This is a genomic window from Shewanella corallii, from assembly GCF_023349125.1.
In the GTDB taxonomy this organism is placed as follows: Bacteria; Pseudomonadota; Gammaproteobacteria; order Enterobacterales; family Shewanellaceae; genus Shewanella; species Shewanella corallii.
Genome location: NZ_JAKIKT010000013.1, coordinates 1 through 86,372, shown reverse-complemented (window position 1 = coordinate 86,372; position 86,372 = coordinate 1). Strand labels below are relative to the sequence as shown.

Annotated in this window: 78 protein-coding genes and 1 rRNA gene; 47 read left to right on the top strand and 32 right to left on the bottom strand. The window is 50.1% G+C overall.

All coding sequences use genetic code 11. The features are described from left to right. Positions 1 to 464: 464 nt before the first annotated feature. On the top strand, positions 465 to 1,007 hold the full coding sequence (locus tag L2725_RS21615) for a gamma carbonic anhydrase family protein (RefSeq protein ID WP_249250876.1): 543 nt from the start codon (positions 465 to 467) through the stop codon (positions 1,005 to 1,007). 70 nt (positions 1,008 to 1,077) lie between these two features. On the opposite strand, the gene L2725_RS21610 is transcribed toward L2725_RS21615, so the two are convergent. Both L2725_RS21610 and aroE read right to left on the bottom strand, forming a co-directional pair. Continuing rightward, the gene (locus tag L2725_RS21610; protein ID WP_115139172.1) at positions 1,078 to 1,341 is read right to left on the bottom strand and encodes a DUF1488 family protein; all 264 of its coding nucleotides are present in this window, start codon (positions 1,339 to 1,341) and stop codon (positions 1,078 to 1,080) included. Continuing rightward, positions 1,338 to 2,159, bottom strand: coding sequence for a shikimate dehydrogenase (gene aroE, locus L2725_RS21605; protein ID WP_249250875.1), 822 nt, complete (start codon positions 2,157 to 2,159; stop codon positions 1,338 to 1,340). The genes L2725_RS21610 and aroE overlap by 4 nt, the downstream gene beginning before the upstream one ends. Before the next feature lie 212 nt (positions 2,160 to 2,371). Here aroE and L2725_RS21600 point away from each other — a divergent pair, with 212 nt between their 5' ends. Beyond that, positions 2,372 to 2,812: a group II truncated hemoglobin gene (locus L2725_RS21600; RefSeq protein ID WP_249250874.1), complete on the top strand. Its 441-nt coding sequence runs from the start codon at positions 2,372 to 2,374 to the stop codon at positions 2,810 to 2,812. Between the two features lie 389 nt (positions 2,813 to 3,201). On the opposite strand, the gene hemF is transcribed toward L2725_RS21600, so the two are convergent. The 3 genes from hemF to L2725_RS21580 all read right to left on the bottom strand — a co-directional run bounded on the left by hemF (position 3,202) and on the right by L2725_RS21580 (position 5,409). Further along, entirely contained in the window at positions 3,202 to 4,113 is a 912-nt protein-coding gene (hemF, locus tag L2725_RS21590; protein ID WP_249250873.1) for an oxygen-dependent coproporphyrinogen oxidase, read from the bottom strand. Positions 4,114 to 4,118: 5 nt separating this feature from the next. Further along, positions 4,119 to 4,682 (bottom strand): L-threonylcarbamoyladenylate synthase type 1 TsaC, encoded by a 564-nt coding sequence (tsaC, locus tag L2725_RS21585; RefSeq protein WP_249250879.1) that lies wholly within the window; start codon positions 4,680 to 4,682, stop codon positions 4,119 to 4,121. Between the two features lie 166 nt (positions 4,683 to 4,848). Then, positions 4,849 to 5,409 carry a DNA topoisomerase family protein gene (locus L2725_RS21580; protein ID WP_249250872.1) on the bottom strand — a complete coding sequence of 187 codons (561 nt, stop codon included), beginning with the start codon at positions 5,407 to 5,409 and terminating at the stop codon, positions 4,849 to 4,851. A 152-nt stretch (positions 5,410 to 5,561) separates the two neighbouring features. On the opposite strand from L2725_RS21580, the gene L2725_RS21575 reads away from it, so the two are divergent. Beyond that, positions 5,562 to 7,277: a collagenase gene (locus L2725_RS21575; protein WP_249250871.1), complete on the top strand. Its 1,716-nt coding sequence runs from the start codon at positions 5,562 to 5,564 to the stop codon at positions 7,275 to 7,277. A gap of 72 nt (positions 7,278 to 7,349) precedes the next feature. Here L2725_RS21575 and L2725_RS21570 read toward each other — a convergent pair whose 3' ends face one another. The 3 genes from L2725_RS21570 to L2725_RS21560 form a co-directional block, all read right to left on the bottom strand. Continuing rightward, positions 7,350 to 7,823 carry a DUF494 family protein gene (locus L2725_RS21570; RefSeq protein WP_248937714.1) on the bottom strand — a complete coding sequence of 158 codons (474 nt, stop codon included), beginning with the start codon at positions 7,821 to 7,823 and terminating at the stop codon, positions 7,350 to 7,352. Positions 7,824 to 7,825: 2 nt separating this feature from the next. Beyond that, positions 7,826 to 8,836: a DNA-processing protein DprA gene (dprA, locus tag L2725_RS21565; RefSeq protein ID WP_249250870.1), complete on the bottom strand. Its 1,011-nt coding sequence runs from the start codon at positions 8,834 to 8,836 to the stop codon at positions 7,826 to 7,828. Positions 8,837 to 8,922: 86 nt separating this feature from the next. Beyond that, entirely contained in the window at positions 8,923 to 10,038 is a 1,116-nt protein-coding gene (locus L2725_RS21560) for a LysM peptidoglycan-binding domain-containing protein (protein WP_428985311.1), read from the bottom strand. 128 nt (positions 10,039 to 10,166) lie between these two features. Here L2725_RS21560 and def point away from each other — a divergent pair, with 128 nt between their 5' ends. The 5 genes from def (at position 10,167) to L2725_RS21535 (ending at position 16,137) form a co-directional block, all read left to right on the top strand. Then, positions 10,167 to 10,679 (top strand): peptide deformylase, encoded by a 513-nt coding sequence (def, locus tag L2725_RS21555; RefSeq protein ID WP_248937717.1) that lies wholly within the window; start codon positions 10,167 to 10,169, stop codon positions 10,677 to 10,679. Positions 10,680 to 10,694: 15 nt separating this feature from the next. Continuing rightward, positions 10,695 to 11,654: a methionyl-tRNA formyltransferase gene (fmt, locus tag L2725_RS21550; protein ID WP_249250868.1), complete on the top strand. Its 960-nt coding sequence runs from the start codon at positions 10,695 to 10,697 to the stop codon at positions 11,652 to 11,654. 3 nt (positions 11,655 to 11,657) lie between these two features. Further along, positions 11,658 to 12,938 carry a 16S rRNA (cytosine(967)-C(5))-methyltransferase RsmB gene (gene rsmB, locus L2725_RS21545; protein ID WP_249250867.1) on the top strand — a complete coding sequence of 427 codons (1,281 nt, stop codon included), beginning with the start codon at positions 11,658 to 11,660 and terminating at the stop codon, positions 12,936 to 12,938. Positions 12,939 to 12,996: 58 nt separating this feature from the next. Beyond that, positions 12,997 to 14,406 carry a Trk system potassium transporter TrkA gene (gene trkA / locus L2725_RS21540; protein WP_115139161.1) on the top strand — a complete coding sequence of 470 codons (1,410 nt, stop codon included), beginning with the start codon at positions 12,997 to 12,999 and terminating at the stop codon, positions 14,404 to 14,406. Between the two features lie 288 nt (positions 14,407 to 14,694). Next, complete coding sequence (locus tag L2725_RS21535) at positions 14,695 to 16,137, top strand: TrkH family potassium uptake protein (RefSeq protein ID WP_115139160.1); 1,443 nt, start codon at positions 14,695 to 14,697, stop codon at positions 16,135 to 16,137. Between the two features lie 54 nt (positions 16,138 to 16,191). Here the strand turns inward: L2725_RS21535 and hemG (L2725_RS21530) are convergent, their stop codons facing one another. After that, the gene (gene hemG / locus L2725_RS21530) at positions 16,192 to 16,719 is read right to left on the bottom strand and encodes a menaquinone-dependent protoporphyrinogen IX dehydrogenase (protein ID WP_248937721.1); all 528 of its coding nucleotides are present in this window, start codon (positions 16,717 to 16,719) and stop codon (positions 16,192 to 16,194) included. A 179-nt stretch (positions 16,720 to 16,898) separates the two neighbouring features. On the opposite strand from hemG (L2725_RS21530), the gene L2725_RS21525 reads away from it, so the two are divergent. Further along, on the top strand, positions 16,899 to 17,219 hold the full coding sequence (locus L2725_RS21525; RefSeq protein WP_115138943.1) for an ArsR/SmtB family transcription factor: 321 nt from the start codon (positions 16,899 to 16,901) through the stop codon (positions 17,217 to 17,219). 43 nt (positions 17,220 to 17,262) lie between these two features. Here L2725_RS21525 and hemG (L2725_RS21520) read toward each other — a convergent pair whose 3' ends face one another. The 4 genes from hemG (L2725_RS21520) to pepQ all read right to left on the bottom strand — a co-directional run bounded on the left by hemG (L2725_RS21520) (position 17,263) and on the right by pepQ (position 21,252). Continuing rightward, a complete protein-coding gene (gene hemG / locus L2725_RS21520; protein ID WP_249250878.1) occupies positions 17,263 to 17,787 on the bottom strand; it encodes a menaquinone-dependent protoporphyrinogen IX dehydrogenase in 525 nt (174 codons plus the stop codon). A 2-nt stretch (positions 17,788 to 17,789) separates the two neighbouring features. Next, entirely contained in the window at positions 17,790 to 19,247 is a 1,458-nt protein-coding gene (locus L2725_RS21515) for a TrkH family potassium uptake protein (protein ID WP_115138941.1), read from the bottom strand. A gap of 78 nt (positions 19,248 to 19,325) precedes the next feature. Next, the gene (locus L2725_RS21510) at positions 19,326 to 19,940 is read right to left on the bottom strand and encodes a YigZ family protein (RefSeq protein WP_249250865.1); all 615 of its coding nucleotides are present in this window, start codon (positions 19,938 to 19,940) and stop codon (positions 19,326 to 19,328) included. Further along, on the bottom strand, positions 19,933 to 21,252 hold the full coding sequence (pepQ, locus tag L2725_RS21505) for a Xaa-Pro dipeptidase (protein WP_249250863.1): 1,320 nt from the start codon (positions 21,250 to 21,252) through the stop codon (positions 19,933 to 19,935). The genes L2725_RS21510 and pepQ overlap by 8 nt, the downstream gene beginning before the upstream one ends. Positions 21,253 to 21,520: 268 nt before the next feature. Here pepQ and fadB point away from each other — a divergent pair, with 268 nt between their 5' ends. The 6 genes from fadB to L2725_RS21475 all read left to right on the top strand — a co-directional run bounded on the left by fadB (position 21,521) and on the right by L2725_RS21475 (position 30,378). Beyond that, the gene (gene fadB / locus L2725_RS21500; RefSeq protein ID WP_249250861.1) at positions 21,521 to 23,674 is read left to right on the top strand and encodes a fatty acid oxidation complex subunit alpha FadB; all 2,154 of its coding nucleotides are present in this window, start codon (positions 21,521 to 21,523) and stop codon (positions 23,672 to 23,674) included. Positions 23,675 to 23,692: 18 nt separating this feature from the next. Continuing rightward, entirely contained in the window at positions 23,693 to 24,856 is a 1,164-nt protein-coding gene (fadA, locus tag L2725_RS21495) for an acetyl-CoA C-acyltransferase FadA (RefSeq protein WP_248937726.1), read from the top strand. A gap of 170 nt (positions 24,857 to 25,026) precedes the next feature. Further along, positions 25,027 to 26,109 (top strand): GGDEF domain-containing protein, encoded by a 1,083-nt coding sequence (locus L2725_RS21490; RefSeq protein ID WP_249250860.1) that lies wholly within the window; start codon positions 25,027 to 25,029, stop codon positions 26,107 to 26,109. Positions 26,110 to 26,256: 147 nt separating this feature from the next. Continuing rightward, the gene (gene tusA / locus L2725_RS21485) at positions 26,257 to 26,505 is read left to right on the top strand and encodes a sulfurtransferase TusA (protein ID WP_115138935.1); all 249 of its coding nucleotides are present in this window, start codon (positions 26,257 to 26,259) and stop codon (positions 26,503 to 26,505) included. Between the two features lie 10 nt (positions 26,506 to 26,515). Continuing rightward, the gene (locus L2725_RS21480) at positions 26,516 to 26,953 is read left to right on the top strand and encodes an MOSC domain-containing protein (protein ID WP_249250859.1); all 438 of its coding nucleotides are present in this window, start codon (positions 26,516 to 26,518) and stop codon (positions 26,951 to 26,953) included. Between the two features lie 239 nt (positions 26,954 to 27,192). Beyond that, complete coding sequence (locus L2725_RS21475) at positions 27,193 to 30,378, top strand: amidohydrolase family protein (protein ID WP_249250858.1); 3,186 nt, start codon at positions 27,193 to 27,195, stop codon at positions 30,376 to 30,378. 105 nt (positions 30,379 to 30,483) lie between these two features. Here the strand turns inward: L2725_RS21475 and L2725_RS21470 are convergent, their stop codons facing one another. Further along, complete coding sequence (locus tag L2725_RS21470) at positions 30,484 to 31,068, bottom strand: DNA-3-methyladenine glycosylase I (RefSeq protein WP_249250877.1); 585 nt, start codon at positions 31,066 to 31,068, stop codon at positions 30,484 to 30,486. Between the two features lie 185 nt (positions 31,069 to 31,253). On the opposite strand from L2725_RS21470, the gene glyQ reads away from it, so the two are divergent. Beyond that, positions 31,254 to 32,159 carry a glycine--tRNA ligase subunit alpha gene (glyQ, locus tag L2725_RS21465; protein ID WP_115138931.1) on the top strand — a complete coding sequence of 302 codons (906 nt, stop codon included), beginning with the start codon at positions 31,254 to 31,256 and terminating at the stop codon, positions 32,157 to 32,159. An 11-nt stretch (positions 32,160 to 32,170) separates the two neighbouring features. Continuing rightward, positions 32,171 to 34,240, top strand: a complete 2,070-nt coding sequence (glyS, locus tag L2725_RS21460; protein WP_249250857.1) for a glycine--tRNA ligase subunit beta — start codon at positions 32,171 to 32,173, stop codon at positions 34,238 to 34,240. An 86-nt stretch (positions 34,241 to 34,326) separates the two neighbouring features. Here glyS and L2725_RS21455 read toward each other — a convergent pair whose 3' ends face one another. The 5 genes from L2725_RS21455 to dnaA form a co-directional block, all read right to left on the bottom strand. Next, positions 34,327 to 35,400, bottom strand: a complete 1,074-nt coding sequence (locus L2725_RS21455; RefSeq protein ID WP_249250856.1) for an HDOD domain-containing protein — start codon at positions 35,398 to 35,400, stop codon at positions 34,327 to 34,329. A 125-nt stretch (positions 35,401 to 35,525) separates the two neighbouring features. After that, positions 35,526 to 37,943 carry a DNA topoisomerase (ATP-hydrolyzing) subunit B gene (gene gyrB / locus L2725_RS21450; RefSeq protein ID WP_249250855.1) on the bottom strand — a complete coding sequence of 806 codons (2,418 nt, stop codon included), beginning with the start codon at positions 37,941 to 37,943 and terminating at the stop codon, positions 35,526 to 35,528. Positions 37,944 to 37,959: 16 nt separating this feature from the next. Then, on the bottom strand, positions 37,960 to 39,042 hold the full coding sequence (gene recF / locus L2725_RS21445; protein ID WP_249250853.1) for a DNA replication/repair protein RecF: 1,083 nt from the start codon (positions 39,040 to 39,042) through the stop codon (positions 37,960 to 37,962). Positions 39,043 to 39,087: 45 nt separating this feature from the next. Beyond that, entirely contained in the window at positions 39,088 to 40,188 is a 1,101-nt protein-coding gene (gene dnaN, locus L2725_RS21440) for a DNA polymerase III subunit beta (protein WP_248937735.1), read from the bottom strand. Between the two features lie 18 nt (positions 40,189 to 40,206). After that, complete coding sequence (dnaA, locus tag L2725_RS21435) at positions 40,207 to 41,583, bottom strand: chromosomal replication initiator protein DnaA (RefSeq protein ID WP_115138926.1); 1,377 nt, start codon at positions 41,581 to 41,583, stop codon at positions 40,207 to 40,209. Between the two features lie 474 nt (positions 41,584 to 42,057). Between dnaA and rpmH the strand changes: the two genes are divergently transcribed. The 6 genes from rpmH (at position 42,058) to L2725_RS21400 (ending at position 47,880) form a co-directional block, all read left to right on the top strand. After that, positions 42,058 to 42,195 (top strand): 50S ribosomal protein L34, encoded by a 138-nt coding sequence (rpmH, locus tag L2725_RS21430; RefSeq protein WP_011758135.1) that lies wholly within the window; start codon positions 42,058 to 42,060, stop codon positions 42,193 to 42,195. 17 nt (positions 42,196 to 42,212) lie between these two features. Then, a complete protein-coding gene (gene rnpA / locus L2725_RS21425) occupies positions 42,213 to 42,569 on the top strand; it encodes a ribonuclease P protein component (RefSeq protein WP_115138925.1) in 357 nt (118 codons plus the stop codon). Further along, positions 42,536 to 42,790 (top strand): membrane protein insertion efficiency factor YidD, encoded by a 255-nt coding sequence (gene yidD, locus L2725_RS21420; RefSeq protein WP_115138924.1) that lies wholly within the window; start codon positions 42,536 to 42,538, stop codon positions 42,788 to 42,790. The genes rnpA and yidD overlap by 34 nt, the downstream gene beginning before the upstream one ends. A gap of 4 nt (positions 42,791 to 42,794) precedes the next feature. Further along, positions 42,795 to 44,402 (top strand): membrane protein insertase YidC, encoded by a 1,608-nt coding sequence (yidC, locus tag L2725_RS21415; RefSeq protein WP_249250851.1) that lies wholly within the window; start codon positions 42,795 to 42,797, stop codon positions 44,400 to 44,402. 344 nt (positions 44,403 to 44,746) lie between these two features. Further along, positions 44,747 to 46,108 (top strand): tRNA uridine-5-carboxymethylaminomethyl(34) synthesis GTPase MnmE, encoded by a 1,362-nt coding sequence (gene mnmE / locus L2725_RS21405; protein WP_249250849.1) that lies wholly within the window; start codon positions 44,747 to 44,749, stop codon positions 46,106 to 46,108. 167 nt (positions 46,109 to 46,275) lie between these two features. Next, positions 46,276 to 47,880 (top strand): methyl-accepting chemotaxis protein, encoded by a 1,605-nt coding sequence (locus L2725_RS21400; RefSeq protein WP_249250847.1) that lies wholly within the window; start codon positions 46,276 to 46,278, stop codon positions 47,878 to 47,880. 54 nt (positions 47,881 to 47,934) lie between these two features. Here L2725_RS21400 and L2725_RS21395 read toward each other — a convergent pair whose 3' ends face one another. Then, positions 47,935 to 48,816 carry a LysR family transcriptional regulator gene (locus L2725_RS21395; protein ID WP_249250846.1) on the bottom strand — a complete coding sequence of 294 codons (882 nt, stop codon included), beginning with the start codon at positions 48,814 to 48,816 and terminating at the stop codon, positions 47,935 to 47,937. A gap of 133 nt (positions 48,817 to 48,949) precedes the next feature. On the opposite strand from L2725_RS21395, the gene L2725_RS21390 reads away from it, so the two are divergent. Both L2725_RS21390 and fghA read left to right on the top strand, forming a co-directional pair. Then, complete coding sequence (locus L2725_RS21390) at positions 48,950 to 50,080, top strand: S-(hydroxymethyl)glutathione dehydrogenase/class III alcohol dehydrogenase (RefSeq protein WP_115138919.1); 1,131 nt, start codon at positions 48,950 to 48,952, stop codon at positions 50,078 to 50,080. Between the two features lie 22 nt (positions 50,081 to 50,102). Continuing rightward, positions 50,103 to 50,948, top strand: coding sequence for an S-formylglutathione hydrolase (gene fghA / locus L2725_RS21385; protein ID WP_249250845.1), 846 nt, complete (start codon positions 50,103 to 50,105; stop codon positions 50,946 to 50,948). A 33-nt stretch (positions 50,949 to 50,981) separates the two neighbouring features. Here fghA and L2725_RS21380 read toward each other — a convergent pair whose 3' ends face one another. The 7 genes from L2725_RS21380 to L2725_RS21350 are packed head-to-tail and all read right to left on the bottom strand — an operon-like array spanning position 50,982 to position 57,726. Next, positions 50,982 to 51,560 carry a hypothetical protein gene (locus L2725_RS21380; protein WP_249250844.1) on the bottom strand — a complete coding sequence of 193 codons (579 nt, stop codon included), beginning with the start codon at positions 51,558 to 51,560 and terminating at the stop codon, positions 50,982 to 50,984. Between the two features lie 34 nt (positions 51,561 to 51,594). After that, positions 51,595 to 52,311: a hypothetical protein gene (locus tag L2725_RS21375; RefSeq protein ID WP_249250843.1), complete on the bottom strand. Its 717-nt coding sequence runs from the start codon at positions 52,309 to 52,311 to the stop codon at positions 51,595 to 51,597. Next, positions 52,312 to 53,595, bottom strand: coding sequence for a hypothetical protein (locus L2725_RS21370; protein ID WP_249250842.1), 1,284 nt, complete (start codon positions 53,593 to 53,595; stop codon positions 52,312 to 52,314). A 12-nt stretch (positions 53,596 to 53,607) separates the two neighbouring features. Then, positions 53,608 to 54,960 carry a hypothetical protein gene (locus tag L2725_RS21365; RefSeq protein ID WP_249250841.1) on the bottom strand — a complete coding sequence of 451 codons (1,353 nt, stop codon included), beginning with the start codon at positions 54,958 to 54,960 and terminating at the stop codon, positions 53,608 to 53,610. Continuing rightward, entirely contained in the window at positions 54,957 to 56,087 is a 1,131-nt protein-coding gene (locus tag L2725_RS21360) for a hypothetical protein (RefSeq protein WP_249250839.1), read from the bottom strand. The genes L2725_RS21365 and L2725_RS21360 overlap by 4 nt, the downstream gene beginning before the upstream one ends. Further along, positions 56,084 to 56,998 carry an LPP20 family lipoprotein gene (locus tag L2725_RS21355; RefSeq protein WP_249250838.1) on the bottom strand — a complete coding sequence of 305 codons (915 nt, stop codon included), beginning with the start codon at positions 56,996 to 56,998 and terminating at the stop codon, positions 56,084 to 56,086. The genes L2725_RS21360 and L2725_RS21355 overlap by 4 nt, the downstream gene beginning before the upstream one ends. Then, positions 56,998 to 57,726, bottom strand: a complete 729-nt coding sequence (locus tag L2725_RS21350; RefSeq protein ID WP_249250837.1) for a hypothetical protein — start codon at positions 57,724 to 57,726, stop codon at positions 56,998 to 57,000. The genes L2725_RS21355 and L2725_RS21350 overlap by 1 nt, the downstream gene beginning before the upstream one ends. A gap of 254 nt (positions 57,727 to 57,980) precedes the next feature. Here L2725_RS21350 and L2725_RS21345 point away from each other — a divergent pair, with 254 nt between their 5' ends. Both L2725_RS21345 and L2725_RS21340 read left to right on the top strand, forming a co-directional pair. Next, positions 57,981 to 58,790, top strand: coding sequence for an ETEC_3214 domain-containing protein (locus L2725_RS21345; RefSeq protein WP_249250836.1), 810 nt, complete (start codon positions 57,981 to 57,983; stop codon positions 58,788 to 58,790). A 9-nt stretch (positions 58,791 to 58,799) separates the two neighbouring features. Further along, on the top strand, positions 58,800 to 60,047 hold the full coding sequence (locus L2725_RS21340) for a transglycosylase SLT domain-containing protein (protein ID WP_249250835.1): 1,248 nt from the start codon (positions 58,800 to 58,802) through the stop codon (positions 60,045 to 60,047). A 67-nt stretch (positions 60,048 to 60,114) separates the two neighbouring features. Here L2725_RS21340 and L2725_RS21335 read toward each other — a convergent pair whose 3' ends face one another. Continuing rightward, positions 60,115 to 62,541: a helicase-related protein gene (locus L2725_RS21335; RefSeq protein WP_249250834.1), complete on the bottom strand. Its 2,427-nt coding sequence runs from the start codon at positions 62,539 to 62,541 to the stop codon at positions 60,115 to 60,117. Positions 62,542 to 62,700: 159 nt separating this feature from the next. On the opposite strand from L2725_RS21335, the gene mioC reads away from it, so the two are divergent. The 18 genes from mioC to glmS all read left to right on the top strand — a co-directional run bounded on the left by mioC (position 62,701) and on the right by glmS (position 81,804). Further along, positions 62,701 to 63,141 carry an FMN-binding protein MioC gene (mioC, locus tag L2725_RS21330; RefSeq protein ID WP_249250833.1) on the top strand — a complete coding sequence of 147 codons (441 nt, stop codon included), beginning with the start codon at positions 62,701 to 62,703 and terminating at the stop codon, positions 63,139 to 63,141. A 444-nt stretch (positions 63,142 to 63,585) separates the two neighbouring features. Beyond that, positions 63,586 to 65,475 (top strand): tRNA uridine-5-carboxymethylaminomethyl(34) synthesis enzyme MnmG, encoded by a 1,890-nt coding sequence (gene mnmG, locus L2725_RS21325; RefSeq protein ID WP_249250832.1) that lies wholly within the window; start codon positions 63,586 to 63,588, stop codon positions 65,473 to 65,475. Positions 65,476 to 65,576: 101 nt separating this feature from the next. Beyond that, on the top strand, positions 65,577 to 66,197 hold the full coding sequence (gene rsmG, locus L2725_RS21320; RefSeq protein WP_249250831.1) for a 16S rRNA (guanine(527)-N(7))-methyltransferase RsmG: 621 nt from the start codon (positions 65,577 to 65,579) through the stop codon (positions 66,195 to 66,197). Between the two features lie 106 nt (positions 66,198 to 66,303). Next, positions 66,304 to 67,092 (top strand): AAA family ATPase, encoded by a 789-nt coding sequence (locus tag L2725_RS21315; RefSeq protein ID WP_115138913.1) that lies wholly within the window; start codon positions 66,304 to 66,306, stop codon positions 67,090 to 67,092. Between the two features lie 9 nt (positions 67,093 to 67,101). Beyond that, on the top strand, positions 67,102 to 67,995 hold the full coding sequence (locus L2725_RS21310) for a ParB/RepB/Spo0J family partition protein (protein ID WP_115138912.1): 894 nt from the start codon (positions 67,102 to 67,104) through the stop codon (positions 67,993 to 67,995). Between the two features lie 231 nt (positions 67,996 to 68,226). Beyond that, positions 68,227 to 68,616 (top strand): ATP synthase subunit I, encoded by a 390-nt coding sequence (locus L2725_RS21305; RefSeq protein ID WP_115138911.1) that lies wholly within the window; start codon positions 68,227 to 68,229, stop codon positions 68,614 to 68,616. Between the two features lie 3 nt (positions 68,617 to 68,619). Beyond that, positions 68,620 to 69,393: a F0F1 ATP synthase subunit A gene (gene atpB / locus L2725_RS21300; RefSeq protein WP_248937747.1), complete on the top strand. Its 774-nt coding sequence runs from the start codon at positions 68,620 to 68,622 to the stop codon at positions 69,391 to 69,393. Between the two features lie 48 nt (positions 69,394 to 69,441). Further along, complete coding sequence (gene atpE, locus L2725_RS21295) at positions 69,442 to 69,699, top strand: F0F1 ATP synthase subunit C (protein ID WP_115138909.1); 258 nt, start codon at positions 69,442 to 69,444, stop codon at positions 69,697 to 69,699. A gap of 33 nt (positions 69,700 to 69,732) precedes the next feature. After that, positions 69,733 to 70,203, top strand: a complete 471-nt coding sequence (atpF, locus tag L2725_RS21290; protein ID WP_115138908.1) for a F0F1 ATP synthase subunit B — start codon at positions 69,733 to 69,735, stop codon at positions 70,201 to 70,203. Between the two features lie 15 nt (positions 70,204 to 70,218). Further along, entirely contained in the window at positions 70,219 to 70,752 is a 534-nt protein-coding gene (gene atpH / locus L2725_RS21285; protein WP_115138907.1) for a F0F1 ATP synthase subunit delta, read from the top strand. Positions 70,753 to 70,766: 14 nt separating this feature from the next. Then, the gene (gene atpA / locus L2725_RS21280; RefSeq protein WP_115138906.1) at positions 70,767 to 72,308 is read left to right on the top strand and encodes a F0F1 ATP synthase subunit alpha; all 1,542 of its coding nucleotides are present in this window, start codon (positions 70,767 to 70,769) and stop codon (positions 72,306 to 72,308) included. A 52-nt stretch (positions 72,309 to 72,360) separates the two neighbouring features. Beyond that, entirely contained in the window at positions 72,361 to 73,221 is an 861-nt protein-coding gene (gene atpG / locus L2725_RS21275; RefSeq protein ID WP_115138905.1) for a F0F1 ATP synthase subunit gamma, read from the top strand. A 35-nt stretch (positions 73,222 to 73,256) separates the two neighbouring features. Beyond that, entirely contained in the window at positions 73,257 to 74,645 is a 1,389-nt protein-coding gene (gene atpD / locus L2725_RS21270) for a F0F1 ATP synthase subunit beta (RefSeq protein WP_115138904.1), read from the top strand. Between the two features lie 34 nt (positions 74,646 to 74,679). Next, on the top strand, positions 74,680 to 75,108 hold the full coding sequence (locus tag L2725_RS21265; RefSeq protein WP_115138903.1) for a F0F1 ATP synthase subunit epsilon: 429 nt from the start codon (positions 74,680 to 74,682) through the stop codon (positions 75,106 to 75,108). 133 nt (positions 75,109 to 75,241) lie between these two features. After that, entirely contained in the window at positions 75,242 to 76,612 is a 1,371-nt protein-coding gene (gene glmU / locus L2725_RS21260; RefSeq protein ID WP_249250829.1) for a bifunctional UDP-N-acetylglucosamine diphosphorylase/glucosamine-1-phosphate N-acetyltransferase GlmU, read from the top strand. Positions 76,613 to 76,820: 208 nt separating this feature from the next. Continuing rightward, a complete protein-coding gene (locus L2725_RS21255) occupies positions 76,821 to 78,935 on the top strand; it encodes a TonB-dependent receptor (RefSeq protein WP_249250827.1) in 2,115 nt (704 codons plus the stop codon). Between the two features lie 189 nt (positions 78,936 to 79,124). After that, positions 79,125 to 79,895: a DeoR/GlpR family DNA-binding transcription regulator gene (locus L2725_RS21250; protein WP_249250826.1), complete on the top strand. Its 771-nt coding sequence runs from the start codon at positions 79,125 to 79,127 to the stop codon at positions 79,893 to 79,895. 79 nt (positions 79,896 to 79,974) lie between these two features. After that, complete coding sequence (glmS, locus tag L2725_RS21245; protein ID WP_249250824.1) at positions 79,975 to 81,804, top strand: glutamine--fructose-6-phosphate transaminase (isomerizing); 1,830 nt, start codon at positions 79,975 to 79,977, stop codon at positions 81,802 to 81,804. A 91-nt stretch (positions 81,805 to 81,895) separates the two neighbouring features. On the opposite strand, the gene L2725_RS21240 is transcribed toward glmS, so the two are convergent. From L2725_RS21240 to L2725_RS21225, 4 genes are all read right to left on the bottom strand, one after another. Further along, positions 81,896 to 82,417 carry a protein tyrosine phosphatase family protein gene (locus L2725_RS21240; RefSeq protein ID WP_249250823.1) on the bottom strand — a complete coding sequence of 174 codons (522 nt, stop codon included), beginning with the start codon at positions 82,415 to 82,417 and terminating at the stop codon, positions 81,896 to 81,898. Positions 82,418 to 82,542: 125 nt separating this feature from the next. After that, positions 82,543 to 82,740 (bottom strand): DUF2061 domain-containing protein, encoded by a 198-nt coding sequence (locus tag L2725_RS21235; RefSeq protein ID WP_249250822.1) that lies wholly within the window; start codon positions 82,738 to 82,740, stop codon positions 82,543 to 82,545. Positions 82,741 to 82,902: 162 nt separating this feature from the next. Continuing rightward, positions 82,903 to 83,817: a 1,4-dihydroxy-2-naphthoyl-CoA synthase gene (locus L2725_RS21230; RefSeq protein ID WP_249250821.1), complete on the bottom strand. Its 915-nt coding sequence runs from the start codon at positions 83,815 to 83,817 to the stop codon at positions 82,903 to 82,905. A gap of 90 nt (positions 83,818 to 83,907) precedes the next feature. After that, on the bottom strand, positions 83,908 to 84,270 hold the full coding sequence (locus L2725_RS21225) for a hypothetical protein (RefSeq protein ID WP_249250820.1): 363 nt from the start codon (positions 84,268 to 84,270) through the stop codon (positions 83,908 to 83,910). A gap of 90 nt (positions 84,271 to 84,360) precedes the next feature. Here L2725_RS21225 and ccoG point away from each other — a divergent pair, with 90 nt between their 5' ends. Both ccoG and L2725_RS21215 read left to right on the top strand, forming a co-directional pair. Further along, complete coding sequence (gene ccoG / locus L2725_RS21220; protein ID WP_249250819.1) at positions 84,361 to 85,788, top strand: cytochrome c oxidase accessory protein CcoG; 1,428 nt, start codon at positions 84,361 to 84,363, stop codon at positions 85,786 to 85,788. A 485-nt stretch (positions 85,789 to 86,273) separates the two neighbouring features. Continuing rightward, positions 86,274 to 86,372: ribosomal RNA gene (locus L2725_RS21215) — 16S ribosomal RNA — on the top strand; the annotation flags it as partial.

Below are 86,372 nucleotides of genomic sequence, written 5' to 3'. Positions count from 1 at the left end.
GAACTTCGTTCATTGATGTCTCCAGTGAAGGAGAATAAGTCTTTGTCGACCTCATCAACTACTGTGAATGTCCACACAGATTTGCTTGTCTGTCTAATTTTTAAAGAGCAATTCGCTGCTTTTATTCAGCGATTCGGAACTAATCTTTTTCAGTGCCGAGGGATGCGTATTCTACGCTTCCTTTGTTTCGCGTCAAGCAGTTTTTTCAACTTCTTTTCGCGCCACTCCTGGGCTTGAGCCCGGTGAGTGAGTCTTCACTTTATCCCGCGTTACCTTGGTTGCTATAAGAACCAGTTGGCGCCGTCTGCCGTGTCGATGGAGGCGCATTATAGGGAGCCGTCGAAATTGCGCAAGGGGGTTTTGAAAGAAAAATACGATTTTTGGCGCGCTTGCTGGAATTTCACCCTGACCAGTGATTTTTTAACCTTTATACTGTCAAAAAATGCCAAATTCAGGGGTACAAGATGTCTTCTTCTATTCGTTCTTATAAAGGAAAGTCTCCTCAACTCGGAGCAAATGTCTATGTCGATGAAAGCGCAGTGCTGGTTGGGGACATAAATTTAGCTGAGGATGCCAGCATCTGGCCTTTAGTCGCCGGCCGCGGTGATGTGAACTTTATTAAGATAGGGAAACGCTCCAATGTACAGGATGGCAGCATACTGCATGTAACCCGCACTTCAGAAAAGAACCCTGCCGGCTACCCGCTGATCATTGGAGACGATGTCACTGTCGGTCATAAGGCAATGCTTCACGGCTGCACAATAGGTAACCGGGTACTGGTCGGTATGGGAGCCATAGTACTGGACGGCGCAGTTATTCAGGATGATGTCATGCTGGGCGGTGGTGCCCTGGTGCCTCCCAACAAGGTATTGGAAAGCGGCTATCTGTATGTAGGCAGCCCGGCCAAGCAAGCCAGACTATTAACAGAAGGGGAAATCACCTTTCTTAAGCAGTCAGCCGACAACTATGTCAGGTTGAAGAACGAATATTTGGAAGAGACCCGCTGAGCTTAAAAACCAGTAAAGGGAGCCTGTGCTCCCTTTCTTGTTTATTCACTTTAAACTCTTCGCAAAGCGCTCAGCCCAGGAACACATGCCCATCGGGAGTAAACTCTTCACTTTCAAGTTTCTGCTCAGCCAGATCTTCAATATCAAAGCGAGCCTGAGAGAAAACATCCAGAACATTGTCAGCATCTACCTGAGCAACGCCCGTTATTGCAGATAACTTTTCCAGTCCAATGACACAAAACAAAGTACGGCCTTCAACCTGCACCGGAAATACCATCTGCTGTTTGTCGGCATCCCAACTTTGCAGATCCGGAAATAACACGCTTTGATTCATTTTGCCTCCAAAGCCTGTCGCAATTGCGACAACACAATATCGACGTCAGGCTTTACCCCACGCCAAATTTCAAAACTGATAGCAGCCTGTCCCACCAACATACCCAGACCATCAATACAATTCACCACACCGTGAGACTTAGCCCAGGCATTAAATGCGGTCAGCTCTGCACCATACATCATGTCATAACAGAGGGTATCCGGACTGAAGATATGGACAGGCACACCAGGCAGATCACCGGCTAAACTCGCAGATGTCGAATTGATAATGATATCGAAGCCGAATTCCAGCTCTGCCATGGGCACCGCAGTGATATTTCCATAGTCTTTGAACTGCTTTGCCAGCATTTGCGCCTTTTCAAAGGTTCGATTGGAGATAATCAGCTGCTTAACACCTGACCGCAGCAAAGGCAGAATTGCCCCCCGGGCAGCGCCACCAGCCCCAATCAGTAGCACTACCTTATGGTTAAGTGAAGTATGGGAAAGAAGGTCTGCGACCAGGCCCTGTCCATCTGTATTGTCGCCACGGATCTGACCATCCGGGAGAAAACTCAGGGTGTTTACCGCACCTGCCAGCCGCGCGTCATCACTTAACTCTGTGCACAAGGTAAATGCCTGCTCTTTAAATGGCACAGTCACATTGGCCCCCTTGCCACCCGCAACAATAAAGTTGTGAACACTGAGTTCAAAACCATCAGTCGGTGCCAGCAGGGTTTGATATTCAAGCCGTTGCCGGGTTTGCGCAGCAAACTGACTGTGAATCGCCGGAGATTTGCTGTGAGCAATCGGATTACCAATAACCACGTATTTATCAGACATCTTGCTAATGGACTCCTTTAATTTCCAGTAGTATTCAACATTCAACTCTGTTGATGCGCATCAGGCACAGTGAGTCTACTCCCCCCCACCACCAGCGCAAGCCAATCCTGCTCAAGTGTAAATAGAGTCACAACATTGAGTGTACCCTCCTGCCCCTTACGGCTCAGGCTGTAGTAGACTGCCACCAGTTCAATTCAGGGAAAGTCAGCAAGATGAAGTGGTTGAAATCAATACTCAGTAAGCCGGAAGCAACAGACACTGGAGAGCGGGATCCAAAACAGTCCAATGCCTACGACAGAATTGGCGGAGAGAAGGTGATCAGGGCGGTAGCCCGCAGCTTCTATCAGGAGATGCAATCCAACCCAGCAACCCAAACCCTTCTGGCAATCCATAAAGCACCCACTGCAGAGTCTGAGCAGAAGTTGTTTGAGTTCCTCAGCGGCTGGCTCGGAGGCCCCCAGCTTTATCAACAAAAGTATGGACATCCCGCGCTGCGAGCCCGCCATATGCCCTTTGCTATTGATGAAAGCATGCGTGATCAATGGTTGCTGTGTATGAAGGCCGCGATTGAAAAAGAGATTAAAGAAGCTCAGCACAGGCAGGCAATCTATCAGGCAATTTCACAGCTGGCAGACCATATGAGGAACCAATAACTCTGGCTTTATAGTTATTGGTAACCCTAGGATCTGTTGACCTTTGAAGATGGTTTTTGCAGCTTTTTGTCGTTGTTTTATACAAAGCAACGCGATTGTGGTGTAGTTGTTCTACATAAATGAGCGTTAATGCAGTAGAAAGCGACGACAAACGCTGCCCGAAGGGCTCGGCTATACGCGCTTTACTCTTTGTTGCAAGGTATTTGCTTAGATCCCTAGGCGGCATACATTGCGTCGCGATTAAAGCGCGTCTATCTCGAGCAAAATTCAACCATGAAAGGTCAACAGACCCTAGTACAACAAAGCCGGCAATTGCCGGCTTTAATTACATCCCCTTGAGTAACAAGGCGTATAACCTGATCTTCAGGGTCGCTGGCAGCAGCACACTATCACGCCAACCACTCCTGAGGCTTGAGATAGTCAGTATAGAGTTCAGACTCTGGGCTACCCTCTTCAGGGCTATAGCAATATTCCCAACGTACCAAAGGTGGCATAGACATCAAAATAGACTCAGTTCGCCCACCAGTCTGCAGGCCAAACAGGGTGCCTCTGTCGTATACCAGGTTGAACTCAACATAGCGACCACGGCGGTAGAGTTGGAACTCACGTTCACGTTCGCCATAGGCAGTATCTTTACGACGTTCAACGATAGGCGCATAAGCGTTTAGAAAGCCTTCTCCCACTGACTTCATAAAGTCGAAGCTGCGCTCAAACTCCCAGTGGTTGAGGTCATCAAAGAAGAGGCCGCCCACGCCACGGGTCTCCCCTCTGTGTGGCAGGAAGAAATACTCATCACACCACTTTTTATATCTGGGATAAACCTCTTCGCCGAATGGCTGGCAGATATCTCTGGCGGTTTCATGCCATTGCACCACATCCTCACGGAATGGGTAGTAGGGGGTCAGATCAAATCCACCGCCAAACCACCAAACCGGGTCTTCGCCCTCTTTACGGGCGATAAAGAAACGCACATTGGCGTGAGTAGTGGGAATGTAGGGATTACGTGGGTGAATAACTAAAGAAACGCCCATGGCTTCAAAGCTACGGCCAGCTAACTCAGGGCGGTGCGCCGTGGCAGAAGCCGGCATTTTAGCTCCGGTGACATGGGAAAAGTTAACCCCGGCTTGCTCAAATACAGCGCCATCACGCAGAACCCGGCTTGTCCCTCCGCCTCCTTCGGCACGCTCCCAGGAGTCAGCGACAAAGTTTGCCTGACCATCCAGTTTTTCCAACCCCTGGCAAATTTGCTGCTGAAGGGCGACTAAAAAGGCTTTCACCTTGCTACTGTCAGGCATTCCCATAACGCTTATCCTTGTCTTAAAACTTGTCCGCTGATGGCATCGATAATGGTGGATGGCTGACGCTGCTCCCCCAATTCCCCGAGGATCAGCCCATCAACCTGTCCACTGAAATCTGCCAGAATAGTATCACCATCCAAAGCCGGTTCTTCGCCAGCTAAGTTGGCACTGGTAGAGACCAACGGCTTCCCCAACGTCTGGCACAACTCCCGCACCACAGGGTGGGCGGAAACTCTGACCGCAATGGAGTCAAATCTGCCCCTTAGCATGGTGGAAGTTGATGTAAATGTTGGCATAACAAAGGTGAATGGACCGGGCCATTTGGCCTCTGCCTGTTGCAGCTGCTCAGCCGTTAGCTGACTGAAGTCTACATAGGGTCTTAGTTGCTCAAGATCAGCAGCCACCAAGATCAAACCTTTTTCCCAGGGCCTTTGCTTGATGGCCAGGAGCTTACCTATCGCTTCGTCGTTATCCGGATCACAACCCAGACCATAAACGGCTTCTGTTGGGTAAGCGATAACCCCACCCTGCTTAACCAGCTGTTCAGCTTCTGATGGGTGCAACTGCAACATCATGAATTCACCTGTGTGTCGATAATTGTTGAACACATATCTTTTGATAAAAGTGTGACCGCCCCATCCCGGTCACGCAGAATTATACCTGCACGAGCAAACCGGTGCCAAATTTTATGAGCATGATCACAAACCAAATCAAGCGATTGGGGGAATCGAGTATGGGTTACAGTGCTCGCTTGTACTTACACTGTTTTTGAGGGCACTCGAGACGTTTGCCGGAGGCGGTGTTACGCTCCACCAGAATACCGAAGCCACAATCAGGGCACGGCTCAGCCACAGGTGGATAGTTCACCAAAAACTTGCACTTGGGATAGGTATTGCAGGCGTAGAAGGATTTGCCATAACGACTGGTTCTTTGCTCCATATGGCCTTTTCCACACACAGGACAATTTATGGCGTGTCCCTCATCCTGAGTGGGCTTTTCAATATGGTGACAGGCCGGATAGTTGGTGCAGCCAATAAAGATACCGAAACGACCTGATTTAACCGCTAATTCATTGCCACATTCAGGGCACTGTGAGCCTTCGATAACCTGAGTTTCAATGTTCTCATGCTGAACCAGGGGGCGAGTGTAATCACAAGCTGGATAACTGTTGCACCCCACAAAGCCACCGTGTTTGGAATGACGGACGGACAGCTCACTGCCACACTTGGGGCAGAGCTCATATTCTTTTTCCAGCGCGTGTTCATGGGCACTGAAAAGTTGTTCATCAATCTTGGACATGGTGGTTTCCTGCGTTTATATAGCGGCATTCTACCAAGCCAGCTCCCTGGGTGGAATTCGAACAACCGGGGCGATGACAAAATTCCGTATGACTCCCATTCAAATTTAGATATATTGTATACAAAGTATAAAAATAAGGTTAGGGAGCAACCATGAAACTGAATTCTTTGCTGCTGGCAATGACGCTTGTCGGAGTAACCGGCTGCAGCCACCTGAGCCTACCGGAGCGCCCCACCCCCAAAGCAGATACCCTGCTCCAACAAGACGCCCAGGAGTACTTTGACGATGGCGTTCAGTTTGACCTGCTGACGGCAAGAGACACTATATACAAGCTGAACCAGACCCGAGACCCACAGTCGCTGGACAAGCTACTCTATTATCTGCGGGCGTTCAGTTATTACGGTGATATCAAAGGCCTGAGCGAAGCTGATTTGGAACGTCTTGCAGAGAGTCTGTTAGATCTGCCACAAACTCCCCGGTTGCAGGAACATTTCGCCGTTACCCTGTATCGTTTCTTCAATGAGAAAACACCTGACCAGGTTGAAGAGCTGCTGCCACAGCTCCATCACCAACTGGTGCAGCTCAACACAATGCCGTCATCCACCGCTTCCGACTATGCCCTGTGGGAGACGCTGAGGGCCTATGGCTTTCTGCTGCATTTGAGTCATGACCATATGGATTCTGACTTTGCCGAAGTAGTAACAGATGAAGAGGTGTTTGAGGCTCTGGCTGAATTTACCGAATCTCAAGTCACTCAGAAGTCTGCAAACTGGCGACTGGATAACGGCTACTGGGCACTGGCTATGTATCGTCTGGCACTGCCAACCAGTGAACCGGAAGCAGAAGCACAGGTAGACCAACTGGCCGCAGCTGTTGCACGCACAGACTTGCTGCAAAGAGGTGAAGACGCCAAACAAAGCTACACTCTGGGCTATCACGTCAATATCTTCGGCAAGAAAGAGTTATGTCAGCAGCAGTCAGATATCTGCCATATCCCGGAAGTGAATGAAGTACTGCCCAATGTCCATCACTGCTCAGAGTCACTGTTCATCCGCCATCAGGATCTTACTCCGGAAGAGCTGACAATCAGCTGCACTAAACTGACTTCACAGGAAGATGACTTCCATGCCCTGTTTGCCACAGGCAAAAAGCCGGTTCCCAACGACCATAATGATGCATTGCAGGTAGTAACCTTTTCCAACTGGACCCAATATAACGCCTATGGCCAGCTGCTGTACGACATCAGCACAGACAATGGCGGCATGTATATTGAGGGCACACCACAGAATCCCGACAATCAGGCCAGCTTCTTCGCCTTCCGCCAGTTCTGGATAGACGATTTCGCCATCTGGAACCTGAACCATGAGTATGTGCACTATCTGGATGGTCGTTATATCAAGTATGCGGGGTTCCAGCATTTTCCATCCCATCTGGTGTGGTGGGCTGAAGGGATGGCTGAGTACATAGCCAAAGGCAATGACAACGCCAGAACCATCAAGATGTTGACTGAAGAAATTGAGAGCACGCCTTCTTTGGAGCGGATATTTGCCACCGAATACAAGGACGGAGTGGATCACACCTACCGCTGGAGCTACCTGGCAATTCGCTTCCTGTCGGAGCACTACAAGCAAGATATGCAACAGGCCGCCGGTTATCTGAAGTCGGACTATTTCGACGGATACATGAACAAACTCAATGAAATGGCTAAATTAGATTCAGAATTTCAACAATGGATGAAAGATCTGGCATCAGACGCCAGAGCGGAAGAGCAAGCCGAGCGTAAGATTAACAAGATTAATCGCTACGCCTATCGCGACTATCTGCAGCCGGAACATCTGCAAACCAAGGGGCTACATCAGCACTTCTAATCCTTAGGCAGTATGGATCGGACATCAAAAAAGGAGGCCCCAGGCCTCCTTTTCTATTCAATACTTATTCGCTTACGAGTGCAGCATGCCATCAGGCTGCTCAAACACCAGGTCTTCCATCTGCGCATAAGCAGACTCATTGCCCGGCGCATTGAACAATACCATCAGAATCACCCACTTCAGATCATCCAGCACCAGTGTGGATTCATCCAACTCCATCACACGGTCAATCACCATTTCACGGGTTATCACGCTCAGCACCTGAATATGTTCAAGGAACATCAAAAAGCCCCTGCACTCCACATCCAGTTTGGCCATCTCTTCTTCTGTATAGATGCGGAAAGAGGTCTGATCGTGATTACGCAGATAAGGTTTGTCACTTTCCTGCAGCTCAGCAAGGTGCTCCAGCCAGGACAATGCCTTAAGAATTTCTGACTGATGAAAGCCAGCCCGGGTTAACTCCTTGGTTAACTCGTCCTCGTCCACCATCATTTCCATTTCACTGTGCACATAGTTTTCAAACAGATACATGAGAATGTCGAACATGGCTAGTTCCTCTTTAGTCTGACGTAACCTCCGGGCACCGCAGCAACCCAGCCCTGTAACTCAAGTTCAAGTATTTGTTCCAACACGTGATCTATCGTTTTTCCGCTATGCTCAACCACCTCGTCTAATGATGTCACTTCATATTTGACACTAGACAACAAAGACGGAATTGGCAACTCACAGCTATTTGGTTTGCTGATATGGTGACTCAATCCCAAACCTTCAAGGTGTGAACTGCAAACAGCAGAGATTTCCTCTGTTATATCGACCGCATTCTCCACAAGTTTGGCACCTTTTTTAAGCAATTCATGACAACCTTCACTCTGACCGCCTAAAATTCCGCCAGGCACAGCGAAAACTTCCCGTCCCTGCTCTGCTGCCAACCTCGCCGTAATAAGGGAGCCACTTTTGACTCTGGCCTCCACCACCAGGGTCCCCATGCTGATACCACTGATTATCCGGTTTCGCTTGGGAAAGTTACCGGCATAGGGCTTGGTATCAGGCCAAAACTCACTGAGTAAACACCCTTGATGGCGTATATCTCCATATAAATTGCGATTGCGCCTGGGATAACACTCATCAACGCCGGTGCCCAACACAGCCACAGTAGCGCCGCCGGCATCCAGCGCTCCCAAATGGGCCGCGGTATCTATTCCCGATGCCATGCCACTGCATATCATCACCCCCTGAGTCGCCATATCACGGCTCAACTGACGGCTGATTTGCAAACCGGCATGGGACGCACTGCGGCTACCAACAACAGCAACCGCTGGTACGGTAAGCAGTTCACTGCGTCCTTTGGCAAACAATACACAGGGAGGGTCGTAAATGGTTTTCAATAGCGGCGGGTAAGCGGGATCATCGAGGCAGATAATGGCGTGATCATCGGCAGCATCCTGCCAGGCTAATGCCGCTTCAACCAGCTGGGGTTGCATTGAGATTTGTCGTTGCGAAACACCATCAAGGGAAAGGGGCTCGAATTCGAGACGCTGCCTGAGTTCAGACAGCGTCATATTTTCCAGTTGGCGTTGTATTCCGGCTGGCCCGATACCGGATACTGCAGCAACTGCCAGCCAATCGAGCAGCTGGTCAGACAGTATTACTCTCCCAGTAGTGGAAGTTGTGGAGTTTCCAGACGGTCATTTACCCGGACCGACCTTTCATTCACCATAATCAAGCCCAGACTGGTGTTATCGAACACTTTAAACACCATCAAGTTGCCATGATAGTTGCTCGGTAACTGGTAAGTGCGTGAATCAGAAATATTCGACATCAACCTGTCATAGGTGGAGCGATCGGTAGAAGGAACGGGCACACCATTATGACCCAGTACCACTTCATCACCATCACGAACGATGGCAAACACATCACCCGGCGTCACACCATCACGCTGACCCCGGTCGACATAAACCACATCCAACTTACCCATCTCCCGCACGTCGATACCCGATGCCAGAACATAGGCTGGTTCCGTCACCTCTGCCGCCTTTGGCATAAAGTACACTGGCAGCAGTGACGTATCATCCAGCACCAACATACGGTCACCCGCTTTGGTTTCGCGGAAACTGGACATCAATTTTACTGAAGAAACGTCGCCGCTGGCTGTCACCTGCCCAGTTGAAGTCAGTATCACTTCCTGTCCGAGATCTTCACCACTTTCATGACGGCTGAACTCACGTCCTTCGCTATAAAAACCGACCTTCTGACCGACAGGCAGTACGCCATCAACATAGACGGTCTGACCAACAATATGATGACGGGATTGAGTCTCTCCCCCCAATACCAATGGCTGCTCCTCAAACCAGTCGGCATCCACAACCCGATTCTGAATCAAATAAGGCTGAATCAGCGCCAAATCAATTGCAGGGACTGCATCACCTTTTGTCTGGATGCGTCCTTCTGGAGATTTTCGGATTACAGGCTTTCGCACCAGTCTTGGCTGGCCATCAACAAAGACCAGACTCAGTCTGTCTCCGGGATAGATAAGGTGAGGGTTGGCGATTTGTGGGTTATTGCCCCATAGGCTGGGCCAACGCCAGGGATCATGAAGAAAATGAGCTGAGATATCCCAAAGGGTGTCACCTTTTTTTACAACATAGGAATCCGGGTGGCCTGGTTTCAAAGTGATCACATCAGCCAACGCTGCTCCGGCCTGGGCTACCAAAGCCACTCCCAGCGTTAAGGGTAAAAATATGCGTTTCATCGGACCGTCCATGATGATTAACTCTTCGTTGAGCTTTTGCTGTCAATGAATGCCGCTTGGGATTAAAATTAATCCAACCACACAGGCCAGTATAACCAACTGGTTTAATTTTGACAGACTTGTTAAGAGTTTAACTAACTATGGCTTTACTCCAAGTACTATGTTTCCCAGATGAAAGATTGCGTACCCTCGCCAAGCCGGTCACCGACTTTGGTGACACACTGCAAACTCAAATCGATGACATGTTTGAAACCATGTATGAAGAGAAGGGCATTGGTCTGGCAGCCACTCAGGTCAACTTCCATCAACAGCTGATAGTGATGGACCTGCAGGATGAGGTTGAAAGACCCAAGGTCTTTATCAACCCTGAAATTATCGCCTCCAGCGGCGACTTCTGTAATGAAGAAGGTTGTCTGTCTGTACCGGGCGTGTTTGCCAAGGTTGACCGTTGCGAGCAGGTAACAGTAAAAGCACTGGACCGTCACGGCAATGAGTTCTCCGTTGAGGCCGATGGCTTGTTTGCTATCTGTATTCAACACGAGATGGACCACCTTAAAGGCAAGCTGTTTGTGGACTATCTGTCGCCACTCAAGCGCCAGCGCATTCGCCAGAAAATGGAAAAAGCCGCGCGCCAGCAAGCCAAAGCCAACTGATACACAGGATCTCACTTGAAACCATTAAACATCATCTTTGCCGGTACGCCGGATTTCGCCGCTCGCCACCTCCAGGCTCTGATTGGTTCTCACCACAATATTATTGGTGTCTATACCCAACCGGACCGTCCGGCAGGCCGCGGCAAGAAGCTGACTCCAAGCCCTGTGAAGTCGCTGGCGCTGGAACATGATATCCCTGTTTATCAACCTGCATCTCTGCGCAATGAAGAAGCGCAGCAGGAACTGGCCGCACTGAACGCCGACCTGATGGTGGTGGTGGCCTACGGCCTTATCCTGCCCAAAGTGGTGCTGGATATGCCAAAGCTGGGCTGTATTAATGTCCATGGTTCCATTCTGCCCCGCTGGCGCGGTGCTGCGCCGATCCAGCGCGCGCTGTGGGCCGGTGATGAAGAAACCGGTGTCACCATTATGCAGATGGATGTCGGTCTGGATACCGGTGATATGCTGCTCAAGACTCAGCTGAAAATTGAAGATGAAGATACTTCCGCCAGCCTGTATGAAAAGCTGGCAGCTCAGGGGCCTGAAGCTCTGTTGGAAGCCCTGGATGGTTTGGCCGCCGGGACCTTGCCACCGGAGAAGCAGGATGAGTCCCTGGCTAACTATGCTGAGAAGCTGAGCAAAGAGGAAGCTCGCCTCGACTGGAGCAAGCCTGCGGTGAATCTGTGGCGTGAAATCCGTGCCTTTAACCCATGGCCAATCAGCCACTTCGATCACGAAGGCAACACCATTAAAGTTCAGCAGGCAAGCGTGAAAGCCGAACCAGCGAATGCAGCGCCGGGCACTATTGTTGCTGCCGGTAAGCAAGGGCTAGAGATCGCCACAGGCGAAGGTATTCTAGTGCTTAACATGATGCAGCTGCCAGGCAAGAAACCTCTGGCCGTTGCCGATATCCTCAATGCCCGCGGTGAATGGTTTACCCCGGGAACTGTATTGGCCGGTCCACAAGCAGAGTAATCAATGAATATTCGAGCACTGGCGGCCAAAGCCGTCTACGACGTTCTGGAGCGCGGCGTGTCACTGTCAGTGGCACTGCCGGAGCAGCAAACCCGGGTCGCCAATGGCAAAGATAAAGGTTTGCTGGCGGAGATCTGCTACGGCGTAATGCGTCACTTGCCTCAGCTGGATAAACAGACCAGCGATTGCCTGAGTAAGCCACTTAAGGGCAAGCAACGCATTGTCCACCAGCTGTTGTTGGTTGGTTGCTACCAGCTTTACTTCACCCGGATTCCAGCCCATGCAGCGATTTCAGAAACGGCTGAAGCCTGCCGTCAGCTGGGGTTTGAAAATCTGGTTAAGGTGGTCAACGGCGTGCTGCGCAACATTCAGCGCAATCAGGCTCCCCTTGCGGAAGACAATGATACGCTCAGGTTCAACATGCCCGGCTGGATTGTTAAGTCACTGAAAACCGCCTATCCGGACAACTGGCAGGAGATTATCGAACAATCCCACCAGCGCCCGCCAATGTGGTTGCGTAACAACGCTCTGCGTCAAAGCCGGGATGAGTATCTGGCATTGCTGGAGCAGGCAGAGGTCGCGGCAAGTTCCGGTCAATCACCTCAATCCATACTGCTGGAGTCCCCTACCGATGTCGCCCAATTGCCGGGCTTCTTCGAAGGTCATGCCTCAGTGCAGGATGGCGCAGCCCAATGGGCAGCGACCCTGTTGGAGCCTCAGGATGGTGAGCAATTGCTGGATGCCTGTGCGGCACCCGGTGGCAAAACCTGTCATATTCTGGAACTCGCGCCAAAGGCCTCTTTGGTTGCCGTGGACTTTGATGACAAACGCCTGAAGCGGGTTAAGGAGAACCTCACCCGTCTGAACCTGAATGCAGACGTGATTCACGGCGATGCATCTGATATCGATTCCTGGTGGCAGGGCGATAAATTCGACCGTATTTTGCTGGATGCACCCTGCTCAGCAACAGGCGTCATTCGTCGTCACCCGGATATCAAATGGCTGAGAAAGGCAAAAGATATTGAGGAACTGGCAGCGCTGCAGAGCAAGATACTGGATCACTGCTGGCAGTGGCTGAAGCCCGGCGGTACTTTGCTGTACGCGACCTGTTCCATTATGCCGCAGGAAAACCGTGACCAGATCAATGCTTTCCTTGCCAGAACCGCCGATGCTACCCTAGACACGCTGCCGCAATCGGCGGCCGGGGAAACAGGCTGGCAGATTCTGCCTGGCCAACAGCAGATGGATGGTTTTTATTACGCACGCCTGCGCAAACAGGCTTAACAGCTGGCGCAGAACCAAGGGCAGTTTGCCTTTGGTAAAAGATCAAACGGGCAATTGAATGAAGATTATCATTTTGGGTGCAGGACAGGTTGGCGGAACGCTGGCCGAAAACCTGGTAGGTGAGAATAACGATATCACCCTGGTTGATACCAACCGAGCCAGATTGCAGTCACTGCAGGACAAATTTGATTTACGTGTGGTCACAGGTCATGGCGCTCACCCGGATATCCTCAAGGAAGCCGGTGCAGAAGATGCTGATATGCTGATCGCCGTAACCAACAGTGATGAATGTAATATGGCAGCCTGCCAGATTGCTTACTCTCTGTATGGTACTCCGACCAAGATTGCCCGTATTCGCTCCGAGCCCTACCTCAGCCTGCGCGACAAACTCTTTATCAACAGCGAAACCAAAAACAGCGAGAATAAGATCCGTGGTGGTTTCATTATTGATGAGCTGATCGCACCCGAACAGTTAGTGACCGCTTACATACAGCGATTGGTAGAGTATCCGGGCGCCTTGCAGGTACTTGAGTTTGCCGAAGGCCGTCTCAGCCTGGTAGCGGTACGCGCCTATTATGGTGGCCCCCTGGTGGGCAATGCGCTGGCAACACTGCGGGAGCATATGCCCAATATTGATACCCGGGTGGCAGCAATTTTCCGTCAGGGACGTCCCATTATGCCCCGGGGAACCACCATCATCGAAGCTGACGATGAAGTCTTCTTTGTGGCCGACAGCCGCCATATCCGTGCTGTCATGAGTGAGATGCAGAAACTGGATAACTCCTACCGCAATATTATGATTGCCGGTGGCGGTAATATCGGTTTTGGTCTGGCGAAAAAGCTGGAGCGTAATCATTCGGTCAAGCTGATCGAACGTCGTCAGGAGCAGGCAGAAATGCTCTCCGAAAGACTGGAAAACACCACGGTATTTTGTGGCGATGCATCAGATCAGGAGTTGCTGGTTGAAGAACATATCGACCAAACCGATGTGTTTATCGCAGTAACCAACGACGACGAAGCTAACATCATGTCTGCCCTGCTGGCCAAGCGCATGGGCGCCAAAAAAGTGATGGTGCTTATTCAGCGTGAAGCCTATGTGGATATTGTTCAGGAAGCCAATATCGACATCGCAATCTCGCCCCAGCAGGCCACGATTTCTGCTCTGCTGACCCATATTCGTCAGGGCGATATCTGTAACGTGTACTCGCTGCGCCGTGGTGCGGCCGAAGCCATAGAGGCGATTGCCCACGGCGACCCAGGCACCTCAAAAGTGGTGGGTAAAGCGGTTGAGGACATCAAGTTGCCGCCGGGCACCACCATAGGTGCAATCGTTCGTGATGATGAAGTACTGATGGCGCACGATAAGACTGTGATCGAACAGGGGGACCATGTGATTCTGTTTCTGGTCAACAAGAAGTTTATCGGTGAAGTGGAGAAATTGTTCCAGCCGAGTGCCTTCTTCTTCTGAGTCAGCCCCAGGGCCGATACCAACCCGCATAGGAGCTTAGTCACTCAGCGAGAGTTAAAAGGTTATGATGGCAATCAGGACAATTGAAGGTTTATTGGGATAAATCGAGATTGTTCTGGGCAGACAGCAAGCCTTTTAAACTCGCCCTTCGGGAGTGTGTCAGCCACACGATTACTTCACCAAATCGTCTTGCCATAGAAGTACTATGCCGTCATCAATTTGGCTGGTACTCGAATGGCTGACATCGCTCTGAGGAGATCAATCTTCTGTGCGGATTGGTATAAACATATGCTCAACATAAAACCTTTGCTTTTCCTGCTTGGCCTGCTGTTGTCCATGATGGCAGGCTTTATGTGCCTGCCCCTGATATTCGCCCTGTACTACGGCGAAGAGACTGCAGGCGCCTTTATGGTGTCGGCACTACTGACAGGAACCGTTGCCAGCATCTGTATGCGCAGCGGCAAACATCAGGACCTTACCCTGAATATCCGCGATATGTTTCTGCTCACCAGCCTGACCTGGCTGATTGTCAGTCTGTTTGCGGCCATGCCCTTCACCCTTTACCACGGCATTAACTACACGGATGCCTTCTTTGAAACCATGTCGGGGGTCACGACCACAGGTTCTACTGTGCTGTCCGGGCTGGATAAGATGGATCACAGCATATTGATGTGGCGATCCTTACTGCAGTGGCTGGGAGGGATCGGCTTCATTGTGATGGCGGTGGCCATTCTGCCGTTTCTTAATGTGGGTGGTATGAAGCTGTTCCGCACCGAGAGTTCTGATTGGGGCGACAAGGCTGTACCCCGCACCCGCAGCATGGCCAAAGACCTGTTCCTGGTATACCTGCTGCTGACCGTGATGTGTGGGGTTGCCTATCACTTTGCCGGTATGCAGTGGTTTGATGCCATTAACCATGCCATGACCACCCTTTCCACTGGCGGTTACTCTACTTCGGACAAATCCATGTCCAATTTCAGTGACAGCGCCCAGTGGGTTGGTACCCTGTTTATGGCCGCTGGCGGCCTGCCACTGTTGTTGTTTATGCAATGTCTGCAAAGACGCTCGATGAAAGTCTGGGGCGACCAGCAGGTTAAAGGCTATCTGGTATTTCTTATCATAGTGTCTATGACCCTTGGGGTCTGGATGTGGCTGACCCGGGATATCGCCTTTGCCGATGCCATCCGCCTCACCAGCTTTAACGTGGTGTCTGTGGTCACAACCACGGGCTATGGCTTAACCGACTATGGGACCTGGGGCGGCTTTGCCTTTATCAGCTTCCTGTTTTTGATGTTGGTGGGAGGCTGCTCAGGCTCTACCGCAGGCGGAATTAAAATCTTCCGCTTCCAGATCGCTCTGTCTGTGATGAAAGAGCAGGTTAAGCAGCAGTTTCATCCCAATGCCGTCACCCGACACAGGTACAACGGCCGTATCGTCACCGACGATATTGTGCGTTCAATCGTCACCTTCAGCCTATTGTTGACCGGGGTAATAGTGCTCCTGAGCCTGATCCTTGTATTGACCGGACTGGACCCGGTTACCAGCCTGTCCGGAGCCATAACCGCAGTGGCCAATGTCGGTCCTGGACTGGGACCAGAAATCGGCCCGGCCGGCAACTTTGCCGGACTCCCCGACCTGGCCAAGTGGTCACTGGCGATAGGCATGTTGCTTGGCAGGCTTGAGATTCTAACCGTGGCCGTGCTGTTCCACCCCGGCTTCTGGAAATACTGAACGACGCCCAACAAAAACGCCCGCCAATGCGGGCGTTTTCATCTTATCCGGATGCTATAACGTCAGCAGGTGGTCAGCGTAAACATCGAGATCCTGCCAGTCGGTATAGTCGATAACTGACTTGGGATCGGTTGGCCCATCAGTCATCTTCATAATCAGCTGAATCGCCAGTCTGTCGTACCAGGGCCAGGAGGGATAATCCACCTTACCGGGAATAATCTTCAGGTCGCCAGGTTGCCATGGCGACATCATCAGGAACTTCTGCAGATACTTGTTGTTTTCCAGCACTCGCTTTTCAGGCTTGCGGGCCACCACATTCACACAAAAGAAGCTGTTTGGCTTAGCGGAAAGTTGCTGCTGATACTTCTGCACAAAGGCGAACACTGACTTGTGGTAGGTGCCATACAGCACACAGGCACCCAGTACCAAGGTGTCATACTTATCCCATTGAGGCTCAGTGCCATCATTGATATTCAGCACATCACACTCATGTCCCTGATGACGGATACGGGCAGCGATTGCCTGAGCGATTTTGGCAGTATGACCGCCACGGGAAAAATAGAGCACTAATACGGATTTCATTTGCCACCACAGTGAGACCAATTCTGACACCCCATGTTAACCCATGGTGCAAAACACGCCTGCGCCAAGTTCACACTTTCGTTTCTTTATAATGCGAAAACCGGGCTAACCTTAATCACTGGCAAGCTATTGGGATTCTTATTAGAATTATCTAATCAGGATTAAAACAAAGTACGGACATGCAGCCAAAAGAGATAGATGCGGAAGCTATGGTGACCAATGCGCAGGAAGCGGCAAAGTGGCTCAAAGCCATCGCCAACCCCTATCGCCTGATGACACTGTGCCAACTGCTGGATAATGAACTGAGCGTTACTGAGTTAAATGAAAATATTCCCCTGAGTCAGTCAGCCCTGTCTCAGCACCTGGCGGTACTTCGTAAGCAGGATTTGGTGGACTGTCGCAAAAGCTCGCAAATCGTGTATTACAAACTGAAGAACGACAAGGTGCGGGAAGTGATTGCCATTATGTATAAGCAGTTCTGCGCGCCCAAAGAGGATTAATTCCCTCCTTAAATAACAAAGCCCGCAAATGCGGGCTTTGACCCTACCGGGCAGCGAACTCTGCAGCAAAGGCGTCTACCCTGTCCCAATCGGTAAACTCAAAAGTACCTGTTATATCGGTCGGCCCCTTGGTCATCCACATAATAAAGCGGATCATGGTACGGTCGAACAGGCGATATTTAGGGTAATCAATCTTACCGGCAAACACTCCCAGCTGCTGGGGCTGCCACGCCGACAATGTCAGAAACTTCTGCATGTAGGGATTGGTGTCCGGGGTGTTCTTCAAAGGCTTTCTGGCGACCACATTTACCGTAAAGAAGGCATTGGTTTTACCCTCAAGCAACGTCTGATAACGCTTACCGAACTCAAACAGCGCTGGCCTGTGTTTGCCGTAGCGAATGCTGGCCCCCACCAGTATCTTGTCGCTGGCAGCCAGCTCAGCTTCACTGATGGTATCGAGACAACTCACCTCAACGTCCTCTCCGGCTTGCCTCAGCGCATCAGCGATACGATTACAGATGTGCTTGGTATGGCCATCAACGGTGGAGTAAAGGATTCTTGTCTTGATCATCAGTTCTTCCAGAAAGTAGGAGTAAAGAGTACCAGCAGGGTAAAGACCTCAAGGCGACCAAACAGCATGGCGACCACCAAAACCCACTTGGCACCGTCAGAAATACTGGCGTAGTTGCTGGCCACTTCACCCAGGCCCGGGCCCAGGTTGTTAAGACAGGCGGCCACAGCACTGAAGGCGGTGATATTGTCCATACCCAACGCCAACAGGGCCAGCATACAGATAACAAACACCAGTGTGTACGCTGAGAAGAAACCCCACACGGCATCAATAACCCTGTCGGGCAAGGCGGTTGAGCCAATACGGATGGAGAACATGGCTCTTGGGTGCACCAGACGTTTCAGCTCACGTGAGCCCTGCAGCAACAGCAAAATTACCCTCATCACCTTGATACCGCCGGCAGTTGACCCACCACAGCCGCCGATAAAGCTTGAGAAGATCAGCAGCATGGGCAGGAACAGAGGCCACAGGTGGAAGCTCTCGGTACCAAAGCCTGCCGTGGTCGAGATGGACACCGCCTGGAACAAGGCATAATCCAGAGTTTCTTCGGGCGAATCATAGATACCTGAATGGTAGAGGGTCGCAAAGCAGATAGCCGTCAGAATCAACTGAATGGCGATCAGCACCTTGAATTCGGTGTCTCTGAAGTAAACCTTGAGGTTGATACCACGACGTGAGAATGCCGCAAAATGCACACTGAAGTTAATCGCGGCAATCAGCAGGAACACCACGCAAATCATATTGATGGTGGGGCTGTCGAAGTACCCCATACTGGCGTCATGGGTAGAGAAACCACCGATAGCAATTGTGGAAAATGAGTGGCAAATCGCATCGAACACGCTCATTCCCGCAGCCCAGTAAGCAACGGCACAGGCAATGGTCAGTAACAGGTAGATATACCAAAGCGCCTTGGCAGTTTCGGCAATCCTGGGCGTCATCTTACTGTCTTTAACCGGCCCCGGGATCTCGGCCCGATAGAGCTGCATACCACCCACGCCCAATACAGGCAAAATGGCCACTGCCAGCACAATGATCCCCATGCCACCAAGCCATTGCAACAGGTGGCGGTAGAACAAAATCGCCTTGGGTAAAGAGTCCAGACCAACAATAACGGTCGCCCCGGTCGTGGTCAGTGCGGAAAATGACTCGAAGATACTGTCGGTCCAACTGAGGCTGGGCTGGCTGGAGAATACAAAGGGCAAGGTACCGATTAGACCCAGTACGGTCCAGAACAGCACCACAATCAAAAAGCCCTCACGGGTTCTAAGATCAGCCTTGTGTTGCCGGTTGGGATACCAGAGCAAAAAGCCGATAAACAGGCTCACAAAAAACGCCTGAATAAAGGCCGTTCCCCCGCCATCTTTGTAGATGAAGGCGACCAGTGCCGACGGCAGCATGGTCATGGAAAACAGGCCGACCAGCAGGCCAATAATTCTGGTTATCGTTCTGTATTGCATTCAAAGGGTTCTTTCATGTTGCGGCCAAACCACAACGTCAAAATAAAACCTGCATTTTCGCATAAAGACACAGGTCATTCACTGGTCAAAACGGGCTTGAACCGCCCCCTGACTCACAGTTGCCAACTGAAGATTAAGTGCCTCTTGCTCACTTTTAGGCAACTCAAACTCAAGTGCAACCGCGCCACCAAAATCCCTGTGGGTGATAACCCCCTGATGACGTTCAATCACATACTCAACATCCCGCAACAGCCCATAGTCGCACTCAAGCGCTGCAGGGTACCTGAGCAACTTTAACTCGGTCTGCAGTTGAGGCAATGCCTGTTTCACGCCGGATGCATAGGCTCGCACCAAGCCACCGACACCCAATTTAATACCACCGTAGTAGCGCACCACAACAGCGCCAATCTCGCCGATGCCAGAGCCTTGAAGCACGGCCAGCATAGGACGACCTGCACTGCCGGCAGGTTCACCATCATCACTGAAGCCAGCAGTCATAGTGCAACCGGGCTTACCGGATACAAAAGCCTGACAGTAATGGGTCGCACCTGGATAGCGCACTCGAATATCGGCGAGTGCCTGCCGGAACTGCTCCGGGCTTTCACAACGAAACAAAAGGGAGATAAAACGGCTGTGTTTTATCTCCTCTTCAAATACCAGCTCAGCGGCCGGTACCGGGTAAGACTCAGTCAACTAATCCACACTCTCGGGTCATATTCTCAATGCTGTCTGCATGCACCACCACATTATCTTCAATGCGGATACCACCGAATGGACGGAATTGGTCAACCGCCGACCAATTAACCAAAGCTTTGGCGGCGGGCTGCAGATCAGCCAACAGGGAGTCAATGATATACAGACCGGGCTCAATGGTCAGCACCTGTCCCGCTTCAAGGGCTCGGGTACAGCGCAGGAATGGGTGAGATTCAGGAGCAGCCAGATGAGTGCCTCTATCATCCTGAGCAAACCCACCCACATCATGCACCTGCAGACCAATCATATGGCCCAGCCCATGGGGGAAGAAGGCACGGGTAACACCGGAAGCCAACAAATCCTCCGCCGTTCCTGTCGCCAGTCCCGCATCAAGCAACACCGAAGCCAGCTTGTCATGTGTGGCCTGATGCAGGTCTGCGTATTTGACGCCGGGCGCCATCATATCAATGACTGCCAACTGCAGCTGATCCATCGCTTTAATCAGGTCATAGAAAGGGTTTTTCTCAAAGGCATAAGTGCGGGTAATGTCGGCGGCATATCCTACGCAGGAAGCCCCCGCATCAATTAAGAATGAGTGCCGTTGAGCGGGAGCCTTTCGCTCCTGCACCATGTAATGAAGAATCGCTGCGTTTTCATTAAGGCCAATAATATTGCCATAGGGAAGATCATTCTCCCCCTGACCCGTGGCGGCAAGATAGGCCAGCAGGATATCGTACTCACTGCCACCACCGAAGAAAGCCTCCTTGGCCGCAGTGTGGCCCAGTACAGCAATGCGATTGGCTTCACGCATACAAGCCAGTTCGTATGGTGTTTTGCTGGCACGATGGAAGTGCAGATAGTGCATCACAGCGTCAGGATTGCGTGCGCTCAGCCCCAACACTTCAGCGACATCCAAATGTTCGCCAATATAGGCCCAGTCATTGAGATTAGACGGCAGATATTCAGCCACCTGATCCGCTTTGGTCAGGATCTGAATATCCACATGAGGCGTCCAGTAATCATCGGGAATATCGGCAACCTTATGCCAGAAGTCCTGTGGTTTGTAGAACAGCAGTTTGGGTTTATCTACACCATTAATCACCAGCCAGGAGTTGGGGTTGTCGACCACAGGCACCCAGGCTTTGAAGTGAGGATTCACTTTGAACGGATAGTCCATATCATCGAGAAACTGACGGTGTAACTGTCCTGAATGGATCACCAAACCCGCCATTTTTTCTCTGGTGAGAATCTCTTTGGCTCTGGCGTTTAAAATATTCAGGTGGTCCCGATAAAGTTCAGACAAGTGTTCCATTCTCTTCACCTAGTGTAATGAGTTAAAAATATTAAGTATTTGCTGTCCCAGTCCCTCAAATCGAGGATATCAGCAGTGTATCACAGGGGTAATATATTTCAGCCAGGTGATTAAAGTTAAACGATCGTTTAAATTGGGTGTTGAAATTTGTGTTAATTGGAAGCAAACTGAGCTGCAAACTGGTCAAACCATGACCACGCTGCAGAAAAGATGGATTGGGTAAAGCAACTCAATGGTAAGCCCGCCACAGCAATAAGGATGCAAGCAAATGATCTACCAAAGTCCCACGATTCAGGTCGAGTTACTGGACAATCAGGTGGCACGTCTGTGCTTCGATTCTCAGGGCTCGGTAAACAAGTTTGACCGGGAAACCCTGGACTCCCTAAACCAGGCGCTTGATGCCATTCAGGCTCAAAGTGACATCAAAGGTTTGCTGCTGACCAGTGGCAAAGACACCTTTATTGTTGGTGCCGACATTACCGAATTTCTGGGGCTGTTTGCCCAAAGTGATGACGTCCTGCGGGGCTGGCTGGAGCAGGCTAACGCCGTGTTCAACAAGCTGGAGGATCTGCCCTTCCCAACCCTGTCTGCAATCAAGGGCTTCGCTCTGGGTGGCGGCTGTGAAACTATTCTGGCCACCGACTTGCGAGTTGCAGACACCACTGCCCGCATCGGCCTGCCTGAAACCAAACTGGGTATTATCCCGGGCTTTGGCGGCACAGTGCGGCTGCCACGTGTGATTGGCGCCGACAACGCGCTGGAGTGGATCACTTCAGGTAAAGAGCAGCGCCCGGATGCCGCATTGGCGGTTGGCGCAGTAGACGCTGTAGTCGCCCCGGACAAGCTGGAGCAGGCCGCGCTGAATATGCTGAATGATGCCATCAGTGGCAAGCTGGACTGGCAAGGGCGTCGTGAGCGTAAGCAATCGCCACTGACACTGCCCAAGCTGGAAGCCATGATGAGCTTTACCACTGCCAAGGGCATGGTGTTCAAGCTGGCCGGCAAGCATTACCCAGCCCCAATGGCTGCGGTTAATGTGGTAGAAGCTGCCGCCGGATTTGGCCGCACTGAAGCGCTGCAGGTTGAGCACAAAGCCTTTGCCCAATTGGCAAAAACGGATGTCGCAACCGCGCTGATCGGCTTGTTCCTCAATGACCAACTGGTTAAAGGCAAGGCCAAGAAAGCTGCCAAGCAGGCCAACCCGATTAACCAGGCCGCTGTACTGGGTGCAGGTATTATGGGTGGCGGTATCGCCTACCAGAGCGCCAGCAAAGGCACGCCTATCGTGATGAAAGACATCGCTCAGGGCGCACTGGACCTGGGCCTGAATGAAGCGGCCAAGTTGCTGTCCAAGCAGGTCGAACGTGGCCGTTCAACCCCAGCCAAGATGGCAAAAGTGCTGAACAACATCACCCCATCACTGGACTATGCACCGGTAGCCCATGCCGATGTGGTGGTTGAAGCAGTGGTCGAGAACCCAAAAGTTAAATCCATGGTGTTGGCTGAAGTTGAAGGCCAGGTGGGTGATAACACCATCATAGCGTCCAATACCTCAACTATCTCCATTGACCTGCTGGCCAAGAGCATGAGTAAGCCTGAGCGCTTCTGTGGCATGCACTTCTTTAACCCGGTTCATCGTATGCCGCTGGTGGAAGTAATTCGTGGTGAAAAGACCTCAGATGAAACCATCGCCTCAGTAGTGGCTTATGCCAGCAAGATGGGCAAAACCCCGATTGTGGTTAATGACTGCCCAGGCTTCTTTGTAAACCGCGTACTCTTCCCCTACTTCGCCGGCTTTAACGGTCTGCTGGCGGACGGCGGTGATTTCTCCGCTATCGACAAGGTGATGGAAAAGCAGTTCGGTTGGCCTATGGGTCCGGCTTACCTGCTGGATGTAGTGGGCCTGGATACCGGTCACCATGCACAGGCTGTTATGGCCGAAGGCTTCCCGGACCGCATGGGTAAGACGGGTCGTGATGCTATCGACATCATGTTTGAAAACCAGCGCCTGGGTCAGAAGAATGGTAAAGGCTTCTACAGCTACACCACTGACAAGCGTGGCAAGCCCAAGAAGGAAATGGATGCAGAGGCAGTCAGCCTGCTGAGCGCCGAATATGGCGACACCAAAGAGTTCAGCAGCGATGAAATTATCGCCCGCACCATGATCCCTATGATTATCGAAACCGTGCGTTGTCTGGAAGAAGGCATTATCGCCTCTCCAGCTGAAGCGGATATGGGCCTGATATATGGCTTGGGCTTCCCTATGTTCCGCGGCGGCGTCTTCCGTTATCTGGATACCATGGGTGTGGCCAACTTTGTTGAGCTGGCAGACAAGTATGCACACCTCGGTGGTCTGTATCAGGTCACTGACAAGATGCGTGAACTGGCCGCCAATAACGGCAGCTACTACCAGGCCGGTTAACAGGGAGAGGAATTTAAAATGAAACAAGCAGTAATAGTCGATTGTATCCGTACTCCCATGGGCCGCTCCAAGGGTGGTGTTTTCCGTAATGTCCGTGCAGAGACTCTGTCTGCAGAGCTGATGAAGGCATTGCTGGTACGTAACCCCCAGGTCGACCCCAATGAGATTGAAGATGTTATCTGGGGTTGTGTACAGCAAACTCTGGAACAGGGATTCAATATTGCCCGTAACGCTTCCCTGTTGGCAGGCATTCCCAAGCAAGCAGGTGCCGTAACGGTAAACCGCCTGTGCGGCTCCTCTATGGAAGCATTGCATCAGGCATCCAGAGCCATCATGACAGGCATGGGCGACACCTTCATTATTGGTGGTGTTGAGCACATGGGACACGTACCCATGAACCATGGTGTCGACTTCCACCCGGCACTGGCCAACAATGTGGCCAAGGCGTCTGCGATGATGGGGCTGACCGCTGAGATGCTGGGTCGTATGCACAACATCAGCCGTGAAATGCAGGATGAGTTTGCCGTACGTTCACACCAGCGTGCTCATGCCGCCAGTGTTGAAGGACGCTTCGCCAATGAGATTGTCGCTATTGAAGGTCACGATGCCGATGGTGCGCTGATTAAAGTGGACTATGACGAAGTGATTCGCCCTGAAACCTCAATTGAATCTCTGTCTGGTCTGCGCCCGGTATTTGATCCGGTAAGTGGCACTGTGACGGCAGGTACCTCTTCGGCACTGTCAGACGGCGCCTCCGCTATGCTGGTCATGGAAGAGGAAAAGGCAAAAGCGCTGGGTCTGAAAATCCGCGCCCGGGTGAAGTCCATGGCTGTTGCCGGATGTGACCCGGCGATTATGGGTTATGGTCCTGTGCCAGCCACTCAGAAAGCATTGGCCCGTGCAGGCCTCACAGTTGCAGATATGGATGTGATTGAGTTGAACGAAGCCTTTGCGGCTCAGTCGCTGCCATGCGTTAAAGATCTGGGACTGCTTGATGTAGTGGATGACAAGATTAACCTTAATGGCGGCGCTATCGCCCTAGGTCACCCACTGGGCTGTTCAGGAGCGCGTATCTCCACAACACTGATCAACCTGATGGAACACAAGGATGCTCAGTTGGGTCTGGCCACCATGTGTATCGGTTTGGGTCAGGGTATCGCCACTGTGTTTGAAAGGGTGTAATACCTGACTATTCGCCCGGATATTAACAACGCAAAAACCGACCTTCACAGGTCGGTTTTTTTATATCGCCCATTAATCGATGAAATACCTATCGGATATAGCTCAATCATGGAAATTTTGCCACGGAGGTCTTTAATTAAGTAAGGGTAAACCAACAGGCAGAATTCAGGATGCATATAATCCCCCCCAAGGAACGGGCCACCAAGATGTTGTCGGAGCAGGTTCGACTCAACGAGATAAGACTGCAAAACATGAAGGATGATTTCGGAATAACCGACTCCGATTGTCAGCATCTAATGCACGCGCACGCTTTAGTAATGGAAAACCTGGAAAGCCTCGCCAGTGCCTTTTATAACGAGCAACTCAATGATAATGATGCCGCCCTGTTGATTGGCGATGCAGAGACCCTGTCCAGACTTAAAGCCTCGCTGGAGGAGTATATAGAGACGCTGTTTCTTGGTGATTACGATATGGACTATGTCAATTTCCGGCTCAGGATTGGCGTCGTGCATAAACGCATTGGGGTGAATGTCAGAATGTTCCTCGCTGGAGTGTCCTTTCTGAAGGGCCGTCTCGCGAGACTCTTTATCGATTCCCCAATGTCCGCTGAACGAACTCAACATACTTGTTTGGCACTGGACAGATTGATCGCCTTCGACACCAGCCTGATTATTGAGACCTATCAAAATGCATTAATGGCAGAGGTTGAAAACGAACGAAACCGTTCTCTCAGATATGCAGAAAAGGTGGAAGGGCTCAACAATGAGCTGACCCGGTTAACCAATACCGATACCCTGACTCAACTCCACAATCGACACTTCCTCAACCAACAGGCACCAAAGCTTATTTCCTCCTGTAAGCGCAGGGGACATCTGATTTCGGCTGTCTACATAGATATAGATAATTTCAAAGAGATTAACGATATTGAGGGCCATGACAGAGGCGATGAGATCTTATGCCAGCTCGCCGATATCATTCGCGCCATAGCGTATCCCGACCATCTGTGTTTCAGGATTGGCGGAGATGAATTCCTTATCCTCTGCCCTGATTGTGACCATCCTACGCTCGACACCATTTTCACAGAGAAATTCCAACAGCTGGTTTCAAACACCGAAGGACTTGAAATTAGCTTCGGTTTGGTCACTCAGCGACCTAAGGACATCTCCTCTATAGACCACTTGATTAGCGAGGCAGATAAGTTGATGTATAAAGCCAAGTCTTCCAAAAAAGGGAAGGTGTCTCGCATAAAATAGCTCTGGCTTAGCCACCATGATTTACCGAACGTCAGCTCATCAGAGATAGAGATGTTCCACGTGGAACATCTCTCCCCTTGCCTTGGTTTATCACCTATGGTGCAGTAATATTGTGCAACTTCAGTTAGTCCGTTCAACAGAGGAAATATGAGCGACGTATTTGAGTCGGCCCAACATCAATTGGATGCATTGGGGTTAAGATGCCCAGAACCCGTGATGATGGTTCGTAAAACAGTTCGCCATATGGCAGAGGGCGAAACCCTGCTGATTATTGCCGATGACCCGGCAACTACCAGAGACATTCCAAGTTTCTGTCAGTTTATGGACCATACCCTGATAGCCAGTAATACGGACGAACTGCCCTATCGTTACCTGATTAAGAAAGGTCTTTCATAAGGAAAATGTTATGCCACAGGTCGTTGCTATAGCCTATAAAACCCAAAAGCGCGGGGCCATGCAGGAAGTCTCCACCGCACTGGTTACCAAGGAATCAGGTGTTGGACAGGATATTTACGGCAGACCAGGAAAACGCCAGGTCACTGTAATGTCCCGTCAACAATGGCAAGCCGCCTGTGAGACAGTAGAACAGGATCTTCCCTGGACGACCCGCCGGGCCAATATCATGGTAGATGGCGTGGAGTTCAATGCCAGCTTTGTCGGTAAACAACTCATTATTGGTGATCTGGTACTGGAAGTGACTGGTGAAACCGACCCATGCAAGAAAATGGAAATGGCTTGCCCTGGGCTTGAAGCAGCTCTCGCTGTTGACTGGCGTGGTGGCGTCACCTGTCGGGTTATTGAGTCTGGCCAGATTACCGTAATGGATAGTATTACTGCCGCATAACCACAATCAAAGAACCCCATTATTTTATTTAAGGACTCCTGTACAGGGGTCCTTTTTATTGCCTGGGACTTTACATTTTTGCCAACCACTTGTTGCAAACTATAGGTACTCATGGCCCTTAAATTATGAGATAACTTCATCGCGGCAGGGAATATTCCACACAGTTCCTCAATGAACCTTTGCAAAGCCGGTTATTCGACACACCAGAAATAACGAAAAATAAGAGCAGGAAAGCTTATATGATCCCTTCAAAATTCAAGCCCATCAGTCTGGCACTGGCGATGACATTCGGCAGCGCCACAGTGGCCGCCAGCGAGTCTACGGAAGCCTGGCAAGTTAACGCCCCCGCTAATGCTCCACTTGAGCAGGTAACAATTAATGTGAATGAGGGGACATGGATGAACGTGTCCATGTCGCCTGATGGCAAATATATCGTCTTCGACCTGCTGGGGGACATCTATCGCATACCGGCCAAAGGTGGCAAGGCAGAAGTGCTGGCCAGCGGCATCGCCTGGCAGATGCAACCCGTGTACAGCCCGAACGGAAAATATATCGCCTTCACCTCGGATGAAGATGGCGGAGACAATATCTGGGTTATGGATGCCGATGGAAAGAATCCACGAGCGGTTACCTCAGAAACCTTTCGTCTGCTTAACAGCCCTGCATGGAGTCCTGACTCCCAGTACCTGGTCGCCCGCAAACACTTCACCGCCAGCCGCAGCCTGGGTGCCGGTGAAGTATGGCTCTACCATGTCGCAGGCGGAACAGGCGTCAAACTGACCGAACGTCCAAATGAACAAAAAGATCTGGGTGAACCCGCCTACTCTCCTGATGGTCGTTATATCTACTTCAGTCAGGATGCGACTCCGGGCAAGACCTTCCACTACTCCAAGGATTCCGTGAAAGGTATCTACAAGATTAAGCGTTACGATACTCAAACCGGTGATATTGAAGTCCTGATTGAAGGCACAGGTGGGGCCATTCGCCCAACCCCAAGTCCTGATGGTAACAAGCTGGCCTATATTAAGCGCGATGGTTTCCAGTCTTCTCTCTACTTGCTTGACCTTAAGTCGGGCCAAACACAGAAGCTGTTTGGAGACCTCGACCGGGATATGCAGGAAACCTGGGCTATCCATGGCGTTTACCCAACCATGTCATGGACACCTGACAGTGATGAGATCCTGTTTTGGGCTAAAGGTAAAATCAACAAGCTGGATATCGACAACAAACAGGTTGAACAGATCCCATTTGCGGTAGAAACCAAAATGGATGTTCAACCTGCCGTGCGTTATACCCAGAATCTGGATGAATCAGAGTTCCCGGTAAAAATGCTGCGTATGGCTCAGGTGTCTCCTGATGGCAAGCGTGTGGTGTATGAAGCCCTGGGTAAGCTCTGGGTGAAATCGTTACCTGATGGTGATGTGAAGCGCCTCACCAAGCTCGATGATAACCAAAATGAACTCTTCCCCCAGTGGTCCCGTGATGGCAAACGCATAGTGTTTACCACCTGGAATGATCAGGAACAGGGAAGCGTAAAAGTGATAGATGTTCGCCGTAAGCGTGTCACTACACTGACTGAAGAACCCGGTAAATATGTTGAGCCAACCTTTAGCCCAGATGGAAAAGCTGTGGTATTCCGTAAAGCCAAAGGCGGCTATATCACCCCAAGAACATGGTCAACTAACCCAGGTATCTACTGGGTCGACCTGAAAGGTAATGGCCTGACCAAAATCACCGCCTCAGGCTTTCAGCCTCAGTTTGGTGAAGATAATGACCGCGTCTATTTTATGGAGTCCGGCAAGACTCCTCAGTTCTCATCCATCAATATTAATGGTCATGAGAAGCGTACCCACTACACCAGCAAGCATGCGACTGAGTTCCGCATCAGCCCTGACGGTGAGCACCTGGCATTCGCAGAGCGCTTCAAGGTGTTTGTCACCCCGTTTGCAAAACATGGCGAGACGGTTGAGATAGGCCCTAAAGCCAGTAACCTGCCGGTAGCTCAACTCAGTATCCGTGCCGGTGAAAGCATCAGTTGGGGTGGCGATAATAACTCCTTGTATTGGACCCTGGGGCCTGACTTATACCAAGCTAAGGTCGATACTGGTTATCAATCAGAAGATGAGGTCAAACCAACAGTTACCGCAATAGGGTTCGAGCAAGAAGCAGATGTTCCACGTGGAACAATTGCATTTGTTGGCGGCCAGGTTGTCACTATGGATGGTCCAGATAACAATAAAGTCATTCAAAATGGCGTTGTTGTAGTTAAAGACAACAAGATAGTTGCAGTAGGTGACAGCACCACAAGTATTCCTGAAAGTGCAAAGGTTTATGACATTGCCGGCAAAACAATTATGCCGGGACTGTTTGATGCCCATGCCCATGGCGCTCAGGGTGAGAACGAAATTATCCCTCAGCAAAATTGGGAACTGTATGCAGGCCTCACCTTTGGTGTGACCTCTATCCATGACCCATCCAACGACACCACTGAGATATTCTCTGCATCTGAACTCCAGAAAGCCGGCAAGATTGCAGGCCCACGTATATTCAGCACAGGCACCATTCTGTATGGTGCAAACCTGCCAGGTTACACGTCACATGTAGACTCATTGGATGACGCAAAATTCCACCTTGAACGTCTTAAAAAGGTTGGCGCATTCAGTGTGAAGAGTTACAACCAGCCACGCCGTAATCAACGTCAGCAAGTTATAGCCGCTGCCCGTGAACTGGAAATGATGGTGGTACCTGAGGGTGGTAGTTTGATGCAGCATAACCTGACCATGATTACCGATGGCCATACAGGTATCGAACACTCACTGCCTGCGGCAGCCATCTATAACGACATCAAGCAGTTCTGGAGCCAAACTGAGGTTGGCTACACTCCGACGCTGAATGTGGCCTATGGTGGTATCGCGGGTGAGAACTATTGGTACGACAAGACAGAAGTGTGGGCACACCCTCGCCTGTCAAAGTATGTTCCTGGCGACCTGTTGGATGCTCGCTCTATGCGTCGCCCAACCGCACCGGATGAGCACTACAACCACTTCAACGTGGTGCGTATCGCCAATGAGATAAATGAGTTGGGCATTAGATCCAACATTGGTGCACATGGTCAACGTGAAGGACTGGGTGCCCATTGGGAAATCTGGATGTTTGCCCAGGGCGGGATGAGTAACCTTGAAGCTCTGAAAACGGCTACCATCAATCCGGCCAAACACTTTGCCATGGACCATCAGGTTGGCTCACTGACTCCGGGTAAGCTGGCCGACATCATAGTGATCGATGGTAACCCGCTGGAAGATATCCGGGTCACAGACAAGGTCAGCTACACCATGGTGAACGGTAAACTCTATGATGCCGAAACCATGAATGAGCTGAATGGCGACAAGCGCGAACGCCAGCCTTTCTTCTTTGAAGAAAAGTAGTCTCGCCTAAAACACTGTAAACAAAAAAGGAGTGTTCCACGTGGAACACTCCTTTTATTTTGTAAACCGGACTCAGATTCAGCTGACCTCAGCACACTCAAATTCTCAATCTTTACCCAAGGCCTTGCAATCCTGATAGCAGTGGCAATCAATCAGATGATCGTTCACCATCCCGACTGCCTGCATAAAAGCGTAAACAATAGTTGGGCCAACAAAATTAAACCCAAGCTTCTTCAGTGCTTTTGACATCGCCTCTGACTCTGGTGTTTGTGCAGGTAACGCATCGTCCCGGCTGAAACTATTTTGAATCGGCTTACCGCCGACAAAATCCCACAGGAATTTACCGAAGTCATTGCCACCATCCACAAAGGCAACATAAGCTCTGGCATTCTTAATAATGGAATTAACCTTTAGACGGTTACGTACTATTCCCGGATTCTGGAGTAACTCCTCCACCTTATTCTGGTCGAATTGAGCTATTTTGTAGGGATCAAAATCAGCAAAAGCCTGCTCATAGTTCTTTTGTTTCTTTAGTATGGTTAACCATGATAAACCCGCTTGTTGACCATCAAGACAGAGCTTGGCGAACAGCTCCCGGTCATCATAAACAGGTCGACCCCAAACTTTGTCGTGATATTCCAGATATTGAGGATCACTGCTTACCCAGGTGCAACGTTTCAACTCTGACATTCCGGCTCCTTGTGAAACTTTCCAGACCATTAAGGGGAGCAACTCTGTGGCAAACAAAAGTTGAGAGAACTCCCCCAGCCCAACACAGGATTTATGGGCTAATCCGTTAAAAATTAACCTACATAAGACTCCGTCCACAAGGTATAATCTGAACCATTTTCTATATTCAGCCTGACAGCAGTAATATGACTAGCAAACACGACGTGAAAACATTCCAGGGTTTCATCCTGACCCTGCAGGAATATTGGGCGCAGCAGGGCTGTGCCATTGTCCAACCTTTAGACATGGAAGTGGGTGCTGGTACATTCCATCCGCAAACCTTCCTGCGTTCTCTGGGCCCTGAGCCAATGAGCAGCGCTTATGTGCAGCCTTCCCGTCGTCCTACCGATGGTCGTTATGGTGACAACCCTAACCGTCTGCAGCATTACTACCAGTTCCAGGTAGTGCTCAAGCCTTCTCCTGATAATATTCAGGAACTGTACCTGGGCTCTCTTGAAGCTTTGGGTATCGACACTCAGGTACACGATATTCGCTTCGTGGAAGACAACTGGGAATCCCCTACTCTGGGTGCCTGGGGTCTGGGCTGGGAAGTTTGGCTGAACGGTATGGAAGTGACTCAGTTCACTTACTTCCAGCAAGTAGGTGGCCTGGAGTGCTCTCCGGTAACCGGCGAAATCACCTATGGTCTGGAACGTCTGGCTATGTATATTCAAGGCGTAGACAGTGTTTATGATCTGGTATGGACCGACGGTCCTATGGGTCGCATTACCTATGGTGATGTGTTCCACCAGAACGAAGTAGAGCAGTCTACTTACAACTTCGAGCACGCCAACGTGGACTTCCTGTTCCAGGTTTTCGACGAGTGCGAAAAGATGTGTCAGCACCTGCTGTCTCTGGAAACCCCATTACCTCTGCCAGCCTACGAGCAAGTGATGAAAGCCTCTCATGCTTTCAACCTGCTGGATGCCCGTCACGCAATCTCTGTGACTGAGCGTCAGCGCTATATCCTGCGCGTACGTACCCTGGCAAAAGCCGTGGCAGAAGCTTATTACCAGTCCCGTGAGGCACTGGGCTTCCCAATGTGTAAGTAGAGGTAATATCAATGAAATATCAAAACCTGCTGATTGAACTCGGCACTGAAGAACTGCCACCAAAAGCTCTGCGTACACTGGCTGAATCTTTCCTGGCCAACTTTACCGAAGAGCTGAACAAGGCTGATCTGGCGTTTGAAAACAGCCAGTGGTTTGCCGCTCCCCGTCGCCTGGCACTGAAAATCGACGGTCTGGCACTGGCTCAGGAAGACAAGATTGTTGAGAAACGCGGCCCGGCTGTCAGCTCCGCGTTTGACGCTGAAGGTAACCCAACCAAGGCCGCTCAGGGCTGGGCCCGTGGTAACGGCATCAGTGTTGATCAGGCTGAGCGTCTGGCGACAGATAAAGGCGAATGGCTGGTATATCGCGCCAAGGTTGAAGGTGCAGAAACCAAGACTCTGGTTGCAGCCATGGCGCAGCGCGCCTTGGACAAGCTGCCAATCCCCAAGCCAATGCGCTGGGGTTCCAACAAGACTCAATTTATCCGCCCTGTTCACACTGTGACTATGCTGATGGGTGGTGAGTTGATTGCCGGCGAACTGCTGGGTATTGAATCGGCTCGTACCGTACGCGGTCACCGCTTTATGGGCGAGTCCAGCTTCGAGCTGGACCATGCTGATAACTATCTGGCTGCCCTGTTGGAACGTGGCAAGGTCATGGCTGACTACGAAGCCCGTAAAGCCATTATCAAAGCAGACGCAGAGAAAGCGGCACAGCAGATTGGCGGTATCCCGAATATTGAAGAAGATCTGCTGGAAGAAGTGACCTCTTTGATTGAGTGGCCAGTGGTACTGACCGCCTCTTTTGAAGACAAGTTCCTGGCGGTTCCTGCCGAAGCCCTGGTTTATACCATGAAGGGTGACCAGAAGTACTTCCCTGTGTTCGACAAGGAAGGCAAGCTGCTGCCTAACTTTATCTTCGTATCCAACATCATTTCCAAAGATCCTCAGCAGGTTATCTCTGGTAACGAGAAGGTTGTTCGTCCACGTCTGGCCGACGCCGAGTTCTTCTTTAACACCGACAAGAAGCAGACTCTGGAATCCCGTCTGGCCAGCCTGGAAACAGTGGTATTCCAGCAAAAGCTGGGCACCCTGAAGGCCCGTGTTGAGCGTATATCCAAACTGGCTGGCTTTATTGCTGCCGGTATTGATGCCAACCAGGCTGACGCTGAACGCGCAGGCCTGCTGTCCAAAGCAGACCTGATGACCAATATGGTGATGGAGTTTACCGACACCCAGGGCACCATGGGTATGCACTATGCCCGCCTGGACGGTGAAACTGAAGCCGTAGCAGTGGCACAGGAAGAGCAGTACAAGCCTAAGTTCTCCGGTGATACCGTACCGACCGCCGGTGTTTCCTGCGCGGTAGCCCTGGCTGAGAAGCTGGATACCCTGACAGGTATCTTCGGTATCGGCCAGGCTCCAAAAGGTGCAGCCGATCCATTTGCGCTGCGTCGTGCCGCTATTGGTGTGCTACGTATTATCGTAGACAACAAGCTGCCACTGGACCTGGTGAGCCTTATCGCCAAAGGTATTGAGCTGCACGGTGACAACCTCACCAACGCCAATGCTGCTGAAGAGGTACTGGAGTTCCTGATGGCCCGTTTCCGCGCCTGGTATCAGGACAAAGGCATCAGCACTGATGTTATCCTGGCTGTACTGGCCCGTCGTCCAACCCGCCCGGCTGACTTTGATGCCCGTATCCTGGCCGTAGCTCACTTCCGTACCATGGATGAAGCTCTGGCACTGGCAGCAGCCAATAAGCGTGTTTCCAACATTCTGGCCAAGGTGAAAGGCGAACTGCCAACCGAGATTAAGCCTGAACTGTTGACCGAAGCAGCTGAGCAAGCTCTGGCTGCCAAGCTGGCAGAACTGCAGCCACAGCTGGCACCACTGTTTGCTGCCGGTGAGTACCAGCAGGCGCTGACTTTGCTGGCCAGCCTGCGCGATGCCGTTGATGCCTTCTTCGAAGACGTGATGGTAATGGCTGATGATATGGCTCTGCGTAACAACCGTCTGGCGCTGCTGAATCAGTTGCGTGAGCAGTTCCTGCACGTAGCCGATATCTCTCTACTGCAATAATCGCTATCAATGAGATTATTGATGACCGATTAGCGATAACTGGTTATCCACTAAAGAAAAACGCGCCCTTGGGCGCGTTTTTTTATTTACTGTATCTGTTTCAAGTGAACACTGAGCGCATCAAACTCCTCGGGGGTTACCCCGGCCCTTTGTTGCAATGCCGTCAGCACATTGGGTTCCAACTTGCCGGACTCATTAAGCATGTAGAGCTCACTCACCAGGTTGGCACGCCAGATAACCAGAGATATCCCCTCTTCTGGCTGGCCATCAACGGCTGCTAACTGCGACAATGTTTCGGTAATAGTCTCAGGCAGATGCCAGCAATTGGCCAAAACAGCGCTGAGCGTCAGACTGCGGGCCGTCATCACCTGCCGGAACAGAGAAGAACAGGGTTGTTCACCCTGCTCTGATTGGGCAAATGCATCAAGCAGCATCTTAAATATCGCTATCTTGCCAACGTCGTGCACCAACGCAATCATAAAGGCATCATCCGCCTGTTCCCGGTCGGCAAACTGCCCCGCCAACCAGGCAACCTGCTGGGAGTGGCGCCAGATTTGCGCCCCAAAACGGCGAAAATAGATGGGTTTGATATCCATCATTTCCTTGACCATGCAGGATGCCACCATCTGGCGGATCTGTTCCCGGCCCAGCTGAACTACTGCCTGCTGCAACCCGGAAATCTCCTTTTGACTGAGACGAAATGCCGGAGAATTACACAACTTAAGCACCTCTACGCTCAATACGGGATCCTGTTGGAGCAAGGCCAGGATCCCCTCGATATCCGTGTCCGGGTGTTTTAGTTGATTATCCAGTTCCACCAGCCGACTGGGCAGAGACAAGACGTTGTTGGCGATCTGCTGCGGCGACGCCAGCGCTTCGGTTACCGCTTCAATCACCTGTTTTTCGAGGGTATTGGCCACACCTCCTGAGTCCTCACTACCCGCCTGAAACAACAGGCTGTAGAACAGGGCGGTGACATCGATATGATTGGTCTGAGCATGGGTCTGGCTGGTTGAAGGTGCCTGCTGGGGCTGAGACCTGACCGCCTCTTTAGCCTGCTGTTCGACCACCTTTCGTTCGCTGCTTTTAAACACATTCTCATTTTTGAGCTCGTGCTCATCCCGTAGGTTAAATACGGATTTTATTATTTTTTTAAACAAAGCTCGGCTTCCTGATTGGTTATATATCCAGGCTTTGTTTTAAGTATAAGTCAGACTTTTGATGCTATTCAGAAATTGCAGACACAAAAAAACCGGCACTGGGCCGGTTTCTTTAAGAGGGTGTATTAGACGTCCAGAGTTGCGTTCAATGCGTTGGCTTCAATGAAGTCACGACGAGGTTCAACCTGGTCACCCATCAGGGTATTGAACAGCTGATCAGCGCCAATAGCATCTTCAATGGTCACCTGCAGCATACGACGCTGTTCAGGGTCCATAGTGGTTTCCCACAATTGCTCAGGGTTCATCTCACCCAGACCCTTATAGCGCTGGATATAAAGGCCACGCTTGGATTCAGACATTAACCAGTCCAGAGCATCAACAAAGTTGTCTACCTCTTTGGTACGCTCACCACGTTGCACATAGCCGCCATCTTCAACCAAGCCATCCAACGCCTGACCCATCTTCACAATGCGCTGGTAATCAGCAGATTGGATAAAGTCATAGCTGAACAGATAGTGAGTATCGATACCATGCTTACGAATGGTTACCTGAGGCAGGTACACATTACGTTCAGGGTCAAGTACTGGCATTGCGCTGTACAACACACCAGAGCTTTCACGCTCGGTCAGGTCATCAACCAGAGCCTGACACCAGGCTGCGATAGTTGCTTCATCGTTCAGCATCTCAACAGTCACTGCAGGATGATAGATCATGCGGTCAGTTACCACTTCAGGGTAACGCTGAGACAGGCGATCAATGGTGTTTTCCACTTCGCGATACTGGTTTACCAGACGCTCCAGAGGCTCACCGCTCATACCCGGGGTACCCGGTGAAGAGTACAGGCTGGCGTTATCCAGTGCCTGAGTAGTCAGATACTCGATACGGGCAGCTTCATCTTTCAGATACTGCTCCTGCTTACCTTTTTTCACTTTGTACAGAGGTGGCTGGGCGATATACACATAACCGCGCTCAATCAGTTCAGGCATCTGACGGAAGAAGAAGGTCAACAGCAGCGTACGAATGTGTGAGCCGTCGACGTCAGCATCCGTCATGATGATGATGTTGTGGTAACGGGTCTTGTCCGGATCGTACTCATCGCGGCCGATACCACAGCCAAGTGCAGTGATCAGCGTAGCCACTTCCTGAGAAGACAGCATCTTATCGAAGCGCGCTTTTTCTACGTTCAGGATCTTACCTTTCAGTGGCAGAATCGCCTGATTCTTACGGTTTCGGCCCTGTTTGGCGGATCCGCCGGCCGAGTCACCCTCCACTATGTAGATTTCGGAAAGACCAGGGTCTTTCTCCTGACAGTCAGCCAGCTTACCCGGCAGACCACCCAGATCCAAAGCACCCTTACGACGGGTCATCTCACGGGCTTTACGGGCTGCTTCACGGGCACGGGCTGCGTCGATAATCTTGCCAACAATCATCTTGGCATCAGCAGGATTTTCCAGCAGGTAATCATTCAGACGCTCACCCATGGTCTGCTCAACTGCGCCTTTAACTTCACTGGATACCAGCTTGTCTTTGGTCTGGGAGCTGAACTTTGGATCAGGCACTTTCACTGAGATTACGGCAGTCAAACCTTCACGGGCATCATCACCTGTAGCGTTGGTCTTACCCTTCTTATTGAAGCCTTCACGCTCCATATAGTTGTTCAGGTTACGGGTCAAAGCGCCACGGAAACCTGCCAGGTGAGTACCACCATCACGCTGAGGGATGTTGTTGGTAAAACAGTAAATGTTTTCCTGGAAACCGTCATTCCACTGCATGGCGACTTCAACGGTAATACCATCTTCTTCACGCTCAGCGGTGAAGTGGAATACGTCTTTGTTAACCGGAGTCTTGTTGCGGTTCAGGTATTCAACGAAGGCGCTGATACCACCTTCATATTTGAAGAAATCATCTTTGTTGTCGCGCTCGTCTACCAGACGAATGCCCACACCTGAGTTCAGGAATGACAGCTCGCGTACACGCTTGGCCAGAATCTCATAGTGGAACAAAGTGTCAGAGAAGGTCTCATGACTTGGCCAGAAACGGATCATGGTACCAGTCTTGGTCGCTTCGCCCACTACGGCGATTGGCGTATCAGGCACACCATGAGTATAAAACTGCTCGTGAACCTTACCTTCACGGCGAATAGTCAGCTGCAGTTTTTCAGACAGAGCGTTTACTACGGAAACACCCACACCGTGCAGACCACCGGATACCTTATAGGAGTTGTCATCGAACTTACCGCCGGCGTGCAGTACAGTCATGATCACTTCGGCAGCAGACACGCCCTCTTCTGGGTGAATGGCTACCGGAATACCACGGCCATCATCCTGTACGGACACAGAGCCATCGGTATGGATAGTGATGGTGATATCACTACAGTGGCCAGCCAAAGCTTCATCGATAGAGTTATCGACTACTTCGAATACCATGTGATGCAGGCCTGTGCCATCATCGGTGTCACCAATATACATCCCAGGTCTTTTACGTACTGCATCAAGGCCCTTAAGAACCTTAATACTCGAAGAATCGTAACTATTCTCTGACATATTATTCTCTCGTCGTTTATTCAACTTGCGTTACACGCCCGTGTTCCACATGGAACATCCTGCTTGGAGCCCGGTGGAGCGAGTCGACTATGGCTGAAGGTTCAATAGCGGTAACAAACACCTGAGCACCGGTATCGGTTAATTGCTTCAACAACAGCCGCCTGTGGTCGGCGTCCAACTCTGATGGCAAATCGTCCACCAGATATATGCTGTTTTTGTCCGATTGCTGTTTAAGCAATTTGCCCTGGGCAATGCGCAGCGCGCATACCAGCAACTTTAATTGCCCCCGTGAAAGAGCATCCTGTGCCGGTAGATTTCCCACCCGCAGACGAAGGTCTGCTTTATGGGGGCCACTGACTGTGTGTCCCAGTGACAGATCACGTTGATATTGGGTCTCAAGTAACTGAGCCAAGTCCGTTTTACTGTCCCAGCCACGGGTAAAAGACACCTTAACAGAAACCCGTGGTAAAAACTCTCCGATTATACCCTTTAACAGCTCATTTAACGAGTCTACATAAGCGTTTCGGATGGATGTTACCTGCTCGGCATATCGAACCAATTCCCTGTCCCAGAATTGGATATTGGAATAGGAAGATCCGTCCCTGAGCAACTGGTTTCTCTGCTTGAGAATACGGCGGGTATTGGTCCATGCCTGGTAAAAATGGGGATCTGAATGAAATGCTCCCCAATCGATAAACTGACGACGGGATTTAGGGCCTTCAAACAGCAAAGAAAAGCTCTCAGGAGTGATCACCTGAATAGGCAGGGTCTCGGCCAGCACCGACAGACGTTTAACCTTGTCGCCATTAATGCGGACTTCAGTATCGCCATTACGACTGCGGCGGAAACCCACTTTATCTTCACCTCGAGCATGCTGCATCACGGCAAACACAGTCAGCTGATCAGCATCAGTATTTATCACCCTTTGGGAAAGGTGACTGCGAAAGGAACGACCCATTCCCAGAAAGTAGATGGCTTCCAGAATACTGGTTTTGCCACTGCCGTTAAGGCCATAGATCAAATTCAGCCCATCGCCGGGAAGCAATTGGGCTGAATCAATATTGCGAAAGGTATCGATTTTGAGGCGAATAAGACTCATGTGCTGAAAACAGTACCGCCGGCAAAGGCCGGCGGTTTACCTAAACTAGAGACGCATTGGCATCACCACGTACATGGAATCTTCTTCCACGTGGTTTTCAATCAATGCACTTGAGTTGCCGTCCAGCAAAGTAATGCGGACATCTTCGCTGCGCAGATTGTTGAGCACATCCAGCAGATAGGAAACGTTAAACCCAATCTCCAGTGGCTGGGACTGATATTCAACATCAATGATCTCTTCTGCCTCTTCCTGCTCAGGGTTATTGGCAGTGATTTTCAGCAGATCAGGTTCCAACTGAATACGCACACCGCGGAACTTCTCATTGGAGAGGATAGATGCACGGGTCAGCGCTTGTTTCAGCGACTGGCGGGTCGCAATCACAACTTTATCACCGCCCTTTGGCAACACACGGCGATAGTCAGGGAAGCGTCCATCAACCAGCTTACTGGTGAATACTGCAGTCGCCGTGGTAGCGCGGATAGCGTTCTCGCCAATGGCGATATGGATATCCTGATCTTCGCTGTCCAGCAGACGGGACAGTTCAGTGACACCTTTACGTGGCACGATGACCTGTTTTTCCGGCAGGTTCACTTCCAGGGCTCTGTGGCTCAGCGCCAGACGGTGACCATCGGTCGCCACAGCTCGTACTACACTGCCCTCGGTTTCAATCAGCAGACCATTCAGGTAATAACGCACATCCTGGTTGGCCATGGAGAATTGAGTGGCATCTATCAGAGACTTGATAGTGCCCTGCTTCAGGGTAAATTCGATATCGCTCTGGAAAGCATCGACGTTTGGATACTCTTCTGCAGGCAAAGTGGCCAGCGAGAAACGGCTGCGGCCACAGCGTAATAACCACTTGTTATCCTGCTGCTCGATCTTGAGTTCTGTTTGCTCAGGCAAAGACTTCACAATATCCAGCAACTTCTTGGCCGGCACTGTGGTACGGCCTTCCTGAATGTCGCCATGGACTTGAGCCTGGCCCACCAGTTCCACTTCCAGATCAGTACCGGTCATCTTGAGTGAGTTAGCACTCACCTCCACCAGCAGGTTAGACAGAATAGGCAGGTTGTGACGGCGCTCTACGGCACCGCTCACCAGTTGAAGCGGCTTTAACAGGGCATCCCTATCGATTGAAAATTTCATTATCTTCAGTTCCCGATGTTAGGAAGACAAGGTGCGGATCAGGTTCGCGTAATCTTCTTTAATGTCGTGGCTTTCTTCACGCAGCTGAGCAATCTTGCGACAGGCATGCAATACCGTTGTATGGTCACGTCCGCCAAAGGCATCGCCAATTTCCGGCAAGCTCTGGTTGGTCAACTCCTTGGCCAACGCCATCGCCATTTGACGTGGACGGGCAACACTGCGGGAGCGACGCTTGGACAGCATATCTGCCATCTTGATCTTGTAGTACTCAGCTACTGTCTTTTGGATATTGTCTATAGTGACCAATTTTTCCTGCAGAGCCAAGAGGTCGCGAAGCGCTTCTCTAACAAAATCAATGGTAATAGGTCGACCGGTGAAGTTGGCGTTGGCAATCACCCGGTTCAGGGCGCCTTCCAATTCACGGACGTTGGATCTCAGTCGCTTGGCGATAAAGAAAGCCACTTCATCGGGCAGGTTAATACCACTCTCCTGAGCCTTGCGCATCAGAATCGCCACCCGGGTTTCCAGTTCCGGCGGTTCAATGGCAACGGTCAGGCCCCAGCCGAAGCGGGACTTAAGACGATCTTCTACCCCATCGATCTCCTTTGGATAGCGATCAGAGGTCAGAATGATCTGGTGGTTACCTTCCAACAAAGCGTTAAAGGTGTGGAAGAACTCTTCCTGGGATCTGTCTTTATTGGCAAAAAACTGAATATCATCGATAAACAGCGCATCAACACTGCGGTAGTAGCGTTTGAACTCTTCGATGGCATTGTTTTGCAGTGCTTTAACCATGTCCTGAACAAATCGTTCAGAATGCATGTAAACCACTTTGGCATTTGGGTTGTTCTTGATAATGCCGTTACCCACTGCGTGCAACAGGTGGGTTTTACCCAAACCTGTACCGCCATAAAGGAACAAGGGGTTATAGGCACCACCCGGATTCTCGGCAACCTGCAGTGCGGCGGCCTTACCCAGTTGGTTCGATTTACCTTCAACAAAGTTATCGAACTGATAGGTAGGGTTAATATTGCTGCGGTGACCGGCAGGTGCCACTACAGGTTCAACACTGTTAAATGAGGTAGTTGGTTTGGCTGCGGCAGTCGCTGGACGCGCCGCAGCAGGTGCAGGCGTAGCAGGTCGGGCAGAGGGGCGGCTGCCGATATCAAAGCGCAGTTTTGGGGCATCGTTACCCATCTGCTCAGTGAAGAACTGAGCGATCATGTTCAGGTATTTGTCTCTGACCCAGTCCAGTACAAAGCGGTTTGGTGCATACAACACCAGAGTATCGCCTTCCATTTCAGCCTGTAACGGTCTAATCCACATACTGAATTGTTGTGCAGAAAGCTCATCCTGCAGTCTACCGATACATTGTTGCCAAAGCGAAACAGCCACTGAACTTATCCCCAAAAGATCAACCGAAAGGGGGTTATTCTATAGTGAGATCCAAAGGATCGCTATCCTTAAAAGCGATTTATCAACAGCAAGATCGCAGAAACAAATCCACTGCCCGGAGTCAAGATCTTCTGCGATCTTTTTATCGCTGCAAGCCCCATAAAAGCCGCTTTATAAAGCGATCGCTATTGATCTATAATCACCGGCCCGCGATCACACCTTTTGAGGTGAGATCTACCAGATGTAGTGGCTCTTCACAGAGTTATCCACACTTTGTGGTGTTTTGATCTGAATAAGGTCGAAGTGGGCACAGAGCGAATTAATCAAAGACTGGGTAATGTGTGTTGACGCCATTTCCTAAAGTGATTACAATTCGGCCTCTTTTTTGTCCTTACCTCTGGCCTGTTGATTAGCTTTAAGCTAAAGGCGATAGAGATAAGGTAACGTTAACCTATAAAGACGGATTGCCAAATCATGAGTAAACGTACTTTTCAACCAAGCAACCTGAAGCGCAAGCGTTCTCACGGCTTCCGCGCTCGCATGGCTACTGCCAACGGCCGTAAGGTGCTGGCTCGTCGCCGCGCCAAAGGTCGTGCACGCCTGTCTGCCTAATCGGAGCATAGCTTCAGGTGACTGGCTACACCTTTTCGCGGGAGTTACGTCTGTTAACTCCCGCGCAATTCAAATCTGTATTTTCCAACCCTATCAAAGCCTCTTCTGCTGAAATAACTTTGCTTGCCATTCCGAATTCGGAGAACCATCCGCGCTTGGGTTTGACTGTTGCAAAGAAACACGTTCGACGTGCTAACCAACGTAACCGGGTAAAACGCCTGGTCCGCGAAAGTTTCCGTTTGAATCAGCATGAGTTGCCGCCGATTGACATTGTTGTACTGGTCAGAGGTGGTGTTTTGGCTATGGAAAATGCCGAGCTCAACAAGTTGATAGAAAAGCTATGGCGAAAACTCTCTCGCCGCTACAATGGCTGACGACCGCGGTTATCCGCGGCTATCAAATTTTCATCAGTCCCCTCCTGGGACCTCGATGTCGTTTCACTCCGACATGCTCCAATTATGCTATTGAAGCCATCCGAATTCACGGAACTGTGAAAGGTAGTTGGTTTGCCATCAAACGCATATTAAAATGTCACCCTTTACATCCCGGCGGTAGTGATCCCGTCCCCCCTAAAAACGACAGGTGTAATAAATAAGGTTATGGAATCTCAACGCAATATATTGCTGATCGGTCTGCTGTTTGTCAGCTTTCTGCTGTGGCAACAGTGGCAGGCAGATAAAGCGCCACAAGCTCAGGCTCAGACCAATGTGGCCACTCAAACTGTTCAACACAGTACCGATGTTCCTGAATCGGACGCATCAGTACCGGCAACGGTAGCTGTCTCAAAGGACCTTATCACGGTTAAAACCGACCAGCTGGATGTGAAAATCAGTCCTGTAGGTGGTGACATCGTTTATGCAGCTCTGCTGTCTCATAAGCTGGAACTGGGCAAAGATGAGCCTTTCGTTCTGCTTGAGCAAACCCCTGGTTTCACTTATATCGCCCAAAGTGGTCTGATTGGTGCCAATGGTATCGACTCTGTTGACGGTCGTGCTCACTTCACCGCAGCCAAGACTGAGTATGTAATGACAGGCGACACGCTGGACGTGCCACTGACTTACACAGCTGAGAATGGCGCAACCTTCACCAAAATCTTCTCTTTCCGTAAGGGCGAGTTCGATATTGGTGTTGATTACCGTATTCACAACACTTCTGCTGAACCGCTAAAAATGCAGATGTATGGTCAAATCAAGCAGACCGTGCGTGCAAGTGACTCCAGCATGATGATGCCAACTTATCGCGGTGGTGCTTTCTCTACTGAAAAAGAACGCTACGAAAAGTATGACTTTGAAGAGATGGCCAAAGCCAACCTGAAAGAAGAAACTCAGGGCGGTTGGGTTGCCATGTTGCAACACTACTTTGTGTCAGCCTGGGTACCTCAGGCGAATGAGCAAAACATTCTGTTTACCCGTGAAAGCAATGGTGTAGCCAACATTGGCTTCCGTACGCCTGTATTCACTGTTGCTCCAGGTGCCACTGACAATGTTGCAGCTAAGTTCTACGTTGGTCCTAAAGATCAGGCAGCTCTATCTGCACTGTCTCCAACTCTGAACCTGGTAGTGGACTACGGCTTCCTGTGGTGGTTGGCTGTACCTATCTACAAGCTGCTGATGTTCTTCCAGAGCATTGTTGGCAACTGGGGTGTGGCGATTATCCTGATCACCCTGACTGTACGTGGTGCTCTGTACCCGCTGACCAAAGCTCAGTACACCTCCATGGCCAAGATGCGTAACCTGCAACCTAAGCTGCAGGAGATGAAAGAGCGTTATGGTGATGACCGTCAGAAGATGGGTCAGGCCATGATGGAGCTGTACAAGAAAGAGAAAGTTAACCCTATGGGTGGCTGTCTGCCTATCTTGCTGCAGATGCCAATCTTCATCGCTCTGTACTGGGTACTGCTGGAATCTGTTGAACTGCGCCACGCGCCGTTTATGCTGTGGATTAATGACCTGTCGGTACAGGATCCATACTATGTACTGCCTATTCTGATGGGTGTGTCCATGTATGTGATGCAGAAAATGCAGCCTATGGCTCCAACCATGGACCCTATGCAGGTGAAGATGATGCAGTGGATGCCAGTGGTATTTACCGTATTCTTCCTGTGGTTCCCCGCCGGTCTGGTTCTGTACTGGTTGGTAGGTAACCTGGTTGCCATTATCCAGCAGAAGATTATTTATGCCCAGCTGGAGAAAAAAGGCTTAAAATAAGCCTCCAGGCTAAAGCTTGAACACAAGGCGGCCCCAATGGCCGCCTTTTCTTTTAGTAGGGTCTGTTCACCTTTGAAGATGGTTTTTGCAGCTTTTTGTCGTTGTTTTATACAAAGCAACGCGATTGAGGTGTAGTTGCTCTACATAAATGAGCGTTAATGCAGTAGAAAGCGACGACAAACGCTGCCCGAAGGGCTCGGCTATACGCGCTTTACTCTTTGTTGCAAGGTATTTGCTTAGGCCCACTAGGCGACACACCTTGCGTCGCGATTAAAGCGCGTCTAGAGCGAGCAAAACTCAACCATTAAAGGTCAACAGACCCTTAGCAATACAGGTAATTGAGCGTGACAACAGAGACTATCGTGGCACAGGCTACCGCTCCCGGACGCGGCGGTGTCGGTATTATTCGTATCTCAGGCCCAAAGGCGACGGACGCCGCTGAGGCACTGTTGGGTCATCTGCCCAAACCTCGTTACGCTGATTACTGCGACTTTAAAGCCGCCGACGGTACCGTGCTGGATCAGGGCATAGCCCTGTACTTCAAAGGCCCCAACTCCTTTACCGGCGAAGATGTACTGGAACTTCAGGGACACGGTGGTCAAATCGTACTGGATATGCTGATTAAGCGGGTATTGGAAGTCACCGGTATCCGTATCGCCCGCCCGGGAGAGTTCAGTGAACAGGCCTTTATGAATGACAAGCTGGATCTGACTCAGGCGGAAGCGATTGCCGATCTGATTGACGCCACCAGCGAGCAGGCAGCCAAAAGCGCGCTACAATCCCTGCAGGGCGAGTTCTCCAAAGAGGTCCATGAACTGGTTGATCAGGTCACCAACCTGCGTCTGTATGTAGAAGCCGCCATCGACTTCCCGGATGAAGAGGTGGATTTCCTGTCTGACGGTAAGATTGCCGCCGCCCTGTATCGCATTATCGACAAGCTGGATGAAGTGCAGGCCAGTGCCAAACAGGGGTCAATTATTCGCGAAGGGATGAAAGTGGTTATCGCCGGTCGTCCCAATGCTGGTAAATCCAGTCTGCTGAATGCTCTGGCAGGTAAAGAGTCAGCCATCGTGACTGAAATCGCCGGCACCACCCGTGACGTGCTGCGTGAGCATATTCATCTGGATGGCATGCCACTGCATATTATCGATACTGCGGGCCTGCGTGATACCGAAGACACTGTTGAGCAAATTGGTATTGAGCGCGCCTGGAGCGAAATTAATTCTGCTGATCGGGTATTGTTTATGGTGGATGGCACTACCACAGAAGCCATAGATCCCCATGATATCTGGCCTGATTTTATTGATCGCCTGCCAGCCAACCTGGGCGTGACAGTGGTGCGTAACAAGGCAGATCTGACAGGTGAGCCACTGGAGACCACCGAAGAACAGGGCTACAGTGTTTACCGCATTTCAGCTAAAACAGGTCTGGGAGTCGAGAGTCTCAAACAGCACCTGAAATCCCTCATGGGTTATCAGAGTAATCTGGAGGGTGGCTTTATTGCCCGTCGTCGCCATCTGGAAGCGCTTGAACTGGCTGCCGACCACCTGCAAATCGGTAAGGAGCAACTTGAAGTGTTCCAGGCTGGAGAACTGCTGGCTGAAGAGCTGCGTATGACTCAACAAGCGCTGTCTGAGATTACCGGCACCTTCACCTCAGATGATCTGCTGGGCAAAATCTTCAGCTCCTTCTGTATCGGTAAGTAACCCTTATAAAAATCGGGGCCATATCATCGGAATATGGCCTGATTATCATGCTTTCGGCTGGATTTCCCCGCCACTTCCCAAATTTTCCACCAGGTTCAGTTAAATATTCAAAAAATACCCGAGCAGTCTACTAAGCTATTTAGACAGTGTTAAAGGGAGTGTGAGTAATGAACCTAAGGCAATTGAATATCCGCCAGAAGCAGTTATTGGTGGAAGTGACTTCAGTATTGATTCTGATTGCGGTCTCAGTTTATGCGGTACTGGACAAACGTTCCATGGCGTATGAAGAACGTCGGAATCAGTTGTCGGCGCAAATAGACACAGTCTACAAACTGGTCGAGAAATATGCCCAGGAAGACGGTGAACAGGCTCAACAAAAAGCCCTGCAAACCCTCTCTGAGCTCAGGTTCAGTGGTGAAAACTACTTCTGGGTGTTATCAAAAGATACCCGGATGTTGATGCACCCTGAGCAAACAAACTTAAACGGCACTCTGGTCTCTGGCCAGAAAGATATCGAAGGCAATGCCCTGTTTCTGGACATGACCAATGTCGCCCGTAATCAGGGCAAAGGCTTTGTAGAGTACTACTGGGAAAAGAGTAATGGCGATTCCTCCCACAAACTCTCCTATGTCACCAGCTTTCCTCAATGGGATTGGGTTATCGGTACCGGCACTCTACTGCAGGACATTGATAATGCCTTCTATCAGGATGCTTTTATCTCTCTTATAGAAACCATTATCGCAGCCACAGTCCTCTTGCTTATCAGTAACGCCATTGGACGCAGTATCACTAAACCGGTCAACGAGATGAGTGAGAAGCTGAATAAGGTTTCCCAGGGCGATCTCACGGTAAGGTTCGACGATAAGGGAAAGGACGAAATCGCTTCCCTGAGTGCAACCCTGAACAGCACTCTGTCAGCGCTGCAGTCAGCGGTCGGATCAGCAAAACAATCTTCTAACCAATCCAATGAGTTGGCCAGTCAGATTTCCACTATCAGTAATAACACTGCTCAGGATGCTCAAAACCAGTTAACACAATTGGATCAGGTGGTATCCGCCATGAATCAGATGAGCTCTACGATCAACAATATTGCTGAGAATGCCGAAACCACCAGTACCAGCACTAACGAAGCGGCCAGTCACGCCACACAGTGCCGGTCGGAAATGGATAGAACCCAACAGAAAATGGAAGATCTGGTGCATAAGGTGACCAGTACCAATGAGCAGGTAGGCGAACTGCAAAGTGGTGTATCCGGCATTCAGGATGTGGTTAACATCATTCAATCTATCTCTGAACAAACCAATCTGTTGGCGCTGAACGCCGCCATTGAAGCCGCACGCGCTGGCGAACAGGGCAGAGGGTTTGCCGTAGTTGCAGATGAAGTTCGTACTTTGGCCAGTCGCACTCAGGAATCCACCACAGAGATCAGTGAAACCATTAACCGTCTGATCGGCGCTTCCCAGAGCACAACCCAGGCGATGACCTCTTGTCAAAATCAGGCCGCCGAGAGCGCAGAGGCTACCAGCAGAATTCAAAAACTGCTGGCAGAAATGGCGGCTCAGTTGGTACAGGCCAATGAGAACGTTGCTCAAATCGCAACTGCTGCGGAAGAGCAAGGAGTGGTCGCGGGAGAGATTAACCAGAATGTGGATACTGTCCATGCTAGTGCCACCAGCCTGAATAACACCGCATCTACCTTGGCCAACCAGAGTAAACAACTGGCGAGCAGCTCCACCGAACTGCAACAGCAGATGGGCCAGTTCCAGGCCTGAATTCGGTCATCAAAAATAAAAACGGCCACTTGTTGTGGCCGTTTTTTATTTCAGTTATTGGCTGATACTCAGCAGTTGTGTTGCCAACATATCCACCAGCAACTTCACTTTGAGGGACTGATGTCGGTTATGGGGATACAGAGCCCAAATCCCCTCTTTCGGCTCCTGATAAGCCTGTAGCAAAGGAATCAAACGACCATCCGCTATCGCTGCATCCACGTAATATCCAGGTAGCTGGACAATCCCCAGCCCTCTTATAGCTGCTTCAACCAGCACACTGCCACTGCCACAGTTCAGGGTACCTTTAACCCGTAATCCCCTTTGTTTGCCCTCCTCCATGAAACGCCAGTGGCTGTTATTACCCACCAGGCAATTGTGTTGTGCCAGTTCATTAGGCGTATGGGGCGCACCGTGGCGACTGAGATATTCAGGAGATGCACATACATGCAAAGTTCGGTTGGTCAGCAGCCGGGCCATCATAGAAGAGTCTTTAAGATGGCCAAGGCGGATAGCCAAATCATAGCCGCCATGAACCAGATCCAGAGGCTGGTTGGTCAATTCGCAGATGATCTCCACTTCCGGATACTGCTGCATATAATCCAGTACCACAGGCATCACATATTGATCACCAAAAATCACCGGTGCCGTCATCTTAAGAATGCCCTGGGGTGACATATGTAAATTAGAGATGGCCCGCTCAGCATCTTCCAGCCCATCCAGCACCTGACGACAGTGCTGATAGAAGATACGTCCCTCTTCAGTAAGTGAGATTTTTCGGGTTGTTCGGTACAGCAATTTCGTATTCAGGCGGTTCTCCAACTCATTAACCTGCCTGCTTACCTGAGCTGTAGATATTCCCAACTGTTTGGCTGCAGAGGTAAAACTTCCAGCGTCCACTACATAAACAAACTCAGTGACACCTTCCCACTTCATCATTGTTGCTACCGGGTAAAAGTTATTTGCGTTCTAAGTAGATTATCTCTTCGCAAATGCTAATTACAATGTCTGTTCTGCTTATTGCGTCCACCAAATGATTGGTGTGTCTATGCAATCACTTTCTGGAGTTTCTATGTCAGCCCAATTTATCAAATCCAAAGCCGCCATTGCTTGGGGCCCAGGCCAACCTCTGTCAGTAGAAGAGGTTGATGTAATGCTGCCAAAAGCCGGGGAAGTACTGGTTCGAATCGTTGCTACCGGTGTTTGTCATACCGATGCCTTCACACTGTCAGGCGATGACCCTGAGGGTGTATTTCCTGCCATTCTCGGCCATGAAGGCGGCGGTATTGTAGAGATGGTAGGTGAAGGTGTAACCAGTGTTGCCGTTGGTGACCATGTTATTCCGCTTTATACCCCTGAATGTGGTGAGTGTAAGTTCTGTAAGTCAGGTAAAACCAACCTGTGTCAGAAGATCCGTGAAACCCAGGGTAAGGGCTTGATGCCGGATGGTACTTCCCGCTTCTACAAAGATGGTGAACCTATCTTCCACTACATGGGTTGCTCCACTTTCTCTGAATACACAGTCCTGCCTGAGATCTCTCTGGCCAAGGTTAACCCTGAAGCACCACTTGAAGAGGTGTGTTTGTTGGGTTGTGGTGTCACCACAGGTATGGGTGCCGTGCTGAAAACCGCCAAAGTACAGCCTGGTGATACCGTTGCTATTTTCGGTCTGGGTGGCATTGGTCTGTCAGCCATTATCGGTGCCACCATGGCAGGTGCCAGCCGTATTATCGGCGTGGATATCAACGAGTCCAAATTTGAATTGGCCAGAAAGTTGGGTGCTACAGATCTGATCAACCCAAGCAAGTTTGACAAGCCAATCCAGGAAGTGATCGTTGAGATGACTGATGGTGGCGTGGACTTCTCTTTCGAATGCATCGGTAATGTCAACGTGATGCGCAGCGCCCTTGAGTGTTGTCATAAGGGTTGGGGTGAGTCAGTGATCATTGGTGTTGCTGGTGCAGGCCAGGAGATCTCTACCCGTCCATTCCAACTGGTAACCGGACGTGTATGGCGTGGCAGTGCTTTCGGTGGTGTTAAGGGACGTTCAGAACTGCCTGAAATCGTTGACCGTTACATGGCGGGCGAATTCAAGCTGGATGACTTTATTACCCACACTATGGGCCTGGAAGGTATTAACGAATCATTTGAACTCATGCACAAGGGTGAAAGCATCCGTACCGTGATTCATATGGATAAGTAACAGAGTAGGCCGGGAGATTTGCATGTCGTTATTTCTGGTAAGTGCCAATAAGAGCTTCGATGGCTGGCATAAACAGTACACCCACGAATCAAAAGTACTGAACTGTAGCATGAGGTTCGCAATCTACCTGCCTCCTCAGGCTGCCAGTCATAAGGTTCCGGTGCTTTACTGGCTGTCAGGCCTGACCTGCACAGATGAAAACTTTATGCAGAAAGCCGGAGCACAGAGACTGGCCGCCAAATTGGGTATCGCTATCGTTGCACCGGACACCAGTCCAAGGGGAGAAGGTGTGGCTGATGATCCCAATGGTGAATATGACCTGGGCCTGGGAGCAGGATTTTATGTGAACGCCACACAGGCGCCCTGGAATCGCCATTATCGCATGTATGACTATGTGGTAAATGAACTGCCGGCAATTGTGGAAACTCACTTTCCAGTGTCTGATCTGCGCAGTATTGCAGGACACTCCATGGGTGGCCACGGCGCGCTGACAATAGCGCTGCGTGAACCGGAGCGCTACTGTTCGGCATCAGCTTTCAGTCCTATCTGTAACCCGGTTAACGCGCCATGGGGACAGAAGGCATTCAGTCACTATCTGGGTGAAGACAGAGGTCTGTGGCGTCAATATGATGCCGTTGAACTGATGAAAGAAAGCAGATTACCTATGCCTGTTCTGGTTGATCAGGGACTGGAAGATAACTTCCTCTCAGAACAACTCAAGACAGAAAATCTGGCAAAGGTGGCCGCCGACACCAAGTATCCGGTCACTATCCGTATGCAGCCCGGCTATGACCACAGCTATTACTTTATCGCCAGCTTTATTGAGGACCACCTGAGATTCCACGCCCGGCATCTCAGCGAGCAATAACGAAAAAGGCCTGACATTGTCAGGCCTTTTTTATTACAGCGACTTTTTATTCAGCTTTTCCAGCTCAGCTTCCAGGCTTTCCATCGCCTTTTGAGCCCTGAACTCTTCATACAATGCAGCTTCAGAGGTTGGGTCCAGCTGACGTCCGGAAGCCTGAACCAGATTGTCGAAAGTCTCCTTGGTGTTTTCCATCACCACCAACGCACACAGTTGTTTTTGATTGTCCAGCCTGGCAAATGCCACCTTGGTTGCCTTGGCTCCGGCCAGACTCTGTTCTGCCACTTGCTTGCTCACCTGTTCGAAACTGCCACCTGAATTACTCTGACCATCAGCCTGAGTTTTGCGGCTATAGAGCTTATCCATTACGCTGGATTTCACTTTGATCTGTTGAGTCAAATCAGCCCTGGCAGCAGCGATAGCCTGAGCGCGATCTACCGTCATATTGCCTGACCATGCGACGCAGGAAGAAGATGCCAATCCCCTTTCTGACACTGGCATCAACACCCAATCCGGGATGGCATCATTCTCAGCCAGTGGCTCAGATTGAGTTTTTGAAGTGCTATTACAACCTGCCAATCCAAATATTGCTGCCAACAAGAGTATCTTTTTCATCTAAATAATCCCTTTAATTATCTTTTTTCCATAGTTAAAAATAGCTTTTAAGATTGTCTGCAGAAGCCTGCTGCCAGTGCTCATCCAGCTCCAGATATTGTGAATAGCAGTAGGTGCGGCGACAGGGCTCTAGCAGGCCGAGAGCCAACTCAAACTCTCCGGCATCCTGCAGAAATTCAGCCCCTTTGAATCGACTGACATCCAGCAAAAACTCTGGTTCCAGTAAGTGCTGTTTCAGTTGTTCCACACCTTTGGTACCTCCGGCAGATATGGCTATCAATATCAGGCTGTCGTTGTATGTCGCCTCCTGATCCAGAGTAAATTTAAGCAGTGGCCGCAACAGCTCATGCCGTTTTGCAGACAGTGCAGACCAAGCTTGTGCCATCGCCAAACCTGCCAGATTCTGCGCTTCGGGTGCTAATGCAACCTGTCCTGTGCAGTAAATCCAATCCTGCTGCCGCTCAAGTTGAAAAGAGCTCACATCCGCCTGGAAATACCCGGGCTGCTCAGGCAAGGTCAATCCGGTCAGGGTTTGCAGCGCCTGATGATTCTTTTTCTTGTGGGGCAACAGCAAGGCCCTGCGACAAGCACCAAGCAAAACTGAATCCGACACATGAATTTTGCTGGACACCCTAGCTATGTCAGCTGACGCTTCATATTGAAATGATGCGCTCTGCTCACGGATCGCAGACTCAGGGTTGAATGCAGCCGCCAGACTCTGACTAAGCAGCAACAGGATCTGCAGATTCAATTACAGCCCCTCTTCCTGGGACACTTTGCCAGATGCACCTTTAGGGTTGGCAGCATTATCATTGGCGCCACCGACAGCCAGGATTGATCTACCACTGGACTTACCTGACATAGGCTGACCTTTACCCGCCATCTGCTTGGCGGCCTTTCTGGCTTCTGCCTCCAAACTGGGAGCATAAACAGCAACTGTGTACTGCCAGTAACCATCTTCACTTGTAAAGTTCTTACTGTTAACTCCAGCTGGCAGTTTGCCCTTGGTCAACGTGGAGTACTCATCTGATGTTTTCAGGGTATTGATAAATATCTGCCGCTCCTCTTCCAATACCTCTACCCGCTGAGGGTCCTGCAAATAGGGGTCTGTGTAACGGAGCTGCTCTGTCGACTCCATCTGCTTCTCATCAAAACTACCCTGCCAATAAACAGATTCCCCCTGCAGGGTCGCCAACAATGCAGATCTGGCACGAGTTTGGGACTGGCTCTTGGCCGCCCCTTTTAGCTTTTTCTGCACCGCACTATTTTTATTCTGGCGTATGATGGCGCTGCCAAATCCCAGCACCACAGTTTCACCTGTTTCGGCATGGGTCAGCACCTTGGCACCAACGGGCGGTAACACTCCCTGTTTGATATCTTTTACCACCTGAGAAAAAATTGAATTGGGGTCGGTAGTGACCGCCAGACACCCCATATTGCGGCGTATCTGCGCACGGGTTTTCGGAGTGGAAATCAAGCTGACTCTGACCTCTTTGGAATCAGGGTCGTCATAAACATCAAAGGTCACGAAGCCCGCCAATGACCCGGACACAGACTCCTTACAGCCCTCGCTGAAGTTCGTCGAGGTATTGGCCACGCCCTCTACGCCAGTATCAATTACATCCATGCTGACTGAGGCCAGATTGGCACAGGCAAGCTCAACCCCTTTCATATTCTCCACCAGCTGTTTCTTGGCAATCAGATAAGCCTGGTTATAGGCTCCTCGCTTCGACAGCAAGGTGGCATTGAGATTGTCATAGCTGGTGTAACTGGCACTTCCCATAGACAGAATGCCAGTACCACTACCTACCTGAATCATCTTGATTCCATCACCATCATCTTCCATGAGCAGCTGGTGGGCGGTTTGCACCGCCGCATTATCATCAGCCGCAGCGACAGCATCCCCTTTCACCATCACATCGCTGGATTGAACTTTGTCACCGGGTCTGGCGGGCAACAGATCGGTTAAATCAAAATCTTCCGCAGCCACGGGAAATGCCAGTGACGTGCACAGTGCCAGTAAGCGAAATTTCATAGTGTTAATCCTTTAACGATAGAAAAGAATGTAATCGTCCCTGATCTCAATTTCCGGGAGAGGCCCAGTCGCAGCTGCCAGCAACATATGATGCACCTGACTGGCAAGGTCACTTGAGGAGCCTGAATACCTCATATTAGCCACGACTTCCGCATCTCCCAACTGCACACTGGCACCTTTTACACCAGCCAGAGCATTCAACAGCCCCTGCAATTGTTGGGGCTGTGACAGGATATCCCTGGGAATTCTCAGCTGCCGCATAATGCCTCCCTGCGCCACAACCCGCTCAAATGCGCTTTGCAACGCGGCCGCAAGGGACTCCAAATTGGCTTCAGAGGAGAGATGTGCCTGGGTGAGCCTGGACTCAACCCCATGCTTATTGGGCAGTGTCATCAGGTGAGGTTCATTTTCCCAGCGACCATAGATATTGCCGGTATAGTCCCTCAGATGCAGTGAGATATGCAGGCTGACATTATTGCCATGTGGAATCAGTTCGGAGCGGGTTTCCAGTACCAATGGGGCCCTGTCAGAGACCTCTATACCCTGCCCGGTGAGCCAGGTTCCAATCTCCTCTTTCAACCGTCCATCAGCGACAAGTGCAATACGGGGAGAACCAACGCTGGACAGAAGATCCTGAATACCGGCAGCCAGAGGCGTTTTATCCACGACAGCCATAATGGTGACTCTGACGCCATTGTTGGACAGAGGTTCTGAAGCCAACAACTGCCATTCGGAGATAATGCCGGATGTACGACTTTGCAATTGCTGACCAACCATCTCGTTTAAGCTATTGGACTCCCGCTCATCCTGAATGCTCATCGCCAACATAGATGAATGGCTGCGTTGCTGGTTAAGCCAGACTCCGGCAACTTGGGAAACGGCGCGGGCAAAAGCATCCTGCTCAGCATTCTGCATCGCAGACCTACCTCTGGCTGGCCAACCTTCCCCCATCACAGTGACTGTCGCAGTGGGAGACTCATCATCCCAGACAAGCTCGCCGTCACTGGCATGTTCCAGTGCCATATAAACGGGCACACAGGTCTCTCCCCCCTGAATACGGGGAGACCCGATACTCAAAGGAATGGCGCCGGCACTCAATCCCTGCAACAACACCTGTCGTTCACTGCGATAAAACTCTCTGTCGGCCTCACTCAGGTATTCAGCTCCCGACACCTGCTCCAGCACTTTGGCCCCCCGTACAAACTCTGCCAGTTCAGCTGCAGCCATATCCCTGGCTCCGGCAATAGCGACCTGACCGCGTCCATAGGCGCAGGCTTCAACTTCAAGTTGCCCCTGACTGTTTACCACCACCCCGGCCATTGCAGACAAAGGCAGGCATAATGCCACTGCCCACCAGGGTTTCATGTACGGTTCTCCAGGAAGTCTGCAGGCGTGCCAACAGATACGGCGAAGATCTTGACCCCATTACCGGGACGGTAGATACCGGCCTCCGCTTTGGCCTTGATGGCGTCTGCAATATCTGTATCTTTCCAGCGAACTATTTCACCTGTGGCATGATTCTTTGAAGGCATCACATGGGCAACCCCCAAAGGCTCCACAAAGCCAGCTTCATAGCTGAATACAATCATGGTTTCATTGGGCATAACCCCGGCATTCTGTCCCCGATCCAGGCTGAGCTTATTCCCCTTAATCCCCAGCACCTGAGTCGTTGCTGGCATCTCGCTAAGCATGCGGGTCAGCAAAATATCTATACCCCGTGAGGCCATATCATTGATAACCGCGTTCACATGGGCTGAATCGAAGTACCTGAAACCACTTACATAGCGGTTACTGGCCATCACAAATTTAAGTTCACTGCGGTCACGCACGTCTTCAGATTTCACGCGGATTTTGCCCAGATTGGGATGTGACATTTTCTCCCGGGTAAAAGGGTTCAGCACTGCAGTGGTCAACTCCAGGGTGTAATCCATCCAACCTGTAATGCTGCCTTCATTTTTAACCGTACGCAGAGAATCCAGTTTCACCAGATAATCAGGTTTAAGCACCTGCTGTTTGCGACGCTGATCTATCACATAGCCTGCTCCCTGTTGCGCTGAGGCAATCGTATTCTCAATAGCAATGAGATCATCATCCTGAGTCACAATGCGGAATCGATTAATACCGGCAAACTGGTTCTCCAGCATCAGCAGCAGATCTTTATCTTCATAGGCGCGCAGGGCATTCACCCCCTGACCTTCGCCCCCCACCTCTGCACCATCGAAGTACATCCGCACTATTGGCTTTTTCAAAGGGCAATCCGGATGTTCATTGCCTGGCTCAAAGGTACAAAGATCCAGTCCCTGAGTATCGAAATAGGCGGGCATGCGGATATCATCATCTGAGAAGTCATAAGCACTTTTGGCCACAATGGCACTGGAAGCCCGATTACTGACTTTAGCTTTATTGGTTTGTGATGCTGGCTTTGTACTTTGACAACCTGCCAGCACAGCTATTGCCAGCAGAGAACAAGAAAAAGATTTGAGTTTATTCATAGTGTGTCACTTCCTGTGTTCCACTCAGAGGGAGGTTGCTTCAGTTGCTCTATGATGGCATTCAGAGCTTGCTCTTTTGCCTGAGCCTGACTGAATGCCACACCATCGGCACTGAGGCTCTGACGGTGAACAACGGTAAAAGGAGATTGGGGATATTGATAACTGAGCTGTAAATCAGCTCTGGCGACAACTCGCCCGGCCTGTTTGGCGGTTCGCCATTTGAGCTCAGGCCTCAACCAAAGCCTGGTTTCGGCATTGGCCGAGGCTGTAAAACCGGTCGCAAGATAGGAGTAAATTTGCTGATGCTGCTTTGAGCCAATGACTTCGACACTAACCCGGGATTTGGCTGCCAGAATCTCCTCACTGAGCGCTTTATGCCTCAGTTCCTGCGCCTCATTGGGATAACCCAAGCCACGCATGGCTGCCAGATAATTTCGGCCAAGGGGAATCAACCCCATCTGCTTAACTGCTGCAACAAAGCCTTTGACAGGATCGCCTGACATTTGGGAGTAACTGTCCAACAAGGCCTCTACCTGATCGGCCAGGGTTATCGCCATTGCCGATTTGTCGACAGCCAACATCACAGCAACTTGCTGCTCCTGTTGAGCCGAATTGATCTCCTGTACACCAAAGAGTTCGAAAGGCAGGGAGCTAAGGCGGGTTTGCTGACGGAACTCCTGCCGGCTTTGATCTCCGGATTTGGCCAGTAACTGACTTTGCTCTGTCTCTACCCTGACACTGAGTTGAGTGACTATCTCCGCCATTGCCAGCTCTTTGGCTTCAACCCGGGTTTGCCCTATACCCACACCAACAAGCTGTTGCTCATTTTGTGCAGGCTGCAACACCCAGTCTGGCCAGGCGAAGGCTTTACCACTTATCAGCAGTAATGCCAGCAACCAGATAAACTTCATTATCTTCTGGCTTCCAGTTCCAATTGCAATGCTTCAACAGCCTTGATGGTGTCCAATTCCAGGTCGATCAATTCATTGGCTTCATAGGCCAGTTCCAGCCGATCTTTGGCTGCCAATAATGCCAAACCCATGTGAGTATGCTCAGTTTCTTTATCTTCATCGGCCTGATCGTCGGAACCGAAGATTGAAGATGTCAGCATATTTACGCCGTAATCTGCAGCTTTGATACTGATAGCATCGGTAACGGCTTCGCCATTCTGAGCCAGAATGGCCGCAGATATACCAAGTTGTACGGTGAGCTCAACAGCCAATTCCACATTTTCTTCAAATATCTGCTCACTGGCAGCGCGATATACCTGGATTTTGGGGCCAATTTTCTCTTCATCATTCAAAGCACCGGCATCGAATTCAACAATGGCCTGTTCCAGCGCCAGTGGCTCAAGGTCTTTATTGGCATAGAGAAACGCCTGCACATCTCTGTGGTTGGTAGATTGTGCCTGATACATTTCAATGACACTTCTCTGTCTTTCCAGAATTGAAGAAGCCGAATGCAGCAGTTGGTCTACACCTGGGACATGGGCGACTTTGGCATAACCCACCTCATCCATTCTGGATATCAGATCAGTCGCAGCAGCAGCGCGATCCATGGTTGCCGCATTTTCAGATGTGGACATACAACCACTTGAAAGCGTGGCAGCCAGAATACAGACAGCAATATACTTTTTCACAGAAGTCTTCCTTAACAGTTTCAAAACTTAATTAAGGCATAGCTAATAAACACATTTTAAGTGAATAATAACTTTACCTATATATCCCTATTGAAAAAGAAAATTAGTACAAAAATATATTCATCCATATACAGAGAAAGTATGAAATGGTTTATAGATTGCTGACTCAGGGTTATACCTCTTGATTTTAAAACAACGAAATTTTATAAACCTGAATTAAAATAAGCATAACGTATTAATGGATTGATAAAGCTATGCCTACGGTAAAGAAGTTTCTTGCTGGTGTGATAACAGGTGATGTTAATCATGATGAAGCAAATGATGCCAACACCAGTATCTTTAAAAAAATAATGTCAGGAATACTGTTTGTAGTCTTTTTACTTATAGGGCTAGGTAACTGGTCTGACAGTAAGCAACTTATCCTGGAGGTTTATCAGGGTGTTATAGCAAACTTCACTCATAAGGTTGAAGAAAGCACCCTAAGTAAACTGGACATAGGTAACTACCTGGCTTTTGCAGAGAGGCAGGTGGGCATGCCTCAGGTCATCAAGACCTCAGACATAGACAGTGATATAGAGTACAGATACTACAAAGACAATAAGTACCTGCTCACTATAATCAGCAAAAAGGAACGGGTATCAGGTATAGTCGTTCATAGTCTTGAACATAATAAAGACTATCTTTCAGACTTTACTCCATTAATACCCTTTACAAATACTCAACTAAAAGTCGATTCGATTGAAAAGGCTATTGGTCATCAAAATGACTTCTTTTTTGATAATCATAACATTGCTTACTTTATGAAGAGTAAGCAGCTGGGCGCCAGTGGTATGCACTTATATCTGTCTGTAGGCTATACGGGATATCAGTCTCAACAAGCAGCAAACAAGGAATTACTTAACCAATTAGATAATGCGTTAGTTGTAGATGATAACGAAAAGTTTGAGCCAATAATAAACAGACTAACACAAACTACCGCATCATTTTATTCAATATCTGAACTTGAACCTCACTTCACCGCTGATGCCCTGCTTACCAAATATGAGTTTAATGCTTACTTTTAAGGATGAGAGATGCGCATTATTTTAATTATATTGATAACAGCTTTATCAAATCAGGTAACCGCTTCTGACTCATTTGAAGAGTTCAAAAAACAGTACCAGAGTCAAAAACAGCAGTTTCTTGATGTCAGGCAAACTGAGTATCAAAAATTCAGAAAGTCTTATCTCGATGAGTACGATAAGTTCCGGGCCAGCCTGTTGAAAAACTGGGCCATCCCGGTGCAGAGCTCAACGGAGGCAGAGGTGATCTATACAGATGACCAACAGACCCGCTTAATCCTCAACGAAGCAGATCAAACCCTGACCATTGAGACTCTGAGTGATAATTCCGGCGCCGCACTCACAGCCGCCAGGCTGGTGGAAGACAGACTGGCGGCGGATCTTATGGGACAAATAGACCTGTCGTCAGATGTACTACAGCAACAATTGGCCACTCAGATACCTGAAATTACTCCCCAGTCTATCGAAGATTCACGTCAACAACTGGTTCAGCAGATTAGCGAACAATCAGAGAAGATGATGAGTGCCGTGGATGCCAACGCCAGATTGAGTGAAGAACAAAAACGGCAACGTCTGGCTGAGGTCAAACAGGAAACCCAGGCCCGGGTGGAAGTATTGGATCAACAGCTGCAAACCGCCAGAAAAGACCCCAGATACAAAAATATTCGTTCCTACCAGGTAAAGTTACCGGGCAATTATCTGTACCGAAAAATCTCACCTTTCATAGGTCACTATCAACAGGCAGCAGAAGAATCCAACAATGACCTGGCATTACTGTTGGCAATCTCCCATGCCGAATCATCTTTTAATCCCAAAGCCAAATCCCATATACCGGCATTTGGCCTGATGCAGATTGTTCCCAACTCTGCCGGTCTGGATGTGGCAACCAAGATATTGAAGAAGGAGCAGGCTCCTTCAGCATCAGAGCTTTATCAGCCGGAAACCAACATACTGTACGGCTCCAGCTACCTCTCTATTCTGTCTGAGCGCTATTTGAAAAAAATCGAAGATCCTGTCAGCAGAAAATATTGCACTATCGCGGCATACAATACAGGTGCTGGTAACGTTGCCCGGGCATTCAATGCCGACAGAAGTCGCAACATTGGCAAAGCGGTCCCACTGATCAATAGCATGAGCAGTGATGAGGTTTACATCAGGCTGATCAGCAACCTGCCCTATGATGAAACCAAAAAGTATCTGAAAAAGGTCAAAAAGCTAAACGATCAGTATCTGACAGAGCTGGAAAGTATGAAACTCTGACTGCAGTAAACTTCCTGCAAAAGCAGAAAAGCCCGGTCGTTTCCGGGCTTTGTTGTGCCCTGGCGCGCTATTTAATATCAACTACCCGGCTGGCTTTGCGATACTGAATCCTCCATCCCTGCCATCTGGGGAGTTCCCAGCGTTTGGGGTCGGTCTTGCGTGCGCCGTCCTGATAAGTCATTTCAATCTTTTTTGCCCGGACATCATATTCAACTCTGAGCTTCAATTCAGGCAACACCAGGGCTCTGGGATACAGTTCATCAAACTTCTGTCGACACCAGTCCGGGATACACTCAAATTCCAGATCTTCCCATTCAAGCAAACCAAGGTCGTCCAATTCGACAACGCCAAGATCCTGAAGCTTGTTTACCAGGTAAGTTTCAAGATCAGATGCAGGCAATGTATCACCCTGTTGATCAGGCATGCCCGCCAACAGTTCGCTCCTCGTGGCACTGGGTAAAGCCAGCCAGATAGCGCTGGCCTGGAGATCATCTGCCAGCTTTTCCGCCAGCCCTGGCATCACCTCTCCTTTTATAATGGCCTGTGCTGCCGCTTTAACAGCCAGAGCACCCGATACCCGCGCATAGTAGCTGGCGATAACCCGTCCGCCATAGATACGCTCCATCAGGCAGCCTTTATCAGGATGAGGTTGCTCCTGTGCCACACGCTCACTGCCAAGCTCAATCCCGGCTATCAACCTCCAGCTGACAGGCACCATACAGGTACCCATATTCAGGGTTTGTCTGACACCTCTGCCTGGCAGTGAGAACTGATCCAACACAACTGCGGCTTCAGGATAAACCTTACGGTTGTCATCCAGCACCGCAAAGCGGCCTTCCCGACTCACCTGAACCTCATTACGACCATTTCCATAGGCGTTATCGCGGGTTTGACGCTGCACATAGGTCAATTCCGGCAGGGCTTTTATCACCTGACAGAGCCAGGTCTGTCTGGCTTTTTCATCAGGGATCCCTGTTTCCATCGGTGGCAGGTTAACAACCGTGCGGATCTGATTGGCCAGCTGACGGATCTCCCGGCGCAACTGAAGATCAATATTGAGAAATTCAGGCAGTGATTGGCGAAGCAATTTGATCATCGCCATAGCGTCGCACCCCAGAGGTTCCCATACTGCCAACTCTCTGAGGCCATCCACTGATGACGGTGTCTGCCACAACCTTCTGCCCAGGCTCATGGCAGCGCACAGGTCCACCATAATGCCTTTGCTGACATCATCTTCCATAGCACTGATAAGGTGAGCAAATTGAGTATCAATAGGCAGTGGAAACAGGGCCCGGCCGTGCTCGGTAATCTTTCCACCAGCATCTATGGCAGCAATTGTCTCAAGTCTGCTGCTCGCTTCAGCCAGCGCTTTTTCTTTCAGCTCATCAACAAACTCAAGTTGCTGCAGCGGTTTACCGCAGGCAGCTGCGGCCAACATAGGTTCGGTCAACTCTTCCCGTAGCAGTTCAGCTGGCGTTCTTGCTTCCAGTGGCGCATGTTGCCCCCACAACCGAATGCATATTCCCTCTCTGACACGACCGGCCCGACCCAGACGTTGATCAGCTGAGTCCCGGGAAATCCGGGCCAGAGACAGCACTGTTCTGCCATTTCGCTGGTGGGTTCTGCGCTCCAGACCTGAGTCGATCACCACAGTGACACCAGGAATAGTCAGCGAGGTTTCTGCAACATTGGTCGCCAGGATCACTCTGGGGCCCTGGCCGCTGGCCAGTACCTGCCGCTGGGTATCTATATCTGAGCCACCATGGAGCTGCATACAGGTCAGTGGCAGATCACCGAGTAGCTGCGCACATTTGCAGATCTCCCCCTTACCCGGCAGAAACACCAAAATATCCCCATCCAGGTCTGGGATCACAGACTCTACCGCGCTGCGCACCCTCAGTGGCAAGTCTCTGGCATCAGGCAGTTGCTGACTGTCGTTGGCCAAATAGCGAAGTTCCACATGGAACCTTTTACCCTGGGTCTGCAATAAATAGGTACTGTGGCCCAGGTATTGCGCCAATCGTTCACCATCTATCGTGGCTGATGTCAGCAATAACCTGTGCTGGCTCTGGCGCCTTAGCAGCGCCAACAAAAGATCTGTGTCCCAGCGCCGTTCATGAAACTCATCAATGATCACCAGATCAAAATCTTCCAATCCGTTCTCAGCGAACCAGTTTAGCGCGATTCCGGGAGTCACAAATGCCAGTTGAGTGTCCTGGGTAACCTGATTTTCAAACCTGATGGCATAGCCGACATTCAGCCCGTGTTGGTGACATATCTCATCACTGCCAAGAAAGTCAGCCAATGCCACACAGGCCACCCGCCGGGGTTCAACCACCAGCACACGACGATTGCCACCATCAGCCGCCCATAAAGGTAATCGGGTAGATTTCCCTGAACCTGTATCTGATTGAATCACCATATGGTGTTCTTCTATCTGAGTTTCAAACTCAGCTTTGATGGCATCTATAGGTAGATGAAAATCGGAAGTCATTGATTTAAATAAACAGCCAGGATATCGCCAAAGTGTACCCCGACTCAGGCTCAGGTGCATCCGCCCTCAGGGATAACCCCGACCTAAATTCCCCATTATGGATGGCGGGGCAGTTCGGCTAAGATGTTGGCCATTAATCCAGGTAACACAGGAAACAAAATGAGCACGTTTGAGATTTTAGTTGGCACCACTCTGGGTGGTAGTGAGTATGTTGCAGATGAACTTGAGGCCCAGCTGGAACAGGCAGGACATGAAACCAGAATTCATCTGTCACCGGATCTGGACCAGTTGGATCCAAAGGCTATTTGGCTGCTGGTATCTTCAACCCATGGGGCTGGAGATCTACCTGACAATATTCAACCTTTACTGGCACAGATCCAATCTCAAAAACCGGATCTGACAGAGGTGAAGTACGCTTTATGTGCAATCGGCGACTCAAGCTATGACACTTTTTGTCAGGGCCCTGAGCAGCTGGTGGAGCAGATGGAACAGCTTGGCGCCAAAGCCATTGTGAATAAGATCCAGATCGATGTTCAACAGAATCCTGTCCCTGAAGAGCCCGCCCTGTCTTGGTTATCTGATTGGCAAAACCAGGTGTGAGATCCTGTCATTCAGACTAAAGCCTCTATTGCACACAGAATAGATCATCCTTATCCACAGATTACGATCCAAAATAATAAATTTGTGGATAAGGTATTATTTAGATCTGATCTACCGTTGAACTAATTAACACCTCAACTGACCAAAGATCCACCCTGTGGATAACCACGCGATCTATCCCCACCTTATTTTGCGTTAGATCGCCCACAGATCACAGGATCAGAAATTCACTAACTATTGGTTTAAAAGGACTTTTAGCGTTTTGCACAGATCTTGTCGATCCTAATAGTAAACATAGTAAGAAGATCTATATAAAGATCTTAAGATCTATAAAGCCGATCCATGACGATCCGTTCAATCTAAATAGATCATTCACCTTGGCTCAGCCAGGTGGTAAAATATTCTGCTCTGTGAATTTCCTCTTATGTAATCGAAGGCAGTGTCATGCATTTTCATGAACGGTTTGATGTAATTGTTGTAGGTGGTGGTCATGCCGGAACTGAAGCCGCATTGGCCTCTGCTCGAATGGGTTGTAAAACCCTGCTGTTGACTCACAACGTAGATACGCTGGGACAAATGTCCTGTAATCCGGCTATTGGTGGGATCGGCAAAGGCCATCTGGTTAAAGAGATCGATGCTCTGGGTGGTGCTATGGCTACCGCAACAGACTTGTCAGGCATTCAGTTCCGTACTCTGAACTCATCCAAAGGTCCTGCTGTGCGCGCTACCCGTGCTCAGGCAGATCGCGCTCTGTATAAACAGGCGATCCTGACGATCCTGCAGAACCAGCCAAACCTGAAGATCTTCCAGCAAGCAGTTGATGATCTTGTGGTTGAAAATGGCAAGGTGATCGGTGCTATCACTCAGATGGGACTGGCATTTGAAGCTCCTGCAGTGGTCCTGACAACTGGTACTTTCCTGGGTGGCCGTATTCATATTGGTCTGGAAAACTATGGTGGCGGTCGCGCCGGTGATCAGCCTGCTATGGCACTGGCACAGCGTCTGCGTGAGCTGCCTATTCGTGTTGGTCGCCTGAAGACTGGTACTCCTCCACGTATCGATGCCAGAACCATTGATTTCTCTCAGATGATTGAGCAGAAAGGTGATGATCCCCTGCCGGTAATGTCTTTCATCGGTAATGTTAACCAGCATCCACAACAGATCTCCTGTTTTATCACCCATACCAATGAGCGCACTCACGATATTATTCGTGGTGGTTTGGACAGAAGTCCTATGTACTCAGGTGTGATTGAGGGAATTGGTCCACGTTACTGCCCAAGTATTGAAGACAAGATCCACCGTTTTGCCGATAAGAGTTCACACCAGATCTTTATCGAACCTGAAGGCCTGACAACCACAGAAATCTATCCAAATGGCATCTCCACCAGTCTGCCATTTGACGTACAGCTGAACCTGGTTCGCTCTATCAAAGGGATGGAAAACGCTGAGATCATCCGTCCGGGTTACGCGATCGAATATGATTACTTCGATCCAAGAGATCTGAAAAACTCTCTGGAAACCAAGACCATTGATGGCTTGTTCTTCGCTGGTCAGATCAACGGCACCACAGGTTATGAAGAAGCCGGTGCTCAGGGGCTGCTGGCCGGTACCAACGCGGCACTTCAGGTTCAGGGCAAAGAGTCCTGGGCTCCTCGCCGTGATGAAGCGTATCTGGGCGTACTGGTTGATGATCTGTCGACTCTGGGTACCAAAGAGCCCTACCGTATGTTCACCAGCCGCGCCGAATACCGTCTGCTGCTGCGTGAAGACAATGCCGATCTGCGTTTGACCGAAAAAGGTCGTGAATTGGGTCTGATTGATGATCACCGTTGGGCGAAGTTCAATGAGAAGCGGGATTCCATTGAACAGGAACTTCAGCGCTTGCGTAGTCAGTGGGTACATGTGAATTCACCTTTGGTTGAGCATCTGAATCCACATCTGAATACACCAATTTCCCGCGAAGCTTCATTTGAAGATCTGTTGCGTCGTCCGGAAATGGATTACCAGAAACTGGTTGGCATTGAAGGTTTTGGTCCAGGCCTGGAAGATCCTTATGCTGCTGAGCAGGTTCAAATCCAGGTGAAATACGCGGGCTATATCCAGCGTCAGCAGGATGAGATCAACAAACATCAGCGCAATGAGAATACCCGTTTGCCGATGGATCTTGATTATGCTGAAGTTCCTGGACTGTCCAACGAAGTGACTGCCAAGCTGAACTCTCACAAGCCAGAGACCATAGGTCAGGCTTCCCGGATTTCAGGCGTTACGCCAGCTGCCATCTCCATTTTGCTGGTGCATTTGAAAAAGCGTGGTCTGCTGCGTAAAAGCGCCTGAGCTGTAGACTGCAGCTGATACCTTACAAGGGAAGCGATACGCTTCCCTTTGTTTATCTCCAGATACATAATATTTGTCGCGATTTTTAAAGGGGACTCCCTGTGCTAGCAGCTCAACTCGATGCTTATCTGGCCGAAGCCAATATCCAGGCCACGGACAAGCAAAAACAGCAACTTCTGGACTTTGTTGCCCTGCTTAACAAATGGAATAAAGCCTATAACCTGACCTCAGTGCGGGATCCAGAGCAGATGCTGGTTCGCCACATTTTGGATTCTCTGGTGGTATCGCCTCATCTTCAGGGCGATCGATTTATTGATGTTGGCACCGGACCTGGCTTGCCTGGGATCCCATTGGCGATTTTGAACCCGGATAAAACCTTTGTGTTATTGGACAGCCTTGGAAAGCGTATCCGCTTTCAGAAACAGGTACAGTTTGAGCTGGGTCTGGACAACATAGTGCCAACTGAAAGCCGGGTTGAAGCCTATCAGCCGGAGCAGGGATTTGATGGTGTATTGAGCCGGGCTTTTGCCTCCGTCGACGATATGCTCAACTGGTGTCACCATTTGCCAGCTGAAAATGGAGTATTCTATGCTCTCAAAGGTCAGTTGGCGGATGACGAGATGGCCAGTATACCCGCCGGCTTTGAATTAAAAGACACAATCGCTTTGCAGGTTCCCGCGCTGGATGAACAGCGGCATCTGCTGAAAATAGTGAAAGAATAATAACTTGTTTGCCAAACAAGCCTGTACAAGTTGCAATCTGTGCACACATCAAGCAACTTGTACCCAAGGGACTATTCGGGCAAGCAATGACTGACAGGGTGACATTGTGGGTAAGGTAATTGCCGTAGCCAACCAGAAGGGAGGCGTCGGAAAAACAACTACATGTGTAAATTTGGCCGCATCATTGGCGGCGACCAAGCGCAAGGTATTGCTGATTGATCTGGATCCTCAGGGCAACGCGACCATGGGCAGTGGCGTCGACAAATATGAAGTTGAAAACACAGCTTATGAGTTGTTGGTTGAGGAAAAACCTTTCGATGACGTAGTCATCCGCAACACTTCAGGCAAATATGATCTGATCGCCGGTAATGGCGATGTGACCGCTGCCGAAATCAAACTGATGGAATTTTTCGCCCGGGAAGTCCGCCTGCGCAATGCACTGGCGGCCGTAAGGGACGAGTATGATTTTATCTTTATCGACTGCCCGCCTTCACTGAACATGCTGACTGTGAACGCCATGTCTGCAGCTGACTCAGTTTTGGTACCCATGCAGTGCGAATACTACGCACTGGAGGGGCTGACAGCCCTGCTTGATACCATAGGCAAGCTGGCTGCCATGGTTAATCCGACGCTGGCGATCGAAGGGATTCTGCGCACCATGTACGATCCCCGTAACCGCCTGGCCAACGATGTTTCCGAACAGCTCAAGCAGCACTTTGGCGACAAGGTATACCGCACTGTTATCCCCCGCAATATTCGTCTTGCTGAAGCACCAAGCTTTGGTGCGCCTGCCATGTATTACGACAAGTCCAGCGCTGGAGCCAAGGCCTACCTGGCGCTTGCCGGGGAAATTATTCGTCGTTCAGAGCAGCAACAGCAGGCAATGCAGGCTTAAGGAATAATCATGACAATGAAAAAACGTGGACTGGGTAAGGGCCTGGATGCTCTGCTGAGTACCAGTCATGCGGCCAGCAAGAAGCTGGAAACCCAGACTCAGGCCGATGTGAAGCCTGGGTCGGATGAAAACGGTGAGCTACGACAGTTGGATCTGGATCTTTTGCGTCCGGGGAAATACCAGCCCCGTAAAGATATGTCTCCAGAGGCACTGGAAGAGCTGGCTGAATCTATTCGGGTGCAGGGGATTATCCAGCCTATCGTGGTACGCCCTGTATCGGCCACTGAATTTGAAATCATTGCCGGTGAGCGTCGCTGGCGTGCTTCTCAGCTGGCGGGGCTGGATAAGGTGCCATGTCTGATAAAAGACGTGCCTGATGAGTCTGCTGTGGCCATAGCGCTGATTGAAAACATCCAGCGTGAAGATCTTAACGCCATGGAAGAGGCTATCGCCCTGAACCGTTTAATCGAAGAGTTTGAACTGACTCACCAACAGGTGGCTGCAGCTGTGGGAAAATCCCGTACCACGGTCACTAACCTATTGCGTTTGAACAGTCTCAATGAACCGGTGAAACGCATGTTGGAAAATGGCGATATCGATATGGGACACGCTCGTGCGTTGCTCGGAATCGACGGTGATCAGCAAACTGAGCTGGCAAGATTGGTCGCTTCTAAAGAACTTACAGTTCGTGATACCGAACGATTAGTGAATAAGACACTAAATCCTGCTGAAGTCGCCGAAAAAACAGTTAAAGATCCCGATGTAAGCCGTTTGGAGACCCAGTTAATTGAGCGACTGGGTGCTAAAGTTTCCATCAATCATAACCAAAAAGGTCGTGGAAAAGTCGTAATTAACTTCCAAAATCTCGCTGAACTGGACGGAATTCTTAGCAAAATTCATTAAATTTCATAGGTTAAAACACCTTTATGTAATTTTGTGACCTTTGTTAAGGTTGGATTTTCTAAAGTTTGGCGCTCCATCACGTTTAAAGTGCCGTTTTTACTTATGTCGAAGTTGCATCTAAGGCTTGAAACGGTATACTTTCGCAAGCTTTTTGTACCTTGACTTTGACCGTATTTTCGACATCCGGTCATCTAAACCAATAAACAAAAGGCAAATTGCGGAGATGAGAAGTTGAGTAAGATTTTGGCGCGTCGTGGCCGGTGGTCAGCATACAAATTGGTGTTGATGCAGGCGGCGGTAGCCGGGGGGGCTTCGGTTCTCTTCTTCGTGCTTTGGGGAGTACAGCATGGTCTTTCTGCTTTAGCCGGGATGGTTATTGCAGTGCTTCCCAATTTCGTGTTCGCCACCCTCGCTTTTTCCCATATGGGAGCAAGTCAATCAGGGAAGGTTATAAAGACTTTCTACTGGGGGGAGGCGATTAAGTTGCTGTTAACAATAGCATTGTTTTGTATTGTGTTCGCGGGCTTCAAGGTAGATTTCGCGCCTTTGTTTACCACCTACACTTTGGCCTTAGCAGTGCATTGGATAGCACCTTTCCTTTTCAACAAAAAAACGGGATGAAAAATGGCTGCTGAAGGTGAATTAACTGCTTCCAGTTATATCCAGCATCACCTGACCAACTTGGCAGTGGGTGAAGGATTCTGGACTTGGCACGTCGACTCACTCCTGTTCTCAGTTGGCTTGGGAGGCTTGTTCCTGTGGTTATTCTACAGAGCAGGCAAAAAGGCAACAGCAGGCGTTCCAACTAAGTTTCAATGTTTTGTTGAAATGATGGTGGAATTTATTGATGGCATCGTTCGTGACTCTTTCCACGGTCGCAACCCTGTTATCGCACCGCTTGCCCTGACCATCTTCGTCTGGGTTTTCTTGATGAACTTGATGGACTTGGTTCCTGTTGACTTTATTCCTCATGCCGCCTACCTCATGGGCGTTCCTTACCTCAAGATTGTACCAACAACCGATTTGAACATTACCTTTGGTCTATCCATCGGCGTGTTCCTGTTGATTGTTTACTACAGCATTAAGGTCAAGGGCGTGTCTGGTTTCGTTAAGGAACTGACACTGCAGCCGTTCAATCATTGGGCACTGATTCCTGTGAACCTGGTTCTGGAAACTGTGACTTTGATTGCAAAGCCAATCTCTTTGGCACTGCGTCTGTTTGGTAACCTGTATGCAGGGGAGTTGATCTTTATTCTGATTGCATTGATGCCTTGGTGGAGCCAATTTGCACTGTCCGTGCCTTGGGCTATTTTCCACATCCTGGTCATCGTATTGCAGGCGTTTATTTTCATGATGCTGACTGTGGTTTACCTCAGCATGGCACATGAAGATCACTAATAATTTTTCAGCTTTAAATTTGTTAGCTTATTTTTTACGGAGAGAATAATGGAAACTGTAATCAGCTTTACCGCTATTGCTGTTGCTTTGATGATTGGCCTGGCTGCTCTGGGTACTGCTATCGGCTTTGCTATCCTGGGTGGTAAGTTCCTGGAAGCTTCTGCTCGTCAGCCTGAACTGGCTCCTGCTCTGCAAACTAAAATGTTCATCGTTGCTGGTCTGCTCGATGCGATTTCTATGATCGCAGTTGGTGTGGCACTGTTCTTCGTATTCGCGAACCCATTCGTTGGTCAGTTGGTAGGCTAATCCGGTTTTCCCGAATAGAGGAGGTGTGTCGTTATGAGCATTAACGCTACCTTATTAGGCCAGTTGATATCGTTTATGTTGTTTGTGTGGTTCTGCATGAAGTTCGTGTGGCCACCGCTCATTAACGCTATTGAAGCGCGCCAAAAGAAGATCGCTGACGGTCTGGCGGACGCTGACCGCGCTGCTAAAGACCTGGAGCTGGCTCAGTCCAAAGCGACCGAGCAACTCAAAGATGCCAAGGCCGCTGCCAACGAAATTATCGAAGCTGCTAATAAGCGCAAAAATCAAATCGTTGACGAAGCCAAAGCAGAGGCAGACGCTGAGCGTGCGAAAATCATCGCTCAGGGTAAAGCAGAAATTGAAGCTGAGCGTAATCGCGTGAAAGAGGAACTGCGTAAGCAGGTTGCTGCTCTCGCCCTAACCGGTGCTGAGAAGATCCTCGAGCGTTCGATTGATGAAGCCGCCCACAGCGATATCGTTAATAAACTCGTCGCTGAAATTTGATAAGGGAGTGGAGTTATGGCTGAGTTAACCACCATTGCTCGCCCTTACGCTAAGGCCGCTTTTGACTTTGCTGTCGAACAACAGGCGGTGGAGAAGTGGGCAGAAATGCTTGGCTTCGCTGCATTGGTGAGTGAAAACGAATCCATGCAACCACTGTTGACTGGCTCTATGGCCAGCAACCAGCTCGCTTCACTGTTTATCAGTGTTTGTGGTGAGCAAGTCGATACGCACGGTCAAAACCTGCTGAAGGTGATGGCTGAAAACGGACGTTTGGGTGTACTACCCGCTGTTGCAAAACTCTATGCGGATTTCCGCAACGAGTGGGCAAAAGAGATTGAAGCCAATGTGGTTTCAGCCACTGAGCTCACCGCAGAGCAACAGCAGCAGATTAGTGTTTCCCTTGAGAAACGTCTCGCACGCAAAGTTAAGCTGAACTGCAGCATAGATGCCGGCCTGATCGCCGGTGTGATTATCACGGCAGGAGACCTGGTCATTGATGGCTCGGTCCGCGGAAAACTAAACCGCCTGTCTGATAAGCTGCAGTCGTAATTGGGAGTTTGAGCATGCAACTGAATTCCACTGAAATCAGCGATCTGATTAAGCAGCGGATCGAGCAGTTCGAAGTTGTCAGCGAAGCACGCAACGAAGGTACTATCGTTGCAGTTAGCGACGGCATCATCCGCGTACACGGCCTGGCCGATGTAATGCAGGGTGAAATGATCGAACTGCCTGGCAACCGTTATGCCATCGCGTTGAACCTTGAACGTGATAGCGTCGGTGCCGTAGTTATGGGCCCTTATGCCGATCTGGCTGAAGGCGCCAAAGTTAAAACCACTGGTCGTATTCTGGAAGTTCCAGTAGGCCGTGGTCTGTTGGGCCGTGTGGTTAACACACTGGGTGAAGCAATCGACGGTAAAGGTCCTATCGAAAACGATGGGTTCTCTCCTGTTGAGATGATCGCTCCAGGCGTTATTGACCGTAAATCGGTATCCCAGCCAGTACAAACTGGTTATAAAGCCGTTGACTCCATGATCCCAATCGGTCGTGGTCAGCGTGAATTGATCATTGGTGACCGTCAGACTGGTAAAACAGCAATGGCGATCGACGCGATCATTAACCAGAAAGATTCCGGCATTAAGTGTGTGTATGTAGCTGTTGGTCAGAAAGCTTCTACTATCGCTAACGTGGTTCGCAAACTGGAAGAGCACGGCGCTCTGGCTAACACCATCGTGGTTGTAGCCTCTGCTTCTGAAGCAGCTGCCCTGCAGTACCTGGCACCATACTCTGGTTGTGCCATGGGTGAATACTTCCGTGACCGCGGTGAAGATGCCCTGATCGTATACGATGACCTGTCTAAGCAGGCTGTTGCATACCGTCAGATCTCTCTGTTGCTGCGTCGTCCACCAGGTCGTGAAGCATACCCAGGTGACGTTTTCTATCTGCACTCCCGTCTGCTGGAGCGCGCTTCTCGTGTAAACGAGGAGTATGTAGAGAAGTTCACCAACGGCGAAGTGAAAGGTAAGACTGGTTCTTTGACCGCTCTGCCTATCATTGAAACCCAGGCGGGTGACGTATCTGCGTTCGTACCAACCAACGTAATTTCTATTACTGACGGTCAGATCTTCCTGGAAACCGACCTGTTTAACTCTGGCCTGCGTCCAGCGGTTAACCCAGGTATCTCGGTATCCCGTGTAGGTGGTGCAGCCCAGACCAAGATTATCAAGAAACTGTCCGGTGGTATCCGTACCGCACTGGCACAGTATCGAGAGCTTGCTGCGTTCTCACAGTTTGCATCTGATCTTGACGATGCAACTCGTGCCCAGCTGGAGCACGGTGAGCGTGTTACCGAACTGATGAAGCAGAAGCAATATGCTCCTATGAGCGTAGCTGACCAGGGCGTTGTTATCTTCGCTGCTGAAAAAGGCTACCTGAAGGGCATTGAGCTGAAGAAGATCGGTAGCTTCGAAGCATCCCTGCTCTCTTTCATGAACAGCGAGCACGCTGAGCTGATGAAGACCATCAACGAGACTGGCGACTATAACGCCGACATCGAAGGTGAACTGAAAGCTGGCCTCGATAAGTTCATGGAAACCCAAACCTGGTAAAAATCGTCGAGGTGCCACTTAGGCACCTCAAGGTCCAGATTGGAGAGTAGAGATGGCCGGCGCAAAAGAGATTAAAACCAAGATCGCGAGTGTTCAGAACACTCAGAAGATCACTTCTGCCATGGAAATGGTAGCTGCCAGTAAAATGCGCAAAGCGAATGAGCGCATGTCCAGCAGCCGCCCCTATGCAGAAATTATGCGTAAGGTGATCGGTCACGTGGCGCAGGGCTCTCTTGAGTACAAGCATCCTTACTTGGAAGAAAGAGAAGCCAAGCGAGTGGGCTACATTGTTGTAGCCACCGACCGCGGTCTTTGTGGTGGTCTGAACGTCAACCTGTTCAAAAAGGTTGTCGCAGACGTGAAGAACTGGAAGCAGCAAGGTGCGGAAGTTGAATTCTGTGCCATTGGTGCCCGAAGTGTTCAGTTCTTCAAGAGCTATGGCGGACAAGTCGCAGCACAGGCTTCCGGCCTGGGTGATGCCCCTACGTTGGCAGAACTCATCGGTACTGTGCGCGTCATGCTGCAGGCTTACGACGAAGGCAAGCTGGATCGTCTGTACGTGGTGTACAACAAGTTTGTAAACACCATGACTCAGGCTCCCGTGATCGAGCAACTGCTACCTTTGCCGAAATCCGAAGAGTACGACCGGGAACACCGTTGGGACTACGTATACGAGCCAGATCCAAAAGAACTTTTGGATACTCTGTTGGTGCGTTATGTAGAGTCTCAGGTTTATCAAGGTGTTGTAGAAAACATTGCGTCTGAACAGGCTGCCCGTATGGTGGCGATGAAGGCTGCAACTGACAACGCCGGTAACCTGATTGACAACCTGCAACTGGTGTACAACAAAGCTCGTCAGGCTGCGATTACGCAGGAACTGTCGGAAATTGTTTCTGGTGCCGCTGCGGTATAAGCAAGGTAACGAATACAAGTTTTAGAGGATTAATCATGAGCACAGGTACTGTTGTCCAAGTAATTGGCGCGGTTGTGGACGTTGAGTTTCCACATGATGCCGTACCTCAGGTATATGACGCTCTGAAGATCACAGGTGAAGGTTCCTGTAACGGCTTGGTGCTGGAAGTTCAGCAGCAGCTGGGTGGTGGTGTAGTTCGTACCATTGCCATGGGTTCTTCTGATGGTCTGCGTCGTGGTATCGAAGTGGAAAACACAGGTTCTGGAATTATGGTGCCAGTAGGCACTGCAACTCTGGGCCGTATTATGAACGTATTGGGTGAGCCAGTAGACGAAGCGGGCCCTATCGGTGAAGAAGAGCGTTACATCATTCACCGTGAAGCTCCTTCCTATGAAGATCAGTCCAATACTACTGAACTGCTGGAAACAGGCATCAAGGTTATCGACCTGGTATGTCCGTTCGCCAAGGGTGGTAAAGTAGGTCTGTTCGGTGGTGCTGGTGTTGGTAAGACAGTTAACATGATGGAACTGATCAACAACATCGCAAAAGCCCACTCTGGTCTGTCTGTATTTGCCGGTGTAGGTGAGCGTACCCGTGAAGGTAACGACTTCTACTACGAAATGCAGGACTCTGGCGTACTGGATAAAGTAGCCATGGTTTATGGTCAGATGAACGAGCCTCCAGGTAACCGTCTGCGTGTTGCTCTGACCGGTCTGACTATGGCCGAGAAGTTCCGTGACGAAGGTAAAGACGTACTGTTGTTCGTGGACAACATCTACCGTTACACCCTGGCTGGTACCGAAGTATCAGCACTGCTGGGTCGTATGCCTTCTGCAGTAGGTTATCAGCCAACTCTGGCTGAAGAGATGGGTGTTCTGCAGGAACGTATTACTTCTACCAAGACAGGGTCTATTACCTCTGTTCAGGCAGTATACGTACCAGCGGATGACTTGACTGACCCATCCCCTGCGACCACCTTCGCTCACTTGGATGCGACCGTGGTACTGTCTCGTCAAATCGCTTCTCTGGGTATTTACCCAGCGGTTGACCCACTGGATTCCACCTCTCGTCAGCTGGATCCACAGGTTGTTGGCCAAGAGCACTATGACGTGGCAAACGGTGTTCAGACTGTACTGCAGCGCTACAAAGAGCTGAAAGATATCATTGCGATTCTGGGTATGGACGAACTGTCTGACGACGACAAGATGACTGTGTCTCGCGCGCGTAAAATCGAGCGTTTCCTGTCTCAGCCGTTCTTCGTGGCAGAAGTCTTTACCGGTTCTCCAGGTAAGTATGTTTCTCTGAAAGACACTATTCGTGGCTTCAAGGGCATCCTGGATGGCGAATTCGATCACATCGCAGAGCAGGCGTTCTACATGGCTGGCTCTATCGATGAAGTTATCGAGCGCGCTAACAAGAAATAATCAGGCTTTAGCTTGATTCTTTAAGGAGAACAGGATGGCAGCCATGACAGTACATCTTGATATCGTAAGTGCAGAAGCAAGTATCTTTTCCGGCTTGGTGGAAACCCTGCAGGTAACTGGTGCTGAAGGTGAACTGGGTATTTTGCCTGGTCACACTCCGCTGCTGACCCGTATCAAACCTGGCATGGTGCGTATCGTCAAACAACATGGCAAAGAAGAACTGTTTTATCTGTCCGGCGGTATGCTGGAAGTTCAACCTTCTTCTGTAGCTGTATTGGCTGACGTGGTCGTGCGTGCCGAAGACATTGATGAAGCTGCGGCTGTTGAAGCCAAGCGTCGTGCAGAGGCCGATATGGCTAACGCAGGTGCTGACTTTGACTATGCAACAGCTGCTGTTGAGCTGGCTCAGGCCTTGGCTCAGCTGCGTGTCGTTGAGACCATCAAGAAGAACATCAGCCGCTAAGGTGAATGTTGCTGTAAAAGGCGTCCCTCGGGACGCCTTTTTTGTATCTGCTATTCCAACCTATCGATGGATGCACTGCTTTTAAAGCTAATTTCCGCTACACTTTCGCCAGTTGTGTTTAAAGGATTTCGCTATGTCATTGAATGTCGTCATTTTGGCCGCCGGGAAAGGTACCCGGATGCGCTCAGATCTACCCAAGGTTCTGCACAAAATTGCCCACAAGAGCATGGTGCAGCACGTGATTGATACCGCCCGCGCCATGGATGCCGCCCAGATTAATCTGGTATACGGCTATGGTGGCGACACCTTAAAGCAGACGCTGGGCGAGCAACCCCTGAACTGGGTGCTACAGGCAGAGCAACTGGGCACTGGCCATGCGGTGGCTCAGGCCAATGACAATATCAGCGATGACGATACCGTACTGGTACTTTACGGTGATGTGCCGCTCATCCAGCAATCCACTCTGGATGCGCTGCTGGCTGCCAAGCCACAAAATGGCCTGACTATTCTGACAGTGAATTTGGATAACCCTACCGGATATGGTCGTATTGAGCGTAACTGGGAAGGCAAGGTGATTGGCATTGTTGAGCAGAAAGATGCCAACGCCGAACAGCTGGCCATTAAAGAGATCAATACCGGTATTATGGCACTGCCGGGCAAGCAGCTGAAAACCTGGCTGGCCAACCTGTCCAATAACAATGCTCAGGGCGAATACTATCTGACTGACATTATCGCCATGGCGCATAAAGAAGGTGTCGAGATCACTACGGCTCAGCCGCAGTCTGCCATTGAAGTGGAAGGCGCCAACAATCGCGTGCAACTGGCCGCACTGGAGCGTGCCTATCAGGCCCGTGAAGCGGAAAACTTGATGCTCAGTGGTGCCAATCTGCGTGACCCAAGCCGTATCGATATCCGTGGTGAAGTGACCGTGGGAATGGATGTGATGATCGACATTAACGTGATCTTCGAAGGCAAGGTGGTCCTGGGTAACAATGTGACCATTGGTGCGGGCGCTATTCTGAAAGATTGCAGTATTGCCGATAACGCTGAAATTAAACCTTACACCATAGTGGAAAGCGCCACTTTGGCAGAAGATGCCAGTGCCGGCCCATTTGCCCGTCTGCGTCCGGGCGCAGAGCTGCATAAAGATGCCCATATAGGCAACTTTGTAGAAATGAAGAAGGCAGTGCTGGGTGAAGGTTCCAAAGCGGGTCATCTGGCCTACCTGGGCGATGCGCAAATCGGTAAAGGGGTGAATATCGGTGCCGGTACTATTACCTGTAACTATGACGGCGCCAATAAGCACCTGACCGTGATTGAAGATGAGGCCTTTATTGGCAGTGATACCCAATTGGTGGCACCTGTGACTATCGGCAAAGGCGCAACCGTGGGCGCTGGAGCGACTGTTACCCGTGATGTGGGTGATGGTGAGTTGGTGATCACCCGGGTGAAGCAGAAGCACTTCACAGACTGGCAGCGTCCAGTGAAAGAAAAGAAATCATAACTGCTCAGGTTATATAGAAAAAGCGGCCAGATGGCCGCTTTTTTGTTTCTGGTAAAAACAATCAAACTGCAGATTTTTAATCTGAGTTAACGGATATAAAAGATCAAGATCACCAAATCTAATTAAAATTATGAAAATTAGTTTAAATGTAAATCGTTCTCATTTATATTGCTCGCAACTTCCATATTGAACCATTCAGAGGTAGGAAATGGCTTTCAGGTTATCCTGTATCGGACTTGCAGTAATCTCTTCAATCGCAGCTAATGCCGCACTGGCAGATGATGCAGTCGGTGCAGACAATATCGAACGCATCAGTGTGATGGGCTACACCTTCAACGATTACAAGGTGAGTAATGCATCCGGCGCTATGCGCGGTGATATCGATCTGTTGGATACTCCTCAGTCTGTAACCGTTATTCCTGACTTTGTGACCGATGAACAGCTGGCCCGTAACCTGGCTGAAGTACTGAGCAACGACTCCTCTGTTACCGCTGGCAGTGAAAAGTGGAACCGTCAGCAGTTCTCTATCCGCGGTTTTGCTTTGGATTCTGGTAATGGCTTCCTGGTCAATGGACATCAGCACTGGTCTCACTATGTGCAGCCAATTGAAACCCTGGAGCAGGTAGAAGTACTGAAAGGCCCTTCTTCCATGCTGTATGGCCAGTCTGGCCCGGGTGGTCTGATCAATATGGTTACCAAAAAGCCTACATATGACTCATTGTTCAACGTTGGTGTCGATACTGACGAATATGGCTCACTGCGTTTCCAGATGGATGCGGGTGGTGCCGTTAACGAAGAGGGTACAGTTCGCTACCGCACCATGTTGGTTAAGCAGGACACCACTTACTGGACCGAGTACCAGAATGGTGAGAATAAAGAGCGTGATCGTTTGCTGACGTTCCTGGCGCTGGACTTCGACCTGACCGACGATGTGACTCTGTCTGTTAAATATGACAACACTGCCGATAAAGCCGGCCTGGACTCAGGTGCCTGGTTGTACAGCACTGGCGACAAGATTGGTCAGGTGATTGGCGAAGAAGACAAGATCTGGGAATTACCCTGGGCCTTTATCGATATCAATGTTCAGAACATTGGTGCTGATGTGCAGTGGCACATAAATGATAACTGGAAAATGAAAACCGGTTATAACCACCAGATGTATGAACGTCAGCGTTTTGGTTCGTCACCAACTTACAACGAAAACCCATTTGAAGATGGTTACACAGTACGTCCATTCGATCGTCATGATGATTGGCAGTACAAAACCGCCTATATGGATTTTATCGGTAACTTCAGCACAGGCGATTTTGAACACCAGTTCCTGTTTGGTGCCAACATGCTGGACTACTACTACCAGCAGCAGGCTGAGTACGGCGACAAGGTCACTGTGATGCCGGGTCAGGTTATTTCACCTAACGTGAACTATCACAATGTGGACCCAAAGCCTGCCTCTGAATACAAGCACTATGGTTTTTATGTACAGGATCTGATGACCCTGACTGAAAACTGGAAAGCGCTGGCTGGTGTTCGCTATGACGAGCAGAAGAAAGATGGCGCCGGTAATAACGCCTATGCCCTGTCTCCCAAGTTTGGTGTGATTTATGAACCGACTGATTACGGCAGCATCTATGTAAACTACTCCAAGAGCTTTATGCCTAAAGGAATGGTTAACGATGTAGAAGATGCCAATAATGGCGTAAACCTGAAGCCTGAGTACGGCACTCAGTATGAGATTGGAACCAAGTGGGAACTGTTCGACGGCGGCCTGCTGATGACTGCAGCTGTGTTCGACATTACCGTTGAAAACCGTGTTGTTACTCAGGACCTGCTCAACCCGGTTGGCGATGTCGATAAGATCACAACTCAGGATGGTGAACAGAACCACAAAGGTTTTGAAATGGGTGCTCAGGGTCAGCTGACTGACTCAGTGTTTATCACAGGCTCCATGATGTACCTGGATGCCAAGTATGAGAATGACCCTGAACTGGAAGGTCTGACGCCAATCGATGCGCCTAAGTGGTCTGCCAATATCTGGACCCGTTACGAAGTGACCGACCAACTGGCTCTGAACCTGGGTGCTCAGTATGTGGGCGAACGTTACGCTTCTGCTGATGCCAACCTGGGTAACTCAGTGGTGAAAGATGCCTTTGTTCGTGTTGATATGGGCGCCGCTTATACCTGGGATATGCAGGGTACTGAAATGAACCTGCGTCTGAACGTGAAGAACCTGTTCGACACCGATTATGTTGATGGCGGCAGCTATAAAGAAGTCACCATAGGTCAGGGACGTAACGTTAGCCTGGCATTTGAAGCCAAGTTCTAATCTGGCTTGCAAAACTAAATTCAAATCTGCGTATCAAAAGCAGCCTGCGGGCTGCTTTTTTATTGTCTGAAATCCTCCAGCTACTGAGCATTAGGTCACTATGCTGCCCTTGTCTGTTTTATCCTCACTGGCAATTTGGTTTCATTTCTATATAATTTGCTTTCGAAACGAAACTTAGTCGAAAGTTAGATGACCAAACGCAATACTCAACAACGACGACACACCATACTTAACCTGTTGAATGAACGGGGTGAAGTCAGTGTCGATGAACTGGTTGCCAAACTCGAAACCTCGGCGGTAACCATTCGTAAGGATTTAACCGCGCTGGAGAAAAACGGCCTTTTGTTCCGCCGTCACGGTGGCGCGATTCCGGTTCCCCAGGACATTAGTCAGGGCGGATATCGTAAACAGTCTCCCAATAAACAGAGTATTGCAGCGGCGGCGGCCAAACTTATTGCTGACCATAACCGCATTATTATCGACTCCGGCAGTACCACTATCGGCCTGATCCCACATTTGAGTGACAAGCGTGGTTTGCTGGTGATGACCAACTCGCTGAACCTGGCCAATGCCATTCAGGATTTGGAGAACGAGCCCACCCTGTTGATGACAGGTGGCACCTGGGACCCGCATTCAGAGTCGTTTCAGGGCCGGGTCGCCGAGCAGGTGCTGAGATCCTATAACTTCGATCAGCTGTTTATCGGGGCCGATGGTCTGGATCTGGAACGTGGCACCACCACCTTCAATGAACTGACAGGTTTGAGCCAGGTGATGGCTGAAGTCTCCCGGGAGGTGATCGTAATGCTGGAGTCCCAGAAGCTTGGGCGCATCATCCCCAATCTGGAGTTGCCCTGGAGCAAGGTCAATGTGCTGGTGACCGATGACAAAATCCCGGCTCAGGCGGCAGAGACCATCAGAGCCCAGGGCGTAGAAGTGATTATCGCGCCCTATGTGGATTAACAATTAATGGATTGGGTGAACGCCTGATCCCGATGGCAAGACCATCAAACAGATTAAATATTGAAACAGGAAATGGACTATGTGTGGAATTGTTGGTGCGGTAGCACAACGTGATGTGGCTGAGATCCTGCTGGAAGGTCTGAAGCGTCTGGAATACCGTGGTTACGACTCAGCCGGTGTGGCGATTATTCATGAGGGTGAGCTTAAGCGTACCCGTAGACTGGGTAAGGTACAGGAACTGGCGACTGCACTGGATGAATCGCCGCTGCCAGGTGGAACCGGTATTGCTCACACCCGCTGGGCAACCCATGGTGAGCCAAGCGAACGCAACGCCCACCCACATATCTCCTGTGGTGATATCGCTGTGGTTCACAATGGTATTATTGAAAACCACGCCAAGCTGCGTGAGCAACTGACGGCTCTGGGCTATGAGTTCGCTTCGGACACAGATACTGAAGTGATCTGCCATTTGGTTCACCACGAGCTGAAGAGTCACGATACTCTGCTGGCGGCAGTTCAGGCAACCGTGAAGCAGCTGGAAGGCGCCTATGGCACAGTTGTTATCGACCGTCGCGACCCAGAGCGTCTGGTAGTTGCCCGTAGTGGCAGTCCTCTGGTGATAGGTTATGGCCTGGGTGAGCACTTTGTGGCATCTGATCAGTTGGCACTGCTGCCGGTTACCCGTACCTTCGCTTATCTGGAAGAGGGCGATGTTGCCGAAGTCACCCGTCGTGAAGTGAACATCTTTGATATCGATGGCAATCCGGTTACCCGCGAAAAGAAAGAGTCTGAGATCACCCATGATGCCGGCGACAAGGGCGAGTACCGCCACTACATGCTGAAAGAGATCTACGAGCAGCCAATGGCGCTGGCTCGTACGCTGGAAGGTCGCATCGCCAATCAACAGGTGCTGGACACGGCCTTTGGCGACAATGCTGCTGAGTTCCTGAAAGATATTAAGCATGTGCAGATTATTGCCTGTGGTACCAGTTATCACGCCGGTATGGCTGCTCGTTACTGGCTGGAAGAGTGGGCGGGCGTATCCTGTAACGTGGAAATTGCTTCAGAGTTCCGCTACCGCAAATCCCATATGTTCCCCAACAGCCTGTTGGTGACCATTTCTCAGTCTGGTGAAACCGCTGATACCCTGGCGGCGCTGCGTCTGGCCAAAGAGATGGGCTACAAGTCTACCCTGACTATCTGTAACGCTCCGGGTTCCTCTCTGGTGCGTGAGTCTGATATGGCTTACATGATGAAAGCCGGTGCTGAAATTGGCGTGGCGTCGACCAAGGCGTTTACCGTGCAGCTGGCGGGTCTGTTGATGCTGACTGCTGTGCTGGGTCGTTACAACAGCATGAGCGACGAGATGCAGAAAGCCATTTCTCAGTCGCTGCAATCTATGCCGGCCAAAGTAGAGCAGGCGCTGGGACTGGATGATGCTATTGCTGCCCTGGCGGAAGACTTTGCCGACAAGAACCATGCCCTGTTCCTTGGCCGTGGCGATCAATACCCGATTGCCATGGAAGGTGCGTTGAAGCTGAAAGAGATCTCCTATATCCACGCAGAAGCCTATGCATCAGGTGAGTTGAAGCATGGCCCATTGGCACTTATCGACGCCGATATGCCAGTTATTGTGGTGGCCCCAAACAACGAGCTGCTTGAGAAGCTGAAGTCCAACGTGGAAGAAGTACGCGCCCGTGGCGGCCTGATGTACGTATTTGCTGATAAGGATGCGGAGTTCGAGTCAGACGATACTATGAAGGTGATCCCGGTTCCTCACTGTGATGAGTTTATGGCACCACTGATCTACACCATTCCGCTGCAGCTGCTGTCTTACCATGTGGCATTGATCAAGGGTACCGACGTGGATCAGCCACGTAACCTGGCGAAATCTGTGACAGTAGAATAAGTCAGTGACCGTAGAGTAAGTCGCTGACAAACAGTTAAAACAAAACCGCCGTCATTAATAGTGACGGCGGTTTTTTATATCTGGCGCTGAATTAATTCAGTGTGGCCTGATAATCCTCAATCAGTTTTTGCCACTGTGGATGCCTGGCCAGATCATCACCCCAGGGTGTCATCACTTCTGACATAGCTACTGCATTACCCTGTTTTAGCTGATACAGATAGGCAAATGCCGAAGCGCGGTAGTTGGCCAAACAGTGCAGCAGAATGTCTTTATCTTTGTTGGCACCCATCACCTCGAAGAAGGCTTGCAGATCTGCCTGGGTAGGGTTTTTCCAATCTACCGGAATATAGACGTATTGCATCCCGGCCTGTTCGACCAATTCGGCTTCATTTTGGTATTCGGTATTGCTGCTGTCAGGCATCAGGTTAATTACGACATCTACGCCGGCTTGGCTTAACTCATTAAATTGAGAGGCGGCAGGCTGGCCTGAGGTGACCAGTTGCGGCGAGTTGGTTTTAAACGCCCTTATCTGCTGCAGTTGTGGCGAGGGAGTGATATCCGCCAATACCAAAGGGGAGCACAGCATCAGCATGGCGCAGGTGAGTTTTTTCATTGCAGGGTTCTTATCTGGTGAATGTCATTCAATAAGATGTAACTGCACTTAAGTAAGTTCAACCCAAAGGCTGGGATTTGGCGCTGGCTCACAGTTGGTAAATGAACAAAGGGTGGAATGCTGACTTAGGCAGTCAGCATCTGGTCGTTCTTACGTTGCTCTACCCGCTTCCACACCAATTCGTGGAAATAGAAAGCTACTGTATTAATAGCGGGCTCAATCAGCGCGATGGCACTGCCGATAACAATACTGCCGGTCAGTGCATAGGTGACGCTGAATGCCACGGTAAAGTGCAGAATCGCGAAAGTAATAGTCTTCAACATAGTGCCGTCCTCGTTAAGTTTATTTAAAAATGATAATCATTCTCACTTAAGCGTGCCAACAGGATTTTGCAATAGGTATAATCGGGAATTTTGTCGCAGTGCATAAAAAAGCCGCCTCAGTAATGCAACTGAAGCGGCTTAGCGGTCAATCCGTCGCTGATATCAGTAATGCCAGGGGAACTTGGTAAAGTCCTGGTCGCGTTTCTCCAGGAAAGCATCACGACCTTCCTGTGCTTCATCTGTTCCATAGGCCAGACGAGTTGCTTCACCGGCGAACAGCTGCTGTCCAACCAGACCGTCGTCCGGCAGATTAAAGCCGTACTTGAGCATGCGCATGGCCGTTGGCGACTTGGAGTTAATCTCTTTGGCCCAGCGCAGCGCCTCGGTCTCTAGCTCTGCGTGTGGTACTGACTTGTTAACCATACCCATATCGAAAGCTTCATCGGCACTGTAGTTAAAACCACAGAAGAAGATTTCGCGAGCGCGTTTTTGACCTATCATCTTGGCCAGATAAGCACTGCCGTAGCCCGAGTCAAAGCTGGCGACATCCGGGTCGGTTTGCTTAAACACTGCATGTTCTTTGGATGCCAGTGTCAGGTCGCACACTACGTGCAGGCTGTGCCCACCACCTACTGCCCAACCGGGAACCACGGCGATAACCACTTTTGGCATAAAGCGGATCAGTCGCTGAACTTCCAGGATATGCAGACGACCCATACGGGCGATATCGGCAGTACCGGCTTCTGCGCCTTCGTACTTATAGCCGTCTTTACCGCGGATACGCTGATCACCGCCTGAGGAGAAAGACCACTGACCTTTGGCTGATGGACCGTTACCCGTCAGCAGCACGCAACCAACATCTGACCATTGGCGGGCGTGGTCCAGCGCGATATACAGCTCGTCGACCGTCTTGGGTCTGAACGCATTCAAGCAGTCAGGGCGGTCGATAGCGATACGAACTGTGCCCTGATCTTTAGCTCTGTGGTAGGTGATGTCTTCGAAATTGAAGCCTGGAACCTGCTCCCAAAGGGAGGGGTCAAAAATATCTGAAACCTGGCGGGAAGATTGCTCAGTCATAGTTTGCCTAACCTTGCACTGTGATAATCGTCAAAGGCTAGGCTCATTTAATGGCAGGGTCAATTGCCGCAGTTAAAAGCTTTGATCAACTCAGGCTTCGTCAGGCAATGTATCGCAAAGCAGCCGGGTATTTTCCCTGTTGAATACCGGATGGGTGGGTATCGAGTCTTCACAGAAGTTATCTTTAAAGTCAGAAACCGTTTCGCGGCCACTGATTATCAACTCCAGCTCCTCAAACTCAGACTTACTCATTCTGTCTCTGAATTGATTGCGTATGCCGGCGGCCCAATCATTGTTTTTGATTACCTGAGTCCCTGTCATGGACTTAACTTTATTTTGAAACTGACTGTACTGAGTCTGCGCTTCAGCTTTCTGCTCATCGAAAACGTCTGTGTTGTTATACAAATAATAAACAGCGCCAATAAGCAATCCTAATATTAGCCATCCCTTCATATTTTGATCCAATCAGGTGAACTCTATTTACATTGGGAGCTATAATAAGACAGTTTTCGAACAATATTAAAGTGGTAAAGGCTGTCATTCATGAGCGCAGAGCCAGATAAAAAAACACCGTCTCCTTCTCAACGTATCAAGATCCACCAACCTGACGCAGGGAAAGCAGACAAATTCAACCCCAGCAATAGTATTTATGTCAGGGCGGTAGAAGGCCACTGGACCACTCTTCGTCGTCGTATGGGCTGGGTCGCCATGCTGTTTTTCCTGGTGTTGCCCTGGCTGCCTTGGGCCGACAGACAAGCGGTCTGGTTTAATCTGGGTGAACAGAAGTTTCATATATTTGGTCTGACTATCTGGCCCCAGGATCTGACCCTGCTGGCGGCGGTATTTATGATTGCCGCTTTTGCCCTGTTCTTTGTGACCACCTACTTAGGCCGGGTTTGGTGTGGCTATACCTGTCCTCAAACGGTATGGACCTTTATCTTTATCTGGGTTGAGGAAAAGTTGGAGGGGGCCCGTAATAAGCGCATCAAGCTGGACCAGATGCCATGGGACTTCAATAAAACTTGGCGTAAAACAGCCAAACATCTGGTTTGGTTGTTGATTGCTTGGGTTACCTCCATGACCTTTGTGTCCTACTTTGTTCCCACGACAGAGCTCTATACCGACTTCTTTACCCTGAATGCCGGTGGTGGCGTGTACTTCTGGGTATTCTTCTTTACTTTAGCGACATACGGCAATGCCGGCTGGATGCGGGAAATTATGTGCGTGCACATGTGCCCCTATGCCAGATTCCAGTCCGCCATGTTCGACCGCAACACCTATATAGTGGGTTATGACGCCAAGCGTGGTGAAACCCGTGGCCCACGTTCCCGTAAAGCTGACCCCAAAGCCATGGGACTGGGTGACTGTATCGATTGCGACCTGTGCGTGCAGGTCTGCCCGACAGGTATCGATATCCGTAATGGCTTGCAGTATGAGTGCATCAACTGTGGTGCCTGTATCGACGCCTGTGACCAGACCATGGATCGTATGGGTTATGACAAGGGGCTTATCCGTTACACCACAGAGAACAAGCTGGATGGAAAGCAGGAAAAGGTAATGCGTCCAAAGCTGGTGGGTTATGGCGTAGTGCTGGTGGCCATGATTCTGGGATTGATATATGCCGTATCTGCGGTATCACCGTTACGTATCGATGTTATTCGCGACCGTAACCAGTTGTACCGGGAAAATCTGGATGGCTTTATTGAGAACACCTTTACTCTGAAGATCCTGAACAAGACAGAACAGGCTCATGAGTATCAGCTGTCAGCCACTGGTTTGAAAGATCACAAATGGATAGGTCCGGAATCAGTGACCGTTAAAGGTGGAGAGGTATACACCTTGCCAATCAGTATTGCAGTGGACCCTTATTATCTTGATCGTCCCATTACTGATATCCAGATATTGGTGAAATCTGACTCAGGTGAAGAGCCAATTGAAGTTTCACAGGAAACTCGATTCTTCAGCCGATAGTTATTTAAGGTGCATCAATGCTAATAAAAAGGGGGCTAAATGCCCCTTTTTTCATCGTTTGGTTTAATTTTTCGTCGAACGCTCGATTTTATACACTTTTCTTTATTTAACCCCTTGCGCAAATAATTCTGCTCCCTATAATGCGCCCTCACTGACACGGCACACAGCGCTCTCTGGAGACGGTTAACCGGTCAGTTCGACAAGTTCTGAAGAATTTGAAAAAAATCTTCGAAAAAGCGCTTGACGAAAGAGGTTTGAAGCGTAAAATACGCAGCCTCTTCAGAACGAAACAAGTTCTGAATCGCTCTTTAACAAATAGACAGACAAGCAAATCTGTGTGGACATTCACAGTAGTTGATGAGGTCGACAAAGACTTATTCTCCTTCACTGGAGACATCAATGAACGAAGTTCGCGCAGCATGCAAAGACAGAATTCATTGAGCTGATTCTTCCCTCTTTATTGAGGAGAGAGTCAACCAAAACTTTAATTGAAGAGTTTGATCATGGCTCAGATTGAACGCTGGCGGCAGGCCTAACACATGCAAGTCGAGCGGTAACAGAAAGTAGCTTGCTACTTTGCTGAC

Excerpts from the sequence above, each read along its gene's own strand:
- L2725_RS21615 (WP_249250876.1), top strand. The coding sequence starts at position 465 with ATGTCTTCTTCTATTCGTTCTTATAAAGGAAAGTCTCCTCAACTCGGA.
- L2725_RS21610 (WP_115139172.1), bottom strand. The coding sequence starts at position 1,341 with ATGAATCAAAGCGTGTTATTTCCGGATCTGCAAAGTTGGGATGCCGAC.
- aroE (WP_249250875.1), bottom strand. The coding sequence starts at position 2,159 with ATGTCTGATAAATACGTGGTTATTGGTAATCCGATTGCTCACAGCAAA.
- L2725_RS21600 (WP_249250874.1), top strand. The coding sequence starts at position 2,372 with ATGAAGTGGTTGAAATCAATACTCAGTAAGCCGGAAGCAACAGACACT.
- hemF (WP_249250873.1), bottom strand. The coding sequence starts at position 4,113 with ATGGGAATGCCTGACAGTAGCAAGGTGAAAGCCTTTTTAGTCGCCCTT.
- tsaC (WP_249250879.1), bottom strand. The coding sequence starts at position 4,682 with ATGTTGCAGTTGCACCCATCAGAAGCTGAACAGCTGGTTAAGCAGGGT.
- L2725_RS21580 (WP_249250872.1), bottom strand. The coding sequence starts at position 5,409 with ATGTCCAAGATTGATGAACAACTTTTCAGTGCCCATGAACACGCGCTG.
- L2725_RS21575 (WP_249250871.1), top strand. The coding sequence starts at position 5,562 with ATGAAACTGAATTCTTTGCTGCTGGCAATGACGCTTGTCGGAGTAACC.
- L2725_RS21570 (WP_248937714.1), bottom strand. The coding sequence starts at position 7,823 with ATGTTCGACATTCTCATGTATCTGTTTGAAAACTATGTGCACAGTGAA.
- dprA (WP_249250870.1), bottom strand. The coding sequence starts at position 8,836 with ATGACGCTGTCTGAACTCAGGCAGCGTCTCGAATTCGAGCCCCTTTCC.
- L2725_RS21560 (WP_428985311.1), bottom strand. The coding sequence starts at position 10,038 with ATGGACGGTCCGATGAAACGCATATTTTTACCCTTAACGCTGGGAGTG.
- def (WP_248937717.1), top strand. The coding sequence starts at position 10,167 with ATGGCTTTACTCCAAGTACTATGTTTCCCAGATGAAAGATTGCGTACC.
- rsmB (WP_249250867.1), top strand. The coding sequence starts at position 11,658 with ATGAATATTCGAGCACTGGCGGCCAAAGCCGTCTACGACGTTCTGGAG.
- trkA (WP_115139161.1), top strand. The coding sequence starts at position 12,997 with ATGAAGATTATCATTTTGGGTGCAGGACAGGTTGGCGGAACGCTGGCC.
- L2725_RS21535 (WP_115139160.1), top strand. The coding sequence starts at position 14,695 with ATGCTCAACATAAAACCTTTGCTTTTCCTGCTTGGCCTGCTGTTGTCC.
- hemG (WP_248937721.1), bottom strand. The coding sequence starts at position 16,719 with ATGAAATCCGTATTAGTGCTCTATTTTTCCCGTGGCGGTCATACTGCC.
- L2725_RS21525 (WP_115138943.1), top strand. The coding sequence starts at position 16,899 with ATGCAGCCAAAAGAGATAGATGCGGAAGCTATGGTGACCAATGCGCAG.
- L2725_RS21515 (WP_115138941.1), bottom strand. The coding sequence starts at position 19,247 with ATGCAATACAGAACGATAACCAGAATTATTGGCCTGCTGGTCGGCCTG.
- pepQ (WP_249250863.1), bottom strand. The coding sequence starts at position 21,252 with ATGGAACACTTGTCTGAACTTTATCGGGACCACCTGAATATTTTAAAC.
- fadB (WP_249250861.1), top strand. The coding sequence starts at position 21,521 with ATGATCTACCAAAGTCCCACGATTCAGGTCGAGTTACTGGACAATCAG.
- fadA (WP_248937726.1), top strand. The coding sequence starts at position 23,693 with ATGAAACAAGCAGTAATAGTCGATTGTATCCGTACTCCCATGGGCCGC.
- L2725_RS21490 (WP_249250860.1), top strand. The coding sequence starts at position 25,027 with ATGCATATAATCCCCCCCAAGGAACGGGCCACCAAGATGTTGTCGGAG.
- tusA (WP_115138935.1), top strand. The coding sequence starts at position 26,257 with ATGAGCGACGTATTTGAGTCGGCCCAACATCAATTGGATGCATTGGGG.
- L2725_RS21480 (WP_249250859.1), top strand. The coding sequence starts at position 26,516 with ATGCCACAGGTCGTTGCTATAGCCTATAAAACCCAAAAGCGCGGGGCC.
- L2725_RS21475 (WP_249250858.1), top strand. The coding sequence starts at position 27,193 with ATGATCCCTTCAAAATTCAAGCCCATCAGTCTGGCACTGGCGATGACA.
- L2725_RS21470 (WP_249250877.1), bottom strand. The coding sequence starts at position 31,068 with ATGTCAGAGTTGAAACGTTGCACCTGGGTAAGCAGTGATCCTCAATAT.
- glyQ (WP_115138931.1), top strand. The coding sequence starts at position 31,254 with ATGACTAGCAAACACGACGTGAAAACATTCCAGGGTTTCATCCTGACC.
- glyS (WP_249250857.1), top strand. The coding sequence starts at position 32,171 with ATGAAATATCAAAACCTGCTGATTGAACTCGGCACTGAAGAACTGCCA.
- gyrB (WP_249250855.1), bottom strand. The coding sequence starts at position 37,943 with ATGTCAGAGAATAGTTACGATTCTTCGAGTATTAAGGTTCTTAAGGGC.
- recF (WP_249250853.1), bottom strand. The coding sequence starts at position 39,042 with ATGAGTCTTATTCGCCTCAAAATCGATACCTTTCGCAATATTGATTCA.
- dnaN (WP_248937735.1), bottom strand. The coding sequence starts at position 40,188 with ATGAAATTTTCAATCGATAGGGATGCCCTGTTAAAGCCGCTTCAACTG.
- rpmH (WP_011758135.1), top strand. The coding sequence starts at position 42,058 with ATGAGTAAACGTACTTTTCAACCAAGCAACCTGAAGCGCAAGCGTTCT.
- yidD (WP_115138924.1), top strand. The coding sequence starts at position 42,536 with ATGGCGAAAACTCTCTCGCCGCTACAATGGCTGACGACCGCGGTTATC.
- yidC (WP_249250851.1), top strand. The coding sequence starts at position 42,795 with ATGGAATCTCAACGCAATATATTGCTGATCGGTCTGCTGTTTGTCAGC.
- L2725_RS21400 (WP_249250847.1), top strand. The coding sequence starts at position 46,276 with ATGAACCTAAGGCAATTGAATATCCGCCAGAAGCAGTTATTGGTGGAA.
- L2725_RS21395 (WP_249250846.1), bottom strand. The coding sequence starts at position 48,816 with ATGATGAAGTGGGAAGGTGTCACTGAGTTTGTTTATGTAGTGGACGCT.
- L2725_RS21390 (WP_115138919.1), top strand. The coding sequence starts at position 48,950 with ATGTCAGCCCAATTTATCAAATCCAAAGCCGCCATTGCTTGGGGCCCA.
- fghA (WP_249250845.1), top strand. The coding sequence starts at position 50,103 with ATGTCGTTATTTCTGGTAAGTGCCAATAAGAGCTTCGATGGCTGGCAT.
- L2725_RS21380 (WP_249250844.1), bottom strand. The coding sequence starts at position 51,560 with ATGAAAAAGATACTCTTGTTGGCAGCAATATTTGGATTGGCAGGTTGT.
- L2725_RS21370 (WP_249250842.1), bottom strand. The coding sequence starts at position 53,595 with ATGAAATTTCGCTTACTGGCACTGTGCACGTCACTGGCATTTCCCGTG.
- L2725_RS21365 (WP_249250841.1), bottom strand. The coding sequence starts at position 54,960 with ATGAAACCCTGGTGGGCAGTGGCATTATGCCTGCCTTTGTCTGCAATG.
- L2725_RS21360 (WP_249250839.1), bottom strand. The coding sequence starts at position 56,087 with ATGAATAAACTCAAATCTTTTTCTTGTTCTCTGCTGGCAATAGCTGTG.
- L2725_RS21355 (WP_249250838.1), bottom strand. The coding sequence starts at position 56,998 with ATGAAGTTTATCTGGTTGCTGGCATTACTGCTGATAAGTGGTAAAGCC.
- L2725_RS21345 (WP_249250836.1), top strand. The coding sequence starts at position 57,981 with ATGCCTACGGTAAAGAAGTTTCTTGCTGGTGTGATAACAGGTGATGTT.
- L2725_RS21340 (WP_249250835.1), top strand. The coding sequence starts at position 58,800 with ATGCGCATTATTTTAATTATATTGATAACAGCTTTATCAAATCAGGTA.
- L2725_RS21335 (WP_249250834.1), bottom strand. The coding sequence starts at position 62,541 with ATGACTTCCGATTTTCATCTACCTATAGATGCCATCAAAGCTGAGTTT.
- mioC (WP_249250833.1), top strand. The coding sequence starts at position 62,701 with ATGAGCACGTTTGAGATTTTAGTTGGCACCACTCTGGGTGGTAGTGAG.
- mnmG (WP_249250832.1), top strand. The coding sequence starts at position 63,586 with ATGCATTTTCATGAACGGTTTGATGTAATTGTTGTAGGTGGTGGTCAT.
- L2725_RS21310 (WP_115138912.1), top strand. The coding sequence starts at position 67,102 with ATGACAATGAAAAAACGTGGACTGGGTAAGGGCCTGGATGCTCTGCTG.
- atpB (WP_248937747.1), top strand. The coding sequence starts at position 68,620 with ATGGCTGCTGAAGGTGAATTAACTGCTTCCAGTTATATCCAGCATCAC.
- atpE (WP_115138909.1), top strand. The coding sequence starts at position 69,442 with ATGGAAACTGTAATCAGCTTTACCGCTATTGCTGTTGCTTTGATGATT.
- atpF (WP_115138908.1), top strand. The coding sequence starts at position 69,733 with ATGAGCATTAACGCTACCTTATTAGGCCAGTTGATATCGTTTATGTTG.
- atpH (WP_115138907.1), top strand. The coding sequence starts at position 70,219 with ATGGCTGAGTTAACCACCATTGCTCGCCCTTACGCTAAGGCCGCTTTT.
- atpA (WP_115138906.1), top strand. The coding sequence starts at position 70,767 with ATGCAACTGAATTCCACTGAAATCAGCGATCTGATTAAGCAGCGGATC.
- atpG (WP_115138905.1), top strand. The coding sequence starts at position 72,361 with ATGGCCGGCGCAAAAGAGATTAAAACCAAGATCGCGAGTGTTCAGAAC.
- atpD (WP_115138904.1), top strand. The coding sequence starts at position 73,257 with ATGAGCACAGGTACTGTTGTCCAAGTAATTGGCGCGGTTGTGGACGTT.
- L2725_RS21265 (WP_115138903.1), top strand. The coding sequence starts at position 74,680 with ATGGCAGCCATGACAGTACATCTTGATATCGTAAGTGCAGAAGCAAGT.
- glmU (WP_249250829.1), top strand. The coding sequence starts at position 75,242 with ATGTCATTGAATGTCGTCATTTTGGCCGCCGGGAAAGGTACCCGGATG.
- L2725_RS21255 (WP_249250827.1), top strand. The coding sequence starts at position 76,821 with ATGGCTTTCAGGTTATCCTGTATCGGACTTGCAGTAATCTCTTCAATC.
- L2725_RS21250 (WP_249250826.1), top strand. The coding sequence starts at position 79,125 with ATGACCAAACGCAATACTCAACAACGACGACACACCATACTTAACCTG.
- glmS (WP_249250824.1), top strand. The coding sequence starts at position 79,975 with ATGTGTGGAATTGTTGGTGCGGTAGCACAACGTGATGTGGCTGAGATC.
- L2725_RS21240 (WP_249250823.1), bottom strand. The coding sequence starts at position 82,417 with ATGAAAAAACTCACCTGCGCCATGCTGATGCTGTGCTCCCCTTTGGTA.
- L2725_RS21235 (WP_249250822.1), bottom strand. The coding sequence starts at position 82,740 with ATGTTGAAGACTATTACTTTCGCGATTCTGCACTTTACCGTGGCATTC.
- L2725_RS21230 (WP_249250821.1), bottom strand. The coding sequence starts at position 83,817 with ATGACTGAGCAATCTTCCCGCCAGGTTTCAGATATTTTTGACCCCTCC.
- L2725_RS21225 (WP_249250820.1), bottom strand. The coding sequence starts at position 84,270 with ATGAAGGGATGGCTAATATTAGGATTGCTTATTGGCGCTGTTTATTAT.
- ccoG (WP_249250819.1), top strand. The coding sequence starts at position 84,361 with ATGAGCGCAGAGCCAGATAAAAAAACACCGTCTCCTTCTCAACGTATC.